At 52.8% G+C, this 114,297-nt stretch carries 112 protein-coding genes and 1 other annotated feature (1 of these 113 only partly in view); of the genes, 50 read left to right on the top strand and 62 right to left on the bottom strand.

The window, feature by feature from the left end; all coding sequences use genetic code 11:
* Positions 1-675, top strand: partial view of an arginine deiminase gene (gene arcA / locus AC6EMZ_RS18900; protein WP_498404302.1) — the 3' portion only. 600 nt of this gene lie to the left of the window's left edge; only the last 675 of its 1,275 coding nucleotides appear in the window; its start codon lies off the left edge, out of view; the stop codon is at positions 673-675.
* Between the two features lie 158 nt (positions 676-833).
* Positions 834-1,772 carry a cation diffusion facilitator family transporter gene (locus tag AC6EMZ_RS18895; RefSeq protein ID WP_498404301.1) on the top strand — a complete coding sequence of 313 codons (939 nt, stop codon included), beginning with the start codon at positions 834-836 and terminating at the stop codon, positions 1,770-1,772.
* Positions 1,773-1,778: 6 nt separating this feature from the next.
* Here AC6EMZ_RS18895 and AC6EMZ_RS18890 read toward each other — a convergent pair whose 3' ends face one another.
* Positions 1,779-2,633, bottom strand: a complete 855-nt coding sequence (locus AC6EMZ_RS18890) for an acyltransferase family protein (protein ID WP_498404352.1) — start codon at positions 2,631-2,633, stop codon at positions 1,779-1,781.
* Positions 2,634-3,514: 881 nt separating this feature from the next.
* On the opposite strand from AC6EMZ_RS18890, the gene AC6EMZ_RS18885 reads away from it, so the two are divergent.
* The 5 genes from AC6EMZ_RS18885 to AC6EMZ_RS18865 all read left to right on the top strand — a co-directional run bounded on the left by AC6EMZ_RS18885 (position 3,515) and on the right by AC6EMZ_RS18865 (position 9,551).
* Positions 3,515-4,039, top strand: coding sequence for a fimbrial protein (locus tag AC6EMZ_RS18885; protein WP_498404300.1), 525 nt, complete (start codon positions 3,515-3,517; stop codon positions 4,037-4,039).
* A 156-nt stretch (positions 4,040-4,195) separates the two neighbouring features.
* Positions 4,196-4,948, top strand: a complete 753-nt coding sequence (locus tag AC6EMZ_RS18880; protein ID WP_498404299.1) for a fimbria/pilus periplasmic chaperone — start codon at positions 4,196-4,198, stop codon at positions 4,946-4,948.
* Positions 4,932-7,514, top strand: coding sequence for a fimbrial outer membrane usher protein (locus AC6EMZ_RS18875; RefSeq protein ID WP_498404298.1), 2,583 nt, complete (start codon positions 4,932-4,934; stop codon positions 7,512-7,514). Before AC6EMZ_RS18880 ends, AC6EMZ_RS18875 begins: the two co-directional genes overlap by 17 nt.
* Positions 7,511-8,845: a fimbrial usher protein StbD gene (stbD, locus tag AC6EMZ_RS18870; RefSeq protein WP_498404297.1), complete on the top strand. Its 1,335-nt coding sequence runs from the start codon at positions 7,511-7,513 to the stop codon at positions 8,843-8,845. The genes AC6EMZ_RS18875 and stbD overlap by 4 nt, the downstream gene beginning before the upstream one ends.
* A 10-nt stretch (positions 8,846-8,855) precedes the next feature.
* Entirely contained in the window at positions 8,856-9,551 is a 696-nt protein-coding gene (locus AC6EMZ_RS18865; RefSeq protein WP_498404296.1) for a fimbria/pilus periplasmic chaperone, read from the top strand.
* A gap of 171 nt (positions 9,552-9,722) precedes the next feature.
* Here the strand turns inward: AC6EMZ_RS18865 and AC6EMZ_RS18860 are convergent, their stop codons facing one another.
* Entirely contained in the window at positions 9,723-9,965 is a 243-nt protein-coding gene (locus AC6EMZ_RS18860; RefSeq protein WP_498404295.1) for a hypothetical protein, read from the bottom strand.
* A 432-nt stretch (positions 9,966-10,397) separates the two neighbouring features.
* Here AC6EMZ_RS18860 and AC6EMZ_RS18855 point away from each other — a divergent pair, with 432 nt between their 5' ends.
* Together AC6EMZ_RS18855 and AC6EMZ_RS18850 are read left to right on the top strand one after the other, a co-directional pair.
* Positions 10,398-10,853 (top strand): SgcJ/EcaC family oxidoreductase, encoded by a 456-nt coding sequence (locus AC6EMZ_RS18855; RefSeq protein WP_498404294.1) that lies wholly within the window; start codon positions 10,398-10,400, stop codon positions 10,851-10,853.
* Positions 10,854-11,009: 156 nt separating this feature from the next.
* Entirely contained in the window at positions 11,010-11,216 is a 207-nt protein-coding gene (locus tag AC6EMZ_RS18850) for a hypothetical protein (RefSeq protein ID WP_498404293.1), read from the top strand.
* Between the two features lie 32 nt (positions 11,217-11,248).
* Here the strand turns inward: AC6EMZ_RS18850 and AC6EMZ_RS18845 are convergent, their stop codons facing one another.
* Entirely contained in the window at positions 11,249-12,253 is a 1,005-nt protein-coding gene (locus AC6EMZ_RS18845; protein ID WP_498404292.1) for a class I SAM-dependent methyltransferase, read from the bottom strand.
* A gap of 178 nt (positions 12,254-12,431) precedes the next feature.
* Here AC6EMZ_RS18845 and AC6EMZ_RS18840 point away from each other — a divergent pair, with 178 nt between their 5' ends.
* Entirely contained in the window at positions 12,432-13,460 is a 1,029-nt protein-coding gene (locus tag AC6EMZ_RS18840; protein ID WP_498404291.1) for a virulence RhuM family protein, read from the top strand.
* Positions 13,461-13,503: 43 nt separating this feature from the next.
* Here AC6EMZ_RS18840 and AC6EMZ_RS18835 read toward each other — a convergent pair whose 3' ends face one another.
* On the bottom strand, positions 13,504-14,028 hold the full coding sequence (locus AC6EMZ_RS18835) for a lipocalin family protein (RefSeq protein ID WP_498404290.1): 525 nt from the start codon (positions 14,026-14,028) through the stop codon (positions 13,504-13,506).
* Between the two features lie 117 nt (positions 14,029-14,145).
* On the opposite strand from AC6EMZ_RS18835, the gene AC6EMZ_RS18830 reads away from it, so the two are divergent.
* The 6 genes from AC6EMZ_RS18830 (at position 14,146) to AC6EMZ_RS18805 (ending at position 18,371) form a co-directional block, all read left to right on the top strand.
* On the top strand, positions 14,146-14,874 hold the full coding sequence (locus AC6EMZ_RS18830) for a MerR family transcriptional regulator (RefSeq protein WP_498404289.1): 729 nt from the start codon (positions 14,146-14,148) through the stop codon (positions 14,872-14,874).
* A 96-nt stretch (positions 14,875-14,970) separates the two neighbouring features.
* On the top strand, positions 14,971-15,381 hold the full coding sequence (gene uraH / locus AC6EMZ_RS18825) for a hydroxyisourate hydrolase (RefSeq protein ID WP_498404288.1): 411 nt from the start codon (positions 14,971-14,973) through the stop codon (positions 15,379-15,381).
* 161 nt (positions 15,382-15,542) lie between these two features.
* The gene (locus AC6EMZ_RS18820; protein WP_498404287.1) at positions 15,543-16,502 is read left to right on the top strand and encodes a YbgA family protein; all 960 of its coding nucleotides are present in this window, start codon (positions 15,543-15,545) and stop codon (positions 16,500-16,502) included.
* 146 nt (positions 16,503-16,648) lie between these two features.
* Complete coding sequence (locus AC6EMZ_RS18815; RefSeq protein WP_498404286.1) at positions 16,649-17,740, top strand: AAA family ATPase; 1,092 nt, start codon at positions 16,649-16,651, stop codon at positions 17,738-17,740.
* Between the two features lie 103 nt (positions 17,741-17,843).
* A complete protein-coding gene (locus AC6EMZ_RS18810; RefSeq protein ID WP_498404285.1) occupies positions 17,844-18,092 on the top strand; it encodes a CopG family ribbon-helix-helix protein in 249 nt (82 codons plus the stop codon).
* Between the two features lie 3 nt (positions 18,093-18,095).
* Positions 18,096-18,371, top strand: coding sequence for a type II toxin-antitoxin system RelE/ParE family toxin (locus AC6EMZ_RS18805; RefSeq protein WP_498404284.1), 276 nt, complete (start codon positions 18,096-18,098; stop codon positions 18,369-18,371).
* An 18-nt stretch (positions 18,372-18,389) separates the two neighbouring features.
* On the opposite strand, the gene nlpA is transcribed toward AC6EMZ_RS18805, so the two are convergent.
* The 4 genes from nlpA to AC6EMZ_RS18785 form a co-directional block, all read right to left on the bottom strand.
* The gene (gene nlpA / locus AC6EMZ_RS18800; protein WP_498404283.1) at positions 18,390-19,190 is read right to left on the bottom strand and encodes a lipoprotein NlpA; all 801 of its coding nucleotides are present in this window, start codon (positions 19,188-19,190) and stop codon (positions 18,390-18,392) included.
* Positions 19,191-19,290: 100 nt separating this feature from the next.
* Entirely contained in the window at positions 19,291-20,337 is a 1,047-nt protein-coding gene (locus AC6EMZ_RS18795) for a bifunctional transcriptional activator/DNA repair enzyme AdaA (protein WP_498404282.1), read from the bottom strand.
* Complete coding sequence (locus AC6EMZ_RS18790; RefSeq protein WP_498404281.1) at positions 20,321-21,085, bottom strand: isocitrate lyase/PEP mutase family protein; 765 nt, start codon at positions 21,083-21,085, stop codon at positions 20,321-20,323. Before AC6EMZ_RS18790 ends, AC6EMZ_RS18795 begins: the two co-directional genes overlap by 17 nt.
* Positions 21,086-21,173: 88 nt before the next feature.
* On the bottom strand, positions 21,174-22,688 hold the full coding sequence (locus tag AC6EMZ_RS18785; RefSeq protein WP_498404280.1) for an MDR family MFS transporter: 1,515 nt from the start codon (positions 22,686-22,688) through the stop codon (positions 21,174-21,176).
* A 78-nt stretch (positions 22,689-22,766) separates the two neighbouring features.
* Here AC6EMZ_RS18785 and AC6EMZ_RS18780 point away from each other — a divergent pair, with 78 nt between their 5' ends.
* Entirely contained in the window at positions 22,767-23,426 is a 660-nt protein-coding gene (locus tag AC6EMZ_RS18780) for a TetR/AcrR family transcriptional regulator (protein WP_498404279.1), read from the top strand.
* Here AC6EMZ_RS18780 and AC6EMZ_RS18775 read toward each other — a convergent pair.
* Positions 23,423-23,842, bottom strand: coding sequence for a GNAT family N-acetyltransferase (locus tag AC6EMZ_RS18775; protein WP_498404277.1), 420 nt, complete (start codon positions 23,840-23,842; stop codon positions 23,423-23,425). The genes AC6EMZ_RS18780 and AC6EMZ_RS18775 overlap by 4 nt on opposite strands.
* A 230-nt stretch (positions 23,843-24,072) precedes the next feature.
* Here AC6EMZ_RS18775 and AC6EMZ_RS18770 point away from each other — a divergent pair, with 230 nt between their 5' ends.
* Complete coding sequence (locus AC6EMZ_RS18770) at positions 24,073-24,369, top strand: YicS family protein (protein WP_498404276.1); 297 nt, start codon at positions 24,073-24,075, stop codon at positions 24,367-24,369.
* A 29-nt stretch (positions 24,370-24,398) separates the two neighbouring features.
* Here AC6EMZ_RS18770 and AC6EMZ_RS18765 read toward each other — a convergent pair whose 3' ends face one another.
* Positions 24,399-25,349 (bottom strand): LacI family DNA-binding transcriptional regulator, encoded by a 951-nt coding sequence (locus AC6EMZ_RS18765; protein WP_498404351.1) that lies wholly within the window; start codon positions 25,347-25,349, stop codon positions 24,399-24,401.
* A gap of 293 nt (positions 25,350-25,642) precedes the next feature.
* Between AC6EMZ_RS18765 and AC6EMZ_RS18760 the strand changes: the two genes are divergently transcribed.
* The 6 genes from AC6EMZ_RS18760 (at position 25,643) to AC6EMZ_RS18735 (ending at position 31,974) form a co-directional block, all read left to right on the top strand.
* Positions 25,643-25,957: a PTS sugar transporter subunit IIB gene (locus AC6EMZ_RS18760; protein ID WP_498404275.1), complete on the top strand. Its 315-nt coding sequence runs from the start codon at positions 25,643-25,645 to the stop codon at positions 25,955-25,957.
* Between the two features lie 12 nt (positions 25,958-25,969).
* A complete protein-coding gene (locus AC6EMZ_RS18755; RefSeq protein WP_498404274.1) occupies positions 25,970-27,295 on the top strand; it encodes a PTS sugar transporter subunit IIC in 1,326 nt (441 codons plus the stop codon).
* Between the two features lie 17 nt (positions 27,296-27,312).
* Complete coding sequence (locus AC6EMZ_RS18750; RefSeq protein ID WP_498404273.1) at positions 27,313-28,701, top strand: glycoside hydrolase family 1 protein; 1,389 nt, start codon at positions 27,313-27,315, stop codon at positions 28,699-28,701.
* A gap of 6 nt (positions 28,702-28,707) precedes the next feature.
* Positions 28,708-29,010 (top strand): PTS lactose/cellobiose transporter subunit IIA, encoded by a 303-nt coding sequence (locus AC6EMZ_RS18745; protein ID WP_142503674.1) that lies wholly within the window; start codon positions 28,708-28,710, stop codon positions 29,008-29,010.
* Between the two features lie 143 nt (positions 29,011-29,153).
* Positions 29,154-30,533: a carbohydrate porin gene (locus tag AC6EMZ_RS18740; protein ID WP_498404272.1), complete on the top strand. Its 1,380-nt coding sequence runs from the start codon at positions 29,154-29,156 to the stop codon at positions 30,531-30,533.
* A 535-nt stretch (positions 30,534-31,068) separates the two neighbouring features.
* A complete protein-coding gene (locus AC6EMZ_RS18735) occupies positions 31,069-31,974 on the top strand; it encodes an EamA family transporter (protein WP_498404271.1) in 906 nt (301 codons plus the stop codon).
* A gap of 64 nt (positions 31,975-32,038) precedes the next feature.
* On the opposite strand, the gene nepI is transcribed toward AC6EMZ_RS18735, so the two are convergent.
* From nepI to AC6EMZ_RS18720, 3 genes are all read right to left on the bottom strand, one after another.
* A complete protein-coding gene (gene nepI, locus AC6EMZ_RS18730) occupies positions 32,039-33,229 on the bottom strand; it encodes a purine ribonucleoside efflux pump NepI (protein WP_498404270.1) in 1,191 nt (396 codons plus the stop codon).
* 65 nt (positions 33,230-33,294) lie between these two features.
* Positions 33,295-33,822, bottom strand: coding sequence for an SRPBCC family protein (locus AC6EMZ_RS18725; protein WP_498404268.1), 528 nt, complete (start codon positions 33,820-33,822; stop codon positions 33,295-33,297).
* Positions 33,823-33,919: 97 nt separating this feature from the next.
* On the bottom strand, positions 33,920-34,372 hold the full coding sequence (locus AC6EMZ_RS18720) for a DUF1198 domain-containing protein (protein WP_498404267.1): 453 nt from the start codon (positions 34,370-34,372) through the stop codon (positions 33,920-33,922).
* Positions 34,373-34,472: 100 nt separating this feature from the next.
* Between AC6EMZ_RS18720 and AC6EMZ_RS18715 the strand changes: the two genes are divergently transcribed.
* Positions 34,473-35,378 carry a LysR family transcriptional regulator gene (locus AC6EMZ_RS18715; RefSeq protein ID WP_498404266.1) on the top strand — a complete coding sequence of 302 codons (906 nt, stop codon included), beginning with the start codon at positions 34,473-34,475 and terminating at the stop codon, positions 35,376-35,378.
* A 42-nt stretch (positions 35,379-35,420) separates the two neighbouring features.
* On the opposite strand, the gene uhpT is transcribed toward AC6EMZ_RS18715, so the two are convergent.
* The 8 genes from uhpT to AC6EMZ_RS18675 form a co-directional block, all read right to left on the bottom strand.
* The gene (gene uhpT, locus AC6EMZ_RS18710; protein ID WP_498404265.1) at positions 35,421-36,812 is read right to left on the bottom strand and encodes a hexose-6-phosphate:phosphate antiporter UhpT; all 1,392 of its coding nucleotides are present in this window, start codon (positions 36,810-36,812) and stop codon (positions 35,421-35,423) included.
* Between the two features lie 142 nt (positions 36,813-36,954).
* Positions 36,955-38,274 (bottom strand): MFS transporter, encoded by a 1,320-nt coding sequence (locus AC6EMZ_RS18705; protein ID WP_498404264.1) that lies wholly within the window; start codon positions 38,272-38,274, stop codon positions 36,955-36,957.
* Positions 38,267-39,772: a signal transduction histidine-protein kinase/phosphatase UhpB gene (uhpB, locus tag AC6EMZ_RS18700; RefSeq protein WP_498404263.1), complete on the bottom strand. Its 1,506-nt coding sequence runs from the start codon at positions 39,770-39,772 to the stop codon at positions 38,267-38,269. Before uhpB ends, AC6EMZ_RS18705 begins: the two co-directional genes overlap by 8 nt.
* Entirely contained in the window at positions 39,769-40,362 is a 594-nt protein-coding gene (gene uhpA, locus AC6EMZ_RS18695) for a response regulator transcription factor UhpA (protein ID WP_498404262.1), read from the bottom strand. Before uhpA ends, uhpB begins: the two co-directional genes overlap by 4 nt.
* 72 nt (positions 40,363-40,434) lie before the next feature.
* Positions 40,435-40,722: an acetolactate synthase small subunit gene (gene ilvN, locus AC6EMZ_RS18690; protein ID WP_498404261.1), complete on the bottom strand. Its 288-nt coding sequence runs from the start codon at positions 40,720-40,722 to the stop codon at positions 40,435-40,437.
* Between the two features lie 3 nt (positions 40,723-40,725).
* On the bottom strand, positions 40,726-42,414 hold the full coding sequence (gene ilvB / locus AC6EMZ_RS18685; protein WP_498404260.1) for an acetolactate synthase large subunit: 1,689 nt from the start codon (positions 42,412-42,414) through the stop codon (positions 40,726-40,728).
* 105 nt (positions 42,415-42,519) lie between these two features.
* Positions 42,520-42,618, bottom strand: coding sequence for an ilvB operon leader peptide IvbL (gene ivbL / locus AC6EMZ_RS18680; RefSeq protein ID WP_154128753.1), 99 nt, complete (start codon positions 42,616-42,618; stop codon positions 42,520-42,522).
* A gap of 150 nt (positions 42,619-42,768) precedes the next feature.
* The gene (locus tag AC6EMZ_RS18675; RefSeq protein WP_498404259.1) at positions 42,769-43,032 is read right to left on the bottom strand and encodes a helix-turn-helix domain-containing protein; all 264 of its coding nucleotides are present in this window, start codon (positions 43,030-43,032) and stop codon (positions 42,769-42,771) included.
* Between the two features lie 438 nt (positions 43,033-43,470).
* On the opposite strand from AC6EMZ_RS18675, the gene tisB reads away from it, so the two are divergent.
* Positions 43,471-43,560, top strand: a complete 90-nt coding sequence (tisB, locus tag AC6EMZ_RS18670) for a type I toxin-antitoxin system toxin TisB (protein ID WP_041689181.1) — start codon at positions 43,471-43,473, stop codon at positions 43,558-43,560.
* A gap of 229 nt (positions 43,561-43,789) precedes the next feature.
* Entirely contained in the window at positions 43,790-44,974 is a 1,185-nt protein-coding gene (gene emrD / locus AC6EMZ_RS18665) for a multidrug efflux MFS transporter EmrD (protein WP_498404257.1), read from the top strand.
* Here the strand turns inward: emrD and AC6EMZ_RS18660 are convergent.
* Complete coding sequence (locus tag AC6EMZ_RS18660) at positions 44,877-45,965, bottom strand: cellulase family glycosylhydrolase (protein WP_498404256.1); 1,089 nt, start codon at positions 45,963-45,965, stop codon at positions 44,877-44,879. The two genes, emrD and AC6EMZ_RS18660, sit on opposite strands and share 98 nt — an antisense overlap.
* A gap of 86 nt (positions 45,966-46,051) precedes the next feature.
* Positions 46,052-46,978, bottom strand: coding sequence for a DNA-binding transcriptional regulator DsdC (gene dsdC / locus AC6EMZ_RS18655; protein WP_498404255.1), 927 nt, complete (start codon positions 46,976-46,978; stop codon positions 46,052-46,054).
* A gap of 204 nt (positions 46,979-47,182) precedes the next feature.
* On the opposite strand from dsdC, the gene dsdX reads away from it, so the two are divergent.
* Together dsdX and dsdA are read left to right on the top strand one after the other, a co-directional pair.
* On the top strand, positions 47,183-48,520 hold the full coding sequence (gene dsdX, locus AC6EMZ_RS18650) for a D-serine transporter DsdX (protein ID WP_498404253.1): 1,338 nt from the start codon (positions 47,183-47,185) through the stop codon (positions 48,518-48,520).
* Positions 48,521-48,537: 17 nt separating this feature from the next.
* Positions 48,538-49,839, top strand: coding sequence for a D-serine ammonia-lyase (dsdA, locus tag AC6EMZ_RS18645; RefSeq protein ID WP_498404252.1), 1,302 nt, complete (start codon positions 48,538-48,540; stop codon positions 49,837-49,839).
* Here the strand turns inward: dsdA and AC6EMZ_RS18640 are convergent.
* The 5 genes from AC6EMZ_RS18640 to AC6EMZ_RS18620 form a co-directional block, all read right to left on the bottom strand.
* Positions 49,822-50,286 (bottom strand): regulator, encoded by a 465-nt coding sequence (locus tag AC6EMZ_RS18640; RefSeq protein ID WP_498404251.1) that lies wholly within the window; start codon positions 50,284-50,286, stop codon positions 49,822-49,824. The genes dsdA and AC6EMZ_RS18640 overlap by 18 nt on opposite strands.
* Positions 50,287-50,289: 3 nt before the next feature.
* Complete coding sequence (locus AC6EMZ_RS18635) at positions 50,290-50,634, bottom strand: DUF202 domain-containing protein (protein ID WP_498404250.1); 345 nt, start codon at positions 50,632-50,634, stop codon at positions 50,290-50,292.
* A complete protein-coding gene (locus tag AC6EMZ_RS18630; protein WP_498404249.1) occupies positions 50,624-50,971 on the bottom strand; it encodes a YidH family protein in 348 nt (115 codons plus the stop codon). The genes AC6EMZ_RS18635 and AC6EMZ_RS18630 overlap by 11 nt, the downstream gene beginning before the upstream one ends.
* A gap of 93 nt (positions 50,972-51,064) precedes the next feature.
* Positions 51,065-52,387, bottom strand: coding sequence for a 6-phospho-alpha-glucosidase (locus AC6EMZ_RS18625; protein ID WP_498404248.1), 1,323 nt, complete (start codon positions 52,385-52,387; stop codon positions 51,065-51,067).
* On the bottom strand, positions 52,384-54,000 hold the full coding sequence (locus AC6EMZ_RS18620; protein ID WP_498404247.1) for an alpha-glucoside-specific PTS transporter subunit IIBC: 1,617 nt from the start codon (positions 53,998-54,000) through the stop codon (positions 52,384-52,386). Before AC6EMZ_RS18620 ends, AC6EMZ_RS18625 begins: the two co-directional genes overlap by 4 nt.
* A gap of 221 nt (positions 54,001-54,221) precedes the next feature.
* On the opposite strand from AC6EMZ_RS18620, the gene AC6EMZ_RS18615 reads away from it, so the two are divergent.
* The gene (locus AC6EMZ_RS18615) at positions 54,222-54,968 is read left to right on the top strand and encodes a GntR family transcriptional regulator (RefSeq protein WP_498404246.1); all 747 of its coding nucleotides are present in this window, start codon (positions 54,222-54,224) and stop codon (positions 54,966-54,968) included.
* Here AC6EMZ_RS18615 and AC6EMZ_RS18610 read toward each other — a convergent pair.
* From AC6EMZ_RS18610 to ibpA, 3 genes are all read right to left on the bottom strand, one after another.
* The gene (locus AC6EMZ_RS18610) at positions 54,936-56,597 is read right to left on the bottom strand and encodes a putative transporter (RefSeq protein WP_498404245.1); all 1,662 of its coding nucleotides are present in this window, start codon (positions 56,595-56,597) and stop codon (positions 54,936-54,938) included. The genes AC6EMZ_RS18615 and AC6EMZ_RS18610 overlap by 33 nt on opposite strands.
* A gap of 165 nt (positions 56,598-56,762) precedes the next feature.
* Positions 56,763-57,191 carry a small heat shock chaperone IbpB gene (gene ibpB / locus AC6EMZ_RS18605; protein ID WP_498404244.1) on the bottom strand — a complete coding sequence of 143 codons (429 nt, stop codon included), beginning with the start codon at positions 57,189-57,191 and terminating at the stop codon, positions 56,763-56,765.
* 135 nt (positions 57,192-57,326) lie between these two features.
* The gene (gene ibpA / locus AC6EMZ_RS18600) at positions 57,327-57,737 is read right to left on the bottom strand and encodes a small heat shock chaperone IbpA (protein ID WP_498404243.1); all 411 of its coding nucleotides are present in this window, start codon (positions 57,735-57,737) and stop codon (positions 57,327-57,329) included.
* Positions 57,731-57,804 (bottom strand) — a sequence feature (ROSE (Repression Of Heat Shock gene Expression) occurs in the 5'-region of heat shock genes and acts as an RNA thermometer to modulate expression.). (Overlaps the previous gene by 7 nt.)
* Before the next feature lie 245 nt (positions 57,805-58,049).
* Between ibpA and AC6EMZ_RS18595 the strand changes: the two genes are divergently transcribed.
* Positions 58,050-58,382 (top strand): YceK/YidQ family lipoprotein, encoded by a 333-nt coding sequence (locus tag AC6EMZ_RS18595; protein ID WP_498404242.1) that lies wholly within the window; start codon positions 58,050-58,052, stop codon positions 58,380-58,382.
* Here AC6EMZ_RS18595 and AC6EMZ_RS18590 read toward each other — a convergent pair whose 3' ends face one another.
* The 6 genes from AC6EMZ_RS18590 to dnaA all read right to left on the bottom strand — a co-directional run bounded on the left by AC6EMZ_RS18590 (position 58,383) and on the right by dnaA (position 66,740).
* Positions 58,383-59,609 (bottom strand): YidR family protein, encoded by a 1,227-nt coding sequence (locus AC6EMZ_RS18590; RefSeq protein ID WP_498404241.1) that lies wholly within the window; start codon positions 59,607-59,609, stop codon positions 58,383-58,385.
* 144 nt (positions 59,610-59,753) lie between these two features.
* Positions 59,754-60,566, bottom strand: coding sequence for a sugar-phosphatase (yidA, locus tag AC6EMZ_RS18585; RefSeq protein ID WP_498404239.1), 813 nt, complete (start codon positions 60,564-60,566; stop codon positions 59,754-59,756).
* Positions 60,567-60,724: 158 nt separating this feature from the next.
* Complete coding sequence (gene gyrB / locus AC6EMZ_RS18580) at positions 60,725-63,139, bottom strand: DNA topoisomerase (ATP-hydrolyzing) subunit B (protein WP_498404238.1); 2,415 nt, start codon at positions 63,137-63,139, stop codon at positions 60,725-60,727.
* A gap of 28 nt (positions 63,140-63,167) precedes the next feature.
* Entirely contained in the window at positions 63,168-64,241 is a 1,074-nt protein-coding gene (recF, locus tag AC6EMZ_RS18575; RefSeq protein WP_498404237.1) for a DNA replication/repair protein RecF, read from the bottom strand.
* Entirely contained in the window at positions 64,241-65,341 is a 1,101-nt protein-coding gene (gene dnaN, locus AC6EMZ_RS18570; RefSeq protein WP_498404236.1) for a DNA polymerase III subunit beta, read from the bottom strand. The genes recF and dnaN overlap by 1 nt, the downstream gene beginning before the upstream one ends.
* Before the next feature lie 4 nt (positions 65,342-65,345).
* Positions 65,346-66,740: a chromosomal replication initiator protein DnaA gene (dnaA, locus tag AC6EMZ_RS18565; RefSeq protein WP_498404235.1), complete on the bottom strand. Its 1,395-nt coding sequence runs from the start codon at positions 66,738-66,740 to the stop codon at positions 65,346-65,348.
* Positions 66,741-67,342: 602 nt separating this feature from the next.
* Between dnaA and rpmH the strand changes: the two genes are divergently transcribed.
* The 9 genes from rpmH (at position 67,343) to AC6EMZ_RS18520 (ending at position 74,876) form a co-directional block, all read left to right on the top strand.
* Entirely contained in the window at positions 67,343-67,483 is a 141-nt protein-coding gene (gene rpmH, locus AC6EMZ_RS18560; RefSeq protein ID WP_004393543.1) for a 50S ribosomal protein L34, read from the top strand.
* Between the two features lie 16 nt (positions 67,484-67,499).
* On the top strand, positions 67,500-67,859 hold the full coding sequence (rnpA, locus tag AC6EMZ_RS18555) for a ribonuclease P protein component (protein ID WP_006808764.1): 360 nt from the start codon (positions 67,500-67,502) through the stop codon (positions 67,857-67,859).
* Positions 67,823-68,080 (top strand): membrane protein insertion efficiency factor YidD, encoded by a 258-nt coding sequence (gene yidD, locus AC6EMZ_RS18550; RefSeq protein ID WP_015585463.1) that lies wholly within the window; start codon positions 67,823-67,825, stop codon positions 68,078-68,080. Before rnpA ends, yidD begins: the two co-directional genes overlap by 37 nt.
* A gap of 2 nt (positions 68,081-68,082) precedes the next feature.
* Complete coding sequence (yidC, locus tag AC6EMZ_RS18545) at positions 68,083-69,729, top strand: membrane protein insertase YidC (RefSeq protein ID WP_498404234.1); 1,647 nt, start codon at positions 68,083-68,085, stop codon at positions 69,727-69,729.
* Positions 69,730-69,804: 75 nt separating this feature from the next.
* Positions 69,805-71,169, top strand: coding sequence for a tRNA uridine-5-carboxymethylaminomethyl(34) synthesis GTPase MnmE (gene mnmE, locus AC6EMZ_RS18540; RefSeq protein WP_498404233.1), 1,365 nt, complete (start codon positions 69,805-69,807; stop codon positions 71,167-71,169).
* 109 nt (positions 71,170-71,278) lie between these two features.
* Entirely contained in the window at positions 71,279-72,454 is a 1,176-nt protein-coding gene (locus AC6EMZ_RS18535; protein WP_498404232.1) for an MFS transporter, read from the top strand.
* Positions 72,423-73,385 carry an HTH-type transcriptional regulator YidZ gene (gene yidZ / locus AC6EMZ_RS18530; RefSeq protein ID WP_498404231.1) on the top strand — a complete coding sequence of 321 codons (963 nt, stop codon included), beginning with the start codon at positions 72,423-72,425 and terminating at the stop codon, positions 73,383-73,385. The genes AC6EMZ_RS18535 and yidZ overlap by 32 nt, the downstream gene beginning before the upstream one ends.
* Positions 73,386-73,527: 142 nt before the next feature.
* Complete coding sequence (locus AC6EMZ_RS18525; protein ID WP_498404230.1) at positions 73,528-74,274, top strand: 4'-phosphopantetheinyl transferase family protein; 747 nt, start codon at positions 73,528-73,530, stop codon at positions 74,272-74,274.
* A 35-nt stretch (positions 74,275-74,309) separates the two neighbouring features.
* Positions 74,310-74,876: an NADPH-dependent FMN reductase gene (locus AC6EMZ_RS18520; protein ID WP_498404229.1), complete on the top strand. Its 567-nt coding sequence runs from the start codon at positions 74,310-74,312 to the stop codon at positions 74,874-74,876.
* Positions 74,877-74,932: 56 nt separating this feature from the next.
* On the opposite strand, the gene AC6EMZ_RS18515 is transcribed toward AC6EMZ_RS18520, so the two are convergent.
* Complete coding sequence (locus AC6EMZ_RS18515; RefSeq protein ID WP_498404350.1) at positions 74,933-76,270, bottom strand: NCS2 family permease; 1,338 nt, start codon at positions 76,268-76,270, stop codon at positions 74,933-74,935.
* 166 nt (positions 76,271-76,436) lie between these two features.
* On the opposite strand from AC6EMZ_RS18515, the gene yieH reads away from it, so the two are divergent.
* The gene (gene yieH / locus AC6EMZ_RS18510; RefSeq protein WP_498404228.1) at positions 76,437-77,102 is read left to right on the top strand and encodes a 6-phosphogluconate phosphatase; all 666 of its coding nucleotides are present in this window, start codon (positions 76,437-76,439) and stop codon (positions 77,100-77,102) included.
* A gap of 43 nt (positions 77,103-77,145) precedes the next feature.
* On the opposite strand, the gene phoU is transcribed toward yieH, so the two are convergent.
* From phoU to glmU, 7 genes are all read right to left on the bottom strand, one after another.
* Positions 77,146-77,871 (bottom strand): phosphate signaling complex protein PhoU, encoded by a 726-nt coding sequence (phoU, locus tag AC6EMZ_RS18505; protein ID WP_498404227.1) that lies wholly within the window; start codon positions 77,869-77,871, stop codon positions 77,146-77,148.
* Positions 77,872-77,897: 26 nt separating this feature from the next.
* Positions 77,898-78,671 carry a phosphate ABC transporter ATP-binding protein PstB gene (gene pstB / locus AC6EMZ_RS18500; protein WP_498404226.1) on the bottom strand — a complete coding sequence of 258 codons (774 nt, stop codon included), beginning with the start codon at positions 78,669-78,671 and terminating at the stop codon, positions 77,898-77,900.
* Between the two features lie 46 nt (positions 78,672-78,717).
* Positions 78,718-79,608, bottom strand: coding sequence for a phosphate ABC transporter permease PstA (gene pstA, locus AC6EMZ_RS18495; protein WP_498404225.1), 891 nt, complete (start codon positions 79,606-79,608; stop codon positions 78,718-78,720).
* Positions 79,608-80,567 carry a phosphate ABC transporter permease PstC gene (gene pstC, locus AC6EMZ_RS18490; protein WP_498404224.1) on the bottom strand — a complete coding sequence of 320 codons (960 nt, stop codon included), beginning with the start codon at positions 80,565-80,567 and terminating at the stop codon, positions 79,608-79,610. Before pstC ends, pstA begins: the two co-directional genes overlap by 1 nt.
* A gap of 81 nt (positions 80,568-80,648) precedes the next feature.
* On the bottom strand, positions 80,649-81,689 hold the full coding sequence (gene pstS / locus AC6EMZ_RS18485) for a phosphate ABC transporter substrate-binding protein PstS (protein ID WP_498404223.1): 1,041 nt from the start codon (positions 81,687-81,689) through the stop codon (positions 80,649-80,651).
* Between the two features lie 322 nt (positions 81,690-82,011).
* Positions 82,012-83,841, bottom strand: coding sequence for a glutamine--fructose-6-phosphate transaminase (isomerizing) (gene glmS / locus AC6EMZ_RS18480; protein WP_498404222.1), 1,830 nt, complete (start codon positions 83,839-83,841; stop codon positions 82,012-82,014).
* A 178-nt stretch (positions 83,842-84,019) separates the two neighbouring features.
* The gene (gene glmU, locus AC6EMZ_RS18475; protein WP_498404221.1) at positions 84,020-85,390 is read right to left on the bottom strand and encodes a bifunctional UDP-N-acetylglucosamine diphosphorylase/glucosamine-1-phosphate N-acetyltransferase GlmU; all 1,371 of its coding nucleotides are present in this window, start codon (positions 85,388-85,390) and stop codon (positions 84,020-84,022) included.
* Positions 85,391-85,734: 344 nt separating this feature from the next.
* Between glmU and AC6EMZ_RS18470 the strand changes: the two genes are divergently transcribed.
* Positions 85,735-87,834, top strand: coding sequence for a right-handed parallel beta-helix repeat-containing protein (locus AC6EMZ_RS18470; protein ID WP_498404220.1), 2,100 nt, complete (start codon positions 85,735-85,737; stop codon positions 87,832-87,834).
* A gap of 301 nt (positions 87,835-88,135) precedes the next feature.
* Here AC6EMZ_RS18470 and AC6EMZ_RS18465 read toward each other — a convergent pair whose 3' ends face one another.
* The 13 genes from AC6EMZ_RS18465 to asnC all read right to left on the bottom strand — a co-directional run bounded on the left by AC6EMZ_RS18465 (position 88,136) and on the right by asnC (position 99,582).
* On the bottom strand, positions 88,136-88,555 hold the full coding sequence (locus tag AC6EMZ_RS18465; protein ID WP_106995541.1) for a F0F1 ATP synthase subunit epsilon: 420 nt from the start codon (positions 88,553-88,555) through the stop codon (positions 88,136-88,138).
* Positions 88,556-88,575: 20 nt separating this feature from the next.
* The gene (gene atpD, locus AC6EMZ_RS18460) at positions 88,576-89,958 is read right to left on the bottom strand and encodes a F0F1 ATP synthase subunit beta (RefSeq protein ID WP_137849936.1); all 1,383 of its coding nucleotides are present in this window, start codon (positions 89,956-89,958) and stop codon (positions 88,576-88,578) included.
* Between the two features lie 26 nt (positions 89,959-89,984).
* On the bottom strand, positions 89,985-90,848 hold the full coding sequence (gene atpG / locus AC6EMZ_RS18455; RefSeq protein WP_498404219.1) for a F0F1 ATP synthase subunit gamma: 864 nt from the start codon (positions 90,846-90,848) through the stop codon (positions 89,985-89,987).
* Between the two features lie 50 nt (positions 90,849-90,898).
* A complete protein-coding gene (gene atpA, locus AC6EMZ_RS18450) occupies positions 90,899-92,440 on the bottom strand; it encodes a F0F1 ATP synthase subunit alpha (protein ID WP_015961086.1) in 1,542 nt (513 codons plus the stop codon).
* A gap of 12 nt (positions 92,441-92,452) precedes the next feature.
* Complete coding sequence (atpH, locus tag AC6EMZ_RS18445) at positions 92,453-92,986, bottom strand: F0F1 ATP synthase subunit delta (RefSeq protein ID WP_498404218.1); 534 nt, start codon at positions 92,984-92,986, stop codon at positions 92,453-92,455.
* Positions 92,987-93,000: 14 nt separating this feature from the next.
* Positions 93,001-93,471, bottom strand: a complete 471-nt coding sequence (gene atpF / locus AC6EMZ_RS18440; RefSeq protein ID WP_498404217.1) for a F0F1 ATP synthase subunit B — start codon at positions 93,469-93,471, stop codon at positions 93,001-93,003.
* A 48-nt stretch (positions 93,472-93,519) separates the two neighbouring features.
* The gene (gene atpE / locus AC6EMZ_RS18435) at positions 93,520-93,759 is read right to left on the bottom strand and encodes a F0F1 ATP synthase subunit C (protein WP_000429386.1); all 240 of its coding nucleotides are present in this window, start codon (positions 93,757-93,759) and stop codon (positions 93,520-93,522) included.
* 49 nt (positions 93,760-93,808) lie between these two features.
* Positions 93,809-94,624: a F0F1 ATP synthase subunit A gene (atpB, locus tag AC6EMZ_RS18430; protein WP_498404216.1), complete on the bottom strand. Its 816-nt coding sequence runs from the start codon at positions 94,622-94,624 to the stop codon at positions 93,809-93,811.
* An 8-nt stretch (positions 94,625-94,632) separates the two neighbouring features.
* Positions 94,633-95,013 (bottom strand): F0F1 ATP synthase subunit I, encoded by a 381-nt coding sequence (atpI, locus tag AC6EMZ_RS18425; RefSeq protein ID WP_498404349.1) that lies wholly within the window; start codon positions 95,011-95,013, stop codon positions 94,633-94,635.
* 615 nt (positions 95,014-95,628) lie between these two features.
* Positions 95,629-96,252: a 16S rRNA (guanine(527)-N(7))-methyltransferase RsmG gene (rsmG, locus tag AC6EMZ_RS18420; protein ID WP_498404215.1), complete on the bottom strand. Its 624-nt coding sequence runs from the start codon at positions 96,250-96,252 to the stop codon at positions 95,629-95,631.
* A gap of 69 nt (positions 96,253-96,321) precedes the next feature.
* Positions 96,322-98,211 (bottom strand): tRNA uridine-5-carboxymethylaminomethyl(34) synthesis enzyme MnmG, encoded by a 1,890-nt coding sequence (gene mnmG / locus AC6EMZ_RS18415; protein ID WP_498404214.1) that lies wholly within the window; start codon positions 98,209-98,211, stop codon positions 96,322-96,324.
* A 373-nt stretch (positions 98,212-98,584) separates the two neighbouring features.
* Positions 98,585-99,034: an FMN-binding protein MioC gene (mioC, locus tag AC6EMZ_RS18410; protein WP_498404213.1), complete on the bottom strand. Its 450-nt coding sequence runs from the start codon at positions 99,032-99,034 to the stop codon at positions 98,585-98,587.
* Between the two features lie 89 nt (positions 99,035-99,123).
* The gene (gene asnC, locus AC6EMZ_RS18405) at positions 99,124-99,582 is read right to left on the bottom strand and encodes a transcriptional regulator AsnC (RefSeq protein ID WP_041689565.1); all 459 of its coding nucleotides are present in this window, start codon (positions 99,580-99,582) and stop codon (positions 99,124-99,126) included.
* 151 nt (positions 99,583-99,733) lie between these two features.
* On the opposite strand from asnC, the gene asnA reads away from it, so the two are divergent.
* Positions 99,734-100,726, top strand: coding sequence for an aspartate--ammonia ligase (gene asnA / locus AC6EMZ_RS18400; RefSeq protein ID WP_498404212.1), 993 nt, complete (start codon positions 99,734-99,736; stop codon positions 100,724-100,726).
* Here asnA and viaA read toward each other — a convergent pair whose 3' ends face one another.
* Positions 100,727-102,178 (bottom strand): ATPase RavA stimulator ViaA, encoded by a 1,452-nt coding sequence (gene viaA / locus AC6EMZ_RS18395; RefSeq protein ID WP_498404211.1) that lies wholly within the window; start codon positions 102,176-102,178, stop codon positions 100,727-100,729.
* A complete protein-coding gene (gene ravA, locus AC6EMZ_RS18390) occupies positions 102,172-103,668 on the bottom strand; it encodes an ATPase RavA (RefSeq protein WP_498404210.1) in 1,497 nt (498 codons plus the stop codon). Before ravA ends, viaA begins: the two co-directional genes overlap by 7 nt.
* A 222-nt stretch (positions 103,669-103,890) precedes the next feature.
* Between ravA and kup the strand changes: the two genes are divergently transcribed.
* From kup to rbsR, 7 genes are all read left to right on the top strand, one after another.
* Complete coding sequence (kup, locus tag AC6EMZ_RS18385; RefSeq protein ID WP_498404209.1) at positions 103,891-105,759, top strand: low affinity potassium transporter Kup; 1,869 nt, start codon at positions 103,891-103,893, stop codon at positions 105,757-105,759.
* 213 nt (positions 105,760-105,972) lie between these two features.
* A complete protein-coding gene (rbsD, locus tag AC6EMZ_RS18380) occupies positions 105,973-106,392 on the top strand; it encodes a D-ribose pyranase (protein WP_498404208.1) in 420 nt (139 codons plus the stop codon).
* Positions 106,393-106,399: 7 nt separating this feature from the next.
* A complete protein-coding gene (gene rbsA / locus AC6EMZ_RS18375) occupies positions 106,400-107,905 on the top strand; it encodes a ribose ABC transporter ATP-binding protein RbsA (RefSeq protein ID WP_498404207.1) in 1,506 nt (501 codons plus the stop codon).
* Positions 107,906-107,909: 4 nt separating this feature from the next.
* Positions 107,910-108,875: a ribose ABC transporter permease gene (gene rbsC, locus AC6EMZ_RS18370; RefSeq protein WP_498404206.1), complete on the top strand. Its 966-nt coding sequence runs from the start codon at positions 107,910-107,912 to the stop codon at positions 108,873-108,875.
* Positions 108,876-108,902: 27 nt separating this feature from the next.
* On the top strand, positions 108,903-109,793 hold the full coding sequence (gene rbsB, locus AC6EMZ_RS18365) for a ribose ABC transporter substrate-binding protein RbsB (RefSeq protein ID WP_498404205.1): 891 nt from the start codon (positions 108,903-108,905) through the stop codon (positions 109,791-109,793).
* A gap of 106 nt (positions 109,794-109,899) precedes the next feature.
* On the top strand, positions 109,900-110,829 hold the full coding sequence (gene rbsK / locus AC6EMZ_RS18360) for a ribokinase (protein WP_498404204.1): 930 nt from the start codon (positions 109,900-109,902) through the stop codon (positions 110,827-110,829).
* Positions 110,830-110,832: 3 nt separating this feature from the next.
* Complete coding sequence (rbsR, locus tag AC6EMZ_RS18355; protein ID WP_498404203.1) at positions 110,833-111,843, top strand: ribose operon transcriptional repressor RbsR; 1,011 nt, start codon at positions 110,833-110,835, stop codon at positions 111,841-111,843.
* Here the strand turns inward: rbsR and mdtD are convergent.
* Both mdtD and AC6EMZ_RS18345 read right to left on the bottom strand, forming a co-directional pair.
* Complete coding sequence (gene mdtD, locus AC6EMZ_RS18350) at positions 111,791-113,218, bottom strand: multidrug transporter subunit MdtD (protein ID WP_498404202.1); 1,428 nt, start codon at positions 113,216-113,218, stop codon at positions 111,791-111,793. The two genes, rbsR and mdtD, sit on opposite strands and share 53 nt — an antisense overlap.
* The gene (locus AC6EMZ_RS18345) at positions 113,215-113,922 is read right to left on the bottom strand and encodes a FadR/GntR family transcriptional regulator (RefSeq protein WP_498404201.1); all 708 of its coding nucleotides are present in this window, start codon (positions 113,920-113,922) and stop codon (positions 113,215-113,217) included. Before AC6EMZ_RS18345 ends, mdtD begins: the two co-directional genes overlap by 4 nt.
* Positions 113,923-114,297: the final 375 nt, after the last annotated feature.

The raw sequence follows: 114,297 nt of genomic DNA, 5'->3' as shown, positions 1-114,297 counted from the left end.
TATCGATTCCATCCTGACTTTGGCAAAGACAAGGTGAAAGTCTGGTGGGGTGACCCGACGGTCCACCACGGTACGGCCACGCTGGAAGGAGGGGATGTGATGCCAATAGGCAATAAAACAGTGCTTATTGGTATGAGCGAGAGGACATCACATCAGGCCATCACGCAGCTGGCCAGTAACCTATTTGCCGATCCAGACTCAGGCGTTGAGAGAGTGATGATTGCCGCCATGCCGAAATTACGCGCGGCAATGCACCTTGATACCGTATTTACCTTCTGCGATCGCGATGTCGTGACATTGTATCCAGCCATCGTCAGTCAAATAAAAACGTTTTCCCTGCGTCCTGACAGCGGGCCTACCGGAATGAAGCTGAGCCGTGACAGCGATAACTTTGTTGAAGCCGTGGCGGGGGCACTGAATCTTAAAAAACTGCGTGTGGTGGAAACAGAAGGTAATGACTATGACACCGAGCGCCAGCAGTGGGATAGCGGAAATAATATGGTCGCACTGTCTCCGGGAGTGGTGATGGCCTATGACCGCAACACCAAAACCAATACGCAGCTGCGTAAAGAGGGTGTTGAAGTGATAGAGATAGTCGGCAGCGAGTTAGGCCGTGGCAGGGGTGGCGGGCACTGTATGACCTGTCCCATTATTCGCGACCCTGTCGATTATTAATGTCGATAAGCGGGAGGCCTTAGCGCCTCCCGCTTATTATTTCCTGGATGTTGATAATTATGTATTCCCAATATAAATAAAAACGGATCATTAACTGGCCTGTAGAAAATGCAACAGGCCAGTTACTAAAGTTGACGGGGATTTAATAGGAAGTAATTATGAATGGTATTTACAAATCAGAACAACAACAGACCCAAAGCACAACACTCGAGCAAAGAGTACTGAAAAACTCAATTTGTTTTACCTTCATTGTTGCAGGGGCAGGTGTTATTTTTGGCTTACTCTGTGGTTCCATGTCAATTGTTTTCGACGGCATGTTTTCGGCGGTGGATGCTGGAATGTGTTCACTGTCGCTTTTAGTTTCCCGGCTTATTGCTCAGCCACTTAGCCGTCGTTTTCAATATGGTTTTTTACACGTGGAACCATTAGTACTGGCGTTTAATGGAAGTATGCTAACCTTATTATGTGTTTATGCATTTATTAATGCTGTTAATGGAATCCTCAAAGGGGGGCGAGAACTTGAATTAGGATGGGCGCTGGCATATGCTATTTCTGTCAGTTCAATTTGTTTTATCATTTACTTTAAGCAACGCAGAATTAATAAAAAACTAAAGTCAGGATTAATATCTCTTGATACCAAAAGCTGGCTAATGTCAGCATGCATCAGTTTGGCACTTTTAGTCGCTTTCTTTTTTTATTGGCTTCTTGAGGGAACAAGATATGAATATCTTAATGCATATACAGATCCTGCTGCTTTAGCAATACTAACATTAATACTTATTCCTGTACCAGTTAAAACAGTTATCTCAGCAGGAAGGGAAATTTTACAAATTACGCCCACAAGCCTGGCTTGTAGGATGGAATCTATAATGGCACAGTTGACCATGGAATACGGTTTCCTGGAACATTCAAACTACGCCACTCGCATTGGGCGAGGTCTTTTTATTGAAATTCATATAGTTATACCTGAGAGCATGGAGCATTATGGCGTTAGGAAATTTGATAATATTCGTGAAAGAATTGCTGTTGCTATTGGTGAAGAAGGGCCACATCGGTGGTTAACCATTTCCTTCACACGAAATCCAAAGTGGCTCTAGTAATGGTCAAAATGAAATAAGTTTTTCCGTGAGGCGATTTAATAATAAAAGCCTACATAAGAGTACGAAAAATATAAAAACAATTATTGAGAATGTTATTTTAAAAATCGCGTCATTAAAATTATAAAATGCATTTACAATGAAGAAGACGCTGTTGTGAACAATGTATATGCCTACCATTGCCGGGCTGATAAATTCGACTAACCTAATAACCAGCCGATTCTTAATTTTGATATTATCAAATACAATAAATAATGCTAAACACAAACACAACAAATGTAAGTGCTCCAACAGAAACCAACCAACGAATCTCACATGAATGTTAATCGATAAATAACGATCAAAAAAGTACAATGAAACCGCGATTGGTATCAGAAATAATTTTGCCGAGATGACTATATTTCTTTTTTTAGTGAACCTCCGACCTTTCGGCTCTCCAAGAATATGTCCAATTACATAGTAGCAAGCCCAAATCCATATTGAATAATAGCTTGAAATATAAATTGGATCGTTATTTCTATCGATGTCACCAAAAACATAAAAGGCATTCAAGCTAAAGATGAGCACAGCAGAAACTAATACTGCAACTTTCCACTTCTTGATGCAGGATAGAATTAATGGATATGAAATGTAAATAATTACCATTCCCAGCAATATACCGTTCTGGAGTATATAGCTCATGTTAACATATGGTGTATTAATGACAGATAAGACCAAATTCCAAAAAATTATAATGAAAATTATTGAACGTATTTTCGAATATAACTCTTTTTTTGATATTTTCTCAACTTCATCTATATAGCCCATTAATAAAAAGAAAAGTGGTTTAGCGATTGTCGAGGTAAAATAGAGGATGCTCATCACGTCATTGCTGATGAAACATTCATATGTACAAAAGTGACTTAGGGAAAAAAAAGTTACAGCAGCAAAACAGCTCAAGCTTTTCAAGGCATTTTGATTGATGCTTTCAAACATTTAGCTACCACCTGTAAATAAAAAGCATATTTTACTTTTAAAGTAATAGTGTAATAGTTGTTAATCTTCAAATTACAGTGATGATCCCAGGTTAAGCCAAAGGGCTTTAGCGTAGCAACCTACTCATTCTTCTTTAAGAAGACGTCCCGGTATTGGTTGCCCATCATACCTTTAGCCTTACTCCGGAACCGCAGGATACTCGCATCGATTGGTGACATAAGATTTCGTTTTCTTCTGACGGCATCGGATAGTGCCAGATGCCCACCACACTGTATGTCTGATTCTGATAACCCTCGTCCTGTTCGGTAGGTAATTCGATCGTATCCGGTACTGGACTCACTGCTGTCCGCTTCGCTAACTGTTTAATTATCTGACGTAGCGACTTTTTTATTGTAAATATCGACGTGGAATGCACCCTGTAGAAATTATATATTTTATTTTCTGCAGCTGCATGGCTCTTAGCTGCGAATTTTTATTTTATCATTGAAGGGTCTTATTAATTGTTCCTAAAATGTTAGTGCTTTGTTTGTAATATAGTCATTTACATTAATTCTTTAATTTATACAATATATATGTAGTTCTGTATAAAACAACTGTTAAGATTTTTCTTAACGAGTAATCTAAGGGAATAAATAATTATCTATTTGAATACTCACAATGACGTGGCACGTGATTTGGTTCGTATATCATCACAGTATCTACTCGTGAGCAACTGACTGTTCATTCAGTATTTATTTCTTAATTCCGACAGAGAAGGTAATTAAATCATGTTGAAACGATACACTTTAGCTTGTGCCGCTTTGATACTGCCTGGTTTAGCCTTTGCATCAGGTAATACTATAACTTTTCAGGGTGAAGTGGCAGCCCAAACATGTTCGATCTCAGTAAATGGTAATGATGCCTCACCGGTAGTGTTATTGCCGACTGTGGGTACCGCTCAGCTTAATGAAGCTGGAAAAGTGGCTGGCGCGACGACCTTTGAAGTGGGCGTCACTGGTTGTACCGCAAGCGAAGACGGTATGAGCTTTTCTACCGTCTTTGTCGGTAATCAGGTAACAGAGTCCGGTAATTTAGGCAATACGGGCACTGCCCAGAATGTTGAATTACAAATCCTCGATACCACTAATACTGAAATTGATTTTACTAATGGTTTTACCGGAAACAGAGATTTGGTTCTGACCTCGGGACAGACCAGCGCAAGTTCAACCTATACTGCACAGTATTTTGCGACAGGCGTTGCCGCACCTGGCAGCGTAATGACAACGATGCAGTATGCTATTTCTTACCTCTAAATTCCAGAGGGCCTGATTAAAGGCCCTATTTTGTGAACTATCAATATCCCTGGTACAAGACCTAATAAAGAGTTAATCATCGGCAGTTTCTACAACACTGACTTATAATCATCATATCCAGAAAATCTTTTTCTCTTGTCAGAACAGGGTATGAGTATGATTGCATTTAAGTCATTGTATTTTATGCGCTTGATTCCCCTCACTCTTCTTGCCTTAATGCCGAGTATTTCCAGCTGGGCTAATGTGACGATGACCGGAACACGCATTATTTACCGTAGTGATGTGCGTTCCGTTGATGTCAATCTGGCAAACAATGCAAATATTCCTTTTGTCGTACAGACATGGTTTGACGCCGGAAATATCAATGATGGCCCGGAAAGTAAAACAAACGTCCCCTTCATGGCAACTCCTGCCTCATTTCGTATCCAGGCCCGGGCCGGGCAGGTTGTGCGTGTATCTCACACGTCCTCGCGTCGTTTACCGGAAGACCGTGAATCCGTTTTCTATTTTAATTTCCAGCAGATCCCACCATCAAATGCTGGCGGTGCTGCCACTGATGGCAGAAATAAAATGTTGGTGGTGTTACGTAACAGGGTGAAATTATTTTATCGCCCTTCACGGCTAGGTAACCTGCCTGCAAATGTTATTTCAACCATAAAAGCCTCTCCTGCGAGAGAAGGCAACCGCATCGGTGTGACACTTACCAATACTTTACCTTTCTACCTCAATGTAAGCCGCATACAGCTAAACGGAACCAGTGGCTCACCGCAGGCCGCTGCCGATATGGTTAATCCATTTGGTAGTCGCACATTTTGGTTTACTCGCGCGACGAGTTCGGGAAATAACACGATTTCGTTGACCGTTATTAACGATCAGGGAGCAGGCATCAGTGGTGACATACCGTTATAAACGGTCCGTTTGCCCTCTAAAAAAGGTCGCATTCTTATTAATACTGGGTACCGGAAGTTATGTTCCGCTTGTACAGGCAGAGGACTACTACTTTGACCCGGAATTATTAAAAGGAGCATCATATGGGCAGGATTTAGCCAGGTTCAATCAGACAGAACCCGCGGTCGAGCCGGGAAAACATATACTGGATGTCTTCGTTAACGGTCAGCTCATTGCAACTGGCGAAACCGTCATGTTCAATGCGGATGATAGCGGCGAGATTTCACCTTGCCTGTCCCCCGAGCTAATGCAAAAAACGGCTATTCGCGTTCAGTCGCAAAAAGTACGTAAATATCCTGAATGTTTACTGCTTTCGGAAACCGGACAAACCGTCTCTGAAGCGCTGGATATGACGACCCTGCGTCTCGATCTGCGTGTACCACAACAGGCTTTATTGCATATACCGCGTGGATATATTCCCGTCTCGGAATGGGACGGCGGCGTACCGGTGATGTATTTGCGTCATAACACCAACTTTACACGGACTGACGATACCCGAAATGACTACAGTTACAACTACCTGTGGAGTGCCGTAAACGCAGGGACAAACGTAGGACTTTGGCAGATTCGTCATCAGGGTAACTTGCGGTATTATGACAGCGATTTAGCCGGTAGCGAATATAAATATAATTCAGTACGTACCTGGGTAGAGCGTCCTCTTCCCGCGATCGATAGCGTGATGGCAATCGGAGAAAGTTACACAAGCAACAGCCTGTTTGGCAGCTTATCGTTTAACGGGATTAAATTAGCTACCGATACCAGAATGTGGCCTCAGAGCCGACGGGGCTTTGCTCCAGAAGTCCGCGGGGTTGCGGCAACCTCGGCTCATGTTGTAATACGTCAGCTCGGGCAAATTATCTATGAGACAGACGTGCCGCCCGGTGCGTTCGTGATCCGTGATTTATACAACACTCGCGACCAGGGCGATCTTCAAGTGACAGTCCTTGAAGCGACGGGTCGCGTGTCGACCTTTACTGTCCCTTATACCTCTGTACCTGACTCCATACGCCCTGGTAACTGGCAGTATGAGTTTGCAGCCGGGAAAGTCAGGGATTTCTCCTCTGTTGATAACCAGTTTGTTGAAGGCGTTATACAACGCGGGATAAGTAATACGCTTACTCTGAACAGCGGTGTCCGTGTCGCTGATGATTACTTTGCGGGCCTAATCGGAACGGTTATCAGCACCAGAGTGGGAGCGTTCGGGTTAAATACCACCTGGTCTCGCGCTGAAATCGTCGGTCAAAGCGAGACAGGGTGGCGTAGTGAGTTAAGTTACAGCCGGAACTTTGATACGGGAACCAGCATTGTCCTGGCGGCCTGGCGTTACTCCACTGCCGGCTTTCGAGACCTGCAGGATGTACTCGGGCAACGTCATCAGTATCAGAACGGTGTGGAGTATTGGTCCGACAATTTAAATCAGAAGAATCGCTTTTCTGCTTCGGTTAATCAGTCGATGGATAGCTGGGGAATGCTTAACTTCACTGCCAGTACCAGCGATTACTATGATAATTCATCGCGGGTAACGCAACTGCAGCTGGGATACAGCAATAGCTGGCGAAGTATCGGTTATAACCTCAATGTTGCGCGTCAGCGTACTGTCATGGACAGGGGACGTTTTTTCAATAGTGTTAATGATGCAGACTTTGATACGACGGGAGACGAGCGTTTTACTGAGACGCTCTTCTCGATGGGAGTCTCTATCCCGTTTGATTTTGGTAAGACAAAAGCCATCGCGTCTCTGGACATGACCCGCACCGGTGATTCCCGTTCCGGCATACTCAATGTCGCGGGGGCGACCGGTGACGACAATCCGCTCAGTTGGTCGGCGTATACGGGGCTGGATAATTATCAACACAGTCATAGTGCGATGACGGCTGGGGGCAGTGTTCAGCAAAATACGTCACTGGGTTCAGTACGCGCCTCTGCCAGCACCGGAGAAGGTTACCGACAATATGGTGTTGGCACTTCCGGTACATTGCTTCTGCATCAGGGGGGGATTACGGCAGGTCCGTATACCAGCGATACATTTGCTCTCATCAATGCGCCAGGTGCGAAGGGGGCTAAGATCCGCAATGGACAGGGTGCGCAAATCAATCGTTTTGGTTACGCGGTTCTCCCGTCTTTGACACCCTATCAGTACAACACCATAACGCTGGACTCGAGCCAAATGGATGACGACACCGAGCTACTGGGAGGCAGCGAAAAAGTCGTCCCATACGCTGGGGCGGTGGCGAAAGTTACGTTCACCACGCTGCGAGGGCAGGCAGTCTTAATCACCACCCAACTGCCGGAGGGAAATTATCCCCCAATGGGGGCCGATGTAGTTGATGTTACGGGTAATAGTAAGGGTATGGTGGGCCAGGGAGGGCAGGTTTATGCACGCATTGCCGAGCAGAGCGGCATTCTGACAATTAAATGGGGAGAATCTATGAATGAGCAGTGTGAGGTGCATTACACCTTACCTTCACGTTCCGGGGAGCGCTTTATACATTTAAATCAGCCCTGTCTGCCTCGGGGGGAAAGATGAGCGTACGTATTTTACAGGTTTCAGGATTGTTAGCGTTATTGATAGTGTGCCATACGTCCTGGGCAGCATGTAGTCGGGTCACGAGTAACAGTACGCTTTCTCAGGCTGCGATAAATGCCGGATATACAGCGACCAGCTGGACCGGAGCCTGTGATACCTGTAACGGCAGGAATATTGGTATCCCAGGTATCATCAGTTTGAGCAGCGGAACATTTCAGCCTTCAGGCACGTTGCTTGCCAGTTCATCCATTAGCTTTTTGAGCCAGGGTGCAACAACGGCTTATACTTCAAATCAGATCTTGTTTCGCTGTGCTGTTGCCGATGCGGATAGCTTATATGAAATGTATGCCACGAACGGAGACAATACCTGGACAGGGATGTATGCCGCGAGTGAAGTAGAGGGGGCTTACTATAGTTATGTGCGTAACGTTGCCGTTCGGCTCACTAATTTGAAAACAGGGGCTTACTTTTCACGTTACTGGCAGGGACGGAAGCTTTCAGAAGAAGACTGGTTCTCCGATGGAACCTATATTTATATTCCAGCCAGTGCGTTTAGCGATGTAATGATGGAAATTTTCCGCATCGACAGCACAACCTATTTCAGTAACTCCTCCAATCGATACACCTATATGTATTCGCAACCCCATGGCTACTCCGTTTTTAAAGGCCCGGGACTGAGCGCAAACATCACGGAAGGTGCTGACTCTGCTTCGAATTATGATGGCTGGTACAATGCATGGCCCGGGGCCTGGAGCCTTTATAGCACTGGCGTAACGTTTGTCCGCGGTGCGACCTGTCGGGTTAATGATTTCCCGAACGTGGTGGCCTTGCCCACCATTACGGCAACGCAATTGAGTCAGGGGGGGATCAGTCAGGCTGGATTTAACGTCACCATTGAATGTGAAACTGGCGCGTTGTCCAGTACCAACCAATCGACAACCAGCGCGGCGAACGTCTCAATGGGATTTTTAGTTAATCAGCCCGGAGCTGTAACCGCGGCCACGTCGTTAGGGTTAGTTACTTCAGGTGGAGGCTTAACCTGGCTACTGGATAATCATTATGGTGCAGGAGCTGGGGAGGCCTCCGGAGTGGGAATACGTATCTATACCGACAGAGGTAGCGCATTGAATTTGCTGCCAGATCTCACTTCTTACGGCACTGGTAATACAAGAGGGTGGTATGCGTTCAGAGATTTAACGACCCTTGTGTCGAGTGGTAATACGGACGTCTATACGGGAAGTTTTAACGCATCGCTTGAAGCAATAAGCCAGCAGTCAGTCACGCCAGGCACAGTGAATGCGCAATTGCAGATTATGGTCAGCTTTCAATAGAGGGATGGAGATGAAATTTGTACCCGCCTTGTTGATTATTTTTGCGTTACTGCCCGTTGCACGGGCGGTGGTTAACGTTGAAGGAACCCGGGTAATCATCCATCAGGGAGAACTCTCAGCATCACTCACGCTCTCGAATTCAGAGAAACAGCCCACGATGGTACAAATATGGAGTGATGATGGCGATCCTCTTACGCCGCCTGAAAAAACGTCCACGCCGCTTATTGCTGTTCCTCCAGTGTTTAGTATGAAACCAGGTGAAGTTCGTGTGGTACAACTTATGCTGACGTCTACAGAGGCTTTATCGAAAAATAGAGAGTCACTATTCTGGTTGAATATTTACCAAATCCCCCCTAATACCGCTGCTGTATCAGGGGCCAGGCAGGTAGTGTTGCCATTGCGTCTGAGGATGAAAGTCTTTATTCGCCCGGAAGGGGTAGATGACCCGGTAGAACAAGACGGTAATAAACTTCGCTTTAGTTTACAGTCAGCGCAAAATGGGCAACGGATGGTGGTCACAAATCCCACACCGTGGCATATGACGTTGACAAATATGAGCTTTATGGGTTCTCGCCTCGGCGGAGTAATGGTGGCACCGGTGTCGAGTGTTAGCATTCCTGTAGAACCTGGAAAGGGGACTCGACCGTTGGAGTACGAACTTATTAACGATCTTGGCACCCGCTGGGTGTACAAAGTGAGAGAGTAAATAATTCGCACTTAATGATACAGTCCACTGTGCTGAAGATAGCTGATGAGTGCATACGCTCCCCCGTTCTCGTGTCGTTCACGATATGTGTCATAATAAACACTGCGCGCAAAGCGCGCAGCACTGATAAACAAAGACCAGCGTAAATGGGTCTCAATTGGGTATCACTGTTTACTCCGGAAGCCCAAGGCCCTTTACTCCCATTTGCTTAATGACCCGCAAATTTTGCTCGTGCAAACGGGTATCACTCTGGTCTTTTTCCTGCCGTCTGTCGGCTTTCTCAACCAGGTAGCAGGTATCTTTACTTATACCTGTTGCCTCACAGTTTTTTAATCGTTCTTCTTCTGTTGTCATCATTGAACATCCTGATATTAAAAAAATAATACCAGCTGAACAAAGTGATAAAATTTTCATTTTTATCCTTATACCAAACGAGTTTGTCTATTGAAAAAAGACCAAGTGTAGAATCAGATATCGTATACCCTACGGGTATTATTTACTTTGTCAATGTACAGTCAATGTCGTCATGCTGGATCGTTTACTAATTATTAATGTTTATAATGAATTTTCTAAGCGTTCTGCGGAAAATGAAATATAGCCCAGTCGCTTCAGTAGGGCATTACCTTTAATGAGAAATTTTTTATTCGCTAAATGCAGTTAACTATCTGTGATATAGAGCATTTTGAGAAGGCATGGAACAGCAGTTGGGGGTGTACATTAATGCGTTAAATTCAACTATTATCATTAAGTGTAAAATAAAGTAACTATAACCATGAGTTATTGTTTTCAGTCTATATGCTTGCTACTTTCTCATTTCAGGAGTTATATTTTTAATTAAGGAAATACATGAAAAAGATGATCGGTATTATTAGTTCGTTACTGTTGATTTCTGGAACTGTAGGGGCAGCTACCCCTACAGCGACTTGTGTGAAGACAGACAATGCTGCAATAGAGGCGCTATTTGATCGCTGGAATGCTTCGCTAAAGACCGGTGATCCGCAGAAAGTGGCTGAAACTTACCTTTCCGATGCCGTATTATTACCAACGGTCTCAAACCAGGTACGCCTGACAGACGCAGAACGTGTAGATTACTTCAAACATTTCCTGGAAAAGAAACCCGTAGGCCACATTGACAGTCGTACTATTCGTATTGGTTGCAATAAAGCCATCGATACCGGAACTTACACATTTACTTTTGCAGATAATTCAAAAGTTTCTGCCCGCTATACTTTCACTTACGCCTGGACCGGTGACGAGTGGAAAATTTCATCGCATCATTCTTCCGCTATGCCTGAGTCCTAATGTTGAACGGGTGGTGGCTGAGGCTACCACCATGAGAATGCCCCCACCTCACGCTATACCCTGCATAACCTCTGATCCTACCCGCGAATAGTAGACTCGGGACGAAGAGCTGACCATCCTCCAAAAGGCCGCGACATACTTCGCGAAGCGCCTGAAATGAAGTATGTCTTTATCGAAAATCATCGAATACCCTTTGTCGGATTGATGAATTATTTTAGCTTTGGCGATCCCACACTTTATGCAGACTCCTACTCAGATAATCTCGACCACGCCTGGCTGTATCTTTATCTGTTTATTAACGTTGCTACGAGCGCGGTCACCGTAGCGATAATCGAGCGGCTGGCTAAAACGGATATTGAATAAATGTAATAACGCTCTCTTACGCAGGGGAGAATTTACCCCGCCACCCGCACCTCCATCACCGCATACACCCCGTCCTTCGGCACCACCACCGTGACGCTCTCTACCGGTATACCCGCCGCAATATGAATATCCTGCAACTGCTGTAGCGTACGGGGGAAGATGGCGTCCCAGCCAATGCAGCGCATCAGAAAATCAATCTGTGGGCTGGTCGTAAGCATGTTTGAGATAATCACTGCCCCACCGGGTTTGACCAGACGCAGGGCGCGTTGTAGGAAGGTAACCGCATCGGCATCGTTGAAGTATTCAAATATCCCCAGCGCATCCACCAGTTCGGCCTGATGTTCACCCAGCTCCAGCAACAGATCGTCATTGCGAATAAAATGACGCACCAGGTGGCGCTTGAGCAACGTAATTTGTTCGCCCACGTTCAGCCCCTGCTGGGCGGCCATGGTTTCAGCCCAACGCAGGGCAACCGGGTCGTCGTCCACCAGCGTGAGATGAACATTCTGCCCGTCCAGCTTCGCAGTGCGCAGCGCTTCCAGCACCGGGATCGCCGCCCCGCTCGCCAGGCTTATCCAGTCGCTTTCGATATCGTTACGAATGTACTTATCCACCAGCGCCGCCAACACCTGCGCGCGGGAGCGCACCCCGATGGCATCGTTGGCGTGGATAAACCACTGGCGGCTTTCGCTGTCCATTTTGGTACCTTCCGGCAGGCGATCTTCCAGCGGATTTTGCACCACAAATAGCGCCAGTGCGCTGGGTACCAACCGAGCGCGCCAGGCTGCCAGCGCCGGACGGGTCCGGAACGCCTGCTCGGAATGGACGTGCTGGGGTATCAGAACAGGAAGTCCGTTGTCGCCGTTTTCAAGCAATGGAGGGATAAGCAGAGGATCGGTTTTTACGGCCAGATTGAGCGCATTGATCTCTCTTGTGGCATCGTCTTTCATCGGCCATCGATCGCTGATATCGGGAAACGACGCGCTGTAAATCGTCATATCGCGGGGCGCATCGCCGCGAAAAGGTTGCCAGTTCATCTCGATATCTCCCGTTCGGCCATAAACGGAAGTCTATTCACGCGCAGCGACATTGCCCTACGAAAAAAGCACGAAATAAATTAGCGTAATGAGTCCACTCGATTAGCTGTTCGTGTAATGAACTCATTCCAGCCTTTCTGGCATAATGTGGCGATGATATCAATTATGCGGAGCTCCCATGCAAAACGGAAACTTAACCCAATCCCCTGCTGGTGAGTTTGTGATCTTTTCCAGCGGCAATGGCAAGCTGCGCATTGAATGTCGATTTGAGCAAGAAACGTTATGGCTTTCGCAAGCATCAATGGCTGAACTTTATCAAGTTACGCCTCAAGCGATTACTCAGCATATCAAAGCAATTTATAACGACATGGAGCTTGAGCAAAATTCAACCTGTAAGGCTTACTTACAAGTTCGACAAGAAGGTAACCGTCAGGTTAGCCGGAGTACCCTTCATTACAGCCTCCCAGTGATACTTGCTGTCGGCTATCGCGTCCGTTCCCCTCAGGGCACGCATTTCCGCCAGTGGGCGACACAAACTCTTCAGGAATTCCTGGTAAAAGGGTTTGTTATGGATGATGAAAGGTTGAAGAATCCACCCGTTGGGTCCTCCATCGTACCTGATTACTTTGACGAAATGCTGGAGCGAATCCGTGATATTCGCGCCAGCGAGCGTCGAGTTTATCTACGGGTAAGAGAGATTTTTGCCTTAGCCGCTGATTATCAACCGTCTCTCAAAGAGACCACGTTATTTTTTAAAACCATTCAAAACAAACTCCATTTTGCCTGTACAGGAAAAACTGCCGCTGAGTTGATCCATTACCGCTCCGATGCCAACCAACCTCATATGGGCCTAACCAGTTTTAAAGGTGATGAGGTGCGTAAATGCGACATCTCAGTAGCCAAGAATTATTTAAACCAGGAAGAGGTAAACGAACTTAATCGCATTGTGAATATGTGGCTAGATTTTGCGGAAGATCAGGCAAAACGCCGCAAGCAAGTTTTTCTGTATGACTGGCAGGAAAAACTCGATCAGTTTTTAGCATTCAATGACCGCGATGTTCTGAAGGGTGCCGGAACAATAAGTAAGAAAATGGCAAACGATAAGGCAGACGCTGAATACTCACGTTTTTCAGAATACCAGCGCCGTTTGAAGGAAGCAGAGGGAGAGAAAGACATTACCGAACTTCTAAAATGGAAAGTGGAATAATCATTGCTCCCCCGATTTGTAGGGGCTCTCGCCCCTCGCCTTTTTACTGCTTCACCCACACCAGCTGTTCCACCTGGAACCCCAGACCACGTGCGATGTTAAGGTAATCCTGCTTGACCGCATCCGGAATGGTCGGCGTACGCGAGAGGATCCACAGGTAGTCTCGGTTCGGGCCGCTGACCAGCGCGTATTTGTAGTCATCGTCCAGGGCAATGACGTTATAACCGCCGTAGAACGGGCCAAAGAACGATACCTTCAGGGCAGCATTGGTTGGCTCGCCGGTGAAGTAGGCTTTCCCTTCGCTCTCGTTCCATTTATTTTTGACCGGATCGTAGCCGCGGTTCAGCACACTGATGCCGTCGTCGCTGCGTTTGCCGTAGGTGGCTGTCACCTGTTCCAGCCCGCGCTCGAAGCGGTTCTCCAGACGAGCAACCTCATACCATTTCCCCAGATAGCGCCCGGCATCAAACCCCGAAATAGGCTGCACGCCTTTCGGTGGCGTAGGGGATTTACAGGCGACCAGCGTCAGTGCAATTGCAACGCCGGTTAAAACGGGCCATAGCTTCATAAGAACTCCTTTCCTGTTTACGATGGATAATAAGTGTAGTGCACTCCGCCGGGGGTTCATTCAGCGAAGGAATATCCGTAGTATATTAAGACTTATCTTTTTCACCGGGCGTCATTCATGTCTTATTCCATCGGCGAGTTTGCCAGACTATGCGGCATCAACGCGACCACCCTGCGGGCGTGGCAGAGCCGCTATGGCCTGCTCAAACCGCTGCGCACTGACGGTGGACACCGCCTGTACAGCGACGACGACGTGCAGCAGGCGTTGAGAATTCTCGACTGGGTGAAAAAAGGCGTACCCATCGGCCAGGTCAAGCCGCTGCTGGAACGTCCCGGCTCGCGACGCACCAACAACTGGGTCACGCTGCAAGAAACGATGCTCCAGCGCCTGAAAGAGGGAAAAATAGAATCCCTGCGCCAGCTTATTTACGATTCGGGTCGCGAATATCCGCGTCCGGAACTCGTGACGGAAGTATTACGCCCACTACGCAGCCATCTGTCGGCGAATATTCCGGCGATGATGACCCTGCGCGAAGTGCTCGACGGCATTATTATTGCCTACACCTCGTTTTGCCTGGAGGGCGATCGTAAAGCACCAGGCGATAATTATATTCTCGCGGGCTGGCAGTTAACCGACCCTTGCGAAATCTGGCTCGAAGCGCTAAAGCGCACCGGGCAAGGCCACCGTATCGATCTGCTTCCGGCCTCGCCTGCGGCGCTGGCACCGGAGATTTTCCCCGAGCGAAAATGGCTGCTGGTGACCGGCGCGAAATTAACCCTGGCGCGCAAAAAACAGATTGAGAAATGGCGCGAACAGGTTAATTACCTCGACGTCATTATCCTATAAAAATAACCGATCCATCAGTTATCACGAAAAGTTGAATATTATTTCGCCCGCAGAGTGCTAAATTTTCCCTGTTATTTCATCTGACAGGACTTCAACGTGAATAAATTATCCAGCCTTATCGTTCTTGCTTCCCTCACCGCGATCCCGGCGGTGTTTGCCGCCCCAGCCGGTACCCTGAGCGTGCACATTCTTAACCAGCAAACCGGGCTGCCGTCACCCGATGTCACCGTGACGCTGGAAAAGCAGCAGCAGAATAGCTGGACGACGCTGGCGAGCGCCAAAACCGATCCAGACGGGCGCATTAAGTCGCTGTATCCGCAGGAGCAAGACATGCAGCCTGGCGTTTACAAGGTGACGTTCAAAACCAGCGACTACTTCCGCAGCCAGAAGCTGGACTCCTTCTTCCCGGAAATCCCAGTGCAGTTCACTGTCACTCGCACTAACGAAAAGCTGCACATTCCTTTGTTACTGAGCCAGTACGGCTACTCTACTTATAAGGGAAGTTGAAAAAACGTAGCGTTTATCACCCCCAGGAACGCCACAAACTAATTGATTATTAAGATAAATATAAATAACCCTCAACAAAACTTACACAAATAAATACGTTTGTGTAAGTTTTGGCTATACTGTTTTTATCGCCACAAAACAGCCAGCCAGAGGTGCTCATCATGAACAACAAACCCGTACTCGGTATCAGTGGGTGCCTGACCGGATTGGCCGTGCGCTTTGACGGCGGTCATAAGCGGATGGACTTTGTGATGGATGCCCTGGCAAAGCGCGTTACGTTCAAACCCGTTTGCCCGGAAATGGCGATAGGCTTGCCTGTTCCCCGTCCCGCGTTGCGCCTGGTCAAAGCACCTGACGGCGACACACTCATGCGTTTTACTCATGCGCCTCATGACGACGTCACTGAAAAAATGACCGATTTTGCCGAGCAGTATTTGCCAGGCGTGGCGAATCTGGACGGCTTTATCGTCTGCGCTAAATCCCCAAGCTGCGGCATGGAGCGCGTACGCCAGTATGATGAAAACGGCAACTCGGGCAGCAAAGAAGGGATTGGCATTTTTACCGCCGCGATACTGGAAGAGTATCCGTGGCTGCCGGTCGAAGAAAATGGACGCCTGTACGATCCGGTGCTGCGTGAAAACTTTATCGCACGCATTTTTGCCCTGCATGAACTGAACGCACTGCGGGCCAACGGCCTGACACGCGGCGCGCTGCTGGCGTTTCACAGCCGCTACAAATTACAGCTGCTGGCGCATCATCAGGCAGGATACCGTGAGATAGGGCCGTTCGTTGCCTCGCTGCACGAGTGGAAAGATCTGGACGCCTTCTTCGAGGTCTATCGCGAAAAGCTGATGGCGATCCTGAAGCAGCCCGCCTCGCGTAAAAATCACACCAACGTGCTGATGCACATTCAGGGCTATTTCCGCGAGAAGCTCAACGCGCGTCAGCGCTCGGAACTGCGCGAGGTCATCCTTAACTATCGCGCAGGCGTATTGCCAATACTCGCCCCGCTCACCCTGCTGAAGCACTATCTGGCGGAGCATCCGGATAAATATTTGCAGACGCAAAACTATTTCGATCCGTATCCTGACGAGCTGGGTCTGCGCCTGGCCATTATCTAAGTTTCAATAACGCGAAGACCCCTAGCCCGAGAGGTCCTTACAAGCACGACTCTTAAGACGACATCCTCACTGTCGTCTTTTTTTTCACCCTCGCCCAAAAATACTGTTAATATATACAGCATATTTTCGCCAGATCAGGTGCGCCGATGATCAAAACTCTGCACATTGAAAACTACCGTTCGATTCGCCAGATGTCGCTAGAGCTGGAACAGCTCAATATCGTTTTCGGGCCGAACGGCACCGGGAAATCAAATATCTACAAGGCGATACACCTGATGCACAGCGCGGCGCAGGGGCTGTTTTCTCAGGCGCTGGCGAACGAAGGCGGCATTTTGAAGGTGTTCTGGGCGGGTAAAACGCGCAGCGTTCGGCTGCGTCGCGTGAACCTGGCGGTAGAAATGGAAACCTATGAATATGAGCTTCAGGTCGGTTTTGTCGAGAAGCTCCCCTATCCCTCTCAGTTCCAGCTGGATCCAGTGATAAAAGAGGAGACGATTTGGCTCAGCGGCCAGCATCGCCGACCCTCTTCACGCCTGATGCAGCGCAAAAACCAGACGGTATTTCTCAATAATATTCATCACGAAAAAGTGACCCACAGCGGCACGCTGTACGAGAACGAATCGGTTTTTGGACAGCTCGGCGAGCCACATCTTTATCCGGAAGTCTCCCAGATGCGCGAATCGCTGCGCAACTGGCGCTTTTACCACGAGTTTTCCGTCTCGTCCGGATCGGCGATGCGCGCGCCGCAGGTGGGCTTTCGCTCGCCGATACTCGCCAGCGACGGTGCAAACCTGGCGGCGGCGTTCCAGACCATTGTCGAGATTGGCGACGAGCTGCTGCTGATGCGCATCCTCGATCAGGCCTTCCCCGGCTGCGTGTTTTACAGCGACAACGCCGACGGGCGCTTTCGGATGATGATGCAACGTGAGGGGTTAAGCAGGCCCCTGGAACCGGCAGAGTTCTCCGACGGCACCCTGCGTTTTCTGTGTCTGGCGGTGGCGCTACTCAGCCCGCGTCCGCCTGCCTTTATCGCCCTTAACGAACCGGAAAACAGCCTGCATCCGCAAATGCTACCTGCTCTGGCCAGCCTCATTGCCGAGGCCAGCCGCTACTCGCAGATTTGGCTCACCAGCCACTCGCCGGAGCTGGCGAATCTGATTGAAAAACACAGATCGTTTTCGCTGTATCAGTTGTCGATGGTGGAAGGGGAAACGCGGATGGAGAAATTGGGCCAATGACAGCAAGTACATCTTTATTCTCTCATCTGAGGATGATGAAGAAAGCAGCTAATTTATGCTACATTAATAAAAGTTATTAACTTTTATTAATTAGAGGTCAGCTATGCATTCTTCTGCAAAACAGACCATCAGCGCCCAGATCCCTGTTGAACTGGCTTTAGCGGTGGAAAAACTGGCTATCGAACTGGATCGTTCAAAAAGCTGGGTTATCAAAGAGGCGTTGATGTTTATGCTCGCTGAACGAGATCGACGTCATGGCGACATACTTGCAGGGCTGGCTGATGTTGATGCGGGACGCGTGGTTCGCCACTCAGAAATTTTGGATTTTGCGGCACGTCTGAAAAAAGAGTAACGAATGGACATCTTCTGGACACGGAAAGCTCAGGACGATCTTGAACGGATATACCGTTTCGCGCAGCAATATAGCCGCCAGCACGCTAACGACGTGATGGACAGACTTATCGCTGGAACAACAAGCCTGGGCGCTTATCCCGGCATGGGGATGGTCCAGGCGCGTTATGAACCTCGCGAAGTCAGGAAAATGCTCTTCGATGAATATGAGGTACATTACGAAATTCGGGACACCACGATTTATATCGTCGATCTCTGGCATACCCGAGAAGACCGCTAATGCCCCGATATCGTTTCATCACCAGCCAGGCACCGCCCCGCCGTTAAAAATTTTCTCCGCCGCTTTCGCCACCTCTGGTGACTGGTACGACTGAATAAATTCCTTCACGTTTTCCGCGTCTTTGTTATCTTCGCGCGTCACCACGATATTCACGTACGGCGAGTTTTTGTCTTCAATAAACACGCTATCGTGCACGGGCGACAGCCCGGTCTGCTGCAGGTAGGTGGTGCTGATAATCGCCACATCGACCTGCGGATCGTCGAGCACACGCGGCAGTTGTGCCCCTTCCAGCTCCATAATTTTCAGGTTTTTAGGGTTTGCGGTAATATCCAGCGCCGTCGGCAGCAGGCCGGTGTCCGGTTTCAGGGTAATCAGCTTTTCGTTTTGTAGCAGGAGCAGCGCGCGGCCAAGGTTGGTCGGATCGTTGGGAATGGCGATCGTGGCACCGTCTTTCAGATCGGCAACCGTTTTGACCTTGCGAGAATAACCCGCCATCGGGAAGACGAAGGTATTGGCGACCGCCACCAGCTTATAGCCGTGGGCTTTGTTATCTTCCGCGAGGAACGGACGATGCTGGAACACGTTAGCATCCAGTTCGCCCTGATTGGTGGCATCGTTCGGCAGCAGTGAGCCGCTAAACCCCACCAGCTCGACCTCCAGACCGTACTTCTCTTTTGCGACCTTTTTCGCGACCTCCGCTACGTCCTGCTCTGCGCCGTTAATCACGCCCACTTTGATATGTTTGGCATCGCTACCGCCCTGGTCACAACCCGCCAGCAGCAGGCCCACGAGAAATAATGCACCGAATCGTAATGTCACCCGTCAGTTCCTTTTGATAAACGTTTTCATGACTATATCGGCAACGACGCGCTACGCTAAAAAACGAAAAAGCATCAACCAGAAGAAAAAGGAATATGCCTTAACGGTGTTTGTTTTCGTGGGCGATGAGCCACGCTTTACGCGCGAGCCCACCGCCGTAACCGGTCATCGAACCGTCCTTGCCAATAATACGATGGCAGGGGATGACTATAGCCACGCGATTGGCACCGTTTGCGCCCGCGACGGCACGCACTGCGGCGGGCCTGTCGATCCGGGTTGCCAGCGCCTGGTAGTGCGACGTCTCGCCGAACGGTACGTCCTGTAAGCCTTGCCAGACGACGCGCTGGAATTCGCTGCCCGGCGTGTCCAGGGTGATGTCGAACTGCTGGCGGGAGCCCGAGAAATACTCACCCATCTCTTTTTCCATCTGTCGCGTATGGCTGTTTTCACCCGCCATAATCCTCGCCTTAAACAGACGCTGTAAGTCGCTGAACTCGGTTTCCAGCATGCGTCTGTCGACAAACTCCAGCAGGCAGATGCCGCGCTCCGTCGCGCACACAAACATGGGTCCGATCGGCGTTGTGAAGCGATGGATCAGAATCACCTGCTGATGCTCGCTCGGTGCATACCCGGTGAGCTTTTTGCAGGTATAGCCAAATCCGCTTAGCGACTCATAACCACTGTCGAACGCCACGTCGGTTGCCGTGCGTCCGCCTTTGAGCTCCTGAAGCGCCACGTTCACCCGCTGCATCCGCTGAAACGCCTGGAACGTCATGCCGTGATGTTGCAAAAACCAGCGACGCACACGTTCCGGGCCGATCGCCTGCTGTCGTAAGTCGGCATCGGTGATGCGGGTTTTGGGACTTTCTCGCACCAGCTTCATGGCTTGTTCGATGTATTCCGGCGCGGTGCAGGCATTCTCCGTTGGGCGACAGACCTTACAGGGACGAAATCCCGCGTCCAGCGCCGATTTGAAGTCATCATAAAAATCGACGTTTTCACGCTTCGGCTTGCGCGCCCGGCAGACTGAGATGCAAAAGACACCCGTGGTTTTTACGCCAACGTAGAATACGCCGGTAAACTCCGACGCGCGGTCGAGCAGCGCCTGATACCAGGCATCGCACTGCGTGCTATCGATGACTTTCATGGCTGAAAACTCCCGCGAAGGATTGCGCGTTCTGAATCGTAAACAGTAAATCCTTTAGCTGCGTTTGTATTGCTGAATGCACAAAATTTCCCATCGAGATGCGACGCACTCCCGATGCGGCAAGCGCATCAAAATCAGCAAGATCGGGCATGCACATAACGTTTAACGGCAACCCAACTTCGCGAACGAGGGTTTTGATATCCTCATCCTGGGTCACGCCAGGCACAAAAAAGCCGTCGGCACCGTGAGCCTGATAGCACTGGCCGCGACGCAACGTCTCGTCAAGCGCCTGCGCGTGGTTCATCAAAAAAGCATCGGTGCGAATATTCAGGAACATGTCTGGACAAGCATCACGAACGTCCTCGAGCTTAAGGGCAAAATTGGACACCGCTTCTGCATAACGCTCACCGCGAATAACCCGGCTGTCTTCAAGATTAATGCCCACCACTCCAAGCGTTGCCAGACGCTGAATATTCTCGATAACCCCACGCGTCGTTTCGCTATACCCGGCCTCCAAATCAACGCTCAGGGGTAACATGGTGACCGCGCGAATACGCGTAACGATGAAAAACAGTTCTTCAAACGAGATAGCTTCGCCATCGTCGTAGCCCAGCATGCTGGCAATAGCAGCGCTGGACGTCCCAAGGGCAAGATATCCTGCATCCTGTGCGGCCAGCGCGCTGCTGGCATCCCAGACGTTGGCAATCAGTAACGGTGCGTGTTGATGATGAAGCGCGTTGAAGTTCATGGTGTTCTCCGGTTGTGAGGTGCCGGATGAGTGTGGTGCTTTCCACTTCCCCCTCACAACCGAAAATCGGACGACCATTTTTTAGCGGCTACGGATGCGCATTATCCCGGCGCAGCGGTGTCTCGCGTAAGAACCACGACAGCACAAACGCCAGTACCATTATCCCTGCCGCCATTAAAAATACGGCATGGATCGCGGAGCCAAAGGCATCCAGATAACTCAGGCGTAGGGCATCCGGCAGATTGTGGATCGCCACCGGGTTAAGCTCACGCGGGAGCTCGGCCCCTTCGGGCAGGCGTTCAATCAGGCCCGTTTGCAGAACGTGCGTGAACACCGCGCCGAACAGCGCCACACCAATCGCCCCGCCAATCGAGCGAAACAGCGTGACGCCGGAGGTCGCCACGCCGTACTGGCTGGACGACACGCTATTTTGCACCGCCAGCACCAGCACCTGCATCACCAGCCCAAGCCCCATCCCCAGCACACCGGTGAACAGGTACAGCTTCCAGGTCGGTGAATCAATCATAATGCGCGTCAGCAGCGTCATGCCTATCACCCCAAGCAGGGTGCCGAGAATCGGGAACAGGCGGTATTTTCCGGTACGGCTGATGATCCGTCCGCTAATAATCGAGGTCAGCAACAGGCCACCCATCAGTGGGATCAGCTGGAGCCCTGCCTGCGTCGGTGTGGCGTCTTTGACTACCTGGAGATAGAGCGGCAGGAAGGTCACCGAGCCAAACAGCGACATCCCGATGATAAAGCCGATCAGGCTGCACAGCAGAAAGCTGCGGTCGCGGAACAGTGACAGCGGAATAATCGGCTCCCACGCCAGGCGCTCCTCATAGATAAACCCGGCAATACCCGTCAGGCCAAAGGCCAGGATGCACCACAGCTGCGGATCGTTCCACGGGCGTATTGTGCCGCCTTCGGTGGTAAATAGAATGATGCACAGCAGCGCCATGCTGAGGTAAAACGCCCCGAGAAAGTCGATTTCATGCTTGCTGCGCTTCGCGCTGCTGTGAAACACCGCGCCGATCACCAGCAGCGCAAACAGGCCGAGCGGCAGGTTGATATAAAAAATCCAGCGCCAGGAGGCGTGCTGCACGATAAACCCACCGATGAGCGGCCCAATCACCGTCGCCAGGCCAAACACGCCGCCAAATAATCCCTGATAGCGCCCACGATCCGCAGGCGGGATCACGTCCGCCACTGCCGCCATGCTGATCACCATCAGACCGCCGCCGCCCAGTCCCTGCAAGGCGCGCATCAGCACCAGTTGGGTCATGTTTTGCGCCAGTCCACAGAGCGCAGAACCCACCAGGAAGAGCACTATCGCGATTTGCAGCACGATTTTGCGGCCAAACAGATCGCCAAACTTGCCGTACAGCGGCACGGCAATCGTTGAACTGAGAATATAGGCTGTCACCACCCAGGAGAGCTTATCCAGCCCGCCCAACTCACCGACAATGGTCGGCAGCGCGGTTGACACAATAGTCTGGTCAAGTGCGGATAACAGCATAACCAGCAGCAGCGCGCTGAACAGCAACCGAATTGACGGCGCTTTTTGTCCAGCGGCGGAATGAGTCGTTGAGTCAGACTCCATAAAACACCACTTGAAATTAATTAATGAGATAATTAATATTTATCCAAGTTATGATTCCGGTCAAGAGATCAACACATCATGCCAGCACAAAAAGAACATTCCGAATCCGCGCCACAGGGCCGCCGTCCCGGACGTCCACGCGGTGCAAAGCCTACGGCCACCAGCCGGGAACGGCTGTTGGATATCGCCCTGGATCTCTTTTCCCGCCAGGGCATTGCCCACACGTCGCTCAACGCTATCGCGAAAGAAGCGGGCGTGACCCCAGCGATGCTGCACTACTATTTTAACTCCCGGGAGCAACTGCTCGACGCAATGATCGAGGAGCGTTTTCTGCCGCTGCGCAGCGCGATCGGCGCGATTTTTGATACCCATCCGGACGACCCCGTTAACGCGCTGACGCAAATGGTGGAAACCCTGGCAGAGCTTGCCGGGCAATATCACTGGTTTGCGCCGCTGTGGATGCAGGAGGTGATTGGCGAAATGCCTGTTCTGCGCGCGCATCTGCAAGCCCGCTTTGGGAATGATAAATATCAGACCACGCTGTCTACGCTTGCCCGCTGGCAGGACGAAGGAAAGTTAAACCGCGAGCTTGCGCCGGAGCTGCTCTTTACGACGCTGTTAAGCCTGGTGCTGGTGCCGTTCTCGCGTATGCGCAACGACGAGAGGCTAAAAACCCTCTCGCCGCAGATTATCGTCAGACACGCACTGGCAGTGATTGGCAGCGGGATCGGGGGTTAGAGCGCCTTCGACAGGTAATGCCGCTGCATGCCCTTCAACGGAAAATCGTCCAGCGTCATTTGCAGCCGATAGCCCTGTTTTTCATAAAACGGTCGTGCCTGAAAACTGAAAGTATCGACCAGCGCATGCAGGCAGCCCATGTGCCTGGCCTCTTCTTCCGCAGCCCGCATAATTTGACCGCCAAGCCCGGTGCCCCGCGCGTCGCTGCTGACCCACAGATAATCAATATTCAGCCACTCGCCTTTGCGGTTGCCAATCAGACCGCCGATCATGACACCGCTGTCATCACGTGAATAGACGGCGATATCTCCGCCCACATTGGCAAAGTTAATAAACTGCCGGTTGTGAGATCGTAATCCGCTTAAGAGTTCTTCTTTTTCCTGCGGGGTAATGGTGTTTGTGACGTTTAGCTGCATCGTGTTCTCCTTTTTCTTTAGCGTATTTCGACTATCTCACAGCCGAATGCGACTCTCATCGTCACCCTCGATTAATTTTTCATCGCGTGATGCTGCCCGGCAAAATCTACGGCTACGCTTAAAACGTCTCATACCTGAGATCGATAAAATTCATACTTTCGGCTTGAATCGCAAACGTGAATGTAACGATATATTTCAGAAGACAATGCGTGTTTTTTTCGGGGGTTTTCATGAAAGCTGCACATCTGTTTTGTCTGGTTATTTGTTTGCTTTTCGCCGCCTTCGTCCATGCACAGGACAAGCAGGATCCGGTTAAAGACGAGAAAATTAAGCAAGTCGTCATGCACGATATCAAGAAAGTCTGCTCGCCTCAGAGTAAGCAAACCGATAAGCAATGGCAGGCGACGATCCTGTCATCAGAGGCGAATAAGCTGCTTGTCAAAAATGCCGTACTGGCGATGGAGCGCGACAATCTGGACAACTACTGGGAAGCGGTCGGCAAGGTCGATTGTATGGAGGATTATTAAGCGTGAAGCCTGGGCCTCACGCTTTATTTTTAACGCTTACGCATATCCGGAATAATTAAATCCCCACGCAGAACGTACGAGCCCAGCATCTGCGTTTTTTCAGTTAGCCAGGTCACGATACGCGCAGCCATCGCATCCATCGAATATTCAATCGCTGGAATGGTCGGAATGCCGGGCAGATGCAGCGATCCGGCGAGGCTAAAGACCATAATGTCGTCCGGTACAGATTTGTTAAACGCCTGCAACTGTGGGATCACGCGATGCGCTTCCTGCTCATCGGCCACCAGCAGAGCGTTGAAATTCAACGTGGTGGCGTTATTGAGCAGCTCTTGCAACGCCACGGACGACGATGTGGCGTCCATAAAGACCAGGTTACGATTAAACGGCAGGAAGTTTTTCTCCAGCGCGTGTTTGTAACCCAGCAGCACCTGATCGGCAAAACCGCTGCCCTGCGGCTGGATCAGCGCAATCTGGCGGCGACCCTGGCTGGTCAGGAAATTACAGGCGGTTTCGGCGGCAAAGGCATGATCAAACTGGATGCTGTTGGTATTGTCCGACTCCATGCAGTCGACCAGAATCACGTTTTCCTGTTCGATATTCAGCGGGAAACGCGCGCCAATGACCAGGATGTCGTCGCACAATCCGCAGGAGAGCTCATCAAGGGCGTTCATCACCTCCGCTTTGGTATTGGCAAAGCGCAGAAGCAGATGTTTTTGATGCTGGCTGAGGTGTTTTTCCAGCGCGTAGAGGTAACCGGTGGTCTGGTTAATATTATCCTGCGCACAAATCACGCCAATACAGCCGGTCGACTGACTCAGTAGCGACTGCGCAATAACGTTGGGCCGATAGTTCAGCTCATCCACCGCTTTTAGTACGGCCTCACGGCTGGCTTCCTTAACGCCGCGCGACCCGCTCAACACCCGTGATACCGTGGCTTTTGACACCCCGGCCAGACGCGATACATCGTTGATTGTAGACATCATATTCCCCTGTCAGGACCCACGCAGCCCTGTAATTCCCATTACCGCTTCGGCTCACATTGTAGCCAATCAGGAGTATATCCGTTTCCCTTTTCCATGGAAACCGATTTTCCGTTTCCACTCCATTCGATGCCAAAAAGGTCAAATTTCGTGACGTAAATCTTGTTACGAAGCCCCATAAGTAACGGATCTTGATGGTTGTCACAGTTCTGTCTTTTATAAATGGAAACCGGTTTCCATATGATATCCAATCATCTCCGCAATAACTTTTTACATTTATAGGATGGTTGTCGATGTTCAAGATTATGCTGTGCTGCTCTGCCGGGATGTCCACCAGTCTGCTGGTGAGGAAAATGGTTGAAGTGGCGGAAGAACGCGGTCTACCGGTCAAGATTGATGCGTACGGCGTTTCCGAATTTGATACGCAGTTTCCGCAATACCAGGTGGTGCTTCTCGGACCCCAGGTGAAATACATGTTAAAGACACTCGCAGACAAGGCTGCCACGCAAGGTATTCCGGTTCAGGCTATCGATATGATGGACTACGGTATGCAACGTGGTGATAAGGTTCTGGACTATGCTCTGTCGCTCATTGAAGCGGCACACTAATAAGGTGTTCTCATGAGTTCGTTATATCAATCCATGGTTGCTGTGATTGAGCAGTCCATTACTCCGCTTGCGGCAAAGCTCGGCCAGCAAAAGTACGTGATTGCAATCCGCGACGGCTTTACCGCCGCGCTGCCGTTTATGATCATCGGCTCGTTTATGCTGGTGTTTATCTTCCCGCCGTTCTCCGCGGATACCACCAATAGCTTTGCCCGCGGCTGGCTGGATTTCTCTCAGACCTATCGCGAACAGCTAATGCTGCCGTTTAACCTCAGCATGGGTGTGATGACGTTCTTTATCTCGGTGGGGATTGGCGCGAGCCTTGGCCGCCAGTTTAATCTCGATCCGGTGATGTCCGGCCTGCTGGCGTTTATGGCGTTCCTGCTGGTGGCAGCACCTTATGCTGACGGCAAAATCTCTACCCAGTATCTGTCGGGTCAGGGCATTTTCACCGCACTGATTACCGCTATCTACTCCACCCGCGTGTACGCGTGGCTGAAGGAAAACAAAGTCACGATTCGTCTGCCAAAAGAAGTGCCAACCGGCGTGGCGCGTTCCTTTGAAATCCTGATCCCAGTGTTGGTGGTGATCGGCACGTTGCACCCGCTGAACCTGTTTATCGAAGCGCAAACCGGAATGATTATTCCACAGGCGATTATGCACCTGCTGGAACCGCTGGTTTCTGCGTCTGACTCCCTGCCAGCCATTCTGCTCTCCGTGCTGCTGTGCCAGATCTTCTGGTTCGCAGGCATCCACGGCTCGCTGATTGTGACCGGCATTATGAACCCATTCTGGATGGCAAACCTGTCGGCAAACCAGGCGGCACTGGCGGCGGGTGCGGCGCTCCCGCACGTTTATCTGCAAGGCTTCTGGGATCACTACCTGCTGATTGGCGGCGTAGGCTCGACCCTGCCGCTGGCATTCCTGCTGCTGCGTAGCCGCGTAACGCATCTGCGTACCATTGGCAAAATGGGCGTGGTGCCAAGCTTCTTTAACATCAACGAACCGATTCTGTTCGGCGCGCCGATCATCATGAACCCGATGCTGTTTATTCCGTTCGTGTTCGTTCCGCTCATCAACGCCTGCCTGGCGTATGGCGCGACTAAACTCGGCTGGATTGCCCAGGTTGTCTCTCTGACGCCGTGGACCACACCCGCGCCAATTGGTGCATCGTGGGCCGCCAACTGGGCGCTGAGCCCGGTCGTGATGTGCGTCGTTTGTATGGTGATGTCAGCGCTGATGTATCTGCCGTTCCTGCGCGCTTATGAGCGTTCGTTGCTGAAAAACGAAGAGCAAAAAGCCCAGGCTACCGTGGGTGCCGTTGAAACAGCCAGTCAATAAGTCAAAGAGGAAGCATTATGAAATATTCATTTCCCGATAACTTTTGGTGGGGCAGCGCAAGCTCCGCGCTCCAGACCGAAGGGGAAAGCCAGGGCGGCGGCAAAGGACTGACCACCTGGGATCGCTGGTTCGCCGATGAGCCAAACCGTTTCCACAACGGCGTGGGGCCGCAGGATACCTCCACATTCTGCCAGAACTGGAAAGCGGACATTCAGCTGCTGAAACAGCTGAACCATAACAGCTTTCGGACCTCGATTAGCTGGGCGCGTCTGATCCCCGACGGTGTCGGTGAAGTGAATCCGCAGGCGGTAGATTTTTACAATCAGGTGTTCGACGAGCTGCTTGAGCAGGGTATTACGCCGTTCATCACCCTGTTCCACTTCGACATGCCGATGGCGATGCAGGAGATCGGCGGCTGGGAAAACCGCGAGGTCGTGGCCGCCTATTCCCGTTACGCGCAAATCTGCTTCGAGCTGTTTGGCGATCGCGTGCTGCACTGGTTCACCTTCAACGAGCCGATTGTGCCGGTGGAAGGCGGTTATCTGTACGACTTCCATTATCCGAACGTGGTGGATTTTCGTCGCGCGGCGACCGTGGCGTATCACACTGTATTGGCCCACGCGCAGGCTGTTCGCGCATATCGCGCCGGACATTATGCGGGTGAGATAGGCATTGTGTTGAACTTAACGCCGTCGTATCCACGCTCGCAAAACCCGGCTGATGTCAAAGCCGCTCACCACGCGGACCTGATGTTTAACCGCAGCTTCCTTGATCCGGTGCTGCGCGGAGAATATCCGGATGATTTGGTTGCGTTGTTGAAGTCTTACGATCAGCTTCCTGCCTGTCAGCCGGAAGACAGCGCGCTGATTGCCGAAGGGACAATCGATCTGCTGGGCATTAACTATTATCAGCCGCGTCGCGTGAAGTGCCGCGACAGCGCGGTGAACCCGCAGGCACCGTTTATGCCAGAGTGGTTCTTTGATAACTACGAAATGCCGGGCCGCAAGATGAACCCGTACCGTGGCTGGGAAATTTACGAGCCGGGTATTTACGATATTCTCGTTAACCTGCGCGAAAATTACGGCAACCCACGCTGCTTTATTTCTGAAAATGGTATGGGCGTCGAAAACGAGCAGCGTTTTATTGAAAACGGCCAAATTAACGATCAATACCGTATCGACTTTATTTCTGAACATCTTAAATGGGTGCATAAGGGTATTAGCGAAGGCAGCCGCTGTCTTGGCTACCATATGTGGACATTTATTGATAACTGGTCATGGTGTAATGCGTATAAAAACCGCTACGGCTTTATCCAGCTGGATTTGAAAACACAACAACGCACCATTAAGAAAAGCGGAGAATGGTTTGCCGCCACCTCCTTAAATAACTGTTTTGATAAAGAGTAATTAATGATGATCGCATTAGAAGACGCTGTCATGGAAATCATCGTCAATGCGGGCCAGTCGCGCAGCCTGTGCTTTGAAGCACTGCACGCTGCGCGTCAGGGCAACCTTGACGAAGCCAAAAGTCTGCTGCGCGAAGCCGATGGCTACGCGCGCCAGGCGCACCATATGCAAACCAAGCTCATCGAACAGGACGCGGGCGAAGCCCGCCAGCCGATGACCTTAATAATGGTGCATGCTCAGGACCATTTAATGAACTCACTGCTGGCCCGTGAATTATCGGAAGAGATTATTCACCTCTATCAGAGATAAACTATGGCGAAATAATTATTTAATGTAATACCTCTGTACCTAAATATTAAAATCAACTTGTTCTGATGATAGCGACAGTCTCTGTCAGATCGGAATCGGGTGGTTATTGTCTGAATAAAATTTAAATATATATTGAGATAACCATGAATATGATTAAAAAACTTCCATTAACAATGGCGGTTATCGCCGCGCTTTGCCCAATTTCTGTCCTTGCGCAGGATTTCACCCAGGAGCAAATCGACGCCATTGTGGCCAAAGCGGTGGATAAAGCCCTGGCAGATCGTCAGGCAAAAATGGACGCCGCCGTCGCCAAAAAAGTCGACGTGGTGACGGAGCCGCAAAGCGCGGCGCAGTCTCCGGATCTGGCGATCCCGTTTGGCGTTAAGTTTACCGGCTACGCCCGCTACGGTGCGCACTTCCAGGCTGCCGATCAGAAATACGTGGCGGTGGATGGTTCTTATAACGGCGCGTCCGCGATTGGTCGTCTGGGTAACGAAGGTAACGGCGGTGAATTCCAGCTTTCTAAAGCCTTCAAAGGCGAGAACGGCGCGATCTGGGATATCAACGTGATGATCGACCACTGGGGCGACGAGGTTAACCTCAAAAAAGCCTACGCTGGCGTGACCAACATTATGGCCTCCAACCCGAACGCCTACTTCTGGGCAGGCCGTGATTTCCACCAGCGTCCGCAACAGGGCATCAACGATTACTTCTGGATGAACCACGACGGCCAGGGTGCCGGGGTGAAAAACTTCGACATCGGCGGCGTGCAGTTTGACGTAGCCACCGTGGCGGCAGTGGAATCCTGTAGCCCGGAAGTGATGGAAGATGAAGCTAACCCGTCGCGCATTACCTGTACCGGCGGTTCCGGCACGGGCGACAAAGGCAACTACGCAGCGACCTCTAAAATCCACGGTATGAAGCTCGGCCCAGTGGATCTGGAACTGTACGCCAACTACGGCTTTGACTCAAAAGCCATCGAAAGCGAAGAACGTCTGAACGCCTGGCAGGGCGGCGTGGTGCTGAGCCACACCAACGACAGCGGCGTGAACAAAGTGATCGCGCGTTATTCCGATAACTCGGACAACAGCGTGTTCAACAAAACCGAAGACTTGACCACGGTATACGCCAGCTTCGAAGGGTTGTACAAATTCACCCAGGCCACGCAGGTGGAGTACATCCTCGCCTTCCACGACTATGACAACAGCCGCGACGACACCGATAACCGTAAGAACTACAACGCCATCGTGCGCCCAATGCACTGGTGGAACGACGTACACTCCACCTGGCTGGAAGCAGGCTGGCAGCATGTTGACTACGACAACGGCGGCGACAACAAAGGCTGGAAGCTGACGCTCTCCCAGAACATGTCTATCGCTATGGGGCCTGAGTTCCGTCCGATGCTGCGCTTCTACGTGACCGGCGGCAAGGTAGACAACGAACGCACCGCGCGCGTAAACAATACCAAAGACGAAACGCTCGACGATTTCAACGTCGGCGCAATGTGGGAAGCCTGGTTCTAGTAAGATTTTTTCTCCCTTTCCCACTGAGCTAAAGGATCCCCAGTAATAATCGCTACACGAAACCGTCCCCTCTCCCCGTTGGGGAGAGGGTTAGGGTGAGGGGAACATGCGGCTCAGGAAGTTATTCCGTTCACTTTGAGATCCGTGCTTCTCTATGATGACGGCACCGGTGAACGTGCCATGGCGGCTCAATCGCCGCCGCCCTGGCAACCCGGGCTCCCGGCAAGAAAATCGTCGCTACGCGATGCCTTCGTCTTATTCCCTCCGGCTATCGGGGACGGGCGCTGCAACGTCCCTGTAAATGCGCCCTCGCCGCGCATCCATGCGCGTCGCCCCGGCCTCCAGGAAACGACTCAACGATTTACAGCCGGACCAGGGCATCGCTTCAGGCGCTTCATTTTTATTGTGTCATTTCCATTGCTATTAAAAAAAGAGTGGGGATTCATCCCCCCCGTGGGGGAGGGCCAGGGCATCAGGCCGCACGCTATCATGCTATGCTGTTGACCGAATTAACGACAGCATAGCAGGGGAGAAAATGGGTTCGACAAAAAAAGGGATGCTAAACGTCCTGATCGCCGCCGTTTTATGGGGCAGCTCAGGGGTTTGCGCGCAGTACATCATGGAGAAAAGCCAGATCTCCTCGCCTTATTTAACAATGATCCGCCTGCTGTTCACTGGCGTTATCTTGCTAACGCTCTCCTTCGTTCACGGCGACAAGATTTTCTCGGTCATCAAAAATCGCAAAGACGCCATCAGCCTGCTGATTTTCTCGCTCTTTGGCGCGCTGATCGTGCAGCTCACCTTCCTGGTAACGATTGAAAAATCCAACGCCGCCACCGCTACCGTGCTGCAATTCCTGTCGCCGACAATCATCGTGGCGTGGTTCGCGTTAGTGCGTAAAAAGCGCCCTGGGATATTCGTCTTTGCCGCTATTTTGACATCGCTCATCGGCACATTCCTGCTGGTGACGCACGGCGACCCGACGTCGCTGACGATCTCCCCGGCGGCGCTCGTCTGGGGTATCGCATCGGCCTTTGCCGCCGCGTTTTACACCACCTTTCCTTCCACGCTGATTGCTCGTTACGGTACGCTGCCGATCGTCGGCTGGAGCATGCTGCTGGCAGGACTCATGCTGACGCCGTTCTACGCCGGGCGCGGGACCACGTTCGTGATTGACGGCAGCCTGCTGCTGGCGTTTTTCTATTTAGTGGTGATTGGCACAGCGGTGACGTTCAGCCTGTATCTGAAAGGCGCGCAGATGATCGGTGGTCCAAAGGCAAGTATTTTGAGCTGTGCCGAACCGCTGAGCAGCGCGCTTTTATCTGTGCTGTTGCTAGGCGTGGCGTTTTCTCTGCCGGACTGGCTGGGGACGTTGTTGATTGTGTCTTCGGTGGTGTTGATTTCGATGGATTCGAGAAGGCGTGGGCGGACATCAACGTAGCCTGTTGCCACCTCAAACCGCAGAGAACAGCCCCCTCTCCCATTTGGGGAAAAGGGGGAAACACCTATTTAGCCTTCACCTTCCCCGCCACCAGCAGCGCGGTCAGCAGCATCAGCGTACCGGAAATAATCAGCGGTGAGGTTAGCCCCAAATGGTCCAGAGCAAGGCCGCCCACCGCTGCGCCGCAGGTGTTCGCCAACTGGATAACCGCCACCTGAATTGACCCGGCCTTTTCGGCCTGATCGGCAAGCGTTCGGGTGATCCACGTGGACCAACCTACCGGCACCAGCGCAAAGGCAAAGCCCCAAATAATCGCAATTGCGGAAGCCACCCACTTATCGTTGCCCCAAAAAATCAGCACGGCTGCGCTCACGGCCAACACCAGCGGCGCACCCGCTAACGCAAACTTCAGAGAACGTTTCAGGAACTGCGCCGACAGCGACGTGCCGACAAAGCTGGCGATACCAAAGCTCAGGAGCACCAGCGTCAGGCCATCAACGTCAAAGCCCGACAGGGTGGTGAAGATGGGGCGAATATAGGTAAAGAAGGCGAACTGACCGGCAAAGGCCATAAAGATGGCGGTCATCCCCGCCAGTACGCCAGGGCGTTTTAGCAGGCTGAACATATTCTGTTTGTGATGTGCAGGCTCGCCCGGCAGCGACGGCAGCGCTTTCCACACCCAGAAGATGCACAGAAGGCCCATCACCGCCGCGCCGTTAAACACGTTGCGCCAGCCGATAATCCCGCCGAGGAAGCTGCCCAGCGGTGCGGCGATCACCAGCGCGATAGAAACAGCACCGAAGATAACGGATAGCGCTTTGGGCACCGTACGCGCGGGAACGAGGCGCATGGTCAGCGAGGCTGACATCGCCCAGAATCCGCCAAGGCCAATTCCCAGACAAGCGCGACCCAGCAGCAGCAGGGTAAAGTTTTCGGCGAAGGACACCAGCACGCAGGAGAGCGTCAGCAGCACCGCGAACAGCATTACCACCTTGCGGCGATCGATGGTCCCGATGATCTGCGTGATAAACAGGCTGGCAAACATCGCCACAAAGGCGGTAACGGTCACGGACTGGCCCGCCACCCCTTCGGAAATCCCCAGGTCCTGCGCCATCGGCGTGAGCAGGCTCACCGGCAAAAACTCAACGGTAATCAGACAGGCGACGCAAAACGCCACGGAAAAAACCGCAGACCAGTTCGGGCGCGAGACCTCTTTGGCATGCGGTATGGGCGTGGATTGAATATGTTCTGTCATGACATCACCTGAGGATAAAAACGTGCGGAAAAGTCGCTCAGTTTATCATCATAAGTGTGACCGATTTAACGTTTTGACAACTTTTCTTGCATCGCGGCATTCACCAGCCCAACGATCCACTCCTGATGCCCATTAATCATCGGGTTCGGCACTGCCCGCGCCAGCTGCTGCGCTGGAACGCCTTTCTGCGACTCTTGGGTCAAAATGCGCACGCGGTGACCTGGCAAATCTTCAAACAACCAGGCGTGGATCACATCCAGACGTGAGTTGGCCTCTCCCTCAACCCAGCCATGCCAGGCGATACGCGCCGCTTCGCCGTCTGCTGGCGGCACATATTCCGTCACCTGCGCCTCGACCGGGAAGCCAAAGGTGGTGAAGCGGAAGCGCGCCTTAGCGCTCAGTTGCGGCCCGCTGCCGTCGTGGAAGTGAATATCTTGCGCATTGCTGTAATAACCCGGCCACAGCGCGGTGTCGTTAAGCTGCGCCCAAATCTCTCTGGCCGTCAGCCCGGCGACAATGATTTCGTTGGAAGCAAAATTATCGGTGGTGCCTGGCAGATAGTCGTTCGGCCAGATAATCGCGGATTGTTTCATGGTTCACCTCATCGGTTAGTTGATGAGGTGATGGTGCGCCCGACAGAGGTATAATTCTAATGATGATGTTTTATACTGCTCATCACGGTTCGTGATATCAGTGCAGAAAGAACACGCCCTCTTCCGGCAGAAACAGCTGGTTATAGCGCAGCTGGAAGGCATTCAACTCGTAAGGGTCCGGCTCCATCTCACGCATAAAACCCAGCGTCAGACGAATTTGCGCATCGGTAATCGGGGCGGCAAGCCGCGCTTTGCGCAGCAGGCGATGCCAGGTTTGCATGTTTTCTTCGCTGCCATCGACGATACACACCTGCCAGATCAGTAGCACCTGTGCGGCGTTTTGCAGATGGGCCTCGTCCGGACGCTCAAGGTAGCGGATAAATTCATTGCCTGCGGTTTTGCCAAACTGGTCGATCATCGATTCGAGGGGCACTGGCGTGATACCCAGACGCTCGCTAAGGCGTTTTATCGCGCGGCGAGAATCCGATGTCAGGATGCGAAACCCAACAACAAACACCACCGCAAGGGTCGCCAGCATTATCCAGACCATGAGTTCTCCTTTATTTTAGCCGCTCATGATATCGGGAAATGCGCAGGGCCGACAGCTAACAACGCCATAATAGTGAACCGAAAATAGGTGGAATATCGGTATGAAAGCAAATCTCCGCACGCTGGATCTCAACCTGCTGAAAACGCTCGATGCACTGCTGGACGAGCGCAGCGTCACCCGCGCAGCGTCGCGTCTTTCTCTGACGCAGCCCGCCGTCAGTGGCATGCTCAACCGCCTACGGGATTACTTTGACGACCCGCTGTTTATCCGCGCGCCGCACGGGATAGTGCCAACCACACGTGCGGAAGAACTCACCGCGCCCGTTAAGCGTATTCTGGCGGATATCGACGTGCTGTTGCAGCCCGCCGAGTTTGACCCACTCACCGCAACGCTCACCTTCACCCTTGCCGCGACCGACTATGCCCTGCGCGCGGTAGTCGTCCCTTTTATCGCCGCGCTTAAAGTGCAGGCGCCGGGTATTCGCGTGCGCGTGGTGCCCGTGGGATCCGATCGCCTGGTCAGCCAACTCGAGCGGGGCAGCGTTGACGTGGCACTGATCACTCCGCACACCACGCCTTCCGAACTCCACAGCCGCGCGCTCTACGAGGAACGCTACGTTTGCATGATGCGTGCCGATCATCCGGATGCAGGTAAACCCATAACGTTAGACCGATTTTGCGCGCTGGAGCATGTGCTGGTCTCTTACGAGGGCGAAAGTTTTCGCGGCGTAACGGATGGTGCGTTAGAAAACATTGGCCTGACGCGGTGTGTGGCTTTGTCCGTAAGCAACTTTTTAGTGCTGCCGGACGTGCTGGTGATAAGCGACATGATTGCCGTCGTGCCTTCACGCATAGCGGAAAACCAGACGGGGATGTTTGTCTGCGAGACGCCCGTGACCGTGCCCGGCTTTACCAAAAGCATGGCCTGGCACGGCAGAACGCACCGCAATCCTGCTCAGGCCTGGCTGCGTGGGTTGCTGCTGGAGACCAGTCAGCGGCAGGCATAAAAAAGCCCGGCACTCAGCCGGGCAAAGAACTCACCTGCACACTCAAGCCACTTTTAATCTTTGAATACGTTTTTCACGACGAATCTTACGCTCTTCCAGTACCGCGACCATCGCCATCAGGCAGATACAGGCGATAGCGGCGGCGTCCAGCGCGGCGAAGGTGCCCGCCCAGCCGGTCAGGCCGAAAATAGGCGTGCCGTCGGCGATCATCCCCAAACCCAGCTTGGCGAAGCTGTCGCCGATCAGGTAGGCGAAGGTGCCTTTAATCCCATCGGCAGCGCCGATCGCTTTTTTCGGCACAAATCCAACGGCCGCTACACCGATCAACAGTTGCGGGCCAAACACCAGGAAGCCCAACGCAAACAGCGACATCAGGTAAACGTACTGGTTGCTGGCGTGTTGATACACCCCGAGCGTGGCGATGATCAGCGCCAGCGCGACGCAGGCCACCAGCGCGCGGCGACCGTTCGCCAGATCCGAGAGCCAGCCCCACAGCAGCGTACCGACCAGCGCACCCACTTCAAACAGGGTAAAGCCCTGAATCGCCACCTCTTTGGAAAGCTTCAGTTCCTGGAACGCATACACGGTGGACCACTGGTCAATACCGATGCGCACCACGTACAGGAAGATATTGGAGAAACACAGCAGCCAGATAACCTTGTTCTTCAGCACGTACTCCACGAAGATCTGCCATTTGGTCATCGACTCGTCTTCGGCTTCTTTGTCTTCTTCGCTCAGCTCTTCATCGAACAGCTCTTCCGCTTTACCCAAACCGTAAGATTCCGGGGAGTCGCTGCCGTAGCGCAGGCCGATAAAGCCGACAATCAGCGCGATAATCGACGGGAAGATAAACATGCCGATCACGTGGCCGTCGAACAGAACGTTTGCGCCGAACAGCGCCACCCCTGCCGCACCCGCGCCGCCCAGGTTATGGGAGATGTTCCACATGCCGAGGTAAGAACCGCGCTTGCGACGCGGCGTCCATTTGGTGATCGTGGAATAGCTGCACGACCCGCCGGTACTCTGGAAGAAACCGCTCAGGGCGTAGAAGGCGATCATCATAAACAGGCTGACCGAACCCGTACCCATGCTGGCGCTGAAACCGAGCATACAGATAGCGGAGAGGATCAGCATGAACGGCAGGAACTGCTTGGTGTTTTTGCCGTCCGCATAATAGGAGACCAGCGTTTTCCCCACCCCGTAGGTGATAGAAAAGCCCAGGCCAATCATCCCCAGCTGCGTCATGCTCAGCCCGTAGGTGGTGATCATGTCATTCTGCGCGATGTTAAAGTTCTTGCGAATCAGATACATGGTCAGGTAGCCGATAAAGACCACCAGATAAGACTGCATGAAGGGTTTAAACCACATCTTGCGCCGCACATCGAGCGGCAGATCCAGGGTCGGCTTGCGCACCTGATTGAGGAAGGCCAGCATGGGTATCTCCTGAGCTGATTTTTATACCTGCGAATGGCAGGCATTGTAAAAATCAGCCGGGAGAGACGCCTGAGACAGCGTCCAGGTGGAACCGAGAAAATATCCTAGTTTTGCCCCGCTCGGGATGAAAAGGTGAGGCAGGTCACATCACACTGGCTTCGCGCGGTGCCTGGGCGTTGAGGAATGGCAGCAACAGCAGCGCGGAAATACCCGCCGCGATGGCAATTACCGCAAAAAATCCACTCCAGTGCCAGATATCGATTACCCGCGCCAGTGGCCAGCCAGAAAGCGACGCCCCCAGATAGGCAAATAGCCCGACAAAGCCCGTGGCCGCGCCCGCCGCCTCTTTGTGCGAACACTCTGCCGCCGCCATGCCGATCAGCATCTGCGGGCCAAACACGAAGAAGCCGGTGGTGAAGAAGCATGCCGCCTGCATGACGTAGCTGGCAAACGGCATCAGCCATAGCGAGCCGACGGAGAGCAGTATCCCGGCGGCGAAAATCAGGTTCATCGGGCCACGGTTGCCGTTGAACAACTTGTCCGAGCCCCAACCCGCAACCAGCGCGCCGATAAAACCGCCCAGCTCGAACATCGTCACCGCCGAGTTGGCGGTCACCAGATCCACGCCCAGCGTCTCGGACATATACAAATTACCCCAGTCGTTGATCGCCGCGCGCACCACGTACACCAGCACGTAGCACAGCGACAGCAGCCAGATGTACGGGTTGAGCAGCACGTATTTAGTGAGGATCTCTTTGCGGGTTAACCCCGCGCCCTCCTGCTGTTGGGCGATTTCCATTTCGTCGTGCCGCCAGTCGCCTATCTCCGGTAAACCGACGGTCTGCGGCCTGTCGCGCAAGCGCCAGCAGAGGAACAGCCCGGCGAGGATCGCCAGCCCGCCAGCAATCATCATTCCGGTGCGCCAGCCGTAATGCAGCGCCGCCGCGCCGACCATCATGGGGATTAGCGCCCCGCCGACGTTATGCGCGGTGTTCCAGATTGCCCACCAGCCGCCGCGCTCGTTGCGCGAATACCACGTCGTCAGCAGGCGGGCGCATACCGGTGCGCCCCAGCCCTGGAAAAAGGCGTTCAGCGCCCACAGCAGAGCAAACGCCCACAGCGAGGTGGAAAAGCCGAACAGGATATTCACTACGCCAGTGGCAATCAGCCCGATCCCCATAAAATAGCGGGCGTTGGAGCGGTCGCTGACGATGCCGGAGAAGAACTTCGACAGGCCGTAGGTGATGTAAAACAGCGTCGCCAGCAGACCGATATCGGTGCGCGTCATCACGCCGCTGGCGAGGATTTCCGGGGCGGCGGCGTTGAAACTTTTGCGAGTGAAGTAGAACAGCGCGTAGCCCAGCCAGATAGTCATCAGAATATGGCGACGCCAGTAGCGATAGCGCGCGTCGATTTCTGCTTTGTCGCGAATGGGTTCAGCGTTAGCAGGCGTTTTAAACACGATGACTCCTTAGCGGCAAGCTGACGCTAACGCGCGTGCCGTGAGTACAGGAGATCGCCAGCGTGCCGCCGAGCGCCGTGACCCGCTCGCGCATGCCCGCCAGACCAAAGCCCTGTCCTGTCGATCCCGGCGGCAGGCCGCAGCCGTCGTCTTCGATAACCAGCATCAGTCGCTCGTCCTGTTGCCAGCCCGTCAGCGTGACCGCACTGGCGCTGGCGTGCTTGACGATATTGTTCAGCCCCTCCTGACAAACGCGGAACAGCGTCACGCGCTGGCCCTCGCTCAGCGTTGATTCATCAATGTGCCAGTCGAGGTGGCTAACGATGCCACGGCTTTCCAGCTCCATCTCGCGCATCAGGGAACGCACCGCCTGCTCAAGTGAAAGGTCGTCGAGCTGACGTGGACGCAGCCGCCCGAGCAGGCGGCGCACCGAATCATACACGCCGAGCGAAAGCTGCTCGATATGCGCTCCGCTCTGGATCACCCCACCGTTTTCCGGTGCAAGACGCTGGACGATGCCTGCCTGGGTGCGAATGGCAGTGATGGTCTGGCCGATATCGTCGTGCAGCTCGCGCGCCACTTCCTGGCGCACGCTCTCTTCGGTTTCGACCAGCCGCTCCGCCAGACGCCGGTTGCGCGCCAGCTCGTTTTGCAGCGACTGATTTAGCTCGCGCAGGCGCTGAATACCCGCGCCCAGCAGCAGCCCGGTCAGGCTTTGCGCCAGCAGCGAGAGCAGTAAATCGACGGGATGATCGTGCCAGGTCTGGCTGGCAATTAGTGCAATGGCATTCATCAGGGTGGCGATCAGCGCCCCCTGCCAACCGTAGTGCCACGCCAGCGCGATTATCGGCAGCGCCAGGCAAAACGGCGTAAAGCGCGAGAGTTCAGCAGGCAGGCCAAGCTGCAACCACAGGCTGACCACAAAAAGCAGCAGATACCAGATGAGGTGCCGGGCGCGCCAGTTCACTGGCTGAGAAACCAGTGCAGGCCCCAGCGGTTGCCAGACCGTACTGGTGAGATAGTGCCAGATAACGAGACAAATCGGTGCCAGCGTCAGGCCGCCAGTGAGCGTGAGCAGCAGCGCATTGAGAATGTCTTGTTCACCCATCCACGGCAGCGACTGCAATAACGCAGCCGCAATTAGCGCCGCTCCCTGACGCAGCAGCGTGCGCCAGTCGCGCTGGTGGCGATAGCGGGAAATGAGCGCGACCGGGAGAAGCGTGAGCACGCTTCCGGTCATCAATAAGGGCAGATGCGCCAGCGCCACTTCGTGCGCCAGCCACGTCAGCATGACCCACTCGCTCCCGAGCAGTACGGACCAATAGCCGCGCGGACATTGCAGCATCAGCCCAAGCCGCAGCCCAAACGGGAACAGTAGCACCGCCAGCTCCGGGCGTTCGACCAGATGCAGGCTGATGCTCCACAGGCAAAACCAGGCGGCAGAGAAGATAAAGAAGCTGGCAACCACAGAGACCAGCCGCGAGAAAAACGGGCTCATTGCCAGCCGTCAAACATGCGGCGGGCCAGCTCTACGTCGTTGCTGACGTCGAGTTTTTCCATCAGGTTAGCGCGGTGAACGTGAACGGTTTTGGGCGACAGCCCCAGCTCGACGGCGATTTCTTTTACCGCCATCCCCTGCGCCAGCTTTTCCGCCACCTGCCGCTCGCGTTTGGTCAGCGGGTCCTGCCGTCCGGCGGCGAGCTTAATGGCGATATCCGGGGTTAAATAACAGCCACCTCTGGAGACGGTTCGCACCGCAGAAATCAGCTCATCCGGGCTACAGCGTTTAGAGAGAAACCCCCGCGCGCCTGCGTTAAGCGCCTGTTCCACCAGCGCCGGGCTGTCGTGGACGGAGAGCATAATCGTCGACAGGCCTTTAGGCAGCTGGCTCAGCAGCTCCAGCCCGGAGAGATCGGGCATCGAAATATCGCAAATACACACCTGCACTCCGCGCCCCGGCAGCCCGGCCAGCGCCTCGCGGCCCGAGCCAAATTCAGCGACGACCTGAAAATCCGGCTCCAGACTCAAAAGCTGGGCAAAACCGGAACGGACGATAAGGTGATCGTCGATAAGCGCGATGGTGGTCATGAGGTATTCCTGGCGGATAAAAAACGCGCTTACCTTAACGATAAGCGCGTGGGTGTTCAAGCTATGAGCGTTTTATTCGAAGAAGACGGAAATCTTGTTAAACATGGTCGGATCGGACTGGTTACGCACCACTTTGGTGACGTCCTCCAGCTTGTCGATCTGGGCCATCATCTGTTCAAGACGCTGATCGTCATTCACTAACAGCCAGATGCGGCTGTGCTCGCTGCCCTGAATGGGCAGACAGAGAATGCCTTCAACGTTAAAGGCGCGACGGGCGAATAGCCCGCAGACGTGGGTCATGACGCCAGGGTGGTTGCGAACGGTGAGTTCCAGAATGACGTTATCACAGTGTTTCTGCATGGCTTATTCTCCCACCATTTCTGTATTGGCCGCACCCGGCGGGACCATCGGATAAACTTTTTGTTCAGGGTCGATACGCACGTGGATAAGCGCCGGTCCGGGGCGTGAGATTGCCTCTTGCAACGCCGCTTGCGGATCGGCTTCGGCGTTCAAATCGCAGGCGTGCAGGCCAAAACCGGCAGCAATCTGCATAAAGTTGATCGTTCCCGGATAGGTCGCGGCAAACACACCCTGCTTGTAGAACAGGCTTTGCTGCTGATGCACCAGGCCCAACGCTTCGTTATTCATCAGAATAATTTTCACATCTAACTGGTTTTCGGCCGCAGTGGCCATTTCCTGAATATTCATCATCAGGCTGCCGTCGCCGGAGAAGCAGATGACCTTACGGTCCGGATTGGCCAACGCCGCACCCACTGCCGCAGGCAGGCCAAAGCCCATGGTGCCCAACCCGCCGGAAGTCAGCCACTGGCGAGGACGGTTCAGCGGATAGGCCTGCGCAGTCCACATCTGGTGCTGGCCCACGTCGGTAGAAATAATTGCACTGTCGTCCACGCAGGCGGCCACGGCGTTGATCAGGCCGTAATGGCTCAGCGGATCGCACTCGGTTGGGATAGCGCTCGGGAACTCTTTTTGCAGGTCGGCCACCAACTGACGCCAGTCGGCGCGGTCGGTAGCCTCAGTTTGCGGGATCAACTGCGCCAGCACTTGCGCCACGTCGCCCTGAATCGCCACGTGCGGCTGTTTAATTTTACCCAGCTCAGCGCGATCGATATCCACGTGGATAATTTTGGCATTCGGGCAGAATTGCTCGGTTTTGCCAATCGCCCGGTCATCAAAACGTGCGCCGAGCACGATCAGCAAATCTGCCTCTTGCAGGATGAAGTTGGTGCTGCGCGCGCCGTGCATGCCCAGCATACCTAACGACAGCGGGTGCGCTTTTGGCAGCATGCCCAGCGCCATTAAGGTCATGGTGGTTGGCAGGTTGGCTTTTTCCGCGAACTCGCGCGCGGCATCGGAGGCGTTAATCGCCCCACCGCCCAAATACAGTACCGGGCGTTTGGCCGCGTTAATCATCGCCGCCGCGTCCTTCACGCTGTCTGCGCTGAATTCCGGCGCAGGTGCGCGATCGCCCGGCTCCGGGAAGACGTCGATGTCGATTTCTGCGGTTTGCACGTCCTTAGGAATGTCTATCCACACCGGGCCTGGACGGCCTGACTGGGCAATGCGAAACGCATCACTGATAACCCGTGGTAGGTCGCTGATATCGCGGACTAAGTAGTTATGTTTGGTGATGGGGATAGAGATGCCGTAGGTGTCTACTTCCTGAAATGCGTCGGTGCCGATCATTGAAGAAGGCACCTGGCCGGTAATACAAATCAGCGGAATGGAGTCGAGGCGGGCGTCGGCGATGGCGGTCACCAGGTTGGTCGCGCCCGGCCCGCTACAGGCCATACAAACCGCCGGTTTACCCTGCGTGCGCGCCATGCCCTGAGCGATAAAGCCCGCGCCCTGCTCGTGGCGCGCCAGAACGTGACGGATTTGCGTGCTTTGGCTTAATGCGTCGTACAGCGGCAGAACCGTGCCGCCGGGAATGCCGGAAACCAGCGTGATGCCCTGACGTTCCAGTAAATGAACGATCAGCTGCGCGCCGGTAAAACGCGTCTTGTTGGATGTTGTGCCCGAACTTGCCATGCTCCAGTCCTTTTCTTCTGAGCCGACTTTCCGGGAGGCGTTTAAACTAAAAACCCCGCCCGGTTTGCGCCGGCGGGGTTTTGGATTCGTGTGTTGATCCAGTCCCTACGGCGCGTTGCCGACGACCACCACCACACGTACGACGACCACTGCGGCAGGTTGCGCAGTTTTTAGTAGGGTCGACGTCATCATGGAAGTTGTCATGTAGGACCTGTGTTTGGAATCATTGATTGAATTTATACAAACACAGGTTTTCAGGCGAGACAATGGAAATATTTTCATCCACACAAATTTGCGTCAGGGATCACGTTTCGTTTGTTGGGTGATGAAAAGCGCACGATCGCCGTTTTTATCTCATTCAATGAAAAGCGCAGGCGACACGCCAAATCGAGCAGCCAGTTTTTTTATATGGTTTAAGGTTAGCTGGCGTTGACCGTTGAGCACCTTTGAGACCATTGATTTACTGCCGATTTCATCCTGAAAATCAGACAGATTCAATTTGTACTGATCCATGAGCGTTTTTAAAACCGCAATTCCGGCAGGGACAGATTCCATTTCCTGGCGTAACGCGACAATCGCTGGATGATGCGCTTCGTAGCGGCTAATTCTTGCACACACAATTTCCAGCAACGGGCTGGCGGGCGGCTTGTTCAGAAAACAAAAAACCTCGCCATAGCGAGGTTTTTTTCAGGGATTTGCGGTTGGTTTCCGCAGAACACACTGTGTTACGTCAACGCAAAAAGTATACGCGATCGGCGACGAACGCGCAATTTTAGGCACGGATTTTGACGTAATGGAGTATGGATCGCCTGTCGCATTTTGTCCATAAATACCTGTTCATACATACAGTATTTATCTATACTGATTTTGTTCGCAGTGCGTAAGGGGGCCGCAAGCAGTACACCGGCGCAACGAAGTCCTGGCTGAAACGGGTGGTGCCGTCAGTGCCTTAACCCCCTGAAGTGAGCACACTGTGTTACGTCAATCAAGGTGCTGGCAACAGGCGGCGGAGAGGTACGCCAGCACCGTGCTCCTTTTGACTGAAAGGAGACGCGTATGGGCGCCGTGGATATGGTGATACTTATCCTCAGACTCATTGTTGCGATACTGCAACTGCTTGATGCCGTCCTGAAATACCTGCGGTAGTTCAGGTTCAAGTCGCACCTGAGAGGGGCGGGAAACCGCCCCTCTTTAATAACGCTCGCTGGCAACATTAGTTGCCGATATTGTTTACAAATCCTGCCTTATCTCTTCTTTTCATTCGCCGCACTGATGCTTAAATTGCCATCGCATTGTGGTAGATTCCTCGCGCATTTATGGGAATGTGTAGTCACTTATTCTTTATTTTACTCTTTTAGCAAAAGTATTCAGCGACATGAAAAAGCAAAGGAACGTTAATTTACTGTTGATGCTGGTGTTACTGGTGGCCGTGGGACAGATGGCGCAAACCATCTATATCCCGGCGATTGCGGACATGGCAAAGGAACTCAACGCCCGCGAAGGCGCGGTGCAAAGCGTGATGGCCGCCTATCTGCTGACCTACGGTGTCTCACAGCTGTTTTATGGCCCACTGTCCGACCGCGTCGGGCGTCGGCCAGTGATCCTGGTGGGGATGTCGATTTTCATGGTGGCGACGGTGATTGCCATTACCACCCACAGCCTGACGGTGCTGATCGCCGCCAGCGCGTTACAGGGAATGGGCACCGGAGTCGGCGGAGTGATGGCGCGAACGTTGCCACGCGATATGTATCAAGGCTCGCAGCTTCGCCATGCCAATAGCTTGCTCAACATGGGTATTCTGGTCAGCCCGCTGCTGGCACCGCTGATTGGCGGGGTGCTGGACAGCATCTGGTCCTGGCGCGCGTGTTACGCCTTCCTGCTGGTGCTGTGTATTATCGTCACCTTTAGCATGGCGCGCTGGATGCCCGAAACGCGCCCGACGGGTGCGCCGCGCACAAAGCTTATCGCCAACTACAAAACCTTGTTTGGTCACGGTGCGTTCAACTGTTATTTGCTGATGCTGATTGGCGGTCTGGCGGGCATTGCGGTGTTTGAAGCCTGTTCCGGCGTACTGCTGGGCGCAGGGCTTGGCCTCAGCAGCATGGTGGTGAGCATTCTGTTTATCCTGCCAATCCCGGCGGCGTTCTTCGGCGCGTGGTTTGCCGGACGCCCGAACAAGCGCTTTTCGACGCTGATGTGGCAGTCGGTAGTCAGCTGTTTACTGGCGGGGGTGATGATGTGGATCCCGGGCCTGCTCGGCGTGATGACCGTCTGGACGCTGCTTGTCCCGGCGGCGCTGTTCTTCTTTGGCGCGGGCATGCTGTTCCCGCTGGCGACCAGCGGTGCGATGGAGCCGTTTCCGTTTTTGGCCGGGACCGCTGGCGCGCTGGTTGGCGGCCTGCAAAACATCGGTTCCGGCGTGCTGGCCTGGCTTTCCGCCATGATGCCGCAAACCGGGCAGGCTAGTCTTGGCCTGTTGATGACCCTGATGGGGCTGCTGATTTTACTGTGCTGGCTGCCGCTGGCGTCGCGTGAGCCGCATCACGAGCAGATGGTTTAAGCGCATGTTTGCCCGGCTTCTCGTCGGGCTTTTCACATATCGGCGTCATCATCGCCTGGAGCAATGGTTCCATAGTCGGTCGCCACGCCCCTTCTTCCCCATCATAGAACTGAAAATCCGCGTTAATCGCGTACGGAATTTTCGCCTTTTGCAACTCGCAGGCCATAAAGCTGGCGAACGCGATTTGTGAAGCCGTCGGCGTTAAGTGGATGGATTCACCCACGCCCCAACCGCCCACCCAGCTGACGTGCCCGGTTTTTTGCTGCCAGCGCACTGCCGCGCTAATCCGGCTGCGAATGGACGCTTTTTCCGCCGCCGTGCCGGACGTCCATGGATATTTGGCGTTATTTTTCAGCGGTCCCCACGGGAAAATATGCCACTCCGCAAGAACCGTATTTTGGCTGCGCGCAGGGAGCTTCAGGCTCGATAAATCCTCGGGGGCGGCACGCAGGCGGGGTGCGATGAAGATCATCCGTTCGGCATCAATACCGTGAATAGCTTTGATGGTTTTTTCGTACACGCGATTCAGCGAGGCTGGATTGTGATTCAGCTTGTCTGCTGGCTCGTAAATCAGATCAAACCCCAGCAGCGGCGAGCTTTTATCGAAGTAGTGCGCCACGGCAATCCACCAGTTCACCACCTCTTTTTCGTTATCCGGCTTCGGATCGTTTTTGTATTCATCTGCCTGATAGGCAATGACGGGGATCACGCCATATTGATCGCACGCTTCCACTAGTTTGCGCAGATGTATAAGCCGGGCTTCTGTTGGTTCTCCGGCGACGCGGATGCGCACGTGGGTGAAGCCCTTTGCCCGAAAATCACGGACCACCAGCGGGTCGAACTCGCGTATGCCGCGCTCGGTGCGTGCCCAGTCGACATCAATACCCACGCCGAGCTGCTGCGCATAATGCGCAGCCGTCAGCGGTGGCTCAACGGCAAAAGCCCAGCCTGAAGAGAACACTAGCGCAGCGACCATCAATGGTTTTAACACGGCAAACCTTGCGAGAAATCGAAAGCAATACCCTGTATTTAGCACGCTTTTTCATATTTGGTGTAGCGACAAAGCGTAATAATTCTTCACTTCACCTGGCTTTTGAGCCAGTCGATAAAGGCGTCGATTTTCGGCCACTGCCGCCCGGAAAGCGTCGAGACGTAATAGTGCTGATGGCATTCCAGCGCTTTGTCGCCAAATGGCGCAATAAGCTCACCGCGATCGAGCCGCTTCTGCACCAACCGCCTGCGCCCCATCGCAACGCCAACGTGATTCATGGCAGCAATGACGGCCAAATCGGAACGATCGAAGCCAATGCCCGATGATGGCGGCAGATTCAACGCAAAATGCTGCGCCCAGCTAAACCATTCGTCGGTGCCGGAATCGTTACTCCAGGCCTGGCGGTCGTGCAGCAGTGTGCAGTGACGCAGGTTATCCGGGTTTTTCAGTAATTCATGCTGACGAGCGTATTCCGGTGAGCATACCGGCAGGATCGCCTCGTCCATCAAGAAATGATGAACCTGCTGTGTGGGTGGCATATTGTCGAAGTAGAGCGCCAGATCGATACCCGTTCGCTGCATATTCGGATAATCATTACCGGTGAGAATGGTCAGCGAGATCGACGGATAGCGGCGAGTAAAATCGCCGAGCATCGGCACCAGCCAGCACTGGGCTATCGACGGGCGAGAATAGACCGTCAGCGTGCCGGACAGCGCCTGGTTTTTGATGTCGAGGATCTCCTGATTCAGCGTATCCAGCGATGATTTTAGCGTCCAGTAAACGCGCTTACCTTCCTGTGTCAGCTCCACCTTGCGGTGCGAGCGCACGAACAGCTGAATGCCCAGTTCCTCTTCCAGTAAATTGATGCGATGGCTCACCGCGCTGGGGCTGAGCGATAGCTCATCCGCCGCCAGGGCAAAGGATTCGTGCCGCGCGGCGACTTCGAAGGTGTGCATTTTTGACAGCTGCCAGCCGTTTAACAGCCGATTTCTGGCCTCGTTGACGTCGTTCATTGCCAATTCCTTGTGCTTATTTAGCGTCCAGATTAACCGCTAATGATGAATTAATGTGAACCAAACACGAATTAAGCACGTTTATTAGAGCGACATCACCCATTTGATGCAATCTGGCTCACCTGAAACGCAATTTATATCGTTTGTCAGCCTATGCCGTTTTTTCGTCCAATAGCAGCACATTCTTCATGGGCGAGGTGAGATATGGAATCTCAGGTCTGGGTTGTAGCGACGCTGCTAAGCAGCATCGTGTTAATTGTGTTAACCATCGTAAAACTCAAGTTTCATCCTTTCCTCGCCCTGCTGCTGGCCAGCTTCTTTGTTGGCACCATGATGGGGATGAGCCCGCTGGATATGGTCAACGCCATTGAGAGCGGTATCGGCGGGACGCTTGGCTTCCTGGCTGCGGTGATTGGCCTGGGCACCATTCTTGGCAAAATGATGGAAGTATCCGGTGCAGCGGAACGTATTGGTCTGACGCTACAGCGTTGCCGCTGGTTGTCGACCGACGTGATCATGGTGCTGGTGGGGCTGATTTGCGGTATTACGCTGTTCGTCGAAGTGGGCGTGGTGTTGCTGATCCCGCTGGCTTTCTCCATCGCCAAAAAAACGCAGACCTCGTTGCTGAAACTTGCGATTCCTTTGTGTACCGCATTGATGGCAGTTCACTGCGTGGTTCCGCCGCATCCGGCCGCGTTGTTTGTCACCAACAAGCTGGGCGCAGACGTCGGGACGGTGATCGTGTACGGCCTGCTGGTCGGTCTGGCGGCATCCCTGGTGGGCGGCCCGCTGTTTTTGAAACTGGTTGGTAACCGTCTGCCTTTCAAGCCGGTTCCGGCTGAGTTTTCAGACCTGAAGGTGCGGGAAGAACATACTCTGCCGTCGCTGGGCGCCACGCTGTTTACGATCCTGCTGCCGATTGGCCTGATGCTGGTGAAAACCATCGCCGAGCTGAACATGGCGAAAGAGGGGTCGCTGTATACGCTGCTGGAATTTATCGGCAACCCGATCACCGCAATGTTTATCGCCGTTTTCGTGGCCTATTACCTGCTAGGTTTACGCCAACATATGGGGATGAGCGCGCTGCTCAAACACACCGAGAATGGCTTTGGCTCTATCGCCAATATTCTGTTGATCATCGGCGCGGGCGGTGCGTTTAACGCAATCCTCAAGACCAGCGGTTTAGCCGACACGCTGGCGCTGATTTTGTCCAATATGCATATGCACCCGATTTTGCTGGCCTGGCTGGTAGCGCTGATTCTGCATGCGGCGGTAGGTTCGGCGACGGTGGCGATGATGGGCGCAACGGCCATTGTGGCCCCGATGCTGCCGTTGTATCCCGACGTCAGCCCGGAGATCATTGCCATTGCCATCGGTTCCGGCGCGATTGGCTGCACGATCGTGACGGACTCCCTCTTCTGGCTGGTGAAGCAATACTGCGGCGCAACCCTGAATGAGACCTTCAAATACTATACGACGGCGACATTTATCGCCTCGGTGCTTGCACTTGGCTGCACGTTCCTGCTTTCCTTCATTATCTGAGCGCGAAGAGACGTATTATGGAAAACGCAAAAATCACTGCCTTAACCACACAATTTCCTCTGGTAGAGGACCTGATTGCACTGAAAGAGACCACCTGGTTTAATCCGCGCACCACCACGCTGGCCGAGGGCCTACCCTACGTCGGGCTGACGCAGGCCGACGTCGCCGACGCGCATGCGCGCCTGAATCGCTTTGCGCCTTATCTGGCAAAAGCCTTCCCTGAAACCGCGGCGACGAACGGCATTATTGAATCTGAGGTCGTGGCGATCCCCGCCATGCATAAGCGGCTTGAGAAAGAGTTTGGCACGACGATTAACGGCACCTTGCTGCTGAAAAAAGACAGCCATCTGCCGATTTCCGGCTCCATCAAGGCGCGCGGCGGAATTTATGAGGTGCTGACCCACGCTGAAAAGCTGGCGCTGGAAGCCGGATTACTGTCGCTGACGGACGATTACAGCATTTTGCTGGAACCTCGCTTTAAGGACTTTTTCAGCCAGTACAGCATCGCCGTCGGGTCGACCGGCAACCTGGGGATGTCCATTGGCATTATGAGCGCCCGCGTCGGCTTTAAGGTTACGGTGCATATGTCCGCCGACGCTCGCGAGTGGAAGAAGGCCAAACTGCGCAGCCACGGCGTGCAGGTTGTGGAGTATGAACAGGATTACGGTGTGGCGGTGGAACAGGGCCGTAAGGCGGCAGAAGGCGATCCGAACTGCTTCTTCATCGACGATGAAAATTCCCATACGCTGTTCTTAGGCTATGCGGTGGCGGGCGAGCGCCTGAAGGCACAGTTTGCCGAACAGGGGCGCGTCGTGGACGCAGAACATCCGCTGTATGTCTATCTGCCCTGCGGCGTCGGCGGTGGCCCCGGCGGCGTGGCATTCGGCCTGAAGCTGGCGTTTGGCGATAACGTCCACTGCTTCTTTGCCGAGCCGACGCATTCCCCCTGCATGCTGCTGGGCGTGTACACCGGTTTGCATGACGAAATTGCGGTACAGGATTTGGGTATTGATAACGTGACGGCGGCAGATGGCCTGGCCGTTGGCCGCGCGTCCGGCTTTGTTGGCCGGGCAATGGAGCGCCTGCTCGACGGGTTCTACACCTTAAGCGATCAGAGCATGTACGACATGCTGGGCTGGCTGGCACAGGAAGAAGGCATTCGCCTTGAACCGTCCGCGCTGGCGGGCATGGCCGGACCGGTGCGTGTGGCTACATCAGAGCAGGCAACGCATCTGGTGTGGGCGACCGGCGGCGGCATGGTGCCGGAAGACGAGATGGCGAAATACCTGGCAAAGGGCCGCTTATCGCGTTTGCCTTAACAACGTCATTAGCTCGCTTGCTGAGTGGTTGTTCCGTATCAAATCGCGCATCACTTTCATAAAGGGTGCACTGTATTGATAAAAAGCGAGATAACCGTCGCAAAGCAGGCCGTTATTGGCCGACGTGCATAAGCGTCGGCCAAAGCAACTCTGGCATTTCAGCGATCCGTTGCCCTGATAAACTCGTTCGCCACACCAGGCTTCTAGTGCGTCGTCAAATATCTGCACGGAGAGTTTCCCAATATCTTCCCGGACCCAAATCGCAAAAATCCGGTTGAGAAAATCGCCCCATTGTTCAGCATCAAGCGGCCACCTACACACAGTGGAAGGGACAAAAATAAGCTGTTTGGTGCCCTTCTGGCGCAGCCTGCAATACAGCGCCTCGGGGGTCTGAGCGATGCGACTGTCCACCACAACTCGCGCAGAGTTAACGTGACATCCTGTCATGGGTTATCCTAAAATTTGTTGTAAGTGCGTTACAGCAAACAGTAATGCGAGGGAGAGAACTGCGAGGGAGATCAAGAATTTATCACGCACGGCCTTTGGCTGAATAAAATCATCCCGATTCACATCCATCAGGTTACGGTTACGGGTATAGCGCCAAAGTAACACCGCCACGAACGCCAGCACCCCAATCGAGACCCAGAACGGTAATCCGGAACGGTGCCAGTTATGTTTGATTGCCATCGCGATGAGCGCAGCGTAACCCAGTGATGTGCGAAGCCAGGCCAGAGAAGTGCGCTCCGGTTGCAAACCGGGATCGGCCTGTCGCCGCGCTTTTCGGCTATCCGCCATAGAAAATCAGCCCGATCACCACAACAGCCACTGCCAGCAAAATCGTACTGATCGTCACCAGGCCCCGCGTGTAAGGTAGATCCTCTTTCAGACGCATTGCCTTTTCGTTACGCAGCCAGCGTAGATAGCCGTAAATCGCCAGCGTGCCCGAGAACAGGCATAGCAGCAGCGCCAGCACTTCACGGATCAGCGGCGTGGCAAAATCGGGGGCAAGTTGGTCCAGGCCAATGCCAGCGGCAAGAAAACCCAACGCTGTACGGATCCACGCCAAAAAAGTGCGCTCATTGGCTAACGAAAAGCGGTAATCCGGCGCTTCGCCGAGGTGGGAAATTTTCATCAGGGTTCCTTGTCGTGCCACGGGCAGGCTTCAGCATAGCGTAAATCGACACGTTCAAGGAGACCGGCATCAGAACGATGCCGGTCGCGAGGATTAATGCAGCTCTGGCCAGTAGTCCTTGTTGGCCTCTATCAGGTCATCCAGAATGGCCTTCGCCACCGACGCACTCGGCACGGTTTTCGACAAGGTAATTGCCTGCCAGAGCTTGGTATACGAGCGCTCCTCCCAGGCATCAACCACCAGTTTTTCCACCGCCACCTGCTGGCTCATTAACCCTTTCTGGAAATGCGGGATATCGCCTACGGTTAACGGTTCCGGTCCGTTTTTACCTACCAGGCATGGAATTTCGACCATCGCATCCGCATCAAAGTTATGAATCGCGCCGTTATTCGGCACAATCAACAGCATGCGTTCCTGAGTGTTAAAGGCGATCGCGGTTGCCAGATCGACGATGTACGACGCATGTTCGTCGATTTCCAGCTCACCGGCAGAAGATTTCCCGGCCTCGATGATGGCGCGACAGGAACTGAACACGTGCTTCTCGCGGTGATCCATGACCTCGTTGGCACGGGTGCGTTCCGGGTTGGAGTGCGCGACGACGTAATCCGGGAAGAAGTAATATTTCAGGTACGTGTTCGGCATGGTGTCTGGATCCAGCGCCTGCACGTCTTTCGCCTTGGCAAAGGTGTCGTTCCAGCTCGCTTCGGTATGTGCATCCTCTGATGGCGGTACATAGCCGTTTTTCGCGACGTACTCGCGCAGTTTCGGCATTAGATCGTTACCGTTTAAATCTTCAATCGACGTCCACCAGCCAAAGTGATTCAGGCCGTAGTAGCGCACGCGCATCTCTTTGCGATCCTTCAGGCCAACAATCTGCGCCATACGCCCTTCGATACCGATCGGCATATCGCAGATGTTGAGAATTTTGGCCTGAGGGCGGAGTCGACGGGTGGCTTCTGCCACAATCGCTGCCGGGTTGGAGTAGTTCAGCATCCAGGCGTTCGGGGAGTACTGTTCCATATAATCCACCAGCTCCAGCACACCGCCAATGGAGCGCATCCCGTAGGATATCCCGCCCGGTCCGCAGGTTTCCTGGCCCAGAACGCCGTGGTGCAGCGGGATTTTTTCGTCTTTTTCACGCATCGGGTATTTACCCACGCGGATATGCGCCATCACAAAATCAACGTCGGTAAACGCCGCTTTCGGGTCGGTGGTGTAGCTGAACTCAATATCCGGGGCCTGCTCCTTGAGAATGACTTTACACGCTTCGGCGATAGTTTCCTGACGCGCACCGTCGTTGTCATAGAACTTCAGCGCGCGCAGCGGGAAGCGATCACGGTTCGCCAGCAACATCAGGACGATACCAGGCGTAAAAGTGCTGCCGCCACCTGCGATAACCACTGAGAATTTTTTCATGATACAGCCTCTGTCAGGGTAGATGATTCGATGGTTGATGGAGTTTTCATTAGCGATTCAAGCTGGTCGCGCACCTGCGGGACATGCAGCCCGACGATCACCTGAATGCCGTTGCCTCGACGTACCACACCGTGGGCACCAAGGGCTTTGAAGACGTCGTCACCTTGCGTTTTCGTCATATCGACCAGCGCGATACGCAGCCGGGTGGCGCAGTTGTTGATGCTCTCAATATTGCCCGCCCCGCCCAGAGCCTGTAGATAGCCTGCGGCCTGGCCTGAGGTGGTGTTTGCCGCGACGGTGGTTTGCCCACGAGCCGCCTTATAGTCAGCCTTGCTGTAGAGCTTGATTTCGCTCTCTTCGCGGCCTGGAGTTTTGAGATTGAAGCGCTCGATAAGCGTTTTGAAGACCACGAAGTACAGCGCGGTGAAGCACAGACCGATGCCAATCTGGGTGAACATCATCGAGGCATGGTTGTGGAACATCGGGATCCAGTTTTGCGGTAAGAACTGGTCAAGCAGCCCACCGCCCATGTTGCCCACCACGCCGAAGATATACATCACCGTCGCCATGGTGGCGGCCAGTACGGCGTGAACGGCAAACAGCAGCGGCGAAATAAACAGGAAGGTAAATTCAAGCGGTTCGGTAATGCCCACCAGCATGGCAGTGAGCGTGGCGGGGATCAGTAGCCCGGCGACTTTGACGCGGTTTTCCGCCGAGGCGGTGTACCACAGCGCCAGCGCAATCCCAACCGAACCGAAGACCTTCGAGTTACCGTGCAGCGCAAAACCGCCTTCCGGGAACAGGGTTTTCAGCGGTTCGGTGCTTTGGCTGAACTCCTGCAGGTGTTGTGCCCAGTACACCTGAATGCCACCCTCAACGGCTGCCGGGCCAAAAATAAACGGACCGTAGACGAAGTGATGCAAACCCGTTGGGATCAGAATGCGTTCCAGGAAGGTATAAACCCACACGCCGAGCGCCCCGGCAGAGCGTAAAAATGCCTGTAGAGATTCAATGCCCATCTGCACTTTTGGCCAGCCGAGCAGCGTGAGCCAGGCGCATGGAATCATCACGAAGAAGGCGATGATCACCACAAACGAGGTGCCCTGAAATATGCCAAGAAATACCGGAAGCTGTTTATCGAAATAACGGTTATGAATCGCCGTTACCAGCCCGGAAATAATAATTGCCCCAATAATACTGGTATCGAGCGTTTTGATACCGGCGATCATCGCCAACCCGCTTCCGGCGGTCGGTTCGGCCATAAAGTTCACGCCAAAGAATTGACCCCAGGTCATTCCCATCGCGTTAATAAAATAGTTCCAGGTCAGGAAGCTAATCAGTACCGCAAGGCAGGCCCGGCCTTGCGCCTGTTTTGCCAGACCAATGGGTAACCCGACGGCAAAAATCAGCGGCATATTACGAAATACTGCCCAGCCACCCTCTTCAATAATGTGAACGATTTGGGCAAAGAGATGATCGGGAGCGGTTAAGGCTTCTCCCACAAAAAGCGGATTGCGAAGCATGATGGCGATACCGACCACCATCCCTGCAAAGGGGAATAACAGCACCGGGGTAAACATAGCGCCGCCAAAACGTTGTATTTGACTGAGCATCTTTAAATCCTCATTTAACAACCTGTAGGAGTTGAGGCCTTTATGGTTTTTTGCTGGCCTGAAATCAGCATAAGAATTTGCTCAGGCGTTAACATTGCGTACCGCTGCGATTCGTGATCGCATTCATGGTTTTATTTTGCTCAGTGAGGTCTACTTTTTAACTTAAATATGGACATGTTTGAGCGAAATAACCGTCTAAATGCGAACAGAGAGGTCTACAGGTGATCTACAAATCTATTGCCGACCGATTACGTTTGCGGCTGAATTCATCCGACTACAACATTGGCAGCCCCTTGCCAGGCGAAAAAACGCTGGCGCAAGAGTTTGGCGTGGCGCGCATGACCATTCGTAAAGCCGTTGACCTGCTGGTGGGATGGGGGCTGGTGGTGCGCCGTCACGGCAGCGGAACCTTTGTGGCGAGAAAAGACGTACACCATGAAACCACCAACCTGACGGGGTTAGTGGAAGTCCTGCGCCAGCAGGGAAAAGAGGTGCAGAGCAAGGTGTTGCAGTTTGAAGTGATGCCCGCCCCACCGGCCATTGCCAGCCAGCTGCGGATTCAGATTGATGAGCGGATCTATTTTTCGCGCCGGGTGCGTTACGTCGAGGGTAAGCCGCTGATGCTGGAAGACAGCTTTATGCCGGTGAAGCTGTTTCGCCACCTTTCGCTGGCGCATCTTGAAGGGTCGAAATTTGATTATATCGAGAAGGAGTGCGGGATAACGATCAGCGGCAATATTGAGAGCCTGACACCCGTCTTAGCGGATAAGCAGCTCGCCAGCTATATGAACTTACCTGAACACACGCCGCTGCTGCGGATAACCTCTCTTTCCTATAGCGACAGCGGCGAGTTCCTCAATTATTCCGTGATGTTCCGCAACACCAGCGATTACCAGGTGGACTACCATCTGCGGCGTATCCACCCCGACGAGATATTACCCCATGCCCCAGAACAACACGGCCAGTAGCTGCGGCGTGATAATGCGCAGGAACATCACCAGCGGATAGACCGTAGCGTAAGAGAGCGCCGCCGCACCGCTGGTGGCGTGAAGGTTGTTGGCAAAAGCCAGCGCAGGCGGATCGGTCATCGACCCGGCCAGCATGCCGCAGAGCGTCAGATAGTTCATTTTGGTGAAGATACGCGCCAGAATCCCAACCGTCAGCAGCGGAACCGCCGTGATGACAATGCCGTAACCAATCCAGCTGATGCCCTCACCCTGCGTTAGCGTATCGATAAAATCTCCGCCGGATTTAAGACCCACAACGGACAGGAACAGTACAATCCCCAGTTCGCGTAGCGCCAGGTTCGCGCTGGGCGGCATAAACCAGTACAGCTTACCGATGCAGCCGATACGCCCCAAAATTAGCGCCATAATCAGCGGCCCGCCAGCAAGCCCCAGCTTCAATGCCACCGGAAAGCCCGGCACATACAGCGGAATAGAGCCGAGCAAGACGCCAAGACCAATGCCGATGAACACCGGCAGCATTTGAACCTGCTGTAATTTTTGCTGTGCGTTGCCCACCATATCGGCGACCGCATCGATAGAGGACGGGCGGCCAACCAGGTTGAGGATGTCACCAAACTGTAGGCTGGCATCCGGGCTGGCAACCAGTTCGACGCCCGCGCGATTAAGACGTGAGATCACTACGTCATAACGCTCTTTTACCTGTAGATCGCGGATTTTTTTGCCTAATACCTGCTCGTTGGTGACAACAACGCGTTCAACGCGCATGTCAGTGCCGCGCGTGGAGAGCGAGGTATCAACCTCCTGACCGATGACCAGCTGGGCGCTGTGTAAGTCGCCCGGCTGCCCAACCAGATGCAACAAATCACCAATTTGGATGACCGTCCCCGGCGAGGGAACCATCAGCATATCTCCGCGTTTTAGGCGCGAACAGATGATGCTGATACTGTTCAGGATCGGCACGTCCTGAATTGCCATATTACTGAGGTTCGGGTTTTCGACGCGGATATTAATGGTTTTGATCAGCGCGTGGCCGTTGGTCAGCGTGGATTCATGCTTTTTCGCTTCGTCATCAACGTTAATGCGAAACAGCACGCGCACCAGCCACATGGTAAGCAGAATACCGCAGATGCCAAACGGGTAGGCCATCGCGTAGCTCATGCCCATCTGATCCACGACGTCGGGCGCAATACCGAGATCGCGCAGAATTTGCTGTCCGGCCCCCAATGCAGGCGTATTGGTGACGGCACCGGAAAAGATCCCCAGCACCACCGGAAGCGGTATCGCAAAGAGTTTATGCAGGATGGCCGTGACCAGCCCGCCCATCACCACAATGCCAAGGGCGAAAAGATTGAGCCGTAGCCCGGAGACACGCAGGGAGGCGAAGAAGCCCGGTCCCACCTGAATGCCAATGGTGTACACAAAGAGGATCAGGCCGAATTCCTGAATAAAATGCAGCATTTCAGCGCTGAGCGAGAGCCCAAGCTGGTCGGCAAAGTGGCCGACAAAAATACCGCCGAACAGCACGCCTCCGATACCAAACCCGACACCACGGATTTTGATGTTGCCAATCCACAGCCCAACCACCGCGACCAGGGCCAACACGCTAACGGTTAACGCGATATCACTCATGATCCATTCCCTGTGTATAACCTGAGTTATTACAAGGATTCTCTCAGAGCGCGAGCGGGTTGTATGGGTGATAGCGCACAAAAAAGCCCCGCCGGAGCGGGGCTAAATCTTTTCACCCTCTCCCTGTGGGAGAAGGCCGGGCATCAGCCCTCACAGCGCACAATATTAGCTATCTAGCGCTGGGCGTTCGCTAATGGCGATACGCTGCGGGGCCAGTGCTTCAGGCACGTTTCGGGTGAGATCGATATGCAACAACCCGTTATTGAAGGTCGCGCCGGAAACTTCCATATGGTCAGCCAGGGTAAAGCTCAGGCTAAACGGCTGGATCACCAGCCCCTGATGTAACCACTGCGTTTCAGCTTCTGGTTTGGCTGGCGAACCTTTCACTGTCAGGCGCGTGCCTTCGAGTTGGATATCCAGTTCTTGCTGGCGGAATCCGGCCAGCGCAAGGGTGATGCGGTAATGGTTATCATCACTCTTTTCAATATTGTATGGCGGAAAAGCCTGTTGATCGGGGGTGCTTTGCAACGCGTTAGCCAGTTTGTCAAAGCCGATCCATTGACGCAGCAGGGGTGATAAATCGTAGTTACGCATACTATTTCTCCTTCTGAGAAGCGAGTTAAGCACAGTGTAGTTTTGTGCGCAGTTGTTCCTGCAAATCCTCGCGGATTCACATATGCTCCCTTTCGGCGAGCAGTTTTGGATGGGCCGCGTTAGCGACCCGCTTAATTAGTTAATTTCGATACGACGCGGTTTTTTCTCTTCCGGAATCACACGTTCCAGATCGACAAACAGCAGCCCGTTTACCAGGTTCGCGCCTTTAACATGAATGTTCTCGGCCAGCTGGAATTTGCGCTCAAAGTTGCGCTCAGCAATGCCCTGATAAAGGTAGGTACGCTCTTTTTGCTCTGCCGTATGAGAGCCTTTCACCACCAGCAGGTTGTCCTGTGCGGTGATCTCCAGTTCGCTTTCTGCAAAACCGGCAACAGCAATCGCGATGCGGTAGTGATTTTCGTCTACCAGCTCAACGTTGTAAGGAGGGTAACCGTTACCCTGACCTTGGTTATTTTCTAAGTGGTTGAACAGACGATCAAAACCAATAGCAGAACGGTAAAGCGGAGAAAGATCGAAGTTACGCATAAATAAAAGCTCCTGAAATCAGCGAGTAATATTAGCCTTCCACCATGGACAGGCTGCTGTGCCCACAAACACCCATCAGGCGTGTTCGTTCTCGGGTCACACTCTTAAAATGGGTCTGCTTCCGGTCTTTTCAAGGCTCTTATTGCAAGAATTTTTTGCACTTTACTGGCACTCGCATAGACTGGGACTACAGCACAAAGGGTTAAATTGCGATGGCTGCCACAGAGCGGCGCTATTCAACTATTCATTTCGCACAGGGCTCGCTATAACTCGCTATTGCAGTTATGTCGTGCCATTAACGTTGATTAACACATGATGAAAAATGTTCTGATAAAGCTGACAGCGTTCAGCGTGGTGATTTTACTTAGCGGGTGTTCGAGCGTGATGTCTCACACTGGCGGTAAAGAAGGAACATATCCTGGAACTCGCGCCAGCGCAGAGATGATTTCGGATGACGATACGAACTGGGGAACCAAGTCCCTGGCGGTGCTGGATATGCCATTCACCGCCGTAATGGACACGCTGTTGCTGCCATGGGATCTGTTCCGCACCGATAGCTCGGTGCGTTCACGCGTTGAAAAAAGTGAGAAGCAGAATTTGGCGACGAATTCCGTTATCCCACCGGCAGAAATATCTGCCCCATAATCATTTCTCGGTTTCCGTTACCCAAAGCTGACGGAAACCGCCCGTTTCTTCCATCCAGGCAAGCAAACTTCCGTCTGGAGAGAACACAACCGCATCGCCAGAAGGCGCGTTATCGCGTTCGGGCGTCAAATACGCCACTTTTCCCGTCTGCACATCACAGCAAGCCATTCGATTATCCAGTACAAAACCCAGCATGTCTCCCGAAGGATGCCAGGTAAACGCCGACTGAATATCGCTGCTGTTCCGCGTTAATTGACGCGGTTCGCCACCGTCTGGCGATATTAGCCACAGCTGCACCTTCCCGATATTATCTCGCATCAGGAACGCGATTTGCGTGCCCTGCGGGTTGCTGCGTACCCAATGGCGCGGAATATTAACGAGTCCAGGGTGCGCCCGGCCGTGTGTGAACGTCAGCCGGCGCTGAACCACGCCAGCGGGTGGCGCGGGCAGGGTCTCAGCCGTGCCTTCCAGCGGCGCTTCCCCCGCACGTTTCCAACCCTGTTCATCTTTTGGCAGAGTGACAATAAACAGCTCCGGGATTTTCTCACCGCTTTTGGAAAGCGTATCGCCGATAAACGCCAGTCGGTCGTTGCCAACCCAACCCTCTTCGTAAGCGCGGTTTATCTCATCACTGCCCGGCTGTGGATTCGGTGTCGTACGACTCACCAGCACGCTCCAGAACGTGCCAGCATATTCACGCGGGTGATTCCCCTGCGGCACAACCGGGCCAAACGGTGCAGCGACGCCGACGTTACGCAAATCTAGCGTCGCATCGCGTTCGTGCAGAACATGGTCGTTATAGGTAAAGCTGACAAACTGCCCGTTGGGGCTAAAGACGTGGACATGGCTACCACCGCGCAGCGCACCTGGCGTATAGGGTGCGGTGATGTCCATCGCATCCAGATTGCTGATTTTGCCGTTATGCGCGATTGCACCCTGCCGATGGTGAAAATCATATTGCCAGTTCGCATCCGGGTTTTCTGGGCCGAGAATAAAGACATATTTATCTTGCGCAGGATGAACGGTCACCACGCCCACGTGCGCGCCGTGAACCGAACGATAAATCACCTCCACCTCGCCCGTTACAACATTGACCCGCTCAATGGTCTCACCGGTAAACGATGCACCGGACGGGCGGACATCAAACGCCAGCCAGCGGCTGTCGGCGGTCCAGGTATTGATATTGGTAAGCTGATGATGGCGGGGAGCGAAGGTGATTTGTTTCATGGAGATACCCTGATGCATGGCAATTATTGGCTTAGGTCCTCACCAGTGCGAATTGGAGCGCATTCCCCTGGTAGAATCTGAAAGTGGGGCAAGAAAAGAGTCATTAATTGACGGGCAAATGCATGACGGCATTTGCCCGCATTTTTAATTCAGGACAAACTTTTCAATCGCGTAGGCAACGCCGTCTTCCAGATTAGATTTGGTCACGAAATTGGCGACTTCTTTCACGGAAGGGATCGCGTTTTCCATCGCCACACCCATACCAGCGTATTCGATCATCGCAATGTCGTTTTCCTGATCGCCAAGCGTCATGATCTCTTCAGGCTTAATGCCCAGCGCATCGGCTAACGACTTCACGCCCGTGCCTTTATTCACACGCTTATCAAGGATTTCGAGGAAGTACGGCGCGCTTTTTAGCACGGTGTATTTTTCTTTCACTTCCGCCGGGATGCGGGCGATAGCTTTATCCAGAATCTCAGGCTCATCAATCATCATCACTTTCAGGAACTGAGTGCTCGGGTCCATCTTCTCGGCTTCGCAGAACACCAGCGGAATGGTGGCAACAAAGGATTCATGCACGGTGTAGTAGCTGATATCGCGGTTGGCGGTGTAGAGCGTATTACGATCGAGCGCGTGGAAGTGTGAACCCACTTCGCGGGACAGCTTTTCGAGGTACAGGTAATCGTCATAGCTCAACGCAGTTTGTGCCACGGTGCTGCCATCGGCGGCTTTTTGTACCAGCGCACCGTTATAAGTAATGCAGTAATCACCCGGTTTGTTCATGTGCAGCTCTTTCAGATAGCTGTGCACGCCCGCATACGGACGACCAGTGGTCAGAACCACATTGACGCCTTTTTCGCGGGCAGCGGCGATCGCATTTTTAACGGCAGGAGAGATGGTGTGATCGGGCAGCAGCAATGTGCCGTCCATATCGATTGCAATGAGTTTAATAGCCATGAGATCCCCGATTTAAATGAGTCTGTCTTCATGCTAACGCGATTCCGCACGGAAAACAGTAAAAGAGTCGTGGATAAAGGGGGATGGGGTGTGGAGAGGAGATTCCTCTTTTGTGGGACGTTTTTCCCCTCACCCAAAGGGTGAGGGGGTTTTACAGCTTAGATATCGATATTCGCCGCTTTCAAGGCGTTCTCTTCGATGAAGGCACGACGTGGTTCAACAGCATCGCCCATCAGGGTAGTGAACAGCTGGTCAGCTGCAATCGCATCTCTAACGGTAACGCGCAGCATGCGACGGCTTTCCGGATCCATGGTGGTTTCCCACAGCTGATCCGGGTTCATTTCGCCCAGGCCTTTATAACGCTGAATATACAGACCACGACGAGACTCTTTCACCAGCCACTCCAGCGCCTGCTCGAAGCTGGAAACAGGCTGACGGCGCTCACCACGTTCGATGAAGGCGTCGTCTTCGATCAGACCGCGCAGTTTTTCACCCAGCGTGCACAGACGACGATATTCACCACCGGTCACAAATTCGTGATCCAGAGGGTAATCGGTATCAACACCGTGAGTACGCACGCGAATAATCGGCTCGAACTGATGCAGCTCGGTATTCTCGCGAACATCGAACTTCCACATGCTGCCATGCTGCTCGTTCTCGTTCAGATCGGTAACCAGCTGATTAATCCAGCGGGTTACGGTCTGTTCATCGCTCAGATCGGATTCGGTCAGCGTTGGTTGATAGACCAGCGCCTTCAGCAGCGTGCGCGGGAAGCGACGCTCCATACGGCCAATCATTTTCTGCGTAGCATTGTACTCTGAAACCAGTTTTTCCAGAGGCTCACCCGCCAGCGCCGGAGCGAAGGCATTAGCATGCAAAGAGGCGCCATCCAGAGCGATAGAAATCTGATACTGATCCATCGCTTCATCGTCTTTAATGTACTGTTCCTGCTTGCCTTTCTTCACTTTGTACAGCGGTGGCTGTGCAATGTAGATATGGCCACGCTCAACGATTTCTGGCATCTGACGATAGAAGAAGGTCAGCAGCAGCGTACGGATGTGCGAGCCATCGACGTCCGCATCGGTCATGATAATGATGCTGTGATAGCGCAGCTTATCCGGGTTGTACTCGTCACGGCCAATACCACAACCGAGGGCGGTGATAAGGGTGGCGACTTCCTGAGAAGAGAGCATTTTGTCGAAGCGCGCTTTCTCGACGTTCAGGATTTTACCCTTCAACGGCAGAATCGCCTGGTTCTTACGGTTACGACCCTGCTTCGCAGAACCGCCCGCTGAGTCCCCTTCCACAAGGTACAGTTCGGAACGAGCCGGATCGCGTTCCTGGCAATCAGCCAGTTTACCCGGCAGGCCAGCCAGATCCAGCGCGCCTTTACGGCGTGTCATCTCACGGGCTTTACGCGCCGCTTCACGAGCACGTGCCGCATCGATAATTTTGCCAACCACGATTTTCGCGTCAGACGGGTTTTCCAGCAGGTATTCGCTCAGCAGTTCGTTCATCTGCTGCTCAACGGCGGTTTTCACCTCAGAAGAGACCAGCTTGTCCTTGGTCTGAGAGGAGAATTTCGGATCCGGCACTTTAACGGAAACGACGGCAATCAGGCCTTCACGGGCATCGTCACCGGTAGCACTGACTTTCGCTTTCTTGCTGTAGCCTTCTTTATCCATATAGGCGTTCAGGGTACGGGTCATCGCCGTACGGAAGCCGACAAGGTGGGCCCCGCCATCACGCTGTGGAATGTTGTTGGTAAAGCAGTAGATATTTTCCTGGAAACCATCGTTCCACTGCAGCGCCACTTCTACGCCAATACCGTCTTTTTCGGTGGAGAAATAGAAGATATTTGGGTGAATTGGCGTTTTATTTTTGTTGAGATATTCAACAAACGCCTTAATGCCACCTTCGTAGTGGAAATGATCTTCTTTGCCGTCACGCTTGTCGCGCAGACGGATAGACACGCCGGAGTTCAGGAATGACAGCTCGCGCAGGCGTTTTGCCAGAATTTCATATTCAAATTCGACCACGTTAGAAAACGTCTCGTGGCTCGGCCAGAAACGTACCGTGGTGCCGGTTTTTTCAGTATCGCCGGTCACTGCCAGCGGAGCCTGCGGCACGCCGTGTGCGTAAATCTGATGGTGAGCTTTGCCTTCGCGGTAGATAACCAGTTCCAGCTTCTGCGACAGGGCGTTAACCACGGAAACGCCGACGCCGTGCAGACCACCGGAGACTTTATAGGAGTTATCATCGAACTTACCGCCTGCGTGCAGTACGGTCATGATGACTTCTGCAGCAGACACGCCCTCTTCCGGGTGGATACCGGTCGGGATACCGCGGCCATCATCCTGTACGGAAACGGAGTTATCGCCGTGGATGGTGACGATAATATCTTTACAGTGACCCGCGAGTGCTTCGTCGATAGCGTTATCCACAACCTCGAATACCATGTGGTGCAGACCGGTGCCGTCATCGGTATCGCCGATATACATACCTGGGCGCTTACGCACCGCATCCAGCCCTTTCAGGACTTTGATACTGGAGGAGTCATAAGAATTCGACATCAACGTTTCTCGCTCATTTAATCTTGGGTTAATCCGTTATTTTACCCTTTTCCACGGTGAACATCTTCGAATTTTTGTCCGACATGTCCATTACGTGTTCAGCGCTGATAGCGCTGACGAAAACCTGCGACTGCGTGGCTTTTAAGCGGCTGGCAAGCAGCCCGCGCCGCGCGTCGTCGAGTTCCGAGGCAAAATCATCTATCAGATACAGACAGCGTCGCCCGCTTTCACGGGTCAGAAACTCCCCTTGCGCCAAACGCAGCGCGCACATCAGGAGTTTGAGCTGTCCACGCGACAAGGTATCTTCGACCGGTGCGCCGTCGGCACGAATGCGGAAATCCGCCTTGTGTGGGCCGTGCGCGGTGTAGGTCAGCATGCGGTCGCGCTCGAAGCTTCTCTCCAGCACTTCTGCATAGTCCGTCTCTTTCTCCCAGCCGCGCTGGAAGGAAAAGGTGAGAGAAAATTCAGGTAAAAACTGTTTGCAAGTATCCGCCATATCTTCGGCAATGCCCGCACTGTACTCGGCACGCCAGCGGCTTATTTGTTCCGCCAGGGGGATCAATTCTTTGTCCCACGGGCTCAATTGGCTGTAGCGGGTCACCTGGCGCAACGCCGCGTTGCGTTGCTTAAGCAGTCGTTTGAGATTGCTCCAGGCGTTGAAAAAGCCCGCTTCGTTGTGAAAACATCCCCAATCCAGGAACGCTCTTCTGAATTTAGGCCCGCCGTTGAGTAACGTAAACCCTTCGGGGGTGATGAGCTGCATCGGCATCAGGTGCGCCAGTTCAGCCACCTTGTGGCCGTCGGTGCCGTCAATACGCACCTTACTATCGCCCAGCTTGTCTTTGGTCAGGCCGATCGAAGTTTCACGCTCTGCGCCCTGTAAACGCCCATGCAGGACAAACGACTCCTGTTCATGGCGAATAACGCGACCAATTTGCAAACTGCGAAACGCCCGGCCATGACCGAGCGTATAGATAGCTTCCAGCACGCTGGTTTTGCCGCTGCCGTTTGCGCCAACCAGGAAATTAAAGCCGGGAGATAAAGCGAGATCCGCGCTTTCAATATTGCGAAAGTCGCGGATCAACAGGCGGGTGAGCGACATTACAGTCTCATTGGCATGACAACATAGGCTGCCGACTGTGATGCGGCATCTTCAATCTGTACGCTCGAAACGGAGTCGGTCAGCAGAATGCGTACGTTTTCGCACTTCAGCGCGTTCAGTACATCCAGTACATAGCTGACGTTAAAGCCGATTTCCATCTCGGTACCGGCGTAGGTGACGTCCAGAATTTCTTCTGCCTCTTCCTGCTCCGGGTTGTTGGCGGTGATTTTGATCTGGTTTTCACTCACATACAGACGCACGCCACGGAATTTCTCGTTGGAGAGAATCGCCGCACGAGCAAAGGCCTGTTTGAGGATGTCACAGCCCGCTTCCAGCGTTTTGTCAGGATTCTTCGGCAATACGCGGCGATAATCAGGGAAACGACCATCAACCAGCTTAGAAGTGAAGATGAAATCACCGACGTGAGCGCGAATATTATTGCTGCCGATCTGCACGCGCAGCGGGTTTTCCCCACCGTCGAGCATACGCATCAGCTCAATCACGCCTTTACGCGGCACGATCACCGAATGGTTTGGCAGCGTGACGCCGATAGGCATTGAGCAAACCGCCAGACGGTGCCCGTCTGTAGCGACGGTACGCAGTTCTTCACCTTCAGTTTCGAACAGCATACCGTTTAAGTAATAGCGAACGTCCTGATGCGCCATGGAGAACTGGGTCGCTTCAATCAGACGCTTCATCGTCGCCTGCGGCAGGGTGAATTCGACTTCACTCTGCCAGTCGTCCAGGTTCGGGAAGTCAATCGCAGGCAGCGTGGAGAGCGAGAAACGGCTGCGGCCAGAACGCACAAGCATACGATCGCCTTCCAGCTGAACGGCGATTTCTGCGCCTTCCGGCAGTCCACGGCAAATATCAAAGAGCTTACGCGCCGGTACGGTCGTTGCGCCTGCATCATGCGGCTGAGACAGCGTTACGCGCGCAACCATTTCCATTTCAAGATCGGTACCCGTCAGCGACAGCGTGCCGTCAGCGACCTGCAACAGCAGGTTGCCAAGAATAGGTAGCGTTGGGCGGCCACCTAATGGGCCACTCACCTGTTGCAGCGGTTTTAATAAATGTTCACGTTCAACGGTAAATTTCATAGCGTCACGATGATAGGGTTCTGATTAAATTGGAAAAATCTTCTTTAATGTCGTGGCTTTCTTCACGCAACTGCTCAATCTTACGGCAGGCATGAAGCACGGTCGTATGGTCACGGCCACCAAACGCGTCGCCAATTTCCGGCAGACTGTGGTTGGTGAGCTCTTTTGCCAGCGCCATCGCCATCTGACGTGGACGCGCTACCGAGCGAGAACGTCGCTTGGAAAGCAGGTCCGCAATTTTAATTTTATAATACTCGGCCACCGTCTTCTGAATATTGTCGATGGTGACCAGCTTTTCCTGAAGCGCCAGCAGATCGCGTAGCGCTTCACGCACGAAATCAATAGTAATCGCCCGGCCGGTAAAGTTGGCGTTGGCAATCACGCGATTCAGCGCGCCTTCCAGTTCACGTACGTTCGATCTCAGACGTTTCGCAATAAAGAACGCGACTTCACCCGGCAGGCGAATGTCGTTTTCATCGGCCTTTTTCATCAGGATCGCGACGCGGGTTTCCAGCTCCGGTGGCTCGATCGCCACGGTCAGTCCCCAGCCAAAACGAGATTTCAGACGATCTTCAACGCCGTTGATCTCTTTCGGATAACGATCCGAGGTCAAAATGATCTGTTGATTACCTTCGAGCAAGGCGTTGAAGGTATGGAAAAACTCTTCCTGAGATCGTTCTTTATTAGCAAAGAACTGAATGTCATCGATAAGCAGGGCGTCAACGGAACGGTAGTAGCGTTTAAACTCTTCGATCGCATTGTTTTGCAAGGCTTTAACCATGTCCTGAACGAAGCGCTCGGAGTGCATATACACGACTTTTGCATTGGGCTTACGTGCCACAATGCCGTTACCCACCGCATGCAGCAAGTGCGTTTTACCCAGACCGGTTCCACCGTAGAGGAACAGCGGGTTATAGGCGCCGCCTGGATTATCAGCAACCTGTCGAGCCGCCGCACGCGCCAGCTGGTTAGACTTACCTTCAACGAAGTTATCAAAGGTGTGTTTAACGTTAACGTTAGAGCGATAGGTTGGCTCCGCCGGTGCAGGAACGTTGTCCCAACCAGAGCGAGCAGGCTGAATGATACGCGGTGCGGGAACATGGATTTGCGCGGGAGCCGCAACGTTTACGGTCTCTCTGACCATCTGATTCACCGGCTTTGTGCCGACTTCAAAACGCAGTTGCGGGGCATCCGTTCCGCAAAAATCATTGAGCAATCCATTGATGTTATTTAGGTATTTATCCCTTACCCAATCAAGCACGAAACGGTTTGGCGCATACAAAGCCAGCGTGTTATCGCTCAGTTCCGCCTGCAACGGGCGGATCCACATACTGAATTCTGTGGCTGGTAACTCATCCTGCAATCGGGCAAGACACTGCTGCCAAAGCGAAAGTGACACGGCGGACTCCACTCGAACAATAAAAAGAAAGATACTGAGTATTCGTGATTTTTGACACACGTCGACAAGACCCTGTGCAAAGGGTGACGTGCGAATTGCTATCTGCAATTTTACCCGATCCTGGCTCCCAGGGATCCCGATCAGGACCGCGGATCATAGCCTAAACTGAGCCAGAGATCTTCTGTTTCTCACAGATTCTTCCCGATTTATCCACAGGAAGATCCGAAACCGGGTAAGTGTAATCGATCCTGGCTGGAGCACCCACGATTTGGTCCGCATATTGGAAAAATTAATGAGCAAAGACAATTTTCTGCTTAAATGATCTCATGAAGATCCTGGACGATCCTTGCGCTTTCATTAGGAGGCCGTATAATCCTCCACCCGGCGCGCGATGCTAGACTTCCTGCGTCGGACCGTTGTTCATTTTCCACACGAAAACGTGCGGAAATACGCGGGAAATAAGGAAAGAGAATTGACTCCGGAGTGTACAATTATTACAATCCGGCCTCTTTAATCACCCACGCTGAGGCGTTAGTCGTTCGTTAATCGTTCGGGTATACGCGAAAGTCAGTGAAATTATTCAAGTTTAGGTAGAAATCGCCATGAAACGCACTTTTCAACCGTCTGTACTGAAGCGCAACCGTTCACACGGCTTCCGTGCTCGTATGGCTACTAAAAATGGTCGTCAGGTTCTGGCACGTCGTCGTGCTAAAAGCCGTACTCGTCTGACCGTTTCTAAGTAACAAAGCTAACCCCTGAGTGGTTAAGCTAGCATTTCCCAGGGAGTTACGTTTGTTAACTCCCACTCATTTCACATTCGTCTTCCAGCAGCCATTACGGGCTGGCACGCCGCAAATCACCATCCTCGGCCGCCAAAATTCGCTGGGGCATCCCCGCATCGGTCTCACAGTCGCCAAGAAAAACGTTAAGCGTGCGCATGAACGCAATCGGATTAAACGTCTGACGCGTGAAAGCTTCCGTTTACGTCAACACGAACTCCCCTCTATGGATTTTGTGGTGGTGGCTAAAAAAGGGGTTGCTGACCTCGATAACCGTGCTCTCTCGGAAGCGTTGGAAAAACTATGGCGCCGCCATTGTCGCCTGGCTCGCGGGTCCTGATAGGCCTCATTCGGGTCTATCAGCGCCTAATCAGTCCGCTGCTTGGGCCGCATTGTCGTTTCACTCCAACCTGTTCGAGCTACGGAATTGAGGCATTGCGCAGGTTTGGAGTGATAAAAGGCAGTTGGTTGACGGTGAAGCGCGTATTAAAATGCCACCCTTTACACCCTGGTGGTGACGATCCCGTCCCGCCTGGACCATTTGATACCAGAGAACACTAACGATGGATTCGCAACGCAATCTTTTAGTCATCGCTTTGCTGTTCGTGTCTTTCATGATCTGGCAAGCCTGGGAGCAGGATAAAAATCCTCAGCCTCAAGCCCAACAGACCACGCAGACAACGACCACCGCAGCGGGTAGCGCCGCCGACCAGGGCGTACCAGCCAGTGGTCAGGGGAAACAGATCACGGTTAAAACCGATGTGCTTGAGCTGACTATCAACACCCGTGGTGGTGATATTGAGCAGGCGCTGCTGTTGACCTACCCGAAAGAGCTGAAATCTACCGAGCCATTCCAGTTACTGGAGACAACGCCTGAGTTTATTTATCAGGCACAGAGCGGCCTGACCGGTCGTGATGGCCCGGACAACCCAGCTAACGGCGCTCGTCCGCTGTATAACGTCGATAAAGATACGTTTGTATTGGCTGATGGCCAAAACGAGCTCGCGATCCCGATGACTTATACTGACGCGGCAGGCAACACCTTCACCAAAACCTTCACCCTAAAACGCGGTGAATTTGCGGTGAACGTGGGCTATAACGTGCAGAACACCAGTGAGAAACCGCTGGAAGTGTCTACCTTTGGCCAGCTGAAGCAGTCCATCAATTTGCCTTCTCATCGCGATACCGGAAGCAACAACTTTGCGTTGCATACCTTCCGCGGCGCGGCGTATTCCACTCCGGATACCAAGTATGAGAAATACAAATTCGACACCATCGCCGATAACGAAAACCTGAACGTCAGCGCTAAAGGCGGCTGGGTAGCGATGTTGCAACAGTATTTTGCGACCGCGTGGGTTCCAAACAACGATGGCGTGAATAACTTCTATACGGCGAATTTGGGTAACGGCATTGCCGCTATCGGTTATAAGTCTCAGCCTGTTCTGGTTCAGCCGGGTCAAACCGCTAATCTGGCCAGCACCCTGTGGGTGGGTCCAGAAATTCAGGACAAAATGGCAGCCGTTGCACCGCACCTGGATCTGACCGTAGATTACGGTTGGTTGTGGTTCATCTCTCAGCCGCTGTTTAAGCTGCTGAAGTTCATCCACAGCTTCCTGGGCAACTGGGGCTTCTCGATCATCGTTATCACCTTTATCGTTCGTGGCATCATGTACCCGCTGACTAAAGCGCAGTACACCTCCATGGCGAAGATGCGTATGCTGCAGCCGAAGATTGCGGCAATGCGTGAGCGTCTGGGCGATGATAAGCAGCGTCAAAGCCAGGAAATGATGGCCCTGTATAAAGCTGAGAAAGTGAACCCATTGGGTGGTTGCTTCCCGCTGCTGATTCAGATGCCAATCTTCCTTGCGCTGTACTACATGCTGATGGGCTCTGTTGAGCTGCGCCATGCGCCGTTCGCGCTGTGGATCCATGACTTGTCCGCACAGGACCCGTACTACATCCTGCCGATCCTGATGGGTATCACGATGTTCTTCATTCAGAAGATGTCGCCTACCACTGTGACCGACCCGATGCAGCAGAAGATCATGACCTTTATGCCGGTCATCTTCACCGTCTTCTTCCTGTGGTTCCCGTCAGGTCTGGTGCTGTACTACATCGTCAGCAACCTGGTGACCATCATCCAGCAGCAGCTGATTTACCGTGGTCTGGAAAAACGTGGCCTGCATAGCCGCGAAAAGAAAAAATCCTGATCAGGTCAAATTAAACGCTAAAATAAGGGCGGTCTTGATGACCGCCTTTTTTATTTGTATTAAACGAGACAAACCATGAGCCATAACGACACTATCGTCGCCCAGGCAACCCCACCGGGACGCGGTGGTGTAGGTATTCTGCGTATCTCCGGCCTGAAGGCGCGCGAGGTGGCTGAAGCCGTGCTGGGCAAACTGCCAAAGCCGCGCTATGCCGATTATCTCCCCTTTAAAGATGCAGACGACACCGCACTGGATCAGGGCATCGCGCTGTGGTTCCCCGGACCAAACTCTTTTACCGGCGAAGACGTGCTGGAGCTACAGGGCCATGGCGGGCCGGTTATCCTCGACCTGCTGTTAAAACGTATTCTGACGCTGCCGGGTCTGCGCATCGCCAAGCCGGGCGAGTTCTCCGAGCGCGCATTCCTGAACGACAAGCTCGATTTAGCGCAGGCAGAAGCCATTGCCGACCTGATTGACGCCAGTTCCGAGCAGGCAGCCCGTTCCGCACTGAACTCACTGCAAGGGGCGTTTTCCGCGCGCGTGAATCACCTTGTGGAAGCGCTCACTCACCTGCGTATCTACGTCGAAGCCGCAATCGACTTCCCGGACGAGGAGATAGATTTCCTTTCCGACGGTAAAATCGAAGCGCAGCTGAACACCGTGATGGGCGATCTCGATGCAGTGCGCGCCGAAGCACGCCAGGGCAGCCTGCTGCGTGAAGGGATGAAAGTGGTGATTGCCGGACGTCCTAACGCCGGAAAATCAAGTCTTCTGAACGCACTCGCGGGCCGCGAAGCCGCGATCGTAACCGATATCGCTGGCACCACGCGCGACGTCCTGCGCGAACATATCCATATCGACGGGATGCCGCTGCATATCATTGATACGGCAGGCCTGCGTGATGCAAGCGACGAAGTAGAGCGTATCGGCATTGAACGTGCCTGGCAGGAGATTGAACAGGCCGATCGCGTGCTGTTTATGGTCGACGGCACCACCACCAGCGCGATTGACCCCGCAGATATCTGGCCTGATTTTATCGCCCGCCTGCCGGCCAAATTGCCGATCACGGTGGTACGTAACAAAGCCGATATGACTGGCGAAACGCTGGGTCTGAGCGATGTGAACGGTCACTCACTAATCCGCCTGTCCGCACGCACTGGCGAAGGCATTGATGACCTGCGTAACCATCTCAAACAGAGCATGGGCTTCGAAACCAACATGGAAGGCGGTTTCCTGGCGCGCCGTCGTCACCTGCAGGCGCTTGAAGATGCCGCCAATCACCTCGATCAGGGCAAAGCGCAGCTACTCGGTGCGTGGGCGGGTGAACTGCTGGCAGAAGAGCTGCGTCTGGCGCAGCAGAGCCTGAGCGAAATCACTGGTGAGTTTACTTCTGACGATTTGCTGGGACGGATTTTCTCTAGCTTCTGTATTGGTAAGTAACCTCCTCTGAATAGTGATTTCCTTCCAGGAAATCACTATTGTCCAAATGGCAACTCGCTTCTTCACGCTTCTCCCCCTATGCTTTGCGCCTGCCTGACATGGGGGATTTATGGCGCGTTTTCTGTTTTGTAGTTTTGCACTGGTTCTGCTTTATCCATCGGGCATTGATATGTATCTGGTTGGCCTGCCGCACATCGCGCGCGATTTAGGGGCCAGCGAAGCGCAACTGCATATCGCGTTTTCAGCCTATCTGGCGGGAATGGCGTCATCGATGGTCTTCGCCGGAAAGATAGCTGACAAAGCGGGACGACAGCCCGTTGCCATTACCGGCGCGGTCATTTTTGCCCTCGCGTCGGTACTGTGCTCCCTGGCGCATAACAGCACGCTGTTCCTGACAGGACGCTTTATTCAGGGCATTGGCGCGGGCGGTTGCTACGTGGTGGCATTTGCAATTTTGCGCGATACCTTAAGCGCGCAGCGTCGTGCAAAAGTGCTCTCTATGCTCAACGGGATTACCTGCATTATTCCCGTTCTGGCTCCGGTGATCGGTTATCTGATTATGCTCAGACTGCCGTGGCAAAGCCTGTTCTGGACGATGGCCGCAATGGGCATATTCGTCTTTTTACTGTCTATCCTGGTGCTTCGAGAAACGCATCCTGGCTCTCATCATTCGAGCCATACCGCAACGATCCACCCTACCGAAAAATTGCTTAATCGCTTCTTTATGAGTCGCCTGCTGATTACGACTCTGAGCGTGGCGGTCATTCTGACCTATGTAAACGTTTCCCCTGTTTTGCTGATGGAAATCATGGGGTTCGATCGCGGGCAATATTCGACGGTGATGGCACTCACCGCGATGGTGAGTATGGCCGTCTCGTTTTCTACACCGTTCGCGCTCAACGTCTTTAGTCAGCGCACGCTGATGCTCACTTCTCAGGTGCTGTTCCTGGCCGCTGGGGTCATTCTGGCCACCGCGGGTTCACATGCCATTATGCTGGTCGGCATCACGCTGATTTGCGCCGGTTTCTCGGTGGGCTTTGGCGTGGCGATGAGCCAGGCGCTGGGTCCGTTTTCTCTGCGGGCAGGTGTGGCAAGCTCCGCGCTGGGCATCGCGCAGGTATGCGGGTCGTCATTATGGATTTGGCTGGCTGCCGTTCTCGGTCTTAACGCCCTGAATATGCTGATCGGGATTCTGATTGGCTGTAGCATGCTCTGTATCCTGTTACTGATGGCGGTACGGTCCGCGGCGCACTATGAAGAAGCCCCTCAGCAGTCTCGATCTTAATCTGTTACTGTGCCTGCAGCTTTTGCTGCAGGAGCGCAGCGTCACTAAAGCGGCAAAACGCATGAACGTCACGCCGTCGGCAGTCAGTAAATCGCTGGCGAAGCTTCGCGACTGGTTTGACGATCCGCTATTTGTAAAAACGCCGCTAGGACTCCTTCCCACGCCGTTAACGGTCAGCCTGGAACAAGACCTGACGGACTGGATGCAGATTGGAAATCAGATCCTCGATAAATTCCATCACGACTCTCCTGGCGGCCTCAAATTTGAGTTAGCCGCAGAAACGCCGCTGATGCTGATCCGCTTTAACACGCTGCTTCAACAGGTCAATCAGCGCTATCCGCAGGCTACCGTGCGAATGCGCCACTGGGATTATGATTCGCTGGATGCAATCACGCGTGGCGAGGTCGATCTCGGCTTTACCGGACGGGAAACGCATCCACGCTCCCGGGAGCTGCTGAAGCTCATGCCCTGGTTTATCGATTACGAAATTCTGTTCAGCGACCGTCCTTGCGTCTATTTGCGTGAAGATCATCCGGCCTTACAGGAAGAGTGGAATCTGGAGACATTTTTGCGCTACCCGCACATCAGCATCTTTTGGGAGCGCAGTGATACCTGGGCGCTGGATGAAGTCCTTCGGGAAATGGGACGCGAACGTAACATCGCCCTAAGCCTGCCAGGCTTTGAGCAATCAATGTTTATGGCCGCCCAACCCGGACACGACTATCTGGCAACCGCGCCGCACTACTGCCATCTCTATAATCAACTCCACCAGCGAAAGCTGGTGACCCGCCCCATCCCCATCGACGAAGCGCTGGCCGAAAAGCTCACGGTTCCGTTCACGATGCTCTGGCATAAGCGTAACAGTCACAATCCTAAAATCGTCTGGTTGAAAGAGACGATCAAGGCGCTGTACGGCGATTCCCTGCGTTGAAGGTCCAATTTTTGCCCCTGAAAATGTAAAGTTCAGTGCATAGACTTCTCATACCTCGATTTACCGATTAAAACTGGAGAAGAGTTAAGCGATAATGGTGTAACCGTTTAACCTGTCACTGACCATTATCATGGAGCGAAAAATGGCTACGCATTTTGCAAGAGGGATACTGACAGAAGGACGACTTGTCTCGATCAGGCTCTCCTCAGCCTGTCATAACGAGGCGCGCAAGCTCCCGGAGCATCGTCGATCGCGGTTTTTAGCGTCGAGAGCGCTACTCGCCGAACTGTTATTTATGCTTTACGGTACGAGCGAACTCCCGGAAATGATTACTCAACCTGAAGGCCGACCGGTCTTTGGCGATCCTGAATTACCTCGTTTCTCCATTGCTTATACGGGGAACATCGTCGGCGTTGCGCTGAGCACAGAAGGTGATTGCGGGCTGGATATGGAACTCCAGCGCGCCACTCGCAGTTTTCACGGCCCCCATGCGCACGACACCTATCCTTTATCCAGTAATGAAAAGCTGTGGATTCGCAATCAAAACGATCCTAACGAAGCCAAAGCCCAGCTCATCACCCTGCGTCAGAGCATTCGCAAACTTTCTGGTTGCGCCATGGATGACGCTAATCTTTTGCAGCTTCTACCCGGTTCAGGCCGCCTGCGCGCCTCTAAAGCGACACGGGTTGAAGCGCTGAGCGACGCAGAAGATGTGCTTATCTGGTCGATAGCGGTGACTCCAGCGATTGAGCGACTTAAGCTTTGGGAATTTGACAGCCTGCGTGGTTGGCATAGCCTTCCTGATGTTCCGGCACGCGCCAACGAGCCCGCAGCACGCCTGATAAGATTAACCAGTTTGCCGGTTGAAAAAGCACTTACCCTTAACTGACCCGTCCAGGGCCATCATGATGAAAAGGAGTAATCATGTCTGATACGTTGAAAGTTGTTACGTTACTGGGAAGCCTGCGCAAAGGTTCATTTAACGCGATGGTGGCACGCACGTTGCCAAAAATCGCCCCCGCTGGCATGGACATTTCGGCGCTGCCTTCAATTGGTGAGATTCCGCTATATGACGCGGATATCCAGCAGGAAGACGGTTTCCCGCAGAGCGTGGAAGCGCTTGCAGAGCAGATTCGTCAGGCGGATGGCGTGGTGATTGTCACGCCGGAATATAACTATTCTGTGCCGGGCGGATTGAAAAACGCCATCGACTGGCTTTCTCGCCTGCCGGAGCAGCCGCTTGCCGGTAAGCCGGTTTTAATTCAGACCAGCTCAATGGGTGCTATCGGCGGCGCGCGCTGTCAGTATCACCTGCGCCAAATCCTGGTATTTTTGGATTCGATGGTGATGAACAAGCCGGAATTTATGGGCGGTGTGATTCAGAATAAAGTGGATACGCAGACGGGCGAAGTGGTCGATCAAAGCACGCTGGATCATCTGACCGGTCAGCTGACCGCGTTTGGGGATTATATTAAGCGGGTGAAAGCGTAGGCCGGAGCGGCCTGTTGCCCTCTCCCCGTGGGAGAGGGAACGCAATACGTAGCATCTTAGTGTGCGTCGATAAACACAATCTTCAGCACAAACAGCAGCGCCACCACAATCACGCAGGGGCTGAGTTCGCGGAAACGACCGGTACCGATCTTCATGATGCAGTAAGAGATAAAGCCCAGCGCGATGCCTTCTGTAATCGAGAAGCTAAACGGCATCATCACCGCAGTAATAAACGCTGGAACCGCTTCGGTTAAATCTTCCCACTTCACGCGCGCCAGGCTCGACGTCATCAGCACGCCGACATAAATCAGTGCACCGGCTGCCGCATAAGGTGGAACCATCCCCGCCAGCGGTGACAGGAAAATCACCAGCAGGAACAGCAGACCAACCACTACCGCCGTCAGACCGGTACGGCCACCCACAGAAACGCCGGAAGACGATTCAATGTATGCGGTAACGGAAGAGGTCCCGATGAAGGCACCCGCTACGGACGATACGCTATCCACGTACAGCGCCTGCTTCATGCGCGGGAACTTACCTTTCTCATCCGCCAGACCGGCTTTGTCGGTCACGCCAATCAGCGTACCGGAGGAGTCGAACAGGTTGACCAGCATGAAGGAGAAAATCACACCCGCCAGGCCCAGATTGAACGAACCGGCCAGATCGACGTGACCAATTACGGTCGACACGCTCGGCGGCACGGAGACAATGCCGTGGTATTGCACATCGCCCAACATCCAGCCTAACAGCGTGGTCACCACGATAGAGACCAGTACGGCGGCGTGAATATTGCGGGACGCCAGAATCGCGATGATAAAGAAGCCCAGTACGCCCAGCAGAACGCTGTGCGACGTGAGGTTACCAATGCTCACCAGCGTGTCCGGGTTGGCGACGATAACGCCCGCATTTTTCAGACCCATCATGCCGATAAACAGGCCGATACCGCTGGTAATGCCCACACGCAGGCTCACAGGGATATTGGCAATCATCCAGTAACGGACGCGGAAAATGGTCAGCAGCAGCAGGCCCACAGCGCCCCAGAAGATCGCGCCCATGCCGACTTGCCACGGCAGGCCCATCGCCTGAACCACAACAAAAGCAAAGAAAGCGTTCAGACCCATCGCCGGAGCCAGTGCGACCGGCAGGTTAGCGAACACACCCATCAGGATACTGCCGAGGGCAGCGATCAGGCAGGTGGTGACAAAGACGGCGCTGGTATCCATGCCAGCAACGCCCAGAATTTGCGGGTTAACAAAAACGATGTACACCATCGTCAGGAAGGTGGTGAAACCGGCAATCACTTCGGTGCGTGCCGTCGTGCCGTGCTCGCGCAGTTTGAACACGCGCTCAAGCAAACCCTTGCCAGCAGGCTGGGTAGTGTGTTGTTGACTCATCATCAATTTCCGAACAAGGAGGGAAAATTCGTCGCTATCCTATACCAAAATGCGACAATAGGGGCGGTTACGAGATACTTTTTTTCATTGATTTTGCTTATACGGCAACGATTGCGTCTCGTCATTATGCATCACGTAAACGTTAAACTTGTTAAAAGGGAAAAGCATGTCCGGAATTGAAGCGGTATTTTTCGACTGCGACGGTACGCTGGTCGACAGTGAGGTCATTTGTTCTCGCGCGTATGTCAGCATGTTCCAGGAATTCGGCATTTCGCTCGATCTCGAAGAGATTTTTAAGCGCTTTAAGGGCGTGAAGCTTTACGAGATTATCGACATCATTAACGCCGAGCATGGCGTCAGTCTCGCTAAAGCGGACTTAGAACCTGTTTACCGCGCCGAGGTCGCACGCCTTTTCGACTCGGAGCTGGAGGTCATTGCAGGCGCGAATGCGCTGCTGGACTCCATGGCGGTGCCAATGTGCGTGGTATCTAACGGACCGGTCAGCAAAATGCAGCATTCACTCGGCAAGCTTGAGATGTTGCACCATTTCCCGGAAAAATTGTTCAGCGGCTATGACATCCAGCGCTGGAAGCCGGATCCGGCTCTGATGTTCCATGCCGCAAAAGCGATGAACGTGAACGTGGAAAACTGCATTCTGGTGGATGATTCCAGCGCGGGCGCGCTGTCAGGTATTGATGCGGGTATGGAAGTGTTCTATTTCTGCGCCGATCCGCACAACAAACCGATTAAGCATCCTAAAGTGACGACGTTTACCGATCTGGCAGAATTACCTGGATTGTGGAAAGCGCGCGGGTGGGATATTACGCGTTAAGTTGAAGTATGGCGGGTAGCGTTAGCGCCACCCGCCACAAACATTACTCTTTCGGATCTTTACCTGCCAGCAGCTTATCCAGCTCATCGCCGCCTACGTGACGGAAATCTTGCCCTTTCACGAAGTAGAAGATGTATTCACAAATGTTCTGACAACGGTCACCGATACGCTCAATAGAGCGTGCGCAGAACAGCGCGGTCAGCACGCTTGGAATGGTGCGCGGATCTTCCATCATGTAGGTCATCAGTTGACGCACGATGCCTTCATATTCCTGGTCGACCTTTTTGTCTTCGCGGTAGATACGGATTGCTTCATCCAGATCCATACGCGCAAAGGCATCGAGCACATCATGCAGCATTTGCACGGTGTGACGTCCCAGCGACTCCAGGCTCACTAGCAGCGGCTGATGCTGATGAGAGAATTTCTCCAGCGCCGTGCGGCAGATTTTATCGGCAACGTCGCCAATACGTTCAAGCTCAGCAATCGTTTTGATGATCGCCATTACCAGACGCAGGTCGCTCGCCGTTGGCTGGCGTTTAGCAATGATGCGCACACAGGCTTCATCGATAGCGACTTCCATCATATTGACGTTTTTGTCGCCTTCCACCACGCGCTTCGCCAGCTCGCTGTCCTGATTGTGCATCGCGGTAATCGCATCAGAAAGCTGCTGCTCCACCATGCCACCCATGGTCATCACCTGGGTGCGGATGCTTTCCAGCTCTGCGTTGAACTGGCCGGAAATGTGTTTATTAAGATTGAGGTTGTCCATGGTTTCTCCACATGCACTAAGGCAAATCAACCGTAGCGGCCAGTAATATAATCTTCGGTTTGCTTCTTCGCAGGCTTGGTGAACAGATCGTCGGTGTTGCTGAACTCAATCAATTCGCCCAGGTACATAAACGCCGTATGGTCGGAACAACGTGCAGCCTGCTGCATGTTGTGGGTCACGATCACGACGGTATAATCCTGCTTCAGCTCGGTGATCAGCTCTTCAATACGACCGGTTGAGATCGGATCCAGTGCAGAACACGGCTCATCCAGCAGCAACACTTCCGGGCGAATCGCGATACCGCGAGCAATGCACAGACGCTGCTGCTGACCACCAGAGAGAGAATATCCGCTCTGATGCAGTTTATCTTTGGTTTCGTTCCAGAGTGCGGCCTTGGTCAAAGCCCACTGCACGCGCTCATCCATATCCGTCCGAGACAGCTTTTCAAACAGGCGCACGCCAAACGCGATGTTGTCGTAAATCGACATCGGGAACGGCGTCGGCTTCTGGAAGACCATGCCGACTTTGGCACGCAACAGAGCGATATCCTGGGTGTTGGTGAGAATGTTGTCACCGTCGAGCAGGATTTCGCCTTCCGCACGCTGCTCCGGATAGAGCGAGTACATTTTGTTAAAGGTGCGCAGCAGGGTGGACTTGCCACAACCTGACGGACCGATAAATGCCGTAACCTGGTTCTTCGCAATATCCAGATTAATGTTCTTCAGTGCATGGAATTTACCGTAGTAGAAGTTCAAATCACGAACCAGAATCTTACCCGGTGCTGTATCAACCATACTCATTGACTCATTTCCTCATTCGGCGCCGCATAGTGCCGCGCCGTAAAAATTAACCGTGTTTCTGTTTCGCGAAGATGACGCGCGCCAGAATGTTCAGCAACAGTACGCACAGGGTAATAATCAGTACCCCAGCCCAGGCCAGCTGCTGCCATTCAGCAAACGGGCTCATCGCAAACTTAAAGATAGTGACCGGCAGGTTGGCAATCGGCTGCATCATATCCGTGCTCCAGAACTGATTGGAAAGCGACGTAAACAGCAGCGGTGCGGTTTCACCCGCGATACGTGCAATCGCCAGCAGGATGCCGGTCATGATCCCGGAGACCGACGCTTTCAGCGTAATCGCAGAGATCATCTTCCATTTCGGCGTGCCCAGCGCGTAGGCTGCCTCACGCAGGCTGTCCGGAACCAGCTTCAGCATGTTCTCAGTGGTACGGATAACGATAGGCACTTGCAGCAGCGCCAGCGCGATGACGCCCGCCCAGCCGGAGAAGTGCTCCATCTGTGCCACAACAACGGTGTAGACGAACAAACCGACCACGATAGACGGTGCGGAAAGCAGAATGTCGTTAATAAAACGAATCACTTCGGCAAGCCAGGATTTACGGCCATACTCGGCCAGGTAGATCCCCGCCATAATGCCGAGCGGGGTTCCTACTACCGTCGCCCACAGGATCAGCAGGCCGCTGCCCGCCAGGGCGTTCGCCAGGCCACCACCCGCCGTGTTTGGCGGCGGTGTCATTTCGGTAAACAGCGCAATCGACATACCATCGATACCGCGTGTGACCGTTGAGAACAGGATCCAGACCAGCCAGAACAGACCGAACGCCATGGTCGCCATGGAGAGCGTCAGCGCTAAGCGGTTTTTAAAGCGGCGGCGCGCCTGCATTTTGCGGCGGGATTCAGCCAGATCGGTGGTGTTTTGCATTTCGAGAGTTGCCATTAGCGTGCCCCCTCATTTTTTGCCAGACGCATTACCATCACCTTCGAAATCGCCAGTACGATAAAGGTGATGACGAACAGAATCAGACCCAGCTCCATCAACGCGGCTACGTGCAAGCCCGATTCCGCTTCGGCGAATTCGTTTGCCAGCGCGGAGGTAATGCTGTTACCCGGCATGAACAGCGAGATGCTGTCGAGCTGGTAGGTGTTACCGATGATAAAGGTCACCGCCATGGTTTCACCCAGCGCGCGCCCCAGACCCAGCATCACGCCACCGATCACACCATTTTTGGTGAACGGCAGGACGATGCGCCAAATCACTTCCCAGGTGGTGCAGCCGATGCCGTAAGCCGACTCTTTCATCATCACCGGGGTTTGTTCGAAAACATCGCGCATGACCGCCGCAATGTACGGAATAATCATGATGGCAAGGATCACGCCCGCAGCCAGAATACCGATACCGAACGCCGGACCCGCGAACAGCGCGCCAACAAACGGGATAGTCGACAGGACGTTGCCCACCGGCTCCTGGAAGTATTTCGCAAACAGCGGGGCGAAGATAAACAGACCCCACATGCCGTAAACGATACTGGGAATGGCTGCCAGCAGTTCAATCGCAATACCCAGTGGACGTCTCAACCAGTTTGGTGCCAGTTCGGTCAGAAACAGAGCGATACCAAAACTCACCGGAACCGCAATCAGCAGGGCGATAAAAGACGTGACCAGCGTGCCGTAGATCGGCACCAGCGCACCGTAGATATCGTTCGGCGCATCCCACTCTTTCGTCCAGAGGAAGGCAAAACCGAATTTCTGAATGCTTGGCCAGGAGGAGATAACCAGGGACACGATAATGCCGCCCAGCAGCAATAGCACAATCAGCGCAGCCAGTCTTACCAGCGCGCTGAATATCTTGTCACCATTTTTGCCCGGAGGGCTAAATGCAGGCTTGGTTGCAGCCATAAATTACTCTTCTGTTAAACGTGTTTACGAAATCAGCGGATAAGCGCGAGCGCCATCCGCCATTTTCGTCAGAATGCTAAATTAATACAATGATTTACCGCTGCTGTCTTTCACGTTGGTTTTCCATGCAGCACGAATCTGCTCAACCACGCTTTCCGGCAGGCTGGCGTAATCCAGGTCGTTAGCCTGTTTACCACCGTTTTTGTATGCCCAGTCGAAGAACTTCAGCACTTCAGCACCCTGCTCAGGTTTCTTCTGATCTTTGTGCACCAGAATGAAGGTGGTGGAGGTGATTGGCCACGCCTCGTCACCTTTCTGGTTAGTCAGATCCTGTGCGAAGGATTTGCTCCAGTCAGCGCCTTTAGCCGCGTTCGCGAAGTTCTCTTCGGTCGGGCTAACCGGCTTGCCGTCAGCAGAAATCAGCTTGGTGTAGGCCAGGTTGTTCTGCTTAGCGTAAGCGTATTCTACGTAGCCGATGGAGCCTGGTAGACGCTGTACGAATGCGGCGATACCGTCGTTACCTTTACCGCCCAGACCGGTCGGCCAGTTAACGGTTGAGCCAGAACCGACTTTGGATTTCCACTCTTCGTTGACTTTTGCCAGGTAGCTGGTGAAGACGAAGGAGGTACCAGAACCGTCAGCACGACGAACCACTGCGATGTTCTGCGATGGCAGTTTAACGCCAGGGTTCAGTTTGGTGATGGCTTCATCATCCCACTTCTTAATTTTGCCGAGGTAGATATCACCGAGGGTTTTGCCATCCAGCACCAGCTCGCCAGATTTCAGACCCGGGATATTCACGGCCAGCACAACACCGCCGATCACGGTTGGGAACTGGAACAGGCCTTCCTGAGCCAGTTTGTCATCTGACAGAGGAGCATCAGAAGCACCGAAATCAACGGTATTAGCTGTAATTTGTTTAACGCCACCGGAGGAGCCAATGCCCTGATAGTTAACCTTGTTACCGGTTTCTTTATTATAGGTATCTGCCCATTTGGCATATACCGGTGCAGGGAAGGTTGCACCAGCGCCCGTCAGACTTGCTGCTGCGAACACAGAGAACGCGCTCATTGATAAGGTCGCGGCGACAACAGTTGCGACAGTGGTACGCATAACTTTCATAATGTCTCCTGCAAGGATTTCGTAAATCATTGTTTAGTGGCTACGATGAGCAAAATAGGACAAACAGGTGACAGATAAATGTACGAATTATGACAGTTTTATGACAAGAGAAATTGCACTTAAAAAACAAACAAATAAATGATATTAATCATAATGATAGCCATCTATATGGCAGTGGGTTTATAGAAATATTTTATTTATGTGACACTACAAAAAGTAGCTGAAGATGACAGATTGTCATAAATAAATGCGCAAATGCGTTGATTGCAGTACGACAGAAAAGTAAAAAAAGCTCCACCCAATGGTGGAGCCTTAGGAAGGATTATTCTACGGTAACAGACTTCGCCAGGTTACGCGGCTGGTCAACGTCGGTGCCTTTAATCAGCGCAACGTGATAGGCCAGCAACTGGAGTGGAACGGTATAGAAGATTGGCGCAATCACCTCTTCAACGTGCGGCATCTCGATGATGTGCATGTTGTCGTTGCTGATAAAACCGGCGTCACGATCGGCAAAGACGTACAGCTGGCCGCCACGGGCGCGCACTTCTTCAATGTTGGATTTCAGTTTTTCCAGCAGTTCGTTATTCGGTGCCACCACAATAACCGGCATATCCGCATCTATCAGCGCCAGCGGGCCGTGTTTCAGCTCACCTGCCGCGTAGGCTTCTGCGTGGATATAAGAGATCTCTTTCAGCTTCAGCGCGCCTTCAAGCGCAATCGGGAACTGATCGCCACGGCCCAGGAACAGCGCGTGATGTTTGTCTGAGAAATCTTCAGCCAGCGCTTCGATGCGTTTGTCCTGAGACAGCATCTGCTCAATGCGGCTCGGCAGGGCTTGCAGACCGTGAACGATATCGTGCTCAATAGAAGCATCCTGGCCTTTCAGACGCGCCAGTTTAGCCACCAGCATTAGCAGAACCGTCAGCTGCGTGGTGAATGCTTTCGTCGATGCCACGCCAATTTCCGTTCCCGCTTTAGTCATCAGCGCCAGATCGGACTCACGTACCAGAGAAGAACCCGGCACGTTACAGATGGCCAGAGAACCGAGGTACCCCAGCTCTTTAGAGAGTCGCAGTGCCGCCAGGGTATCCGCCGTTTCACCGGACTGGGAAAGGGTGATCATCAGGCTGTTGCGACGTACTGCTGATTTGCGATAGCGGAATTCCGAGGCAATTTCGACATCGCACGGTACGCCAGCCAGCGCTTCAAACCAGTAACGCGATACCATACCGGAGTTGTAAGAGGTGCCACAGGCCACAATCTGAATATGCTCAACCTTAGCGAGCATTTCATTCGCGTTTGCGCCCAGCTCGCTCAGATCCACTTCACCGTGAGTAATTCGGCCAATCAGCGTGTTTTTGATAGCGTTCGGCTGCTCGTAAATCTCTTTCTGCATGTAGTGACGGTAAGCGCCTTTGTCGCCAGCGTCGTATTGCAGGTTAGATTCGATCTCCTGACGCTTAACCGGCGCACCAGACTTATCAAAGACCGTCACGCTACGACGAGTGACTTCGGCGATATCACCCTCTTCCAGGAAGATAAAGCGACGGGTCACAGGCAGCAGAGCCAGCTGATCGGAGGCGATAAAGTTTTCACCCATGCCCATACCGATAACCATCGGGCTGCCGGAGCGTGCTGCCAGAAGGGTGCTTGGATCGCGAGAATCCATAATCACCGTACCGTATGCGCCACGCAGCTGAGGGATTGCGCGCAGCACTGCTTCACGCAGCGTGCCGCCCTGCTCTAGCTCCCAGTGCACGAGGTGAGCAATCACTTCGGTATCGGTTTCAGAAACGAAGGTATAACCGCGCGCTTTCAGCTCTTCGCGCAGCGGTTCGTGGTTTTCGATAATGCCGTTATGCACTACCACGATGTGTTCAGACACATGCGGGTGAGCGTTCCCTTCAGAGGGTTCGCCGTGCGTTGCCCAGCGGGTATGGGCAATACCGGTTCCGCCATGCAGCGGTGTATCTTCCGCAGCTTGCGCCAGCATTTGCACTTTACCCAGGCGGCGCAGACGGGTCATGTGACCTTCTGCATCAACAACTGCCAGACCAGCAGAGTCGTAACCACGGTATTCCAGACGACGTAACCCTTCGATAAGGATTTCAGCAATATCACGCTGCGCAACTGCGCCAACAATTCCACACATAGTTAGATTTCCTGTTAATGGCGTTATGCCATGCGTTGTCGCTGACCTGTATTTACCCTTTACGGGTGCCCCGAGCCTTGTAGAGAGTGGGGTTATATTTTTAGTACTGCTTTTGGGAGGAGGATTATATTATCCCCTCACCCCGGCCCTCCCCCCAAAGGGGCGAGGAGTAAATCTGTTACTTTATTTTTACCGGACGCTGCCAGCCTGGCTTCTGAACCTGCGGCACGCGGCTGATCACCAGCTCGTTATCTGCCACATCGCGCGTCACGGTTGTGCCTGCGGCGATGGTGGCACCGTTGCCGATAGTCACCGGAGCCACTAGCTGGCTGTCGGAGCCGACAAACACATCATCGCCAATGATAGTTTTGAATTTGTTCGCGCCATCGTAGTTACAGGTGATGGTGCCTGCGCCGATATTCACGTTATCGCCAATTTCCGCGTCACCCAGGTAGGTCAGATGACCCGCTTTTGAGCCTTTACCCAGACGCGCTTTTTTCATTTCGACGAAGTTACCGACATGCGCGCCTTCCAGCAGTTCCGCACCAGGGCGCAGACGCGCGAACGGACCGATAGTACAGGCCGCTTGCAGATGTGCATCTTCCACCACGCTGTACGGGCTAATTTCACAATCATCACCGATGACGCTGTTTTTGATAACACAACCGGTACCAATCTTGACGCGATCGCCAAGCTGAACGTTGCCTTCAATAATAACGTTAGTGTCAATTTCAACATCGCGCCCGTGAGACAGGGTACCGCGCAGATCGAAACGCGCAGGATCGCGCAGCATGACGCCAGCCAACAGCAGTTTCTCTGCTTGCTCGGCCTGGTAAATACGCTCGAGGCGTGAAAGCTGAAGACGATTATTCACCCCGTCGGTTTCGCTAATACGCGCCGGATGGACGGCGGCAATCTCGCGACCTTCCTGGTACGCCATCGCAATGATGTCGGTGATGTAATATTCGCCCTGAGCATTATTGTTGTTCAACTTCGACAGCCAGCGTTTTATATCTGCGCCGTTGGCAATCAGGATACCGGTGTTGATCTCCTGAATCCGGCGTTGTTCCTCGCTGGCATCTTTATGCTCAACGATGCCGGTGACGTTTCCGTTTTCACGGGTAATGCGGCCATAGCCAGTCGGATCGTCCAGCTCCACGGTTAACAAACCGATGCCACCCTGCGGCTTGGCATCACGCAGGCGGGTCAATGTTTCAACGGAGATCAACGGCACGTCGCCGTAAAGCATCAGGATATCTTCGTCATCGGCAAAGAACGGCGCGGCCTGTTGCATCGCGTGGCCTGTTCCCAGCTGTTCAGCCTGAAGCACCCAGTTGAGCTTGTCATCACGCAGCGTCTGTTTTAGCAGATCGCCACCGTGGCCATAGACCATATGAACCTGGCGAGCGCCTAAATCATTTGCTGCATCAATAACATGCTTCACCATCGGCTTTCCTGCCAACGTGTGCAGCACTTTAGGAAGATCGGAATACATGCGGGTACCTTTGCCAGCGGCAAGGATGACCACGCTCATCGTATTATTCAACATACGCGTCCTGACTGTAATTTGAGTGAGAAGTAGAACCCTTTGACGTTGAAAATTCTACATATTTTGCGCCATAAAATGAACTGCTGATAAAACGTTCAACATCTGCCTTTAACGGCTATTTGAGGATACTTTTAAGGGCAGAGTAAATCACTTTTCTTCTGGAAAATAGCCTTCTTGCGTTAAGTCGCCAGCCCACACAACAGGTTAGCTATTTATTCGCCTAAAAAATAAAGATCGCTTAAAAGCAAAACACTGTTTTAATTATTCAATATTGTGACAACCAAAAAAGAAACAACGTTTCATCTTGATGATAATGGCGCTCAATTATCAATCAGGAGAATAAGATGAACTATAAAATACCTCTGGCCTTAATGATGTGTAGCGCATTCGTCGTCAACGCGGCAGAACAGCAGCAAGTCTGGAAAGCGATCGCCTTTGGGCAATCAACGGACGTCAATTTTTCCTCAAACGTGTTGCCAGAAAAAATTGGCGTAAACGATGTCACGATTGACGGGAAAACACTGACAACTCACGACGAAGCCGATCTGACAAAGCCAATCACGCTTGAAAGCCGAGGCGGCAAAATTGCTAATTCGCACGACGGGCTGACCTTCTTTTATACTCAATTGCCCACCAGTCAGAACTTCGTATTACAAGCCACAGTCCGGGTGGACCAGTTTGGCCCGGAAAACGGCGCAAAACCAGCAGCCCAGGAAGGCGCTGGTTTGCTGGTACGTGACGTCATTGGCGTACCTCGGCAGCAGCCTTTGAAAGAAGGTTATGAAGAATTCCCTGCGGCCTCAAATCTGGTGATGAATGCGATTATGACCCAGGATAAAAAGGATAATCTGCGGGTAAAAATGCAGACCATCACTCGCGAAGGTATTTCCAGCCCGTGGGGTAACGCCGGCGCAGCTATCAAAAAGCAGAGCTATAAGGAAGAGGTGGACCTTAGTCAGACTCAGGAATTCCGCCTAAGACTGCAAAGGACCAACGACGGATTTACTACCGCCTGGGCTCCCGTTGGAAGTGATGCGTGGGTAAGCCAGAGTGTGCCTCGCGCCGACCTCATATCCGTGCAAAATCACGACCAATATTACGTAGGGTTCTTTGCCTCTCGTAACGCCAAAATCACGGTAACCGATGCTTCGCTCGTCCTGTCTCCGGCAAAAACGGTTGCCGCCAGCCCCTGGAAGGCAAAAGCATTGCCAGCCGTGGTGCAAGTGATCTCAGCAAGCAAAAGTACGACTAAAGCATACCAGGTGCAGGCACGGGCTAACTACGATGGCGTGTTCAGTCTGCGACAAAATGAAGTGGTGATCGGTAATGACAAATCCGTCAAAGCGGGTGAAATGTATTCCGTACCTACGACACTCGACGATAACAACGTCTTTAGCATGACCTTTACTCCCACTAGCAGCGATCCTGTTCAGCAGGAATTTACCGTCGAGAAAGTGGTTGGCTTAACGGCCACGACGTTGCATGTCTCCCCCGAGGGGAAAGCGGATGGGAAAGGGACTCTCGCCTCTCCACTGGATTTAACCACTGCTTTGAGCCTGCTCGCGCCTGGAGGAAAAATCATTCTCGCGCCCGGAAATTATCCTCGCAGCGACATTCCCCTTTCTGCCAGCGGTAATGCGCAGCAGATAAAAACGCTGCAAGCAGATGGAAAAGCCGTGGTGCATGGGTTGCTGCTGGATGCCAGCTACTGGCATATCAAAGGTATCGACATTACCGGAAAGAGCCTGCGCATACAGGGAAGCCATAACGTGATTGAAGATGTTACGGCTTATCGCAATGACGATACGGGGATCCAGATTTCATCCCCGGATAACGTTGGTCGCCCGCTGTGGGCAAGCTATAACCAGGTGATTAACTCTGAATCCTATGCCAATGAAGATCCCGGCAAGATTAATGCCGATGGATTTGCCGTGAAGATGCGCGTCGGAGAGGGGAATCGTCTTGATAAATGCTATTCCCACGACAATATCGACGACGGATTTGACCTGTTTAACAAAATTGAAGACGGCGCGAATGGCGTAGTGGTGATCGAGAATTCAATCGCTCGCAATAATACCAGCAACGGATTCAAACTGGGTGGAGAAGGCCAGCCCGTGGCGCACGAGGTACGCAACAGTAAAGCCATTGGCAATCATCTGGATGGGTTTACCGACAACTTCAATCCTGGGGCGCTGGTGGTGGCTAATAACGTCGCGATAGACAACCAACGTTTCAACTTTATCTTCCGGCCAAGCCCGTATGGCGATGCCTCTACACAGGGTTTCTTTACGGGGAATAAATCGGTGCGTACGCAACCCGGGAAGTATGACGATGCGGTAGTCGGCAACGTTGATGCGACGAATTATTTTATCGAGAAGGGTAAAAGCGTGAACAGCAGCGGGGAAGTGCTGCCTGATGGCGCTTCGCTTATCACACAACGGTAAGCGTGGCGCCACTCGGCATTCAGCGGATTACAGGTTGAACGTACCGAAAGAAACGTTCATGTTGCTGAAGAGAGCGATGACTTTGTTGATCAGTTTCATAATAGTGTCCTGATTTTATCGGAGTTAGTTATGTGACTTACATCACAAAACCAAGTCTACACTTCAAAAATTAACCGATCAACATTTTTGTGAGCTTTATCACAAAATAATAAAACACCTTTTCAGTTTCATTTTTAGTAAAACGCAGGCATAAAAAAGCCAGTCTGAAACCAGACTGGCTTTTGTGCTTTTCAAGCCGGTGTTACATCGCTTTTTTGGTCAACTCGATAACGCGTAACTTCGCGATCGCTTTGGCCAGTTCAGCAGACGCCTGTGCGTAATCCACGTCGCCATGAGAGCTTTTAATGTGCTCTTCTGCTTTACGCTTCGCTTCCAGAGCTCGTGCTTCGTCGAGATCCTGGCCACGGATAGCGGTATCAGCAAGAACGGTCACACTACCAGGCTGCACTTCAATCATGCCGCCGGACAGATAGATAAACTCTTCATGACCGAACTGTTTTACGATGCGGATCATACCAGGCTTAATGGCGGTGAGCAGCGGTGCGTGCCCTGGGAAAATACCCAGTTCACCTTCACTACCCGTTACCTGGATTTTTTCGACCAGACCAGAGAACATTTGTTGCTCTGCGCTGACGACGTCCAGGTGGTAAGTCATTGCCATATCACCCTCCGATTAAGGCGTTAAAGTTTTTTGGCTTTTTCCACGGCTTCGTCGATGGAACCAACCATGTAGAACGCCTGCTCCGGCAGGTGATCGTATTCGCCTTCCATGATGCCTTTAAAGCCACGGATGGTGTCCTTCAGGGAAACGTATTTACCCGGAGAACCGGTGAATACTTCCGCTACGAAGAATGGCTGGGACAGGAAGCGCTGAATCTTACGAGCACGTGCTACCACCAGTTTATCTTCTTCAGACAGTTCATCCATACCAAGGATAGCGATGATGTCTTTCAGTTCCTGGTAACGTTGCAGCAGGGACTGTACGCCACGCGCGGTGTCGTAGTGTTCCTGACCAACAACCAGTGGATCCAGCTGACGGCTGGTGGAATCCAGCGGGTCAACGGCCGGGTAGATACCCAGAGACGCGATCTGACGGCTCAGTACCACGGTTGCATCTAAGTGAGCAAAGGTGGTGGCTGGAGATGGGTCAGTCAAGTCATCCGCAGGTACGTATACCGCCTGAACGGAGGTGATAGAACCGGTTTTGGTAGAAGTGATACGTTCCTGAAGAACGCCCATCTCTTCTGCCAGTGTCGGCTGATAACCTACCGCTGAAGGCATACGACCCAGCAGAGCAGAAACTTCTGTACCGGCCAGGGTGTAACGATAGATGTTATCAACGAACAGCAGTACGTCACGACCTTCGTCACGGAACTTCTCAGCCATGGTCAGACCGGTCAGCGCAACACGCAGACGGTTTCCCGGTGGCTCGTTCATCTGGCCGTAAACCAAGGATACTTTATCCAGAACGTTGGAGTCGGTCATTTCGTGGTAGAAGTCGTTACCCTCACGAGTACGCTCACCCACGCCTGCAAACACGGAGTAACCGGAGTGCTCGATCGCGATGTTACGGATCAGCTCCATCATGTTTACTGTTTTACCCACACCCGCACCACCGAACAGACCAACTTTACCGCCCTTAGCGAACGGACACATCAGGTCGATAACTTTGATGCCGGTTTCCAGCAGTTCCTGAGAGCTTGACAGCTCTTCGTAGGAAGGTGCTGCACGGTGGATAGCCCAACGATCTTCTTCACCGATGTCGCCTTTCATGTCGATTGGTTGACCCAATACGTTCATGATACGACCCAGTGTTGCTTTACCTACTGGGACTTCGATTGGGTGCTCGAGGTCTTTAACTTCCAGACCACGACGCAGACCGTCGGAAGAACCCATGGCGATAGTACGCACAATACCACCACCGAGCTGCTGCTGAACTTCCAGCACCAGACTCTCGTTACCATTCTGAACCTCAAGAGCATCGTACACGCGCGGTACGGCATCCTGAGGGAATTCGACGTCAACCACGGCGCCGATTACCTGGACAATTTTTCCAGTAGCCATCTTGAATCCTCTACGAATTAACCTGGTTATACCGCGGATGCACCACCGACGATTTCGGTGAGTTCCTGAGTAATGCTGGCCTGACGAGCTTTGTTGTATACCAACTGCAGCTCTTTAATCAGGCTGCCGCCATTGTCGGTCGCGGCTTTCATCGCCACCATACGTGCGGCCTGCTCGCTGGCCAGGTTTTCTACCACACCCTGATAAACCTGAGATTCAACGTAACGGCGCAGCAGGGTATCCAGCAGCGGTTTCGGATCGGGTTCATACAGGTAATCCCAGGATTTGTGCTTCAGCTCGCCGTCTTCTGATGCCGGTAAAGGCAGCAGTTGAGTGAGCGTAGGAACCTGAGACATGGTATTAATAAATTTGTTGCTGACAACGTACAGCCTGTCCAGACGGCCTTCATCATAGGCCTGCAACATCACTTTAACCGGGCCGATCAGTTCGGACAGGGAAGGGTTATCACCCATACCGGTCACCTGAGCAACAATGTTGCCGCCCACGGAATTAAAGAAAGATACGCCTTTCGAGCCGATCATCGCGATATCGCTCTGAACGCCTTTATCGGACCATACTTTCATATCCGCCAGCAGTTTTTTGAACAGGTTAATGTTCAAGCCACCGCACAGACCACGGTCGGTAGACACCACCAGGTAGCCCACGCGCTTAACGTCGCGTTCTTCCAGGTAAGGATGCTTGTATTCCAGATTACCGTTCGCAAGGTGACCAATCACTTTGCGCATGGTATCTGCATAAGGACGGCTGGCCGCCATGCGATCCTGCGATTTACGCATTTTGGAAGCGGCGACCATTTCCATCGCTTTAGTGATCTTCTGCGTATTCTGGACGCTTGCGATCTTACTACGTATCTCTTTTGCGCCGGCCATGAGCTTCTCCTCAATGCCTTGCGGTCTGTCCTAAGACAGACCGCCGGACGTTACCAGGACTGGGTTGCTTTGAAGGAATCGAGGATGCTTTTCAGCTTGCCCTCGATTTCATCGTTATAGCCACCGGACTGGTTGATCTCTTGCATCAACGGAGCGTGATCACGGTCAACGTAAGCCAGCAGAGCGGCTTCGAAGCTACCGATTTTCGCCAGTTCAACATCTTCGAGGTAACCGCGTTCAGCTGCGAACAGCACCAGGCCCTGTTGTGCAACAGACATTGGGGCATACTGTTTCTGCTTCAGCAGCTCGGTCACTTTCTGACCATGGCTCAGCTGTTTACGGGTTGCTTCATCCAGATCGGATGCGAACTGAGAGAACGCAGCCAGTTCACGATACTGTGCCAGCGCGGTACGAATACCACCGGACAGTTTCTTGATGATCTTGGTCTGAGCAGCACCACCAACACGGGATACGGAGATACCCGGGTTAACCGCAGGACGAATACCGGAGTTAAACAGGTTGGTTTCCAGGAAGATCTGACCATCGGTAATCGAAATTACGTTGGTCGGAACGAACGCAGAAACGTCACCCGCTTGGGTTTCGATAATCGGCAGAGCAGTCAGGGAACCGGTTTTACCTTTCACTTCACCTTTGGTGAAGTTCTCAACGTATTCCGCGTTAACACGGGATGCGCGCTCCAACAGACGGGAGTGGAGATAAAACACGTCGCCCGGGAATGCTTCACGTCCAGGTGGACGACGCAGCAGCAGGGAAACCTGACGGTAAGCAACAGCCTGTTTAGACAGGTCATCGTATACGATCAACGCATCTTCACCGCGGTCACGGAAGTATTCGCCCATTGCGCAACCGGCGTATGGAGCCAGGTATTGCAGTGCAGCGGATTCAGAAGCAGTCGCTACCACAACGATGGTGTTAGACAACGCGCCGTGCTCTTCCAGTTTACGAACCACGTTAGAAATGGTGGACGCTTTCTGGCCGATGGCCACGTACACACATTTAATACCGGAGTCACGCTGGTTGATGATCGCATCGATTGCCATCGCGGTTTTACCGGTCTGACGGTCACCGATGATCAGTTCACGCTGGCCACGACCGATTGGGATCATGGCATCAACGGATTTATAACCAGTCTGCACTGGCTGATCAACGGACTGACGTTCGATAACGCCCGGTGCGATAACTTCGATTGGCGAGAAGCCATCGTTATCGACTGGACCTTTACCGTCGATTGGTGCACCCAGGGTGTTCACCACGCGACCCAGCAGGCCACGGCCAACTGGAACTTCCAGGATACGGCCAGTACATTTGACTTTCATGCCTTCGGCAAGGTCAGCGTACGGACCCATCACAACTGCACCTACGGAGTCGCGCTCCAGGTTCAGTGCGATAGCGTAACGGTTACCCGGCAGGGAAATCATCTCACCCTGCATACAATCGGCCAGGCCGTGGATGCGGATAACACCGTCACTTACAGAAACAATAGTACCTTCGTTATGAGCTTCGCTCACAACACTAAACTGAGCAATGCGCTGCTTGATCAGTTCGCTGATTTCGGTGGAATTCAGTTGCATGCTCCAGTCCCCTTAAGACTGCAAGACGTCTGAAAGGCGTTGCAGACGGCCGCGTACGCTGCCGTCAATGACCATATCACCCGCTCGGATGATTACGCCCGCCATAACAGACTTATCGATTTTGCAATTCAGCTTAACTTTGCGTGACAGACGTTTTTCCATCGCGGCAGTGATCTTCGCAAGCTGTTCTTCACTCAGTTCGTTCGCCGAGGTGACATCCACTTCGGCGGTAGCTTCACTGAGAGCACGTAAGTGCTCGAACTGCTCAAGAACATCAGGGAGCACGCGTAGACGACCATTTTCAGCCATAACCTTAATCAGGTTTTGACCATTGGCATCTAGCTGCTCGCCACAAATGGCGATAAACGAAGCAGCCAATGTTTCTGGTGCCAAAGCACCTGAAAGCATCTCAGCCATTTGCTCGTTTTTCGTTACCTCAGCGGCAAACGCCAGCATATCCTGCCAGCGGTCAACACTTTGGTGTTCGACAGCAAAGTCAAAAGCTGCTTTGGCGTAGGGGCGAGCTACCGTAACAAATTCAGACATCAGCCCCTCCCTCCTTACAGTTCAGCGACAAGTTTGTCCACGATATCGCTGTTAGCAGCAACATCCACGGAACGTTCGATGATCTTCTCGGCGCCAGCAACAGCCAGAATCGCAACCTGCTTACGCAGTTCTTCACGAGCACGTTTACGCTCAGCATCAATTTCTGACTGAGCTTGTGCAACGATCTTAGTGCGTTCCTGTTCTGCTTCAGCTTTCGCGTCGTCCAGGATCTGAGAACGGCGTTTGTTAGCCTGTTCAATGATCACCTGAGCTTCAGCTTTCGCTTTTTTCAGCTGGTCTGTCGCGTTGGCCTGTGCAAGGTCCAAATCTTTCTTAGCGCGTTCTGCAGAAGCCAGACCGTCAGCAATTTCTTTCTGACGTTTCTCGATGGCTGCCATTAAAGGCGGCCATACATACTTCATGCAGAACCAGACAAAGAGAATAAACGCGATGGCCTGGCCGAGGATTGTTGCGTTCATGTTCACAGCACAATACCTCTTAAATTTCTGTGGCTTGGGGTTTTAAAAAACTTACTACGCGACAGCAAACATCACGTACAGACCCAGACCAACAGCGATCATTGGGATTGCATCCACCAGACCCATAACGATAAAGAACTGTGTACGCAGCAGAGGAATCAGATCCGGTTGACGCGCAGCGCCTTCCAGGAATTTGCCCCCGAGGATGCCGATACCGATCGCAGCACCGATAGCCGCCAGACCCATCATCACAGCGGCAGCCATGTACAGCAGATCCATATTCAGGTTTTCCATGACAGTCTCCAGTTTGTTTCAATAAAAACGTAGTAGTGTTGGTAAAAAATCAGTGCTCTTCAGACGCCATCGACAGATAGACGATCGTCAGAACCATGAAGATAAAGGCTTGCAGCGTAATGATCAGGATGTGGAAAATGGCCCAAGGCACATTCAGAATCCACTGTGACCACCACGGCAGAAGACCCGCGATCAGAATGAAAATCAGCTCACCCGCATACATGTTACCGAACAGTCGCAGACCAAGAGAAACTGGTTTGGACAGCAGGCTTACGCCCTCCAGAATCAGGTTGACCGGAATGAACGCCCAGTGATTGAACGGCTGCAAGGTAAGCTCTTTCACGAAGCCGCTTACGCCTTTCATTTTGATGCTGTAGAAAAGAATCAGGATGAATACGCCCAACGCCATGGACAGGGTGATGTTTACGTCAGCAGACGGAACCACACGCAGTGCAGGCAGGCCGAGCACATGCTCGCCGATATACGGCAGCAGGTCGATAGGCAGAAGGTCCATCATGTTCATCAGGAAGACCCAGACGAAGACAGTCAGTGCCAGGGGAGCAATCAGCTTGCTCTTACCGTGGTACATGTCTTTGACGCTGCCATGAACAAATCCGATGACCATTTCGATGGCCGTCTGGAATTTTCCTGGAACACCGCTGGTCGCTTTTTTAGCAACGCTGCGGAATACGGCCAGGAACAACAGACCCAAAGCCACCGAGAAGAACATTGAGTCAATGTTGATCGTCCAGAAGGTGGCCGGGGGGTTATACGGATCCACCAGCGAGAATGTACGCAGATCCATCTGAAGGTTCATCAGATGGTGACCTATGTAATCCTGCGGCGTCATATTTTCTGAAGCCATGATGCCTTTTACCCTTTGTTGTTGATTACAGCTGGCGCCAGAACTTGTACCACCAGCACCAAAACCCACGTCACGATCAGCGGCAAAAATACCACTTTCAAAACAGCCAGCGCCACCACCAGGAAGGCAAAGGTCAGCAACACCTTACACACTTCACCAAGAGCGAAGGACCAGGCCACGCGGCCTTTGGCGGGTGTATGCGCCTGATGACGCCAGGCAAAAATCATAAATAACATGTTTGGCAAAACCACTGCCAATCCACCGCAAACAGCGGAGATGCCCCAGAAGGGGTCTTTGAGGCTGAACAGCAGTCCACTTGCTATCACTGCCAACAACTGTATGAACAGAAGCTTACGAGCAACGTTTCTACTCAAGAGCGACACAGACATCACGTTTAACTCCTGCTCCCTTCGAGGTATGTCGCGTGTCGTATAAAACGTTCTTTAAGGCTCAGAGTCAAGCATCAAAAAGCGGTCAAATTATACGGTGCGCCCCCGTGAATTCAAACAATAAGTAGCGAAAAGGTGAATAAATGTTTAAATATTTTTCCCCAGCGCTATTTTTTAACTTTTCCTCAAAGAGTGAGTCGCGTTGCAATACTGCAAAACGCGCGCAAACGTTGATGATAAAGCGTGCACGAGATCACAAAATACGTATTTACGATAAGGGCATATTTATCAAATCAATAAATCGCTTTGTTTCATCTTTATGATATTAAAGACTAATTACAGCAACTTTTCTCAAAACAACCCTATCCACAACAAAAACGTTTTATTGACATTTTTAATAAAAATTTAACATCTGCATCTTGTTGCTGATTTCGACTTTTAGCAGGCTGATATTTTCGTGGTTGACTAAATTTCGAGTAATGGGCTCCGAATAAGTTAACCCTAAGAAAACCCCCGGTAACAACAAGGTTAAATCACCTTAGTTGACAATCCGTTTCTCATGACCTGTTTTAACACTCTAAGAACAGCACAAATTCCACATTTTTTATTCATTTTTTAAAAACTAGTTTGCTTAATCACCACCAAATGACGCTCACCATCCAGTTGTGGAACCCGTAGTTTCTCAATGAACTCTACGCTATATCCATCAGGCAGTTGGGCGATTTCATCTTCCGGAAGCTGACCCTTCAGGGCGTAGAAACGTCCCGTTTTACCTGGCAGGTGGTGACACCAATTGACCATGTCGGTCATTGACGCGAAAGCACGACTGATCACACCGTCAAAAGGCGGTTCTGCCGGAAAATCCTCTACCCTACTCTGCACCGGTTCAATATTGCCGAGCTTCAGCTCGTGTTGTACCTGACGCAAGAAACGAATCCGTTTACCCAGGCTATCCAGCAGCGTGAAATGGCACTCAGGGCGTACGATGGAGAGCGGAACACCCGGCAGACCAGGACCTGTCCCGACATCGATAAAACGTTCGCCATGAAGATGCGGCGCAACCACGATGCTATCGAGAATATGGCGGATCAGCATCTCGTTGGGATCGCGTACTGAGGTGAGGTTATACGCTTTGTTCCATTTGTTCAGCATATCGACATACGCCACCAGCTGATTTTTCTGGTGATCGGTGAGCGAAATACCGGCTTCGTCAAGCAGACGAGAAAGTTTGTTGAGCACAGTGATTACCTGTTGAGATGGGTGCAGGCCCGATAATAAACACGTTTTATCGGGCCAACTATCAAATACTTAAGCGCTGCGGCGCAGCATACCCTGTTTTTTCAGCCACACCAGCAGAATGGAAATTGCTGCTGGCGTGATGCCAGAAATACGTGACGCCTGACCGATGGATGAAGGTTTGTGATCGTTCAGCTTTGCGATGACCTCGTTGGATAAGCCGTTCACCAGTCGATAATCTAGCGTAGCCGGTAACAGCGTATTCTCATTGCGCTGTTGTTTTTCAATTTCATCCTGCTGACGCGCGATGTAACCTTCGTACTTCACCTGAATTTCGACCTGCTCAGCAGCCTCTGCGTCGTCCAGACCCGGCGCGAACGGCGTCATCTGTACCAGATTTTCGTAAGTCATCTCCGGGCGACGTAACAAATCCTCACCGCTTGCTTCTCGTGAGAGCGGCGCAGTTAAGTGAGCGTTTACTTGAGCAATTGAATGGGTAGTAGGGTTAACCCAGGTTGACTTCAGACGCTGACGCTCGCTTTCGATACGTTCCAGCTTTTCGTTGAAACGTGCCCAACGCTGGTCATCAACCAGACCCAGCTCACGACCCATCTCAGTCAGTCGTAGATCGGCGTTGTCTTCACGCAGCATCAGACGGTATTCCGCCCGAGAAGTGAACATACGGTACGGCTCTTTTGTACCCATGGTACTGAGGTCGTCGACCAGTACGCCCAGGTAGGCCTGATCGCGACGTGGTGCCCAGCCCTCTTTTTCCGCTGAGAAGCGAGCAGCGTTCAGACCGGCGAGTAGACCTTGCGCAGCAGCTTCTTCGTAGCCTGTCGTGCCGTTAATTTGACCCGCAAAGAACAGACCCTCGATGAATTTGCTTTCCAGAGTTGGTTTGAGATCGCGTGGGTCGAAGAAATCGTACTCAATGGCGTAGCCGGGACGAACAATTTTTGCGTTCTCCATGCCCTGCATTGAACGTACAATTTGCATCTGAACATCGAACGGCAGGCTGGTGGAGATGCCATTCGGATAAATTTCGTTAGAGGTCAGGCCTTCTGGCTCCAGGAAGATCTGGTGCTGGTTACGATCGGCAAAACGCATGACCTTGTCTTCGATCGACGGGCAATAACGCGGACCGATCCCTTCGATCACCCCAGCATACATCGGGCTGCGATCGAGGTTATTGCGGATCACCTCATGGGTTTTCTCGTTGGTATACGTGATGTAACACGGTACCTGCTGCGGATGTTGGGAAACATTGCCCATGAACGAGAAGACCGGCAGCGGAGTGTCGCCATGCTGTTTTGCCAGCACGCTGAAATCAATCGTACGCGCATCGATACGCGGTGGCGTACCGGTTTTCAGGCGACTCACACGAAGAGGCAATTCACGCAAACGACGAGACAGCGAAATGGATGGCGGATCGCCTGCACGGCCACCGCTGTAATTATCGAGACCAATGTGGATCTTGCCATCGAGGAAGGTACCCACTGTCAGCACAACCGATTTGGCGCGGAATTTCAGCCCCATTTGGGTCACTGCGCCGACGACGCGATCGTTCTCAACGATAAGATCTTCTACCGCCTGCTGGAAGATCATCAGGTTCGGTTGGTTTTCCAGCGCAGTGCGTACGGCCTGGCGGTACAACACGCGGTCTGCCTGAGCTCGAGTGGCACGAACGGCTGGCCCTTTGCTCGCGTTTAGTATCCTAAACTGAATGCCGGCATGATCGATCGCTGTGGCCATTAAGCCGCCCAGCGCATCGACTTCTTTTACCAGGTGTCCTTTCCCAATGCCGCCAATCGCCGGATTACAGGACATTTGTCCCAGCGTGTCGATATTGTGTGTCAAAAGCAGAGTCTGTTGACCCATACGCGCTGCGGCCATCGCGGCCTCAGTGCCTGCATGACCCCCGCCAATGATGATGACGTCAAAAGGATCCTGATAAAACATGCTTTCCTGCCTTGCGTAAAGCGGTTTGATAATGGATTTAAGCCCGGGCCGTGGATTCTACTCAAGTTTAGTCTTTCGAGAAAGCATTGGGATCTTGGCTATTAAAAAGAAGATCTTCTTATTTAGAGATCTGTTTTACTATGATCTCTTATTAGGATCGCCGACTTCTGTGGATAAGCGGGATCTCATAATAAAGATCATGAGGTTAGAAAGGATCGTTTGCTGTGAATGATCGGTGATCCTGGACAGTATAAGCTGGGGTTAGATCGACCAGTTATCCACAGCTCAAAAAGAACACAAGAGTTATTCTTTGGATAACTACCGCTTAACCCAAGGTTTTAACCAGACTTATCCACATCTGATCGCACGATCTTTAATCGTTTTTGAGTAAATTTATCCATTTACTCACCCATTCTTCGGCTGGATCTTCCGGAATGTCGTGATCGAGGATGTTGATCTTCAGCGTTTCGCCTATCTGTTTTGCCCCACAAGACGCGATCGCGGCTTCGACTTTCTCTATAGCACCGCAAAAGGTGTCATATTCGCGGCTGCCAATACCTATTGCACCAAAGCGCACGTTTGCAAGGCTCGGCTGTTGTTCCTGCAGTTCGTCATAAAGCGGTTGCAGGTTGTCCGGAATGTCCCCAGCGCCGTGAGTAGAGGTGATCAGCAGCCAGATCCCATCGGTTGGGAGATCTTCCAGCAACGGTCCATGCAGCGTTTCGGTTGAAAACCCAGCGTCTTCGAGCTTTTCCGCCAGGTGCTCTGCTACATATTCCGCACCGCCAAGAGTACTGCCACTGATAAGAGTAATGTCTGCCATGATCGCTCGCTCATATATAGAGAGGATCATTGTACGCTGTGAGCGAGCTGGGATCTACCTGTGGAAAATGTGGTAATTAAATAGCGACGTTAAGGGCGGATGGTACGCATGATGGGGTTCTGCAGGGAGATCAGCGTCTCGGTGGACTGAATTTCATCAATTGTTTGGATCTTGTTGATAAGTACCTGTTGCAGGGCGTCGATCGATCGGCACATCACCTTAATAAAGATGCTGTAGTGGCCGGTCGTGTAATAGGCCTCAGTGACTTCTTCCAGGCTCTCTAACCTTGCCAGTGCCGAAGGGTAATCTTTTGCACTTTTGAGAATAATGCCAATAAAGCAGCACACGTCGTAACCCAGCTGCTTAGGACTGACGTCAATCCGCGCGCCGGTAATGATTCCCGCCTGCTTCATTTTCTCTACACGCACGTGAATGGTGCCGGGGCTGACGCCAAATTGTTTGGCCAGTTCGGCATAAGCGGTACGGGCATTGGCCATTAATGCCTCCAGGATGCCGCGGTCCAGATTGTCGATTTGATAATTTTCCATAGCTTTTTCTTATGTAGATTAGTGAGTCGTTCTATTTTAGCGTCATATTTTGTTGAATCAAAAGTGAAGCAGGCTTTTTGTTGCTGGATTATTGAATTGGCACCCGTTTCTGTTGCTTAATCAATACCAACAGGACGCAGGAGTAATAAAAATGAAAACCGCTTACATCGCAAAACAACGCCAGATCAGTTTCGTTAAATCCCATTTTTCACGTCAGCTGGAAGAGAAGCTGGGTCTGATTGAAGTACAGGCACCGATCCTCAGCCGTGTAGGTGATGGGACGCAGGACAACCTGTCTGGTTGCGAAAAAGCGGTACAGGTGAAAGTGAAAACACTGCCAGAGGCCCAGTTCGAAGTGGTTCACTCACTGGCAAAGTGGAAGCGCCAAACCCTGGGACAACACGACTTCAGCGCAGGCGAAGGGCTTTACACGCACATGAAAGCCCTCCGCCCCGATGAAGACCGCCTGACACCGATTCACTCTGTATACGTTGACCAGTGGGACTGGGAGCGCGTCATGGGTGATGGCGAGCGTCATGTGGGGACACTGAAATCTACGGTAGAGGCGATCTATGCCGGCATCAAATCAACCGAAGAAGCAGTAAGCAAAGCGTTCGGACTGGCACCGTTCCTGCCAGAAACGATCCACTTTGTTCATAGCCAGGATCTGCTGAGCCGTTTCCCGGATCTGGATGCCAAAGGCCGCGAGCGAGCGATCGCTAAAGAGCTGGGCGCCGTGTTCCTGATCGGTATCGGCGGCAAACTGTCCGATGGTAAACGTCACGATGTACGCGCCCCGGATTATGATGACTGGAGCACGGCGGGTGAAAGCGAATTGGCAGGATTGAACGGCGACATTTTGGTGTGGAACCCGATTCTGGAGGACGCGTTTGAACTGTCTTCTATGGGGATCCGCGTGGATGCAGAGGCGCTGAAACGTCAGCTTTCCGTTACCGGTGATGAAGATCGCCTGAAGCTGGAGTGGCATCAGGCACTGCTGCGCGGTGAAATGCCGCAGACGATTGGCGGTGGTATCGGTCAGTCTCGTTTGACCATGCTATTGCTGCAACTGTCCCATATCGGCCAGGTTCAGTGTGGCGTATGGCCGCAGCAGGTCCGTGCAAGCGTTGATGCTCTGCTTTAATTAACGTTTCCATCGCCTGATAAGACGACTCCGTAACCCGGTATCAAAGCGCCAGATATGATCGAAGATGCGCATGATGCCGGGTTTTCCATGTGCGGACATGGCGACCGCGTGAAACCGATGCTGGTGAACTCGCTGTAACTCCTTCACTTTATTGACCACGTCATCCGGTAGTCGCTGGGCAATAAAATCTGAAATGACGACTGCATCCGCGTCGTACCAGTCACCGCCCTGCATACGTTCTATGATGGAGCGAAAACAGCTGGCGATATCCGTGCCGCCGCGAAAGCGCTGGCTTAAAAAGCGAATTGCCTGCTCGATACCCTGTTTCCCCGTCAGTTCGTAGCCTATCACTTCGCTGGAAAACAACATGATAAAGCATCGGCGGCGGTCAGCGAGCGCGACGCGCATCAGCGCCAGGCAGAAGGCTTTAGCACATTGCTCGTTGAAACCACCCATCGAACCTGATGTATCGACACAGACGATAAACGGCCCGCGTGGCTGCTCATCAAAATCCTGATGGATAACCGGGCGTTGGCTGATTTTTTCTCGCCAGGATTCCCCATGCAGTCGATAAGTCAGAAGCTGTTTTTCCACCAGCCGACGGTAAAACTCATACTCCAGTTCAGTCATACCCAGCGTAGCCAGTTCGGTGGGCAACAGGCGCAAAATATCATCGCTTTGCTGTAAACCATCGACCTGTTCCGGCACGGTTGCCGGTTCTCGCACCAGGGTGCGAAAGGTTTCCATCGGTGCGTCTTTCTTTGGCACCGACTTCGCTTCTCGCGAACGACCAAGCTGTTCAGCAAGTTGCATGAGTTCGGGCTGCTGCGTCAGAAAATCACCGTATTTCACGATCAACTGATAGTCGCCGCGTTTGAACTCCCCGGCGCTCATGTCCCACAGACGACCTGCCGCATTTTCATTTTCAACCAGCACCTGCTCAAGCTGGCCGCTTAACGTCATCCTCTCCTGAACTTCGCTGAGCAACTGTTCGCGTTCCTCTTCCAGAAGTTGTTGATTGAGAGAAGTGGCCTGCACCACCAGGCTGAGCCGCCAGCGTTGTAAAAACAAAGTATGTAGGGCAGAGGTAAAGGTGGCGTTGTCCGAGACCAGCTTGCGGGCCTGACTGGCATACGGGGAATGTACTTTATCGAGCAGCGTCAGGATCTGCGGCAACTGTACGATAAATTGTGGAGTAGAGAGCCGCTGGCATTCCTGGTAGCCGCTCACCTCTTCGGTCAGTTCGGGTGGGACCTCCGTTTCTTTTAATCTTCTGCGCAAGCTATCTCGCCAGCGCGGAAGATCATCGGTCACGGCTTTTTTGATACGAGGAAACTTTTCAAAGAAAGCCGCCAGTTGCGGAGAAGCCAGAAGAGTAATGACGACTTCTTCGATGAGTCCTTCTTCACCAACGGCCAACATCATGTTGAGCGTATCCAGCGTTAGCATTGACGCGCCTGTTTGATCTGCGCGCTGACATCCTGCAGGCTGGCTTCGATACGACCTAGCCAGTCGCTATGAATAAACAGACATTTTTGCTGATCGCTAAAGCGCGTATGCTGCTGATGCCATTCGGTATCCAGCGCTTCCAACTGCTGTTTTATCTCTTCCGGCACGCTGTCCGCGGCATTTCCCGGCAGCGCAAGGCGCGATCCCTGCAAACTCACATCGCGGATAACCAAATGCAAACTGGTATCCACTTCTATATTCAGAACTTGCGCAAAGCCGATACCGTTTAACTTACCGCGGATCTCGCCGCTTTTATCCAGCCATACCGCCAGCGCTTCGCGCTCAACGGTAATATGAACGACCTGCATATCGTGTAGCTTAAGCGGCTGCTGGAGTAATAACGTCAGTGATGTCTCAGTCAAATCGGCGGGTAATTCATAATGCGGCTTGCGCGCGAACATGCCTCCGAGACGACTCACTTTTAACGCGGTTTTGTCACTTTGCTGCTGTTGGAGCTGGATTCGCCGCTGGGTGATAGTTCCCAATCGGTTGAGCATAGCCTGCTGCTCCCAGGCGTGTCCGGTCATCAATACATCAAGCTGCTGCTGCATCAGGTTCATGCCTTCCGCGTCGTGCCACAGGCAGTCTTTCAGCAAAATAAGATCGATAGGCGCAACGGAATCACGTCCGCTGAATAACGCGCTGGCCTGCAGCAGTCGAATCGCTTTTTTCCAGCGTCTGTCGGATACATAAGGGGCGGAAGGCACTAAATCCAACTGCTGACGTAGCATGTAGATCAGCTCGAATACCGCATCAGGCAATTTGATTTTGCCGATATCCTGCTGCCACTGTTGGTACTCTTCATCTGTTACCTGTAGTGAAGGGGCAACCGGGTTTTCGTTTTCATCCTGTTGGCTTATCAGCAGGGATCGGAAATTCCCTTTATCCTGCACTTTATCCAGCCACAGGCGGATGAGCATGCGGTCATATAACGCTTCCAGGCTACCGTCTGCTTCCGGTAATTCGTTGGAGGCAGCCACCAGCAGTCGCATCGGGATTTTTTCTTCAAACGCGCCGTTACGAAAACGACGTTCGTTGATCGCCGTCAGCAGCGTATTCAGAATCGCCGGGCCGGCTTTCCATATCTCATCAAGAAAAACGATTTCAGCTTCGGGAAGGTAACCGGCCGTCAAACGTTGATAGCGGCCTTCATCTTTTAAGGCCTGAATAGAAAGCGGACCGAAAACCTCTTCCGGCGTGGAAAATCGCGTCATCAGATATTCGAAAGCGCGCGCATTCTGGAAGGCAAATTTAAGCCTTCTGGCTATCAGGCTTTTTGCGATGCCGGGAGGCCCCAGCAAGAAAACGCTTTCGCCGCTCAACGCTGCCAGCAAACACAAGCGAATAGCATGGCCACGCTCGTAAAGGCCTTTCTCCAGCGCGCTGCTGAGACGGGAAATTCTTTCTGCTAATAAATGTGAGTGAGCCATAATTGTTTTGCGTCCTTTCACCGTCATCGCGGCTATTTGAAGCGAGTATAGACGTTTCGGCATGGGCTGGTAATAGACTGAAGTGCGGCGCTATTTTCTTTGCGCTACATTAACGCGGTTGCATTTAAGGATACGATCTTGCGATTAATCGTGCATACTGTGCGCCTTTTTGTGGGCCAAGGGACTAAGCACACATTTGTTATATAACGAAAAGACTAGTCTATGAGCACTGATAATAAGCAATCATTACGCGCTATAACGCTTGCGGCAATTGGGGTTGTGTACGGTGATATCGGCACCAGCCCGCTTTATACGCTTCGCGAATGTCTGTCCGGTCAGTTTGGATTTGGTGTTGAACGTGACGCCGTTTTTGGCTTTTTGTCACTTATCTTTTGGCTGCTGATTCTGGTGGTTTCCTTAAAGTATCTCTCTTTCGTCATGCGCGCGGACAACGCCGGTGAAGGGGGGATCCTGACGCTAATGTCTCTGGCAGGGCGCAACACGTCTGCCAAAATGACGTCATTCCTGGTGATTATCGGCTTAATTGGCGGCAGCTTCTTCTATGGTGAAGTAGTGATCACGCCGGCTATCTCGGTTCTATCGGCGATAGAGGGGCTTGAGATTATCGCCCCGCAGCTGGATACATGGGTGGTTCCGCTCGCGATTATTGTTCTCACCCTGCTGTTTGCGATTCAGAAGCATGGTACCGGGCTGGTCGGTAAGCTATTCGCCCCTATTATGCTGACCTGGTTCCTGGTTCTGGCAGCGCTGGGGTTGCGCAGCATTATTGCCAATCCGGAAGTGCTGCAAGCGCTGAACCCGATCTGGGCCGTTAACTTCTTCCTGGAATACAAAACCGTATCGTTTGTGGCATTGGGCGCGGTCGTGCTTTCTATTACCGGTGTCGAAGCGCTATACGCGGATATGGGCCACTTTGGCAAGCTGCCGATTCGAATCGCGTGGTTTACCGTGGTGCTGCCTTCTCTGGTGCTGAACTACTTTGGCCAGGGGGCGCTGCTGCTGAAACACCCCGAGGCTATCAAAAACCCGTTCTTCCTGCTGGCGCCAGACTGGGCGCTGGTACCGATGCTGATCCTCGCTACCCTGGCGACGGTAATCGCCTCTCAGGCGGTCATTTCTGGCGTGTTCTCCCTGACCCGTCAGGCGGTACGTTTGGGCTATCTGTCTCCGATGCGTATTATTCATACCTCGGAAATGGAATCCGGGCAGATCTACATTCCTTTCATTAACTGGCTGCTCTACTTTGCCGTGGTGATTGTGATTGTCAGCTTTGAACATTCCAGCAACCTGGCGGCGGCGTACGGTATTGCGGTAACGGGCACCATGGTGTTGACGTCGATTTTGTCCACCACCGTCGCGTACCGGAACTGGCACTGGAACAAATTCCTGGTGGCGCTGATTCTGGTCGGATTACTGTGTATTGATGTGCCATTGTTCTCAGCGAACCTGGATAAGATTGTCTCCGGCGGCTGGCTGCCACTGACGCTGGGTCTGGTGATGTTCATTGTGATGACCACCTGGAAGAGCGAACGCTTCCGCCTGCTGCGTCGGATGCATGAACACGGTAATTCCCTTGAAGCGATGATTGCCTCACTGGAAAAATCTCCGCCGGTTCGCGTGCCGGGTACCGCGGTCTATATGTCTCGCGCCCAAAAGGTCATTCCGTTTGCGCTGATGCATAACCTCAAGCACAACAAAGTGCTGCACGAGCGGGTGATCCTTCTGACGCTGAGGACCGAAGATGCGCCGTATGTGCATAACGTTCGTCGCGTGCAGATTGAGCAGCTTTCTCCTACCTTCTGGCGCGTGGTGGCAAGCTACGGCTGGCGTGAAACGCCAAACGTAGAAGAGGTGTTCCATCGCTGTGGTCTGGAAGGGTTAAGCTGTCGAATGATGGAAACGTCGTTCTTCATGTCGCACGAGTCGCTTATCGTTGGCAAACGTCCGTGGTATCTGCGTCTTCGTGGGAAGCTGTATCTCATCCTACAGCGCAACGCCCTGCGCGCGCCTGACCAGTTCGAGATCCCGCCTAACCGCGTGATTGAGCTGGGTACGCAGGTCGAGATTTAATTGATTGTGCCGCCTGATGCCTTCTCCCACGGGAGAGGGCGCAAACCTAAAAAACGGTAACCAATGGGTTACCGTTTTGCATTTACCTTCTCTACATTTCACTTAGCGAAACGTTTCGACGCCGATCACAAATCTGTTACGTCATGATGGTTTTCTGAACACTCTTGCAGCTACACTCTTTTCAGCGAAACGTTTCGCTAGTGGAGCAAGAAAATGAAGAAAGGCACGGTACTCAATTCTGAAATCTCATCGGTTATCTCCCGTCTTGGACATACCGATACGCTGGTGGTTTGCGATGCAGGCTTACCGGTTCCGCGCAGCACAACTCGTATTGATATGGCATTAACGCAGGGCGTTCCTTCGTTTATGCAGGTACTGGGTGTGGTAACGGCGGAGATGCAGGTTGAAACGGCCATTCTCGCGACGGAAATCAAACAACATAATCCGCAACTCCACGAAACGTTGCTCGGACACATAGAGCAGCTGCAACAACACCAGGGAAACACCATAGAAATTCGTTACACAACGCACGAGCAGTTCAAACAACAAACCGCAGACAGTCAGGCGGTGATTCGCAGCGGGGAATGCTCCCCGTATGCGAATATCATTCTCTGTGCTGGCGTCACGTTCTGAGGCCATCATGGACGCATTATTGCAACTCAAAGGGATCGATAAGTCGTTCCCGGGCGTAAAAGCCCTCTCCGGCGCGGCAATCAACGTATACCCCGGGCGCGTGATGGCGCTGGTGGGTGAAAACGGCGCAGGCAAATCCACCATGATGAAAGTCATGACCGGAATATATGCTCGCGACGCCGGTTCGCTGCTGTGGCTGGGGAAAGAAACCACCTTCAACGGTCCAAAATCGTCTCAGGAAGCTGGCATCGGCATTATCCATCAGGAGTTAAACCTGATCCCGCAGCTGAGCATTGCGGAAAACATTTTCCTGGGGCGTGAATTTGTTGGCCGCTTTGGCAAAATCGACTGGAAAACGATGTATGCCGAAGCTGACAAGCTGCTGGCCCGGCTGAATCTGCGCTTTAAAAGCGATCGTCTGGTTGGCGATTTGTCTATCGGCGATCAGCAGATGGTGGAAATCGCCAAGGTGTTGAGCTTCGAGTCAAAGGTCATCGTCATGGATGAACCGACCGATGCGCTGACCGATACCGAAACCGAATCATTGTTCCGTGCGATCCGCGAGCTGAAATCGCAGGGGCGCGGGATTGTCTATATCTCCCACCGTATGAAAGAGATCTTCGAGATTTGCGATGACGTTACCGTGTTCCGCGACGGGCAATTTATTGCCGAGCGTGAGGTGGCGACGCTTACGGAAGATTCGCTCATTGAAATGATGGTGGGGCGCAAGCTTGAAGATCAATATCCGCGCCTGGATAAATCACCGGGTGAAATCCGCCTGAAGGTCGATAACCTGTGTGGTCCGGGCGTCAATAACGTCTCCTTCACCTTACGTCAGGGCGAAATCCTGGGCGTGGCGGGTTTGATGGGGGCGGGTCGTACCGAACTGATGAAAGTGCTGTACGGTGCGTTGCCGAGAACCAGCGGTTACGTCACGCTCAACGGTCATGAAGTGGTCACCCGCTCTCCGCAGGATGGGCTGGCAAACGGCATCGTCTATATCTCTGAAGATCGTAAGCGTGATGGTTTAGTGCTGGGCATGTCGGTGAAAGAGAACATGTCGCTGACGGCGCTGCGCTATTTCAGCCGCAACGGCGGTGGGATTAAGCATAAGGACGAACAGCAGGCCGTTAGCGATTTCATCCGCCTCTTTAATGTGAAAACGCCTTCCATGGAGCAGGCGATTGGTCTGCTTTCCGGCGGCAATCAACAAAAAGTGGCGATTGCACGTGGCCTGATGACGCGTCCAAAAGTCTTGATCCTCGATGAACCCACCCGTGGTGTGGACGTCGGTGCCAAGAAAGAAATTTATCAGCTCATCAACCAATTTAAGGCTGACGGCCTGAGCATCATTCTGGTCTCCTCTGAGATGCCAGAAGTATTAGGCATGAGCGATCGCATTATCGTTATGCATGAAGGGCATCTCGGCGGTGAATTCACTCGCGAGCAGGCCACCCAGGAAGTTCTGATGGCTGCCGCTGTGGGCAAGCTTAATCGCGTGAATCAGGAGTAAGAAGATGACTACCCAGGCTGTTTCTGGTCGCCGCTATTTCACAAAGGCATGGCTGTTGGAACAAAAATCGCTGATTGCGCTTCTGGTGCTAATTGCAGTGGTTTCGACCATGAGCCCGAACTTTTTTACCGTCAATAACCTGTTCAACATTCTTCAGCAGACCTCCGTGAACGCCATTATGGCAGTTGGGATGACGCTGGTAATTTTGACCTCGGGTATCGATCTGTCCGTCGGTTCCCTGCTGGCGCTCACCGGCGCGGTTGCGGCTTCGATTGTAGGGATCGAAGTTAACGCGCTGGTGGCCGTTGCAGCTGCGCTGGCATTAGGTGCGGCAATTGGTGCCGTGACCGGTGTGATTGTGGCAAAAGGGCGTGTGCAGGCATTTATCGCGACGTTAGTGATGATGCTGCTACTGCGCGGTGTCACCATGGTCTACACCAACGGTAGCCCGGTCAACACGGGCTTTACTGACAATGCGGATGTGTTTGGCTGGTTCGGTATTGGCCGTCCGCTGGGTATCCCGACGCCGGTGTGGATCATGGGTATCGTGTTCCTGGCCGCGTGGTACATGCTGCATCACACCCGTTTGGGTCGCTATATTTATGCGCTGGGCGGTAATGAGGCGGCAACGCGTCTGTCCGGCATCAGCGTGAACAAAGTCAAAATTATCGTTTATTCGCTGTGCGGCCTGTTGGCATCACTGGCGGGCATTATTGAAGTGGCACGTCTTTCTTCTGCACAACCGACGGCGGGTACAGGTTACGAGCTGGATGCGATTGCGGCGGTAGTGTTGGGGGGGACGAGTCTGGCGGGTGGTAAAGGTCGCATTGTTGGGACCTTGATCGGCGCACTGATTCTCGGCTTCCTGAATAATGGTTTGAATTTATTAGGTGTTTCCTCCTATTACCAGATGATCGTTAAAGCGGTGGTGATTTTGCTGGCGGTACTGGTAGACAACAAAAAACAGTAACTGACGACACTACAGGACATCTTTGATATGAACATGAAAAAACTGGCTACCCTGGTTTCAGCTGTAGCGCTGAGCGCTACTGTGAGTGCTAACGCAATGGCGAAAGATACCATCGCGCTGGTCGTCTCCACGCTGAACAACCCGTTCTTCGTCTCCCTGAAGGATGGCGCGCAGAAAGAAGCGGATAAACTGGGTTACAACCTGGTGATTCTGGATTCACAGAACAACCCAGCAAAAGAGCTGGCAAACGTTCAGGACTTGACCGTTCGCGGCACCAAAATTCTGTTAATTAATCCAACGGATTCTGACGCTGTTGGCAATGCCGTGAAGATGGCAAACCAGGCGAAAATCCCGGTCATCACGCTGGACCGCCAGGCTTCTAAAGGCGAAGTGGTGAGCCACATTGCTTCTGATAACGTGCTGGGCGGTAAAATCGCGGGTGACTACATCGCGAAGAAAGCCGGTGAAGGTGCGAAAGTTATCGAACTGCAGGGTATTGCCGGAACTTCCGCAGCGCGCGAGCGTGGCGAAGGCTTCCAGCAGGCTGTTGCGGCGCACAAATTTAACGTTCTGGCCAGCCAGCCCGCAGATTTCGACCGCACTAAAGGTCTGAACGTAATGCAGAACCTGCTGACCGCACATCCTGACGTGCAGGCGGTATTCGCTCAGAACGATGAAATGGCACTGGGCGCACTGCGTGCGCTGCAAACTGCGGGTAAATCCGACGTGATGGTTGTTGGTTTTGACGGCACACCAGATGGTGAAAAAGCGGTCAATGATGGCAAACTGTCTGCGACTATCGCTCAGTTGCCAGAGCAGATCGGTGCAACCGGCGTTGAAACTGCAGATAAAGTGCTGAAGGGCGAAAAGGTTCAGGCTAAATATCCGGTTGACCTGAAGCTGGTCATCAAGCAGTAATAGTCGACTCAGGCAGTCGCTGGTTGCCTGAGGGACAAAATATAAAGAAAAGTGTGGCATACGCCACCGGGTCATACCGGTGGCGATCTTTACTGGATCCCCAAACATGAAAACCGCAGGCAACCTCGTCGTCCTTGGCAGTATTAATGCCGATCACATTCTTAACCTTGAAACTTTCCCGACGCCTGGCGAAACCGTCACCGGTCATCAATACCAGGTGGCATTCGGCGGCAAAGGCGCAAACCAGGCCGTCGCTGCCGGACGCAGTGGGGCAAATATCGCCTTTATCGCCTGTACGGGAAGTGACGATACCGGTGAGCGCGTTCGTAAACAGCTGGTCAGTGACAATATCGATATTGCGCCAGTGAGCGTGGTAGAAGGCGAATCAACCGGCGTGGCGCTGATATTCGTCAATGCCGAAGGTGAGAATGTTATCGGTATTCACGCGGGAGCAAACGCGGCACTGAATATTGAACGTGTCGATGCCCAGCGCAACCTTATTGCGAATGCCGAAGCCCTGCTGATGCAGCTGGAATCTCCGGTAGAAAGCGTTCTGGCTGCAGCCAAAATTGCGCATGAAAATCATACGTGTGTTGTACTTAATCCGGCTCCTGCCCGTGTATTATCAGACGAGTTGTTGGGGCTGGTGGACATTATTACGCCTAATGAAACCGAAGCTGAAAAGCTCACGGGGATTCGCGTCGAAAACGATGACGATGCCGCGCGTGCAGCCAAGGTCCTGCATGACAAAGGTATCGATACCGTCATCATCACGTTGGGTAGCCGCGGTGTATGGGTGAGCGCCAACGGTGAAGGTCGTCGTGTTCCGGGCTTTAAGGTCAAAGCGATTGATACTATTGCGGCGGGGGATACTTTCAACGGTGCGCTGGTAACAGCACTGCTGGAAGGCAAGCCCATGAATGATGCCATTCGTTTTGCACATGCCGCTGCTGCTATTGCGGTTACACGCAAAGGTGCTCAGCCCTCAGTTCCATGGCGCAAAGAGATTGATGAATTTTTGAGTCAGCAGGGGTAACGCTTGGCCACAATGAAAGATGTCGCCCGCGTGGCGGGCGTTTCTACCTCGACGGTTTCTCACGTCATTAATAACGATCGGTTTGTGAGTGACGCGATACGTGAGAAAGTCGACGCGGCAATAAAAGACCTTAACTACGCTCCTTCGGCGCTGGCACGCAGCCTCAAGCTTAATCAGACGCATACCATCGGTATGCTGATCACCGCCAGTACCAACCCCTTCTATTCAGAACTTGTGCGCGGCGTTGAGCGCAGCTGTTTTGAGCGCGGTTATAGCCTGGTGCTGTGTAATACAGAAGGTGATGAGCAACGCATGAATCGTAATCTCGAAACGCTTATGCAAAAACGCGTCGATGGATTGCTTTTGCTTTGCACAGAAACACACCAGCCATCAAAAGAGATCATGCAGCGCTATCCTTCTGTTCCGACCGTCATGATGGACTGGGCCCCGTTTGATGGCACCAGCGATCTGATTCAGGATAACTCGTTGCTTGGTGGCGATATGGCGACGCAGCACCTCATCGACAAAGGCTACCGCCGCATCGCCTGCATTACAGGACCGCTGGATAAAACGCCGGCGCGCCTTCGTCAGGAAGGGTATCTCGCGGCCATGGATCGTGCTGGCCTGCCTGTGCATGATGGCTATCAAATTACCGCTGATTTTGAATTTAACGGTGGTTTCGAAGCTATGCAAAAACTGCTGACGCAAGCGCTGCGCCCGCAGGCGGTATTTATCGGTAACGATGCGATGGCATTTGGTGCTTATCAGGCCTTATATCAGGCTGGTTTATGCGTCCCGCAAGATATGGCCATTATCGGCTACGACGATATTGAACTCGCGCGCTTCATGACGCCACCGCTCACCACGATTCATCAACCTAAAGATGAGCTGGGCGAGTTGGCAATCGACGTGTTGATTCATCGGATGGCGCAACCCGCACTACAGCAGCAGCGTTTGCAACTTACTCCTGTTCTGATTGAACGCGGTTCGGTTTCGGCTGGTGGCGATCTTTAATCAGGTTTCGACCGTCTTTCGGTTTCAGCAGCATAAATACCAGCGCGGAGACTACCGTAATTGCCCCCATGGTAATAAATGTGTAGTGGAATTGTTCGACGGTGTTCGTGCCTTCCATACCTTCATAAACGCGTAGCACCGCTGCGCTCACCGCAACACCTAAACTGATCGAAAGCTGTTGGGTGACGGCCAGAACGCTGTTCCCCCCGCTGGCGTTTTCATCCGTCAGGTCAGCCAGACTAATGGTGTTCATGGATGTGAATTGAATCGACATCGCCATTCCTAATATAAAGAGTGGCAAAATCAGCATCCAGACCGGTAGGGCGGAGGACTGCAAAGAGAACTGCGCAATCATCGCACCGATGAATACCGTGATTCCAACCAGCGTCTTACGATAGCCGAGCCCACGCAGAATTTTCGTGACCATCGATTTCGCCAGAATGGAGCCAACCGCGGTGGGTGCCATCATGATTCCGGCGATTAATGCCGGATAACCAAATCCTACCTGCAACATCAGCGGCATCAAAAACGGGACGCAGCCGGTGCCAAGCCGCGAGGCGATATTCCCGGCAATCCCAACCGAGAAGGTTCGGGTTTTGAACAATAAGAGTGAAATGAGCGGCGTGGGGTGACGACGTGCATGACGTATATATAGAAGAAAAAGAAGAACGCTGGTCGCGATAATCAATAATGCCATCCAGGTTGCGACGATCCTCTCACCGAATAACTCCATGCCGATGGAGAACATCACCAGGCTCACGCCGAACAGAAAAAATCCCCCCATATCGAAACTGCGCCTTGGCGTGGTGAAGTTCGGCATATATTTACGGGCATAGCACAGACCAGCAACGCCAATCGGGATGTTAATCAGGAATATCCAGTGCCAACTGGCCCAGGTGACTAATACCCCACCCAGTACCGGGCCGAGAATAGGGCCGACCAGTCCGGGCATCGTGACAAAATTGAGGACAGGCAACAGTTCGCTGCGCGGATAGGCCCGCAACAGCGCAAGGCGCGCCACCGGCATCATCATTGCGCCACCGATACCCTGCAATACACGAAACATAACGAGTTCAGTTAATGATGTCGAAAGCGCGCAGGCCAGTGAACCCAACGTAAATAGCGTGACGGCAAGCATAAACACTCGACGTGTACCGAAGCGGTCAGCCAGCCAACCGCTAACCGGGATCAGCATCGCGACAGTTAACGTATAGCTGATGATGGCGGACTGCATCGCAAGCGGGGAACGGTTGAGGCTTTCGGCAATAGCCGGTAAAGCGGTATTCAGAATGGTGGCATCTAGCGCTTGCATAAAGAAAGCCATCGCCGCAATCCATGGCAGCCCGGCCATACTACGCGCTTTTTTCTCGGTCATTCTTTTTCCTGCTGAAGGTTCGGGGCAGCCAGTAGCGCCTGGCACGCCTTCATCGCGCGTTGGCCGTCGCCATCCTGAATTGCATCCACAATGGCCCGGTGCTGATCCAGTTTGACCACTTCATTCTGAGTAATAGAAGTAAAGTAGGTGTGATAGACAGAATGGAACAGGGATGCAAATGAGGTCAGGAAGGGATTACCACTCATGTGATAGATATGTTCATGCCATGCCATATCGACTTCAATCCAGCGCTCGCGGTTAAAATGCTTCTTCAGGAAGGTCATTTCCTCCATCAAGGTATTCAACTGCGCTTTTTGTTCTGCGCTCCCCAACATAGCGGCGAGTAAACACGCCTGAGGTTCAAGGCTGCTTCGCATCACCAGAAAATGGTCGATGACTTGATGGAAGTTCTCTTCGGTCATCCACCATGAAAGCAATTCTTGATCGAGGAAGTTCCAGTTACCCTGGGGCATGACTCGCGTGCCAATGCGCGGTCGTGGCAAAACCATGCCTTTCGCGGTTAAGGTTTTTACCGCTTCACGAACGGCGGTACGGCTTACCCCAAACTGTTCGCCCAATTCCATTTCACCTGGCAGAATGCTTCCGGGAGCATATTTTCCCACCAGAATCCGCTGAGCCAGCTTTTCTGCTAACACATAAGATAGGTTTTTTTGTGCTGCCAGCTGTTGTGCGCTTAAGGGCATAACTCATATTCCTTATTTGTTCATGCTGTTAAGTATGCCATCTGGAATGTGATTGTGGCTGCAAATACACCAAATAGAGCAATTAGTAGCTTGATAAAGACGGTTTTGGTGAAAAAAAACACGGTTGGAAATTATTTCTTATTTTCCTCTTGCCACCTCAGAATAACTCCCTATAATGCGCCTCCACTGACACGGAACAACGGCTTACAGGCCGCCGGGTTAGCGGGGTTCAGAGATGAACACCAACGGAGAAAAGCGAAAATAAACGCTTGACTCTGAATGAGGAAAACGTATTATACGGGACCTCGCAACGGTGAGCGAAAGCCGCGTTGCACTGCTCTTTAACAATTTATCAGACAATCTGTGTGGGCACTC

It is taken from the genome of Enterobacter sp. SCRI0065 (assembly GCF_059766475.1).
This window is presented reverse-complemented; position numbering and strand designations above follow the sequence as displayed.

Coding starts and splice junctions, on each gene's coding strand:
- AC6EMZ_RS18895 (WP_498404301.1), top strand. CDS start 834: ATGAATGGTATTTACAAATCAGAACAACAACAGACCCAAAGCACAACA.
- AC6EMZ_RS18890 (WP_498404352.1), bottom strand. CDS start 2,633: ATGAGCATCCTCTATTTTACCTCGACAATCGCTAAACCACTTTTCTTT.
- AC6EMZ_RS18885 (WP_498404300.1), top strand. CDS start 3,515: ATGTTGAAACGATACACTTTAGCTTGTGCCGCTTTGATACTGCCTGGT.
- AC6EMZ_RS18880 (WP_498404299.1), top strand. CDS start 4,196: ATGATTGCATTTAAGTCATTGTATTTTATGCGCTTGATTCCCCTCACT.
- stbD (WP_498404297.1), top strand. CDS start 7,511: ATGAGCGTACGTATTTTACAGGTTTCAGGATTGTTAGCGTTATTGATA.
- AC6EMZ_RS18865 (WP_498404296.1), top strand. CDS start 8,856: ATGAAATTTGTACCCGCCTTGTTGATTATTTTTGCGTTACTGCCCGTT.
- AC6EMZ_RS18860 (WP_498404295.1), bottom strand. CDS start 9,965: ATGAAAATTTTATCACTTTGTTCAGCTGGTATTATTTTTTTAATATCA.
- AC6EMZ_RS18855 (WP_498404294.1), top strand. CDS start 10,398: ATGAAAAAGATGATCGGTATTATTAGTTCGTTACTGTTGATTTCTGGA.
- AC6EMZ_RS18850 (WP_498404293.1), top strand. CDS start 11,010: ATGAAGTATGTCTTTATCGAAAATCATCGAATACCCTTTGTCGGATTG.
- AC6EMZ_RS18845 (WP_498404292.1), bottom strand. CDS start 12,253: ATGAACTGGCAACCTTTTCGCGGCGATGCGCCCCGCGATATGACGATT.
- AC6EMZ_RS18840 (WP_498404291.1), top strand. CDS start 12,432: ATGCAAAACGGAAACTTAACCCAATCCCCTGCTGGTGAGTTTGTGATC.
- AC6EMZ_RS18835 (WP_498404290.1), bottom strand. CDS start 14,028: ATGAAGCTATGGCCCGTTTTAACCGGCGTTGCAATTGCACTGACGCTG.
- AC6EMZ_RS18830 (WP_498404289.1), top strand. CDS start 14,146: ATGTCTTATTCCATCGGCGAGTTTGCCAGACTATGCGGCATCAACGCG.
- AC6EMZ_RS18820 (WP_498404287.1), top strand. CDS start 15,543: ATGAACAACAAACCCGTACTCGGTATCAGTGGGTGCCTGACCGGATTG.
- AC6EMZ_RS18815 (WP_498404286.1), top strand. CDS start 16,649: ATGATCAAAACTCTGCACATTGAAAACTACCGTTCGATTCGCCAGATG.
- AC6EMZ_RS18810 (WP_498404285.1), top strand. CDS start 17,844: ATGCATTCTTCTGCAAAACAGACCATCAGCGCCCAGATCCCTGTTGAA.
- AC6EMZ_RS18805 (WP_498404284.1), top strand. CDS start 18,096: ATGGACATCTTCTGGACACGGAAAGCTCAGGACGATCTTGAACGGATA.
- AC6EMZ_RS18795 (WP_498404282.1), bottom strand. CDS start 20,337: ATGAAAGTCATCGATAGCACGCAGTGCGATGCCTGGTATCAGGCGCTG.
- AC6EMZ_RS18790 (WP_498404281.1), bottom strand. CDS start 21,085: ATGAACTTCAACGCGCTTCATCATCAACACGCACCGTTACTGATTGCC.
- AC6EMZ_RS18785 (WP_498404280.1), bottom strand. CDS start 22,688: ATGGAGTCTGACTCAACGACTCATTCCGCCGCTGGACAAAAAGCGCCG.
- AC6EMZ_RS18780 (WP_498404279.1), top strand. CDS start 22,767: ATGCCAGCACAAAAAGAACATTCCGAATCCGCGCCACAGGGCCGCCGT.
- AC6EMZ_RS18775 (WP_498404277.1), bottom strand. CDS start 23,842: ATGCAGCTAAACGTCACAAACACCATTACCCCGCAGGAAAAAGAAGAA.
- AC6EMZ_RS18770 (WP_498404276.1), top strand. CDS start 24,073: ATGAAAGCTGCACATCTGTTTTGTCTGGTTATTTGTTTGCTTTTCGCC.
- AC6EMZ_RS18765 (WP_498404351.1), bottom strand. CDS start 25,349: ATGTCTACAATCAACGATGTATCGCGTCTGGCCGGGGTGTCAAAAGCC.
- AC6EMZ_RS18760 (WP_498404275.1), top strand. CDS start 25,643: ATGTTCAAGATTATGCTGTGCTGCTCTGCCGGGATGTCCACCAGTCTG.
- AC6EMZ_RS18755 (WP_498404274.1), top strand. CDS start 25,970: ATGAGTTCGTTATATCAATCCATGGTTGCTGTGATTGAGCAGTCCATT.
- AC6EMZ_RS18750 (WP_498404273.1), top strand. CDS start 27,313: ATGAAATATTCATTTCCCGATAACTTTTGGTGGGGCAGCGCAAGCTCC.
- AC6EMZ_RS18745 (WP_142503674.1), top strand. CDS start 28,708: ATGATCGCATTAGAAGACGCTGTCATGGAAATCATCGTCAATGCGGGC.
- AC6EMZ_RS18740 (WP_498404272.1), top strand. CDS start 29,154: ATGAATATGATTAAAAAACTTCCATTAACAATGGCGGTTATCGCCGCG.
- AC6EMZ_RS18735 (WP_498404271.1), top strand. CDS start 31,069: ATGGGTTCGACAAAAAAAGGGATGCTAAACGTCCTGATCGCCGCCGTT.
- nepI (WP_498404270.1), bottom strand. CDS start 33,229: ATGACAGAACATATTCAATCCACGCCCATACCGCATGCCAAAGAGGTC.
- AC6EMZ_RS18725 (WP_498404268.1), bottom strand. CDS start 33,822: ATGAAACAATCCGCGATTATCTGGCCGAACGACTATCTGCCAGGCACC.
- AC6EMZ_RS18720 (WP_498404267.1), bottom strand. CDS start 34,372: ATGGTCTGGATAATGCTGGCGACCCTTGCGGTGGTGTTTGTTGTTGGG.
- AC6EMZ_RS18715 (WP_498404266.1), top strand. CDS start 34,473: ATGAAAGCAAATCTCCGCACGCTGGATCTCAACCTGCTGAAAACGCTC.
- uhpT (WP_498404265.1), bottom strand. CDS start 36,812: ATGCTGGCCTTCCTCAATCAGGTGCGCAAGCCGACCCTGGATCTGCCG.
- uhpB (WP_498404263.1), bottom strand. CDS start 39,772: ATGAGCCCGTTTTTCTCGCGGCTGGTCTCTGTGGTTGCCAGCTTCTTT.
- uhpA (WP_498404262.1), bottom strand. CDS start 40,362: ATGACCACCATCGCGCTTATCGACGATCACCTTATCGTCCGTTCCGGT.
- ilvN (WP_498404261.1), bottom strand. CDS start 40,722: ATGCAGAAACACTGTGATAACGTCATTCTGGAACTCACCGTTCGCAAC.
- ilvB (WP_498404260.1), bottom strand. CDS start 42,414: ATGGCAAGTTCGGGCACAACATCCAACAAGACGCGTTTTACCGGCGCG.
- ivbL (WP_154128753.1), bottom strand. CDS start 42,618: ATGACAACTTCCATGATGACGTCGACCCTACTAAAAACTGCGCAACCT.
- tisB (WP_041689181.1), top strand. CDS start 43,471: ATGGGCGCCGTGGATATGGTGATACTTATCCTCAGACTCATTGTTGCG.
- emrD (WP_498404257.1), top strand. CDS start 43,790: ATGAAAAAGCAAAGGAACGTTAATTTACTGTTGATGCTGGTGTTACTG.
- dsdC (WP_498404255.1), bottom strand. CDS start 46,978: ATGAACGACGTCAACGAGGCCAGAAATCGGCTGTTAAACGGCTGGCAG.
- dsdX (WP_498404253.1), top strand. CDS start 47,183: ATGGAATCTCAGGTCTGGGTTGTAGCGACGCTGCTAAGCAGCATCGTG.
- dsdA (WP_498404252.1), top strand. CDS start 48,538: ATGGAAAACGCAAAAATCACTGCCTTAACCACACAATTTCCTCTGGTA.
- AC6EMZ_RS18640 (WP_498404251.1), bottom strand. CDS start 50,286: ATGACAGGATGTCACGTTAACTCTGCGCGAGTTGTGGTGGACAGTCGC.
- AC6EMZ_RS18635 (WP_498404250.1), bottom strand. CDS start 50,634: ATGGCGGATAGCCGAAAAGCGCGGCGACAGGCCGATCCCGGTTTGCAA.
- AC6EMZ_RS18630 (WP_498404249.1), bottom strand. CDS start 50,971: ATGAAAATTTCCCACCTCGGCGAAGCGCCGGATTACCGCTTTTCGTTA.
- AC6EMZ_RS18625 (WP_498404248.1), bottom strand. CDS start 52,387: ATGAAAAAATTCTCAGTGGTTATCGCAGGTGGCGGCAGCACTTTTACG.
- AC6EMZ_RS18620 (WP_498404247.1), bottom strand. CDS start 54,000: ATGCTCAGTCAAATACAACGTTTTGGCGGCGCTATGTTTACCCCGGTG.
- AC6EMZ_RS18610 (WP_498404245.1), bottom strand. CDS start 56,597: ATGAGTGATATCGCGTTAACCGTTAGCGTGTTGGCCCTGGTCGCGGTG.
- ibpB (WP_498404244.1), bottom strand. CDS start 57,191: ATGCGTAACTACGATTTATCACCCCTGCTGCGTCAATGGATCGGCTTT.
- ibpA (WP_498404243.1), bottom strand. CDS start 57,737: ATGCGTAACTTCGATCTTTCTCCGCTTTACCGTTCTGCTATTGGTTTT.
- AC6EMZ_RS18595 (WP_498404242.1), top strand. CDS start 58,050: ATGATGAAAAATGTTCTGATAAAGCTGACAGCGTTCAGCGTGGTGATT.
- AC6EMZ_RS18590 (WP_498404241.1), bottom strand. CDS start 59,609: ATGAAACAAATCACCTTCGCTCCCCGCCATCATCAGCTTACCAATATC.
- yidA (WP_498404239.1), bottom strand. CDS start 60,566: ATGGCTATTAAACTCATTGCAATCGATATGGACGGCACATTGCTGCTG.
- gyrB (WP_498404238.1), bottom strand. CDS start 63,139: ATGTCGAATTCTTATGACTCCTCCAGTATCAAAGTCCTGAAAGGGCTG.
- recF (WP_498404237.1), bottom strand. CDS start 64,241: ATGTCGCTCACCCGCCTGTTGATCCGCGACTTTCGCAATATTGAAAGC.
- dnaN (WP_498404236.1), bottom strand. CDS start 65,341: ATGAAATTTACCGTTGAACGTGAACATTTATTAAAACCGCTGCAACAG.
- rpmH (WP_004393543.1), top strand. CDS start 67,343: ATGAAACGCACTTTTCAACCGTCTGTACTGAAGCGCAACCGTTCACAC.
- yidD (WP_015585463.1), top strand. CDS start 67,823: ATGGCGCCGCCATTGTCGCCTGGCTCGCGGGTCCTGATAGGCCTCATT.
- yidC (WP_498404234.1), top strand. CDS start 68,083: ATGGATTCGCAACGCAATCTTTTAGTCATCGCTTTGCTGTTCGTGTCT.
- mnmE (WP_498404233.1), top strand. CDS start 69,805: ATGAGCCATAACGACACTATCGTCGCCCAGGCAACCCCACCGGGACGC.
- AC6EMZ_RS18535 (WP_498404232.1), top strand. CDS start 71,279: ATGGCGCGTTTTCTGTTTTGTAGTTTTGCACTGGTTCTGCTTTATCCA.
- yidZ (WP_498404231.1), top strand. CDS start 72,423: ATGAAGAAGCCCCTCAGCAGTCTCGATCTTAATCTGTTACTGTGCCTG.
- AC6EMZ_RS18525 (WP_498404230.1), top strand. CDS start 73,528: ATGGCTACGCATTTTGCAAGAGGGATACTGACAGAAGGACGACTTGTC.
- AC6EMZ_RS18520 (WP_498404229.1), top strand. CDS start 74,310: ATGTCTGATACGTTGAAAGTTGTTACGTTACTGGGAAGCCTGCGCAAA.
- AC6EMZ_RS18515 (WP_498404350.1), bottom strand. CDS start 76,270: ATGAGTCAACAACACACTACCCAGCCTGCTGGCAAGGGTTTGCTTGAG.
- yieH (WP_498404228.1), top strand. CDS start 76,437: ATGTCCGGAATTGAAGCGGTATTTTTCGACTGCGACGGTACGCTGGTC.
- phoU (WP_498404227.1), bottom strand. CDS start 77,871: ATGGACAACCTCAATCTTAATAAACACATTTCCGGCCAGTTCAACGCA.
- pstB (WP_498404226.1), bottom strand. CDS start 78,671: ATGAGTATGGTTGATACAGCACCGGGTAAGATTCTGGTTCGTGATTTG.
- pstA (WP_498404225.1), bottom strand. CDS start 79,608: ATGGCAACTCTCGAAATGCAAAACACCACCGATCTGGCTGAATCCCGC.
- pstC (WP_498404224.1), bottom strand. CDS start 80,567: ATGGCTGCAACCAAGCCTGCATTTAGCCCTCCGGGCAAAAATGGTGAC.
- pstS (WP_498404223.1), bottom strand. CDS start 81,689: ATGAAAGTTATGCGTACCACTGTCGCAACTGTTGTCGCCGCGACCTTA.
- glmS (WP_498404222.1), bottom strand. CDS start 83,841: ATGTGTGGAATTGTTGGCGCAGTTGCGCAGCGTGATATTGCTGAAATC.
- glmU (WP_498404221.1), bottom strand. CDS start 85,390: ATGTTGAATAATACGATGAGCGTGGTCATCCTTGCCGCTGGCAAAGGT.
- AC6EMZ_RS18470 (WP_498404220.1), top strand. CDS start 85,735: ATGAACTATAAAATACCTCTGGCCTTAATGATGTGTAGCGCATTCGTC.
- AC6EMZ_RS18465 (WP_106995541.1), bottom strand. CDS start 88,555: ATGGCAATGACTTACCACCTGGACGTCGTCAGCGCAGAGCAACAAATG.
- atpD (WP_137849936.1), bottom strand. CDS start 89,958: ATGGCTACTGGAAAAATTGTCCAGGTAATCGGCGCCGTGGTTGACGTC.
- atpG (WP_498404219.1), bottom strand. CDS start 90,848: ATGGCCGGCGCAAAAGAGATACGTAGTAAGATCGCAAGCGTCCAGAAT.
- atpA (WP_015961086.1), bottom strand. CDS start 92,440: ATGCAACTGAATTCCACCGAAATCAGCGAACTGATCAAGCAGCGCATT.
- atpH (WP_498404218.1), bottom strand. CDS start 92,986: ATGTCTGAATTTGTTACGGTAGCTCGCCCCTACGCCAAAGCAGCTTTT.
- atpE (WP_000429386.1), bottom strand. CDS start 93,759: ATGGAAAACCTGAATATGGATCTGCTGTACATGGCTGCCGCTGTGATG.
- atpB (WP_498404216.1), bottom strand. CDS start 94,624: ATGGCTTCAGAAAATATGACGCCGCAGGATTACATAGGTCACCATCTG.
- atpI (WP_498404349.1), bottom strand. CDS start 95,013: ATGTCTGTGTCGCTCTTGAGTAGAAACGTTGCTCGTAAGCTTCTGTTC.
- mnmG (WP_498404214.1), bottom strand. CDS start 98,211: ATGTTTTATCAGGATCCTTTTGACGTCATCATCATTGGCGGGGGTCAT.
- mioC (WP_498404213.1), bottom strand. CDS start 99,034: ATGGCAGACATTACTCTTATCAGTGGCAGTACTCTTGGCGGTGCGGAA.
- asnC (WP_041689565.1), bottom strand. CDS start 99,582: ATGGAAAATTATCAAATCGACAATCTGGACCGCGGCATCCTGGAGGCA.
- asnA (WP_498404212.1), top strand. CDS start 99,734: ATGAAAACCGCTTACATCGCAAAACAACGCCAGATCAGTTTCGTTAAA.
- viaA (WP_498404211.1), bottom strand. CDS start 102,178: ATGCTAACGCTGGATACGCTCAACATGATGTTGGCCGTTGGTGAAGAA.
- ravA (WP_498404210.1), bottom strand. CDS start 103,668: ATGGCTCACTCACATTTATTAGCAGAAAGAATTTCCCGTCTCAGCAGC.
- kup (WP_498404209.1), top strand. CDS start 103,891: ATGAGCACTGATAATAAGCAATCATTACGCGCTATAACGCTTGCGGCA.
- rbsD (WP_498404208.1), top strand. CDS start 105,973: ATGAAGAAAGGCACGGTACTCAATTCTGAAATCTCATCGGTTATCTCC.
- rbsA (WP_498404207.1), top strand. CDS start 106,400: ATGGACGCATTATTGCAACTCAAAGGGATCGATAAGTCGTTCCCGGGC.
- rbsC (WP_498404206.1), top strand. CDS start 107,910: ATGACTACCCAGGCTGTTTCTGGTCGCCGCTATTTCACAAAGGCATGG.
- rbsB (WP_498404205.1), top strand. CDS start 108,903: ATGAACATGAAAAAACTGGCTACCCTGGTTTCAGCTGTAGCGCTGAGC.
- rbsK (WP_498404204.1), top strand. CDS start 109,900: ATGAAAACCGCAGGCAACCTCGTCGTCCTTGGCAGTATTAATGCCGAT.
- mdtD (WP_498404202.1), bottom strand. CDS start 113,218: ATGACCGAGAAAAAAGCGCGTAGTATGGCCGGGCTGCCATGGATTGCG.
- AC6EMZ_RS18345 (WP_498404201.1), bottom strand. CDS start 113,922: ATGCCCTTAAGCGCACAACAGCTGGCAGCACAAAAAAACCTATCTTAT.